At 73.7% G+C, this 87,112-nt stretch carries 74 protein-coding genes and 2 tRNA genes (1 of these 76 running past the window's edge); 35 read left to right on the plus strand and 41 right to left on the minus strand.

The features are described 5' to 3' along the window. Positions 1-325: the 3' portion of a serine hydrolase domain-containing protein gene (locus A949_RS0115425; protein ID WP_051019508.1), read on the plus strand. The gene continues 884 nt to the left of window position 1, outside the view; the window shows 325 of its 1,209 coding nt (coding positions 885-1,209); its start codon lies off the left edge, out of view; its stop codon occupies positions 323-325. Here A949_RS0115425 and A949_RS0115430 read toward each other — a convergent pair. The 9 genes from A949_RS0115430 to hutU all read right to left on the minus strand — a co-directional run bounded on the left by A949_RS0115430 (position 281) and on the right by hutU (position 11,833). Next, complete coding sequence (locus A949_RS0115430) at positions 281-1,258, minus strand: NAD-dependent epimerase/dehydratase family protein (RefSeq protein WP_019356919.1); 978 nt, start codon at positions 1,256-1,258, stop codon at positions 281-283. The genes A949_RS0115425 and A949_RS0115430 overlap by 45 nt on opposite strands. Continuing rightward, positions 1,255-2,559 (minus strand): hypothetical protein, encoded by a 1,305-nt coding sequence (locus A949_RS0115435; protein ID WP_019356920.1) that lies wholly within the window; start codon positions 2,557-2,559, stop codon positions 1,255-1,257. The genes A949_RS0115430 and A949_RS0115435 overlap by 4 nt, the downstream gene beginning before the upstream one ends. After that, positions 2,556-4,064 carry a class I adenylate-forming enzyme family protein gene (locus A949_RS0115440; RefSeq protein ID WP_019356921.1) on the minus strand — a complete coding sequence of 503 codons (1,509 nt, stop codon included), beginning with the start codon at positions 4,062-4,064 and terminating at the stop codon, positions 2,556-2,558. The genes A949_RS0115435 and A949_RS0115440 overlap by 4 nt, the downstream gene beginning before the upstream one ends. Beyond that, a complete protein-coding gene (locus A949_RS0115445; protein WP_019356922.1) occupies positions 4,064-4,870 on the minus strand; it encodes a glycosyltransferase family 2 protein in 807 nt (268 codons plus the stop codon). Before A949_RS0115445 ends, A949_RS0115440 begins: the two co-directional genes overlap by 1 nt. Then, positions 4,867-5,904, minus strand: coding sequence for a 3-oxoacyl-ACP synthase III family protein (locus A949_RS0115450; protein ID WP_019356923.1), 1,038 nt, complete (start codon positions 5,902-5,904; stop codon positions 4,867-4,869). Before A949_RS0115450 ends, A949_RS0115445 begins: the two co-directional genes overlap by 4 nt. Before the next feature lie 70 nt (positions 5,905-5,974). After that, positions 5,975-7,171 carry an imidazolonepropionase gene (gene hutI / locus A949_RS0115455; protein WP_019356924.1) on the minus strand — a complete coding sequence of 399 codons (1,197 nt, stop codon included), beginning with the start codon at positions 7,169-7,171 and terminating at the stop codon, positions 5,975-5,977. Positions 7,172-7,248: 77 nt separating this feature from the next. Then, on the minus strand, positions 7,249-8,844 hold the full coding sequence (locus A949_RS0115460; RefSeq protein ID WP_019356925.1) for a formimidoylglutamate deiminase: 1,596 nt from the start codon (positions 8,842-8,844) through the stop codon (positions 7,249-7,251). Next, positions 8,841-10,163, minus strand: a complete 1,323-nt coding sequence (locus tag A949_RS0115465; RefSeq protein WP_019356926.1) for an allantoate amidohydrolase — start codon at positions 10,161-10,163, stop codon at positions 8,841-8,843. The genes A949_RS0115460 and A949_RS0115465 overlap by 4 nt, the downstream gene beginning before the upstream one ends. Continuing rightward, positions 10,163-11,833, minus strand: a complete 1,671-nt coding sequence (gene hutU, locus A949_RS0115470; protein WP_019356927.1) for a urocanate hydratase — start codon at positions 11,831-11,833, stop codon at positions 10,163-10,165. The genes A949_RS0115465 and hutU overlap by 1 nt, the downstream gene beginning before the upstream one ends. A gap of 326 nt (positions 11,834-12,159) precedes the next feature. On the opposite strand from hutU, the gene A949_RS0115475 reads away from it, so the two are divergent. Continuing rightward, the gene (locus A949_RS0115475) at positions 12,160-12,873 is read left to right on the plus strand and encodes a type 1 glutamine amidotransferase domain-containing protein (RefSeq protein WP_019356928.1); all 714 of its coding nucleotides are present in this window, start codon (positions 12,160-12,162) and stop codon (positions 12,871-12,873) included. 109 nt (positions 12,874-12,982) lie between these two features. Here A949_RS0115475 and A949_RS0115480 read toward each other — a convergent pair whose 3' ends face one another. Then, positions 12,983-13,411: a pyridoxamine 5'-phosphate oxidase family protein gene (locus A949_RS0115480; protein WP_026004680.1), complete on the minus strand. Its 429-nt coding sequence runs from the start codon at positions 13,409-13,411 to the stop codon at positions 12,983-12,985. Between the two features lie 148 nt (positions 13,412-13,559). On the opposite strand from A949_RS0115480, the gene A949_RS33555 reads away from it, so the two are divergent. Further along, positions 13,560-14,573 carry an AraC family transcriptional regulator gene (locus tag A949_RS33555; RefSeq protein ID WP_019356930.1) on the plus strand — a complete coding sequence of 338 codons (1,014 nt, stop codon included), beginning with the start codon at positions 13,560-13,562 and terminating at the stop codon, positions 14,571-14,573. A gap of 66 nt (positions 14,574-14,639) precedes the next feature. Here A949_RS33555 and A949_RS0115490 read toward each other — a convergent pair whose 3' ends face one another. Next, positions 14,640-15,839 (minus strand): PP2C family protein-serine/threonine phosphatase, encoded by a 1,200-nt coding sequence (locus tag A949_RS0115490; RefSeq protein ID WP_019356931.1) that lies wholly within the window; start codon positions 15,837-15,839, stop codon positions 14,640-14,642. A gap of 294 nt (positions 15,840-16,133) precedes the next feature. Here A949_RS0115490 and A949_RS33560 point away from each other — a divergent pair, with 294 nt between their 5' ends. Continuing rightward, positions 16,134-16,784, plus strand: a complete 651-nt coding sequence (locus A949_RS33560) for a TIGR03086 family metal-binding protein (RefSeq protein WP_019356932.1) — start codon at positions 16,134-16,136, stop codon at positions 16,782-16,784. A gap of 228 nt (positions 16,785-17,012) precedes the next feature. Here the strand turns inward: A949_RS33560 and A949_RS0115500 are convergent, their stop codons facing one another. Beyond that, complete coding sequence (locus A949_RS0115500) at positions 17,013-17,864, minus strand: MurR/RpiR family transcriptional regulator (protein WP_019356933.1); 852 nt, start codon at positions 17,862-17,864, stop codon at positions 17,013-17,015. A gap of 199 nt (positions 17,865-18,063) precedes the next feature. On the opposite strand from A949_RS0115500, the gene A949_RS33565 reads away from it, so the two are divergent. Then, complete coding sequence (locus A949_RS33565) at positions 18,064-18,501, plus strand: hypothetical protein (protein WP_051019504.1); 438 nt, start codon at positions 18,064-18,066, stop codon at positions 18,499-18,501. A gap of 272 nt (positions 18,502-18,773) precedes the next feature. On the opposite strand, the gene A949_RS0115510 is transcribed toward A949_RS33565, so the two are convergent. Continuing rightward, entirely contained in the window at positions 18,774-20,162 is a 1,389-nt protein-coding gene (locus A949_RS0115510; protein WP_019356935.1) for a cystathionine beta-synthase, read from the minus strand. Between the two features lie 277 nt (positions 20,163-20,439). Here A949_RS0115510 and A949_RS33570 point away from each other — a divergent pair, with 277 nt between their 5' ends. The 3 genes from A949_RS33570 to A949_RS0115525 all read left to right on the plus strand — a co-directional run bounded on the left by A949_RS33570 (position 20,440) and on the right by A949_RS0115525 (position 24,562). Continuing rightward, complete coding sequence (locus A949_RS33570) at positions 20,440-21,504, plus strand: SGNH/GDSL hydrolase family protein (RefSeq protein ID WP_051019505.1); 1,065 nt, start codon at positions 20,440-20,442, stop codon at positions 21,502-21,504. 361 nt (positions 21,505-21,865) lie between these two features. Continuing rightward, on the plus strand, positions 21,866-23,086 hold the full coding sequence (locus A949_RS0115520) for an acetyl-CoA C-acetyltransferase (RefSeq protein WP_019356937.1): 1,221 nt from the start codon (positions 21,866-21,868) through the stop codon (positions 23,084-23,086). Between the two features lie 384 nt (positions 23,087-23,470). Then, entirely contained in the window at positions 23,471-24,562 is a 1,092-nt protein-coding gene (locus tag A949_RS0115525; protein ID WP_019356938.1) for a hypothetical protein, read from the plus strand. Here the strand turns inward: A949_RS0115525 and A949_RS0115530 are convergent. Beyond that, a complete protein-coding gene (locus A949_RS0115530; RefSeq protein WP_019356939.1) occupies positions 24,549-24,914 on the minus strand; it encodes a hypothetical protein in 366 nt (121 codons plus the stop codon). The genes A949_RS0115525 and A949_RS0115530 overlap by 14 nt on opposite strands. 114 nt (positions 24,915-25,028) lie before the next feature. Between A949_RS0115530 and A949_RS0115535 the strand changes: the two genes are divergently transcribed. Continuing rightward, a complete protein-coding gene (locus A949_RS0115535) occupies positions 25,029-25,256 on the plus strand; it encodes a DUF4287 domain-containing protein (protein ID WP_019356940.1) in 228 nt (75 codons plus the stop codon). Positions 25,257-25,422: 166 nt separating this feature from the next. On the opposite strand, the gene A949_RS0115540 is transcribed toward A949_RS0115535, so the two are convergent. After that, a complete protein-coding gene (locus A949_RS0115540; RefSeq protein WP_019356941.1) occupies positions 25,423-26,271 on the minus strand; it encodes a Bax inhibitor-1/YccA family protein in 849 nt (282 codons plus the stop codon). A 188-nt stretch (positions 26,272-26,459) separates the two neighbouring features. Then, positions 26,460-27,059, minus strand: a complete 600-nt coding sequence (locus A949_RS33575) for a DoxX family protein (protein WP_019356942.1) — start codon at positions 27,057-27,059, stop codon at positions 26,460-26,462. A gap of 120 nt (positions 27,060-27,179) precedes the next feature. Between A949_RS33575 and A949_RS0115550 the strand changes: the two genes are divergently transcribed. Then, positions 27,180-27,689, plus strand: coding sequence for a MarR family winged helix-turn-helix transcriptional regulator (locus A949_RS0115550; RefSeq protein ID WP_051019509.1), 510 nt, complete (start codon positions 27,180-27,182; stop codon positions 27,687-27,689). On the opposite strand, the gene A949_RS0115555 is transcribed toward A949_RS0115550, so the two are convergent. The 3 genes from A949_RS0115555 to A949_RS0115565 all read right to left on the minus strand — a co-directional run bounded on the left by A949_RS0115555 (position 27,638) and on the right by A949_RS0115565 (position 30,719). After that, positions 27,638-28,546 (minus strand): nitroreductase/quinone reductase family protein, encoded by a 909-nt coding sequence (locus tag A949_RS0115555; RefSeq protein WP_019356944.1) that lies wholly within the window; start codon positions 28,544-28,546, stop codon positions 27,638-27,640. The two genes, A949_RS0115550 and A949_RS0115555, sit on opposite strands and share 52 nt — an antisense overlap. Positions 28,547-28,962: 416 nt before the next feature. Continuing rightward, positions 28,963-30,183, minus strand: a complete 1,221-nt coding sequence (locus A949_RS0115560; protein ID WP_019356945.1) for an aminotransferase-like domain-containing protein — start codon at positions 30,181-30,183, stop codon at positions 28,963-28,965. 98 nt (positions 30,184-30,281) lie between these two features. After that, positions 30,282-30,719 (minus strand): VOC family protein, encoded by a 438-nt coding sequence (locus A949_RS0115565; RefSeq protein ID WP_019356946.1) that lies wholly within the window; start codon positions 30,717-30,719, stop codon positions 30,282-30,284. Positions 30,720-30,911: 192 nt separating this feature from the next. Here A949_RS0115565 and A949_RS0115570 point away from each other — a divergent pair, with 192 nt between their 5' ends. Continuing rightward, entirely contained in the window at positions 30,912-31,271 is a 360-nt protein-coding gene (locus A949_RS0115570; protein ID WP_019356947.1) for a hypothetical protein, read from the plus strand. Positions 31,272-31,414: 143 nt separating this feature from the next. On the opposite strand, the gene A949_RS0115575 is transcribed toward A949_RS0115570, so the two are convergent. Continuing rightward, positions 31,415-31,501 (minus strand) — tRNA-Leu (locus A949_RS0115575). A gap of 464 nt (positions 31,502-31,965) precedes the next feature. Between A949_RS0115575 and A949_RS0115580 the strand changes: the two genes are divergently transcribed. Continuing rightward, positions 31,966-32,781 (plus strand): ABC transporter ATP-binding protein, encoded by an 816-nt coding sequence (locus tag A949_RS0115580; protein WP_019356948.1) that lies wholly within the window; start codon positions 31,966-31,968, stop codon positions 32,779-32,781. A 113-nt stretch (positions 32,782-32,894) separates the two neighbouring features. Continuing rightward, complete coding sequence (locus A949_RS0115585; protein WP_019356949.1) at positions 32,895-35,429, plus strand: ABC transporter permease; 2,535 nt, start codon at positions 32,895-32,897, stop codon at positions 35,427-35,429. Positions 35,430-35,639: 210 nt separating this feature from the next. Here A949_RS0115585 and A949_RS0115590 read toward each other — a convergent pair whose 3' ends face one another. Next, positions 35,640-37,001 carry an SAM-dependent methyltransferase gene (locus A949_RS0115590; RefSeq protein WP_019356950.1) on the minus strand — a complete coding sequence of 454 codons (1,362 nt, stop codon included), beginning with the start codon at positions 36,999-37,001 and terminating at the stop codon, positions 35,640-35,642. Positions 37,002-37,232: 231 nt separating this feature from the next. Continuing rightward, positions 37,233-38,681: an NAD(P)/FAD-dependent oxidoreductase gene (locus A949_RS0115595; protein ID WP_026004681.1), complete on the minus strand. Its 1,449-nt coding sequence runs from the start codon at positions 38,679-38,681 to the stop codon at positions 37,233-37,235. Positions 38,682-39,166: 485 nt separating this feature from the next. Between A949_RS0115595 and A949_RS0115600 the strand changes: the two genes are divergently transcribed. From A949_RS0115600 to A949_RS0115650, 11 genes are all read left to right on the plus strand, one after another. Beyond that, complete coding sequence (locus tag A949_RS0115600) at positions 39,167-39,820, plus strand: lysoplasmalogenase family protein (protein ID WP_019356952.1); 654 nt, start codon at positions 39,167-39,169, stop codon at positions 39,818-39,820. A 79-nt stretch (positions 39,821-39,899) separates the two neighbouring features. Beyond that, positions 39,900-41,168, plus strand: coding sequence for a cytochrome P450 family protein (locus tag A949_RS0115605; protein WP_051019511.1), 1,269 nt, complete (start codon positions 39,900-39,902; stop codon positions 41,166-41,168). Between the two features lie 152 nt (positions 41,169-41,320). Continuing rightward, on the plus strand, positions 41,321-42,424 hold the full coding sequence (locus A949_RS0115610; RefSeq protein WP_026004682.1) for a transglycosylase family protein: 1,104 nt from the start codon (positions 41,321-41,323) through the stop codon (positions 42,422-42,424). 172 nt (positions 42,425-42,596) lie between these two features. Continuing rightward, the gene (eno, locus tag A949_RS0115615) at positions 42,597-43,877 is read left to right on the plus strand and encodes a phosphopyruvate hydratase (protein ID WP_019356955.1); all 1,281 of its coding nucleotides are present in this window, start codon (positions 42,597-42,599) and stop codon (positions 43,875-43,877) included. A 115-nt stretch (positions 43,878-43,992) separates the two neighbouring features. Beyond that, the gene (locus tag A949_RS0115620) at positions 43,993-44,469 is read left to right on the plus strand and encodes an FtsB family cell division protein (protein ID WP_019356956.1); all 477 of its coding nucleotides are present in this window, start codon (positions 43,993-43,995) and stop codon (positions 44,467-44,469) included. 127 nt (positions 44,470-44,596) lie between these two features. Next, the gene (locus tag A949_RS0115625; protein WP_019356957.1) at positions 44,597-45,145 is read left to right on the plus strand and encodes a DUF501 domain-containing protein; all 549 of its coding nucleotides are present in this window, start codon (positions 44,597-44,599) and stop codon (positions 45,143-45,145) included. Next, positions 45,142-46,116: a Ppx/GppA phosphatase family protein gene (locus tag A949_RS0115630; RefSeq protein ID WP_019356958.1), complete on the plus strand. Its 975-nt coding sequence runs from the start codon at positions 45,142-45,144 to the stop codon at positions 46,114-46,116. The genes A949_RS0115625 and A949_RS0115630 overlap by 4 nt, the downstream gene beginning before the upstream one ends. Positions 46,117-46,349: 233 nt before the next feature. After that, positions 46,350-47,561 carry a helix-turn-helix domain-containing protein gene (locus A949_RS0115635; RefSeq protein ID WP_019356959.1) on the plus strand — a complete coding sequence of 404 codons (1,212 nt, stop codon included), beginning with the start codon at positions 46,350-46,352 and terminating at the stop codon, positions 47,559-47,561. Between the two features lie 94 nt (positions 47,562-47,655). Further along, positions 47,656-48,141, plus strand: a complete 486-nt coding sequence (locus tag A949_RS0115640; protein WP_019356960.1) for a hypothetical protein — start codon at positions 47,656-47,658, stop codon at positions 48,139-48,141. A 437-nt stretch (positions 48,142-48,578) separates the two neighbouring features. Beyond that, complete coding sequence (locus A949_RS38105; RefSeq protein WP_019356961.1) at positions 48,579-48,719, plus strand: hypothetical protein; 141 nt, start codon at positions 48,579-48,581, stop codon at positions 48,717-48,719. After that, positions 48,716-49,900, plus strand: a complete 1,185-nt coding sequence (locus A949_RS0115650; RefSeq protein ID WP_019356962.1) for a methyltransferase domain-containing protein — start codon at positions 48,716-48,718, stop codon at positions 49,898-49,900. The genes A949_RS38105 and A949_RS0115650 overlap by 4 nt, the downstream gene beginning before the upstream one ends. Before the next feature lie 65 nt (positions 49,901-49,965). Here the strand turns inward: A949_RS0115650 and A949_RS0115655 are convergent, their stop codons facing one another. The 4 genes from A949_RS0115655 to A949_RS0115670 form a co-directional block, all read right to left on the minus strand. Further along, complete coding sequence (locus A949_RS0115655; protein ID WP_019356963.1) at positions 49,966-50,952, minus strand: nucleoside triphosphate pyrophosphohydrolase; 987 nt, start codon at positions 50,950-50,952, stop codon at positions 49,966-49,968. A gap of 116 nt (positions 50,953-51,068) precedes the next feature. After that, complete coding sequence (locus A949_RS0115660; protein WP_019356964.1) at positions 51,069-51,731, minus strand: SurA N-terminal domain-containing protein; 663 nt, start codon at positions 51,729-51,731, stop codon at positions 51,069-51,071. A 244-nt stretch (positions 51,732-51,975) separates the two neighbouring features. Then, complete coding sequence (locus A949_RS0115665) at positions 51,976-53,964, minus strand: HEAT repeat domain-containing protein (protein ID WP_019356965.1); 1,989 nt, start codon at positions 53,962-53,964, stop codon at positions 51,976-51,978. A gap of 45 nt (positions 53,965-54,009) precedes the next feature. After that, the gene (locus tag A949_RS0115670; protein ID WP_019356966.1) at positions 54,010-54,813 is read right to left on the minus strand and encodes an HNH endonuclease family protein; all 804 of its coding nucleotides are present in this window, start codon (positions 54,811-54,813) and stop codon (positions 54,010-54,012) included. Between the two features lie 145 nt (positions 54,814-54,958). Between A949_RS0115670 and A949_RS33580 the strand changes: the two genes are divergently transcribed. Next, positions 54,959-56,224, plus strand: a complete 1,266-nt coding sequence (locus tag A949_RS33580; RefSeq protein ID WP_019356967.1) for an FUSC family protein — start codon at positions 54,959-54,961, stop codon at positions 56,222-56,224. A gap of 100 nt (positions 56,225-56,324) precedes the next feature. Here the strand turns inward: A949_RS33580 and A949_RS0115680 are convergent, their stop codons facing one another. The 3 genes from A949_RS0115680 to A949_RS0115690 form a co-directional block, all read right to left on the minus strand. Next, positions 56,325-57,614 carry a serine/threonine-protein kinase gene (locus A949_RS0115680; protein ID WP_019356968.1) on the minus strand — a complete coding sequence of 430 codons (1,290 nt, stop codon included), beginning with the start codon at positions 57,612-57,614 and terminating at the stop codon, positions 56,325-56,327. Further along, on the minus strand, positions 57,611-58,354 hold the full coding sequence (locus A949_RS0115685) for a hypothetical protein (RefSeq protein WP_019356969.1): 744 nt from the start codon (positions 58,352-58,354) through the stop codon (positions 57,611-57,613). Before A949_RS0115685 ends, A949_RS0115680 begins: the two co-directional genes overlap by 4 nt. 232 nt (positions 58,355-58,586) lie before the next feature. Then, positions 58,587-60,452 carry an N-6 DNA methylase gene (locus tag A949_RS0115690; RefSeq protein ID WP_237735834.1) on the minus strand — a complete coding sequence of 622 codons (1,866 nt, stop codon included), beginning with the start codon at positions 60,450-60,452 and terminating at the stop codon, positions 58,587-58,589. Between the two features lie 246 nt (positions 60,453-60,698). Here A949_RS0115690 and A949_RS0115695 point away from each other — a divergent pair, with 246 nt between their 5' ends. After that, positions 60,699-61,307, plus strand: coding sequence for a hypothetical protein (locus A949_RS0115695; protein WP_019356971.1), 609 nt, complete (start codon positions 60,699-60,701; stop codon positions 61,305-61,307). A 71-nt stretch (positions 61,308-61,378) separates the two neighbouring features. Further along, positions 61,379-61,750, plus strand: a complete 372-nt coding sequence (locus A949_RS0115700) for a hypothetical protein (protein ID WP_019356972.1) — start codon at positions 61,379-61,381, stop codon at positions 61,748-61,750. A gap of 180 nt (positions 61,751-61,930) precedes the next feature. Here the strand turns inward: A949_RS0115700 and mfd are convergent, their stop codons facing one another. The 5 genes from mfd to A949_RS0115725 all read right to left on the minus strand — a co-directional run bounded on the left by mfd (position 61,931) and on the right by A949_RS0115725 (position 71,873). Continuing rightward, positions 61,931-65,503: a transcription-repair coupling factor gene (gene mfd / locus A949_RS0115705; protein ID WP_019356973.1), complete on the minus strand. Its 3,573-nt coding sequence runs from the start codon at positions 65,501-65,503 to the stop codon at positions 61,931-61,933. Between the two features lie 235 nt (positions 65,504-65,738). Further along, the gene (locus A949_RS0115710) at positions 65,739-66,584 is read right to left on the minus strand and encodes a cellulose-binding protein (RefSeq protein WP_337463340.1); all 846 of its coding nucleotides are present in this window, start codon (positions 66,582-66,584) and stop codon (positions 65,739-65,741) included. A gap of 165 nt (positions 66,585-66,749) precedes the next feature. Next, complete coding sequence (locus tag A949_RS0115715; RefSeq protein ID WP_019356975.1) at positions 66,750-67,772, minus strand: LCP family protein; 1,023 nt, start codon at positions 67,770-67,772, stop codon at positions 66,750-66,752. A 614-nt stretch (positions 67,773-68,386) separates the two neighbouring features. Beyond that, positions 68,387-70,852, minus strand: a complete 2,466-nt coding sequence (locus A949_RS0115720) for an SUKH-4 family immunity protein (RefSeq protein ID WP_019356976.1) — start codon at positions 70,850-70,852, stop codon at positions 68,387-68,389. A gap of 7 nt (positions 70,853-70,859) precedes the next feature. Next, the gene (locus A949_RS0115725) at positions 70,860-71,873 is read right to left on the minus strand and encodes an SMI1/KNR4 family protein (RefSeq protein WP_019356977.1); all 1,014 of its coding nucleotides are present in this window, start codon (positions 71,871-71,873) and stop codon (positions 70,860-70,862) included. 297 nt (positions 71,874-72,170) lie between these two features. Here A949_RS0115725 and A949_RS0115730 point away from each other — a divergent pair, with 297 nt between their 5' ends. Next, positions 72,171-72,800 carry a YwqJ-related putative deaminase gene (locus A949_RS0115730; protein WP_019356978.1) on the plus strand — a complete coding sequence of 210 codons (630 nt, stop codon included), beginning with the start codon at positions 72,171-72,173 and terminating at the stop codon, positions 72,798-72,800. Further along, positions 72,797-73,354: an SUKH-3 domain-containing protein gene (locus A949_RS33585; RefSeq protein WP_019356979.1), complete on the plus strand. Its 558-nt coding sequence runs from the start codon at positions 72,797-72,799 to the stop codon at positions 73,352-73,354. The genes A949_RS0115730 and A949_RS33585 overlap by 4 nt, the downstream gene beginning before the upstream one ends. Before the next feature lie 98 nt (positions 73,355-73,452). Here the strand turns inward: A949_RS33585 and A949_RS0115740 are convergent, their stop codons facing one another. Further along, positions 73,453-75,015 carry a histidine kinase gene (locus A949_RS0115740; RefSeq protein ID WP_037706501.1) on the minus strand — a complete coding sequence of 521 codons (1,563 nt, stop codon included), beginning with the start codon at positions 75,013-75,015 and terminating at the stop codon, positions 73,453-73,455. 259 nt (positions 75,016-75,274) lie between these two features. On the opposite strand from A949_RS0115740, the gene A949_RS0115745 reads away from it, so the two are divergent. The 5 genes from A949_RS0115745 (at position 75,275) to pth (ending at position 79,800) form a co-directional block, all read left to right on the plus strand. Continuing rightward, positions 75,275-75,346 (plus strand) — tRNA-Gln (locus tag A949_RS0115745). 249 nt (positions 75,347-75,595) lie between these two features. Next, positions 75,596-77,122, plus strand: a complete 1,527-nt coding sequence (glmU, locus tag A949_RS33590) for a bifunctional UDP-N-acetylglucosamine diphosphorylase/glucosamine-1-phosphate N-acetyltransferase GlmU (RefSeq protein ID WP_078565448.1) — start codon at positions 75,596-75,598, stop codon at positions 77,120-77,122. A 145-nt stretch (positions 77,123-77,267) separates the two neighbouring features. Then, positions 77,268-78,245, plus strand: coding sequence for a ribose-phosphate diphosphokinase (locus tag A949_RS0115755; RefSeq protein WP_019356982.1), 978 nt, complete (start codon positions 77,268-77,270; stop codon positions 78,243-78,245). Positions 78,246-78,451: 206 nt separating this feature from the next. Beyond that, on the plus strand, positions 78,452-79,054 hold the full coding sequence (locus tag A949_RS0115760) for a 50S ribosomal protein L25/general stress protein Ctc (protein ID WP_019356983.1): 603 nt from the start codon (positions 78,452-78,454) through the stop codon (positions 79,052-79,054). 155 nt (positions 79,055-79,209) lie between these two features. Beyond that, entirely contained in the window at positions 79,210-79,800 is a 591-nt protein-coding gene (pth, locus tag A949_RS0115765) for an aminoacyl-tRNA hydrolase (RefSeq protein WP_019356984.1), read from the plus strand. A gap of 116 nt (positions 79,801-79,916) precedes the next feature. On the opposite strand, the gene A949_RS38110 is transcribed toward pth, so the two are convergent. From A949_RS38110 to A949_RS0115785, 5 genes are all read right to left on the minus strand, one after another. After that, positions 79,917-80,564, minus strand: coding sequence for a hypothetical protein (locus tag A949_RS38110; protein ID WP_158687589.1), 648 nt, complete (start codon positions 80,562-80,564; stop codon positions 79,917-79,919). Positions 80,565-80,917: 353 nt separating this feature from the next. Continuing rightward, the gene (locus A949_RS0115775) at positions 80,918-81,577 is read right to left on the minus strand and encodes a hypothetical protein (RefSeq protein WP_019356986.1); all 660 of its coding nucleotides are present in this window, start codon (positions 81,575-81,577) and stop codon (positions 80,918-80,920) included. Then, positions 81,574-82,215: a hypothetical protein gene (locus tag A949_RS38115; protein ID WP_158687590.1), complete on the minus strand. Its 642-nt coding sequence runs from the start codon at positions 82,213-82,215 to the stop codon at positions 81,574-81,576. The genes A949_RS0115775 and A949_RS38115 overlap by 4 nt, the downstream gene beginning before the upstream one ends. 12 nt (positions 82,216-82,227) lie before the next feature. Further along, positions 82,228-84,528 (minus strand): hypothetical protein, encoded by a 2,301-nt coding sequence (locus tag A949_RS33595; protein ID WP_019356987.1) that lies wholly within the window; start codon positions 84,526-84,528, stop codon positions 82,228-82,230. Between the two features lie 31 nt (positions 84,529-84,559). After that, positions 84,560-85,054, minus strand: coding sequence for a hypothetical protein (locus A949_RS0115785; RefSeq protein ID WP_026004686.1), 495 nt, complete (start codon positions 85,052-85,054; stop codon positions 84,560-84,562). A 366-nt stretch (positions 85,055-85,420) separates the two neighbouring features. Here A949_RS0115785 and A949_RS0115790 point away from each other — a divergent pair, with 366 nt between their 5' ends. Next, positions 85,421-85,894: a hypothetical protein gene (locus A949_RS0115790; RefSeq protein ID WP_019356989.1), complete on the plus strand. Its 474-nt coding sequence runs from the start codon at positions 85,421-85,423 to the stop codon at positions 85,892-85,894. Between the two features lie 86 nt (positions 85,895-85,980). Here A949_RS0115790 and A949_RS0115795 read toward each other — a convergent pair. Next, positions 85,981-87,112, minus strand: a 1,132-nt coding sequence (locus A949_RS0115795) for a phosphoenolpyruvate carboxylase (protein WP_019356990.1), incomplete at its 5' end; no start/stop codon positions are given.

The raw sequence follows: 87,112 nt of genomic DNA on the forward strand, positions 1-87,112 counted from the left end.
CTTCCGCGGCGAGATCGTGCCCCAGCCGCTGCTGGAGCGGGAGATGTTCACCGTGCCGGACATCGACGGCGCCACCATGAGCGCCGGACTCCAGCGGTACGACGCGGGCGGCGGCCTGGTGCTGTGGGGCAAGAGCGGGGCCCGCCCCGGCTACAACACGCTGCTGGTCGGCACCCGCGATCTGTCCCGGACCCTCGTCTACAGCCTCGACTCGACCGACGCCAAGGGACCGACGATGAACCCGATAGGCGAGCGGCTGCTCGCCGCCGCGTTCGGCCCCTCAGCGGTTCCCCCGTCCGCGTCGGCGGCGCGGCGGACGCGCTGAGGGCGTGCCCTCCACCACCGAGGCCACCGCGCGGGCGTAGTCGGCCAGGGTGCGGGGAGCCGTCCAGCCCCGGCGGCGGGCCCGGGTGACGTCGAGCACGACGCCGTGCGCGAGCTGGTCGACGGCGTACCGGGTCAGCGGCGGCTCGGCCCGCGGGTGCAGCCGCCACAGGTGTTCGGCGGCGGCGCCCGCCGCCCGGGCGAGCGGCACCGGGAGGTGCTCGACGCGGGCGTGCACCCCGTGCGCCGCCAGCACGGTGCGCACCGCCTCGTCCCGGCGGTAGGGCACCGGATCGGCGATGTTGTAGGCGCCGGGCGGCCATGCGTCGTCTCCCGCCGCCAGGCAGGCGTCGGCGAGGTTCTCCACCGCGGTCAGGCTGAGCTGGACGTCGCGACCCGGGAGCAGCAGCAGCCCGCGCCGCACCCGGCCCAGCAGCCGCGGCACCAGGTGCGGGTCGCCGACGCCGTAGACCGCGCGGGGCCGCAGCACCACGGCTCCGGCGGCCAGCGCCAGGGCCTCGCCCGCGGCCTTGGTCCGGCCGTAGGCGTTCAGTTGCGCGCGGACCGGGTGCTCCTCGCGGATCCGGGCCCGCCCGGGGCCCGGCGCGTACACGCTGGCGCTGCTGACCCACACCACCGGCCGCCCCGCTGCCGCCTCCAGCAGCCGGGCCGTTCCGGTGACGTTGACCGCCCGCATCGCCGCCTCGGCAGCCGAGCCCGCGGCCGGATCCCCCACGGCCGCCGCGCAGTGCACCACCACGTCGGCCCCGCCCAGGTCCGGCACCTCGCCCGAGGCGGCGTCCCAGCGCAGATGGCGGCCGACCGGGCCGGGCCGCCGCCCCACGCACCGCACCTCGGCTCCCCGCACGGCGGCGGCGCGTGCGACGTAGGAGCCGCAGAAGCCGCTCGCGCCGGTGACGGCGATCGTGGTCATGGTGCCTCCCCGTTCCGGTCGTTCCCGCCGTGCACGCCGTTCCCGCCGTGCACGCCGTTCGGGTGGGTGCTTCCCTCCTCGTCCCGGTGCATGCGCCGCCGCGGCGTCGAGGGGGCGGGGCCCGGCCGGACGGTGAGCGTGCGCCAGCCGGGCAGGGCCGCGCGGCGGTCGGCGCGGGCGCGGACGACGACGGGCCGGTACGGGGCGAGCGCGGCCAGCAGGTCGGCGAGCTGCGTGCGCGCGAGCCGGGCTCCGGGGCAGGTGTGCGGGCCCGCGCCGAAGACGAGCCGGGCGACGGCGGCGGGTGCCGGTGCGGGGCAGCCCGGTGCGTCCCGGTGTGCGCCGACCGCGTGCCGCGCGACCAGCACCAGCCGGTCGCCGCTCCGCACCGGGCAGCCGTCCAGTGTTCCGGGCGCGGCGGCCCGGCGGGGCAGCACCGGCGAGGGCGCCGTCACCCGCAGCAGTTCGTCGACCAGGGTCTCGCGGGCCGCGGGATCGGCGGCCTGTTCCCACAGTCCGGCGTCCGCGCACCAGGCCACGGCCCGGGGCAGCGCCGCCGCGGTGGTGGCGACCGCGGCGACCGCCAGCACGGCCCGCAGCGCCGCCCCGGTGCCCTCCGGTGTTCCTGCTCCGTCCGGTGTTCCGGCGCCGTCCGCCGCCCCGGCACCCTCCGCGGCGCCCCCGGTCCGCTCCCGCAGCAGTTCCTCCAGCCGGGCCGTGGCCCGGGCGGCCGCGCGTGCCGTGCCGGGGCGGCGCGGTCCTGGCAGGTGGTCGCGGACGGCGGCCGCCGCCGCATCGGCCGCGGCCCGCGCGACGGCGGCCGGATCGCCGGCGGTGCCCAGCAGGGCGCAGACCGTGGCGCCCGCCAGTTCGCGGGCGAGCGCGGCCGTCTCCACCTCGCGGCCGTCCGCCAGCGGGGCGAGGCGGCGGGCGAGGATCTCCTGCCACACCGGGCGCAGCCGCTCCGTACCGGCCGTGCCGAGGTCCTCGGCCAGGGACCGGCGGGCGCCGCGGTGGCCGCGGCCCTCCTCGTCGAACAGGGCGCCGCCGCCGGAGAGTTCGCGGGCGGCGCCGCCCGTGGTCCCGGCCGCCGTACGGTCCAGCGGCAGCCGGGTGAGGGCCTGCCGGCAGGCGTCCGTGCCGTGCACCAGCACGGTGCGGCCCAGCCGGACCACCGGGCGGCGGCGGGTGGCCGCCAGCAGGGCGAAGAGCACCGGGTGGCTGCGGGTGTAGACGCGGCGGTCCCGGCGGCGGGCCGTCCGCGCGCCGGGCGTGCGGGCCCGCGCGCCCGGGCCCCTCATCGGTCCTCCGCGGCCCGGCCGCCCGCGGCCCGGCCCGCCGTCTCCCGGCGGCGCCCCGCGGCCAGCAGCGCGGTCGCGGCGCGGTCGGGCTTGCGGGAGCGGCCGGACAGCGGGATGTCGGCGAGCAGCACCGCGTCCGGTCGGGCCGCCCCCATGCGCCGCAGCGGCCCGTCCAGGGCGCCGCGCAGCCGCCGCCGGTCGGTGCCGGGGCTGGGCTGGACGACGGCGACGAGCTGCTCGTCGCCGTCCGGCGCCGGGACGCCCACCAGCAGCGCGAGGTCGACGCCCGGCACGTGCAGCGCGGGCTCGTACAGCCCCGGGTAGATGTTCTCCGCGCGGCGCAGCACCATGTCCTTCATCCGCCCTTCGAGCACGAGCCGGCCCCGGGCGTCCAGCTGGGCGCGGTCGCCGGTGGCGATCCACGGGTCGGGTTCCCCGCCGAGGCAGCGGTGCCGGGCGCCGGGGCCGGTGAGGAGGAGTTCGCCGCTGTCCGCGGTGCGCGCCTCGACGCCGGGCAGCGGCGCGCCCAGCAGGTCGCCCGGGCCTTCGTACGCCGCCTTGGCGGCCGCTTCGACGGCTGCGGCGGGGAAGAGTTCGGTCAGCGCGTACACGCCCCACGCCTCGGCGGCACCGGCCTGTCTGACCCGGCTGAGGAGGGCCGCGCTCGCGGGCGCGGAGCCGGTCCACACGCGTCCCGTGAAGCGGGCGCCGGCGGAGAGCGCGGCCCGCAGCCGAGGCGGCGTCAGATAGCTCGCCTGCGGCCGCAGCCGGTCGAGTTGCCGGGCCAGGACGCGGGGCGCCCGGGCGGGCAGCGCGACGGGGGCACCGGCGGCCAGTGCGGGGACGAGGACGAAGAAGGTGCCGCCGAGCACGGGCCGCCCGGCCGCGGGCCGTACCAGGTCGGCGACCGTGGCCAGGCCGGCGGTGAGCGAGGCGCGGGAGTGCACGACGGCCCGGGGGCGGGAGGTGGTGCCGGAGGTGAAGACGACGACGGCGTCCCCGTCGTGGTCCGCGCCCCGCGGAGCCGGGTGCGGGCCGGCCCGCAGGGCGGGGGCGCAGCCCGGCAGCCGGGGCCCCGGCGTCGCCACCGGGCCGCCGAGTGCGGCGAGGTCGGGGAGGGCGAGCCGGGCGCGGCGGGCCAGCGGACGCGCCCACCCGGCGGCGGCCTGCGCCGCGGCGTCGGCGAGCACCAGGTCGGGCCGGGCCAGGGCGAGCCGGGCGCGCAGCACGTCGGGCCCCGCGCCGGGGTCGAGCACGGCGGCGCGCAGCCCGAGCCGCCAGGCGGCCAGCAGCACGGCCAGGGCGCGGGGTCCGGGCCGTACGGCGACGCCGAGGGTGTCGCCGGGCCGCAGGCCGCGGTGGTGGAGGGCGGACGCGTAGTGGTCGGCCAGGTCGGCCAGGTCGCCGCGGGTGGCCCGGACCCGGGTGCGGCCGGTGGGTGCGGTGGTCAGGACGGCGGGCAGGTGCGGGTCGCGGCGCAGCGCGGCGTGCAGGGTGTCGAGCATCAGCGGGGGTCCTCTCCGTGCCGGCCCGGCCCTTTGTCGAGGTACCAGCGTGCGGTGGTCAGCAGTCCGTAGGCGCGCAGCCGCCGGGTGGAGTTGGCCACGACCATGCGGCGCTCCCGGACGACGGCCGCGGTGGTGCGGCGGACCCGGTTGAGGAAGAGCCGGTCGGTGGGCGAGGGGCGGCGCGGCATGCCGCCGGCGTCCTCGTAGAGCCGGGCGGTGAGGGCCATGTTGTTGCCCGCGTGCATCCGGTAGGGCACCAGGTAGCCGCGGCCGCGCCGGTGTGCGGGGCGCAGCCGTCCGAAGAGTGCCGCGAGGGCGACCAGCAGGCGGAAGGCGGCGCGGCCCGCCGGTCCGTGCTCGTCCCGGCGGGCTGTGATGCGGCCGCAGACCAGTGCGGCTCCGGCGTCGAGCGCGGCGCGCGCGGCGGCGGTCCAGCCGGGCCGGGGCAGGCAGTCGGCGTCGGTGCGGGCGAGCTGTGTGGCGCCGTGCGCGATGGCGTGCCGGAATCCGGTGTCCACGGCGCATCCGACGCCTTTCTGCGGTTCGGTGACGACATGCACGGGGAACGGCGCCCGCCGGGCGAAGTCGCGGGCGAGGCCGGCGGTGCCGTCGGTGGAGGCGTTGTCGACGACCAGGAGGGTGAAGTCCCGGTCGGTCTGGGCCGCGAGCGCGGCCAGGGTGCCGGGCAGCCGCGCGGCCTCCTGGTGGGCGGGGACGACGACCCACAGCGCTCCGGCGGGCCGGGCCGCTGCCGCCGCCCGGGCGGGCGGTGCGGGGGCCGGGGAGGATCGGTCCGGTGTCATGCCTGCTCCCAGACCATCGTCATGAGGCTGACGCCGCCGCCGAGGCCGACGAGGAGGACGCGGTCGCCGGGCTCCAGCCGGTCGTGGATCAGGTCCAGTTGGACGCCGAGGGTGGCGCTGGCGAGGTTGCCGAGTTCGGGCACGGTCACCACCAGCCGGTCCCGGGGCACCCCGGTCAGCTCCACGAAGCGCTCCAGGTACGGCAGCGTCACCTGGTGGACGAGGATGTGCCGGAAGTCCTGCCACTCCAGCCCGGTGCGGTGCCGCATCCGGTCCAGCACCGAGGTGCCGACCTTCTCGAACACGTCGCGCAGCTCGGCGCCGTCGCCGCGGAACCAGGTGTACTCGTCGCCGCGCGGATGGCGGGAGCCGCCGCCGGGTATCCCGCCGACGTCCCAGTGCTCGGAGCGGGTCTCGGTGCCGATGTCGAGGATGCCGCCGCCGGGCACGGGCTCCAGGACCACGGCCGCACCGGCGTCGCCGAAGGTGTATCCGGCGAACACCTCCCGGAACCGGTCCAGGTCCGCGGGGGCGTGCTGCACGGCGCGGCTGGGGGTCTCCCCCGTGACGACGAGGGCCCGGTGCGCCCGGCCGGCCAGCAGCATGCCGCGGGCGAGGTCGATCCCGCCGACGAAGCTGTTGCAGGCGTTGGTGACGTCGAGCGCGTGCGCCCGGGAGCCCAGTGCGTGCTGCACGATGTGCGCGGTGGCGGGTTCGGCCACGTCGCGGGTGGCGGAGGCGAACAGGAGCAGGTCGATGTCCGGCGGGGCGAGCCCGGCCCGCTCCAGTGCCGTCCGGGCGGCGCGGACGGCCAGGGTGGAGGCGTACTCGCCGTCGGCGGCGACGCGGCGGGTCCGGACGCCGGTGGCCCGCTCGATCATCCGCGGCGGAACCGGCAGGCCGCTGCGCGCGACGACGGTACGGCGGAGCTGCTCGGAGTCCACGATCCGCTCCGGCAGCGCCGCACCGACCCCCGTGATGCCCACGCCCGGTGCCGCGGCGGGCCGGTCGGCGCAGGTGCTGTGTATCCCCATGCCCGGGAGGTTAGGAAGCCGGGGCGGGCGCGGACATGAGTGCGGATACTCAGGTGCCGGCGCCGGGTACCTACCGGTTCCCGCGCACGCGCACGCCGCGCCGCCAGACGTCGGAGACGAGGGGGACCCCCGGCCGGTAGGAGAGGTGGACGTGCGAGGGGGCGTCGAGCAGGGCGAGGTCGGCGCGGGCCCCGGGGGACAGCCGTCCGACGTCGGTGCGGCGCAGGGCGCGGGCGCCGCCCGCCGTCGCCGACCAGAGGGCTTCGTCGGGCGTCATGTTCATCTCCCGCACCGCCACCGCGATGCAGAACGGCATCGAGGAGGTGTACGAGGAGCCGGGGTTGCAGTCGGTGGACAGCGCGACGGTGACGCCCGCGTCCAGCAGCCGGCGCGCGTCCGGGTAGACGGCGCGGGTGGAGAACTCGCACCCCGGCAGCAGTGTGGCGACCGTGCTGCCCTGGGCCAGCGCGTCGATGTCCGCGCCGTCCAGGTGGGTGCAGTGGTCGGCGGAGGCGGCCTCCAGCTCGACGGCGAGCCGCACCCCGGGGCCGTGCGTCAGCTGGTTGGCGTGCACCCGGGGCACCAGCCCCTTGGCCCGGCCCGCGGTGAGGATGGCGCGCGACTGGTCCTCGTCGAAGGCGCCCTGCTCGCAGAAGACGTCCACCCAGCGCGCGTGGGGGGCGCACGCGTCGAGCATCTCCCCGGCCACGAGCGCGGTGTAGGCGTCGGGGTCGGCCGCGTACTCCGGCGGGACGATGTGGGCGCCGAGGTAGGTGACCTCCTCGACCCCGGCCTCGGCCGCCACCCGCAGCGCACGGGCCTCGTGCTGGGCCGTCAGCCCGTATCCGGACTTCGTCTCGACGGTCGTCGTGCCCTGGGCGGCCATCTCCGCCAGATGCGCCCCCAGGGTGGCCGCCAGTTCGGCGTCGGATGCCTCGCGGGTCGCCTGCACGGTGGTGCGGATGCCGCCGGCGGTGTAGGGGCGGCCCGACATGCGGGCGTTGAACTCCTGGGTGCGGTCGCCCGCGTAGAGCAGGTGGGAGTGGCTGTCGACGAATCCGGGGACGGCGGCCCGGCCGCCGGCGTCCACGGTCTCGTCGGCGGCGGGGGCCTCGCCGGTGGGTCCCACCCAGGCGATGTGGCCGTCCTCGACGACCAGGGCCGCGTTCTCGATCAGCCCGAGCGGGCTTCCGTCGCCCTGTGCGGGGTCGTTGGTGACGAGGCCGGCGAGGTTGGTGAGGGTGAAGGTGGCAGGCGGTCGGCTCATGGGGGTCGGTCCTTCGTCGCGGGAGGCACGGGCACGGGTCGGGCCGCGGCGCGGCTGTCGCGGGCGGAGTGCGGCGGTCAGGGGCGGAGTGCGGCGACGGCCCGGGCGAGGGCCTGGGGTACGGAGTCCAGGAGGGTGTGCGCGCCGTCCCGCACCACCTCCCTGCCGCCGACGACCGTGTGGCGGACGTCGGCGGAGGTGGCGGCGAACACGGTCGTCTCGGCGGCCAGCCGTGCCACCGGCCCGGCGGTGCGCACCGAGTCGAGCGCGACGGTGGTGAAGTCGGCCGGCGCCCCGGTCTCCAGCCGGCCCGCCGCCGGCCGGCCGAGGGCGGTGTGCCCGCCCGCGGCGGCGGCCCGCAGCAGTTGGCCCGCCGTCCAGTGGCCGCGGGTGCGGCTGGCGAGCCGCTCGTCGAGCTCCAGCGCGCGGGCCTCCTCGAACAGGTCGATCACGGCGTGGCTGTCGCTGCCCAGCGACAGCGCGCACCCGGCGCGTTCGAGGGCGGGGGCCGGTCCGATGCCGTCGGCGAGGTCGCGTTCGGTGGTCGGGCACATGCACACACCGGTGCCCGAGCCGCCGAGCAGCCGGATGTCGTCCGGCGTCAGATGGGTGGCGTGCACGGCGGTGGTCCGCGCGCCCAGCACCCCGTGCTCGTCGAGCAGCGCGGCCGGGGTGCGGCCGTGGGCGCCGCGGCACGCCTCGTTCTCCGCGACCTGCTCGGACAGGTGGACGTGCAGCGGCGCGTCCCGCTGCCGGGCCCACTCGGCGACGGTGTGCAGCTCCCGGGCGGGCACGGCACGCACGGAGTGCACCGCGGCACCGACGCGCGCGTGGTCGCCCTGCGGGGTGAAGGCGGCGGCGCGTTCGGCCCACGCCTCCGCGCTGCCGTCGCTGAAGCGCTGCTGCTGCCGGGTGGGCGGTTCGCCGCGGCCGTCCTTGCCGATTCCGGCGGCGAGGTAGGCGGTGTCCAGCAGGGTGATGCGGATGCCCGCGTCGGCCGCGGCCGCGACCAGCGCGTGGCTCATGGCGTTGGGGTCGTCGTAGCGTGCGCCGCCCGGCGCGTGGTGCAGGTAGTGGAACTCTCCCACGCAGGTGATCCCGGCCAGCGCCATCTCGGCGTACACGGCCCGGGCCAGCGTGTAGTAGCTGTCCGGGGTGAGCAGCGCCGCCGTCCGGTACATGGTGTCGCGCCACGTCCAGAAGGTGCCCGAGCCGACCTGGACGGTGCCGCGCAGGGCGCGGTGGAACGCGTGCGAGTGGGCGTTCGCCAGTCCGGGCAGGGTCAGTCCGCGCAGCACGACGGCTCCGGGCGGCGGCGCCGGGACGCCGGTGCGGACGGCGCCGAACCGGCCCTGCGCGGTCACCTCCAGGACGACGTGCGGCTCGACGGTGCCGTTGAGCCAGGCGTTCTCGCACCAGTAGACCTTCGCGGCGGGGGCGCCGCCGGGGTCGGGGCCGGTCGCCCCGGGGTGCGGCCCGGCCGCCGCGGCCGGCGTCGCCGCGGTCCTGCGCGAGGCGGTCGCCCCGGCCTCGGTCTTCCCCGCGGCGGGGGCTCCCGGCCCGGCCGGTCCCCGCCCTGCGGTCCCGTTCCCGGCCGGCCCGTTCCCGGGGTCTTGCGCGCCGGTCGGCGCCGTTCGCCGCCCGGTCGGGGGCGTCCGCGTCTCGGTCGTCACAGCAGACCTTCCAGTACGTCGGCGAGCGCGGTCACGCCCGCCGCGCAGTCGTCCTCCTCCGCGAACTCGGCGGGCGAGTGCGAGACACCGGTCGGGTTGCGGACATACAGCATGGCCGTGGGCACCGAAGCGGACAAAATACCCGCGTCGTGTCCGGCCCCGGTGGGCAGCACCGGCACCTCGCCGCCGAGCAGGGCCCGGACCCGGTCGCGCAGCGCGTGGTCGAACTCGACCAGCGGCGTCGCGGACTCCCCGGTGACCTCGACGTGCACGCCGTCCCGCCCGCCCCGCTCCCCGGCGGCGCGTTCGATCTCGGCGACGACGCTCTCCAGCGTTCCCGCGTCCGGGGCCCGCGCGTCGAGCCAGCCGCTGACCCGGGACGGGATGGCGTTCACCCCGTTCGGCTCCACGGCCACCCGGCCGAAGGTGGCCAGCGCGCCCGCCAGCCGCGCCTTCTTGCGGGCCGCCAGCACGGTGTTGGCGTAGGTGAGCATCGGATCCCGGCGGTCCTCCAGCCGGGTGGTGCCCGCGTGGTTGGCCTCGCCCCGGAAGTCGAACCGCCAGCGGCCGTGCGGCCAGATCGCCGACGCGACGGCCACCGGGTGCGCGGTCTCGGCCAGCGCCCGGCCCTGCTCGATGTGCAGTTCGACGAACGCGCCGATCCGCGCCAGGCGCTCGGGGTCGGGGCCGAGCGTCCCGGGGTCCTGCCCGGCCGCCTCCATGGCCTGGGCGAGCGTCACCCCGTCGGCGTCCCGCAGCGCATGCGCACCCTGCCGGGACAGCGCGCCGCTCGCCAGGCGGGAGCCCACGCAGGCCAGTCCGAAGCGGGCCCCTTCCTCGTCGGCGAAGTTGACGATGGCCAGCGGCCGGGTGAAGGCCGTGCCCCGGGCCCGGAGCTCGTCGTGTGCGGCGAGGGCCGACAGCACACCAAGCGGGCCGTCGAAGGCGCCGCCGTCGGGGACGGAGTCCAGGTGCGACCCGGTCACCACCGCGTCACCCGCGGAGCCGCCCCCGGACCCGGCGCCGGCCGCCTCGGGATCGGGCCCGGCCCAGGCCCACTGGTTGCCGTTCCGGTCGACCTCGTAGGCCAGCCCCCGGACCGCGGCCTGCTCCCGGAACCACTCCCGGCACTCCAGGTCGGGCCCCGTCCACGCGAAGCGGCGGTACCCGCCCGCCGCCGACCGCCCCAGCGGCAGCAGTTCCCGCCACATCTGCCGGAACGAGGGCGGCGGACCGCCGTCCCCCGCCGGGTGCGGCACCGGACCCGGCGCGGCCCCGACGGCTCCCGCGGACCCGGCAGCCCCCTCGTCGGCTCCCATCAGGCGTCCCCCTCGCGCATCGGGACCCGCACGCCGCGCTCCGCGGCGACGGCCTCCGCCTCCGGGTACCCGGCGTCCACGTGCCGGATCACGCCCGTGCCGGGGTCGTTGGTCAGCACCCGGCGCAGCTTCTCGCCCGCGAGGGCCGTGCCGTCGGCGACGGTGACCTGGCCGGCGTGCAGCGAGCGGCCCATGCCGACCCCGCCCCCGTGGTGCAGGGAGACCCAGGTGGCGCCGGAGGCGACGTTGAGCATGGCGTTGAGCATGGGCCAGTCGGCGATGGCGTCGGAGCCGTCCCGCATGGCCTCGGTCTCGCGGTACGGCGAGGCCACCGAGCCGCAGTCCAGGTGGTCGCGGCCGAGTACGAGCGGCGCCGCCAGTTCCCCGGCGGCGACCATGTCGTTGAACCGCTCGCCGGCCGCGGCCCGCTCGCCGTAGCCGAGCCAGCAGATCCGCGCCGGGAGCCCCTGGTAGTGCACGCGCTCACCGGCCAGTTTCAGCCAGCGGGCGAGCGAGTCGTTCTCCGGGAAGAGGTCGAGCAGGGCGCGGTCGGTGGCGGCGATGTCGGCGGGGTCGCCGGAGAGGGCGGCCCAGCGGAAGGGGCCCTTGCCCTCGCAGAAGAGGGGCCGGATGTAGGCGGGGACGAAGCCGGGAAAGTCGAACGCGCGTGCGTACCCGGCGAGCCGGGCCTCGCCGCGCAGGGAGTTGCCGTAGTCGAAGACCTCGGCGCCCGCGTCCTGGAAGCCGACCATCGCCGCCACGTGCGCGGCCATCGACTCGCGTGCCCGGAGGGTGAAGTCGGCGGGCTTCTCGGCGGCGTAGGCGGCCATGTCGGCGAAGTCGACACCGGCGGGCAGATAGGCGAGCGGGTCGTGCGCGGAGGTCTGGTCGGTGACGATGTCGATCGGCGCGCCGTCGGCCAGCATCCGGGGCAGCACCTCGGCGGCGTTGCCGAGCAGGCCGATGGAGAGCGGGCGGCGCGCGTCCCGGGCCTCGACGGCGAGCCGCAGCGCGTCCGCGGCGTTCTCGGCCCGGACGTCGAGGTAGCCGTGTTCGATGCGGCGGGCGATCCGCGAGGGGTCGCACTCGACCACCACCGCGACACCGTCGTTCATGGTGACGGCGAGCGGCTGGGCGCCGCCCATCCCGCCGAGCCCGGCGGTCAGGGTGATCGTTCCGGCGAGGGTGCCGCCGAATTTCTTCGCCGCGACCGCCGCGAACGTCTCGTAGGTGCCCTGGAGGATGCCCTGGGTGCCGATGTAGATCCACGAACCGGCGGTCATCTGGCCGTACATGGTCAGACCGAGCTGCTCCAGCCGCCGGAACTCCTCCCAGTTGGCCCAGTCGCCGACCAGGTTGGAGTTGGCGATCAGCACCCGCGGCGCCCACTCGTGGGTGGTCAGCACCCCGACGGGGCGCCCGGACTGGACGAGCATCGTCTCGTCGCCGCGGAGGGTGCGCAGGGTGCGCAGCATCGCGTCGAAGGACGTCCAGTCGCGGGCGGCCTTGCCGGTGCCGCCGTAGACGACGAGTTCGTCGGGGTGCTCGGCGACCTCGGGGTCGAGGTTGTTCTGCAGCATCCGCAGCGCGGCCTCCTGCTGCCATCCGAGCGCGCTCAGCTCGCTGCCGCGTGGTGCCCTGACCGGGCGCGGTCCTGCGGTGCTGGTCATGTGGCCCTGCCTCCTCGACTCGCGGCGTACGCGCGCGCCGGGCGTGCCGCGCACTCCGGGGGCGTACGCGCACTCAGTGGTCGCGTATCGAATCTATTCACCAACGATACGCATTGAATAGTTCTAGTCAACGGGTCCGTGCGGCCACCCGGGAGTCCGCCACGCCCCCGGCCACCCGCGGACCGCGGCGACCGGACCGCGCCGGACCGGCGGACTGCGGCGGCCAGGGGACGGGACGGGCTCGCCCGGTGGCGTCAGCGGCCATGGCGGCCCGGCGCGGCCTACGGTCGTCCAGTAGCCCTCCCCCGCAGCCCCCGGAGAACGACATGACGCAGATCCTTTTCGTGCTGACCGGCGCCCGGCACTGGACGCTCGCCGACGGCACCCAGCACCCCACCGGCTTCTGGGCGGACGAGGCCGTCGCCCCCTACGAGGCGTTCACCGCGGTGGGCCACGAGGTCGTCGTCGCCACCCCCGGCGGAGTCGTGCCCGCCGTCGACGAGGCCAGCCTGTCCGCCGACGCGAACGGCGGACAGGACAACGCCGACCGGGTCGCGGCCGGACTGGAGTCCTTCACCGCGCTGGGCCACCCGCTGAGCATCGAGGACGTGCGGATCGACAGCGCCGGCGGCCCGGCCGGATTCGACGCCGTCTTCTACCCGGGCGGGCACGGCCCGATGGAGGACCTGGCGACCGACTCCGACTCCGGCACCCTGCTGGTGCGCACCCTGGCCTCCGGCAGGCCGCTCGGCGTGGTCTGCCACGGCCCCGCCGCACTGTTGGCCGCCCACACCCAGGAGGGCGCCAACGCCGTGCACGGCTACCGGCTCACCGGCTTCACCAACGCGGAGGAGCGCATGACGGGACTGGCCGACAAGGCCAAGTGGCTGCTCCAGGACCGGCTCGTCGAGGCCGGGGCGCACTTCGACGCGGGCGAGCCGTGGGCCCCGCACGTGGTGGTCGACCACAACCTGGTGACCGGCCAGAACCCCGCGTCGGCCGGTCCGGTGGCCGCCGAACTGATCAAGATGCTCGGCTGAGCCCGCACCCGCGGCATCCCCGGGCTCCGGGCTCCGGGCTCCGGATTCCGAGGGCCCGAGGTGCGGCGCCGCCGACCGGCGGCGCCGTCGCACGGCTCGCCGCCGCGGGTCAGTGCACGAAACGCCGCACCGTCTCCGGGTGGAGGACGACACGGGTCTGGTCCGCTGCCAGGATCGCGGCGAGCTGGTCGGCACGGACCGGGTCGTCGAGGTCCCAGTAGCGGGCGGCCAGACGGCCGCACAGGTCGTGCGCCCCGTCGGGTTCCACCGTGGTGCGGCCGGTGACCGACAGCCAGCGCTCCCGCTCCCCCACCGGCGCCGCGACGACGAGTGAGGCGCGGGGATCGCGGCGCAGACGGCGCACCTTGAGCGAGTCCGGTGCGGTGAACAGCTGGATCGTCCCCTCCCCGGTCGCCTCGAACCACACCGGCCGGGGCTGCGGCGGCAGCGGCCCCGCGGCCACGGACAGGAATCCGTGCAGGGGGCGCCGGAGGAAGTCGAGGTCCTGGGCGGTCAGCGAACTGGCGTCGATGCTCATCACGGCCCTTCCGATCGGTGCGGGGAACGGTTCCGGTGTCATGTGCCCACCGGCCCACGGCACCGAGTGAACACGACCGGCTCGGACGAACCCATGGGTGGAAAGCCGGATCGCCTGCGTATTCGTCCAGGCGGCTAGCCTTGGCGAAGTGGACGCGTTCAGTGACCTGATCCGAGGCGTGCGGGCACACGGCTCGCTGTTCGGCAGCTCGACCCTGTCCCCACCGTGGGCGCTGCACTTCGTGGACGGCGCGCCGCTGACCCTGTGCACCGTCCTGACGGGCGGCGGCTGGATCGTGCCGGAGCACTCTCCGCCCGAGCCGCTCCGCGCCCGCGAGACGATCGTCGTGCGCGGCCCCGCGACGTTCACCTTCGTCGACGAGGTCGGCACCCGTGCCGAACCGCTCGCGTGCGGGGAGCACTGCGCGACACCCGAGCAGGGCGGGACCCGGCACCGGCGCGGCTGGACCGACCACGGCGAGGACGCCCGGGAGGGCGGGGACGGCGGTCGCGGTGCGACGACCCTGATCGTCGGCGCCTATCCCGTGCGCGGCGAGATCAGCCGCCGCCTCCTGGACGCGCTGCCCGCCGCGCTGCGCGTGGGTGCCGGGGGCACGGCCGACGCCGTGCTGGACCACCTCGCCGCGGAGACCGCCGTCGACACGCCGGGCCAACAGGTCGTACTCGACCGGCTGCTGGACTGGATGCTGGTCTGCACGCTGCGCGAATGGTTCGACCGGCCCGGCGGCGAGCCCCCGGCCTGGTGGGCCGCCCAACGGGACCCGGTGGTCGGCGACGCGCTGCGCCTGCTGCACGCCGACCCGGCGGCACCGTGGACGGTCGCCGGGCTGGCCGAGCGCACCGGTGTGTCGCGCTCGACGCTGGCCAAGCGGTTCGCCGACCTGGTCGGCGAACCGCCGCTGACCTACCTCACCCACTGGCGGATGGCTCTCGCCGCCGACCTCCTGGTCGAGCAGGAGGCCGCGACCGTGGCGGACGTCGCCCGCAGTGTCGGCTACGCCGACCCGTTCGGCTTCAGCGCTGCGTTCAAACGCACCCGGGGCGTCAACCCGAGCGGCTTCCGGCGTGCCGCGACCGCGGCCTCCCCGTCCGGTCCGCGGACCGGACGAGAGCGCACCGCCCCGGTCGGCCCGGGCGCCTGAACACGGGGCGGGTCAAGGCCCGAGCACCCCGGCCCGGCCCGCCGCACGCGGCGGCGCGGGACGCCCTCAGCCCGCCTTCCCCGGGGTGCCGTGCCAGTCGACGCACATCACCAGTGCGTCGTCCTGGAGCGGTGCCTCGGCGCGGTATGTCGCCAGTTCCCGGAGGACCGCGGCGGGGACCAGACCGGCGGGCAGCAGCCGGTGCCCCGGCAGCGAGCGGGCGAGTGCGCGCTCGCCGTACTTCTCGCTCCGGTCCGGCGGCGCCTCCTCCGCCGGACCCGAGGGCGTGTCGTAGACGCCGTCGCTGCCGATCAGCAGGCGGTCGCCGGGCCGCACCGTGAAGGACTCCTCCGCATAGACCGTGTCCTCGAACATGCCCAGCGGCAACTGGTGGTCGAAGGGGACCGCCACCACGTCACGGCCCCGTATCCGCCACAGCCGCGGGGAGCCCGCGTCCACGACCGCCACCCGGCCGGTCGCCAGCTCGAACCGCAGCAGCAGCACGGACACGTAGGCCGCGCCCCGGTACTGCGCGTAGACGGCCTGGTCGGCCAGTGTCGCCTGCCCCGCCAGATCCAGTCCGGCCCGGCGCGCGTTGCGCAGCGCGTTGGTGGCGAGGTTGGTCAGCAGCGCCGCCTCTATGCCCTCGCCCATGCCGTTGGTGACGGCGAGGGTCAGATACCGCTCCGACGCCTCCCAGTCGAAGCTGTCGCCGCGGATCGCGTACGCGGGCTCCAGATGGGCGCCGACCTCGAACTCGTCGCGGACGCAGGTGCGGCCGGGCAGCAGCTGCCACTGCATCTCCGCCGCCAGGGTCAGCCGGGAGGCCCGGCGGGCGAGCAGGAAGACGTCCGTGTCCCGCTCGGCGACCAGGATCTCGTGGCCCAGCGCCTCGCACACCTGCCGCAGCGCGGGCAGCAGCCCGCCGGGATCGGCCGGGGGCGGCAGCTCGACCGAGAGCGTGCCCAGCCGGTCGCCGCGGAGGGTGACGGGCAGATGGACGACGGCTCCACCGTCGGGCTGCTGGACCGTGAAGGGCTCCTGGGAGCCGAACGCCCGGCCCTGCGGGCTGTCGTGCACGGACACCGGCCCGGTCTCGGCGGCGTGGCCGTCGACCGGCTGCAGCGACTTCATGCCGTAGTCGATCATGCGGAGCTCGACGCGTCCTGCGCCGTACCGGTCGCGCAGCTCCTCGGCGACGACCCGGGCGAGCGCGTGCGGCGGTGCGGAGCGCAGCGCCTGCTGCAGGGCGGCGAATCTGTCCACGAGCGGTCCTGGTTCTGTGCGGGGCTGACGATGACCCCGCTGGTACTGGGATCGCACGGGTTCAGCCGTTCCGGAAGAGTCCCGCGAAAGAACCTATCGCAGACACATGCGGACCGGTCCGGCCGCGTTCCCCGCCGCGGTGGGTGCCGCCCCGCGGGAGGTCCGCGTGTCCGGTCCGCGGGAGCCGGGCGGCAGGCGGCCGGGTGCGGCGATGAGTTCGCGCTCCGTGCCCGGTCCGTCCTCCCGGGAACGCCGGGGCGACGCGCCCGGCGTACGGCACCGGGAGGCGGATCCGTGGTGGAGACGAGCGGGAACGGGACGGGCGGCACAACGCCGCGGGCGGCGGAGCTGCTGCGGCGGGCCCTCGGCTATGCGCTGGGCACCGCGCAGCCGGTGACCCCCGCTCTGCTGGATCGGCCGACCCCCTGCGCGCACTGGGACCTGGGCAGACTGATGGCGCACGCGGACGACTCGCTGCGAGCACTGCACGAGGGCCTCACGGAAGGTGCCGTCGCGCTGTACCCGAAGCCCGGGAGCTGCACAGGCGACCCGGCGAGTCCGGCGGGTCCGGCGGGTGACGGCGCGGGCGAGGCGGATCCCGCGGCGGCCTTCCGGCTGCGGGCCGCGCGGCTGCTGGGCATCTGGACCCGGGACGGTCCGCGGCACCGGCCGGTCGCGGTGGCCGGCGCACCGCTGACGGCGACCGCCCTGGCGCTGACGGGCGCGGTGGAGATCGCGGTGCACGGCTGGGACATCGCCCGCGCCACCGGCCGGACCGCATGCCCCGTTCCCGCGCCGCTGGCGGCCCGGCTGCTGCCGGTGGCCCGGCATCTGGTGCCGCACGCGGAGGCCCGGCGACCGCTGTTCGGGCCGGAGGTGCGCCTGGCCCCCGGCGCCCCGCCAGGTGACCGGCTGCTGGCCTTCCTCGGGCGCGACCCCGGGTGATCCCGGGTGGCTCGGGCGATCCCGGACGGCCGGGGGCGTGCCCTGCGTCGACGGGTGTGTGCCCCGGCCGGGCGGTGGGGCACACCCCGGCGAAGGCGTCCTCGGACCGGCGAACGGGGGACGACGGACCGTGATGGTGGGCCGGTGGCCGCCGGACCGTGACGGTGGACCGTGGCCGGTGGACGGTGGACGACGGTCCCGAGGCGGCGGCCCGTGGCCGGCACCGGCTCACTCGGCGAACAGGCCGCGCTCTCCGGCTCGGGTGTCGAACTCCTCGAGGCGTGCCTGCGCGTCCGGCAGCCCGTCGCACATGGCCTCCAGCAGCACCCGGCCCAGCAGCATGGGTGCGCACGCCGTGTCGAAGGCCAGACCCGTACCGACGGGCGCGGGCAGCAGCAGATCCTCGGGGTGGGCGACCGGCGCGAAGGCGCTGTCGGCGACGGTGACGACCGACAGTCCCGCCTCCCGCGCGCTCTCCAGCGCCTCCACGGTCTCGCGCGGGTGGCGGGGCAGCGCGAAGCACAGCAGCGTCCGGGCTCCGGCGCGTACGCAGCCGTCGATGCGGTCCAGGAGCATGGAGCCGCCCTCGGTGAGCAGCCGGACATCGGGGTGGACCTTGGCCGCGAAGTACGCGAAGCCGGTCGCCTGTGCGGCCGCGGCCCGGAGTCCGAGCACGGGCAGCGGGCGGGAGGCGGCCAGCAGCTCACCGGCGCGCTCGACCGGCGCCGGGTCCTCCAGCAGCGCGGCCAGATGCCGCAGGTTCTCGATCTCGGCGTGTACGGCCTGCTGGTACTCGCTGGGCCCGGTGGAGCCCTCGCCCTCGGCGGCGGACTCGCCTTCCGCGGGCGGCTCGCTCTCGCGCAGGTGGCGGCGGAGCGCCGGGTAGCCGTCGAAGCCGAGCGCCACCGCGAACCGGGTGACGGAGGGCTGGCTGACTCCGGCCAGCTCGGCGAGTTCGACGCTGGAGAGGAACGGGGCGTCGCCCGCCCTGCGGACCATGCAGTGCGCGATACGGCGCTGGGTCGGGGTCAGCCGGTGCCCTTCGAAGAGCTTCAGCAACCGCGCGCTCGCGCTGCCCATCCCGCACCTCTCATTCAGCCCACTCCTCCCTTGCATAACCCTATGCAGCAACGGTCGTCCCGGGCAAGGCGCAGCCGCGGCGGGCGCCGGAGGGGTCCGGGGTACCGGGAGGGGAACGGCCCGCGAACCGGGGGCGCCCCCGCCGCGAAGGGGGCTAGCACCACTGCCAGGCGCCCGCGGCGCCCGTAGGCTGGCGGACATGAGCGGAGCCGACCATGAGCTGAGGAAAGAACTCGACGCGACGTTGCAGACGCGCCGGGAACTGGGCCCCGAGTACGAGAACGAACTGCTCGACTCGTTCCTCGAAAAGGTGGAGCAACGACTCGACACCGTGGTCGACAAGCGGGTGCGGCGCCGGATGGCGGAGGAGCAGATGGTCGCCGCCCGGGGCAACGGCGTCGGCGCCGCGCCGCAGCCGCGGCCCGCCTCCGGCCTGCCGGACGGGCTCGGCGCCCGGCTGGGCCTGGCGGTGGCCTCCCTGGTGCTGGCGATCCCGCTCTCGGCCATCGCGGTGGCCAACGCCGGCCTGACCGGCCTGGTCACCTGCTGGGCGGGCATCGTCGCGGTGAACGGCCTGCAGGCCAGCCGCTCCTGGTTCTCCCGCGGCGGCAGCGCCCACGCCTCCGACCTCGACTGAGCCCGTACCGGCCCGGGGCCGGACGCCGCCCGCGGGCGACGGCGGCTCCGCGGACTGCGGGACCCGCCCGCGGCAGGGTCCCGCCGACGGCGGCGGCTCCGCCCCGGCCGCCCGGGGCCGGACGGGCGGGGCGGCCGGACGGGGCGGCCGGACGGGCGGACCGCCGTCGGGCACCGGAGGCTCGGCGCCCACGCACACCCGTCCGGGTCCTCAGCAGCCCACGGCCACGCGCCGACGTCCGGCGTCCGACGTCCGGCGTCCGGCGTCCGTCCTCAGCGGCCCTCGTGCGCGAGGAAGGCGAGCAGGTCCTGCCGACTCACGACGCCGCTCGGCTTGCCCTCCGCGAGGACGACCGCCGCGTCGGCGCCCTCCAGTACGGCCATCAGGTCGGCCACGCTCTCCCCGGCGCCCACGTGCGGCAGGGGCGCACTCATGTGCTTCTCCAGCGGGTCCCCGAGGGAGGCGCGCTGTGCGAACAGCGCGTCGAGCAGCTCGCGTTCGACGACGGACCCGATCACCTCGGCCGCCATCACGTCCGGGTGCCCGGCGCCGCGCTTGACCACGGGCATCTGCGAGACGCCGTACTCGCGCAGCACCTCGATGGCCTCGCCCACCTTCTCCTCCGGGTGCATGTGCACCAGCGAGGGGATCGGGCCCTCCTTGAAGCGCAGCACCTCGCCGACCCGGGCGCCGGTGTTGCCGCCCTCCTCCAGGAAGCCGTAGTCGTTCATCCACTCATCGTTGAAGATCTTGCTCAGATAGCCGCGCCCGCCGTCCGGCAGCAGCACGACCACCACCGCGTCCGGACCGAGTCGCTTGGCCACCTCCAGCGCGCCGACCACGGCCATCCCGCAGGAACCGCCGACCAGCAGTCCCTCCTCCTTGGCCAGCCGCCGCGTCATCTGGAAGGAGTCCTTGTCCGAGACGGCCACGATCTCGTCGGTGACGCCGCGGTCGTAGGCGTCCGGCCAGAAGTCCTCGCCCACGCCCTCGACGAGGTAGGGACGGCCCGAACCGCCGGAGTAGACGGAGCCCTCGGGGTCGGCGCCCACGATCCGCACCCGGCCGTCGCTGACTTCCTTCAGATAGCGGCCGGTGCCGCTGATGGTGCCGCCGGTGCCGATGCCGGCCACGAAGTGGGTGATCCGGCCGTCGGTCTGCTCCCACAGCTCGGGACCCGTCGTCTCGTGGTGCGAGCGGGGGTTGTTGGGGTTGCTGTACTGGTCGGGCTTCCAGGCGCCCGGGGTTTCGCGCACGAGCCTGTCGGAAACGTTGTAGTAAGAGTCGGGATGTTCGGGATCGACGGCCGTGGGGCAGACCACGACCTCGGCCCCGTAGGCCCGCAGCACATTGATCTTGTCCATGGAGACCTTGTCGGGGCAGACGAAGAGGCACCGGTACCCCTTCTGCTGCGCCACGATGGCCAGTCCGACACCGGTGTTGCCCGAGGTGGGCTCCACGATCACCCCGCCGGGCCGGAGCTCGCCGGACTGCTCTGCCGCCTCGATCATGCGCAGCGCGATCCGGTCCTTCACGGAACCGCCTGGATTGAAGTACTCGACCTTGGCAAGGACGGTGGCCTGGATACCGTCCGTGACACTGTTGAGCTTGAGCAGCGGGGTGTTGCCGACAAGCTCGATCATCGACTCGTGATACTGCACCGTGGTCTCCGCGCGTAGTCGTGGTCGCAGGGCCGCGGGGTCGCGAGCCCGTGCGGACACCTTATGGGGCAACACGTGCACACCCCAGGTGCGTTGCAGGGCGGGCCGCACGGGGCAACACAGTCTTGGAGGTCGCGGACCCCCGGCGTTCGGACGACAGCGCGCACACCGGCGCACAACAGCCCCCGAACGCACAGGATCAGGCGCCCGCTCCCTCACGAACGGACGCACCACTACATGAGCCCATGATCGGGAACTCGGGAGGCGGAAGAGGACAATGCCGATGTCGAAGGCGTCGAGCGCGAGAGTGGCCCGGCGAATCGCGACCGCGGCCGCCTATGGAGGCGGCGGACTCGGCCTGGTCGGTGGAGCGGCGGTCGGGCTGCTCTTCACCGAACTCCAACTGGCGAAACACCATATCGGCGGCTCCGACGACGAGCCGCCCAAGGCCGACGGACCGTACGGCAGCGCCTTCGGCAGGCTCTACGACGGCCAGCCGCTGCGCCTCGCCTTCCTCGGCGACTCCACCGCGGCGGGCCAGGGCGTGCACCGGCCCCGCCAGACGCCCGGGGCGCTGCTCGCCTCGGCGCTCGCGGCGGTCGCCGAACGCCCCGTCGAACTGCGCAACGTGGCCCTCTCCGGTGCCATGTCCGACGATCTGGAGCGGCAGATCACGCTGCTGCTGAGCGAACGGGACCTGGCCGAGGCGCCGGACGTGTGCGTGATCATGGTCGGCGCCAACGACGTGACCCACCGGATGTCCCCGGCACGCTCGGTCCGCCATCTGTCGGACGCGGTGGCGCGACTGCGGACGGCGGGCTGCGAGGTGGTCGTGGGCACCTGCCCCGACCTGGGCAGTGTCGAGCCGGTCGGGCAGCCGCTGCGCTGGATCGCCCGGCGGCTCTCGCGCCAGCTCGCCGCGGCCCAGACCATCGCCGTGGTCGAGGAGGGCGGCCGTACGGTCTCGTTGGGCGACCTGCTCGGCCCGGAGTTCTCCGCGAACCCGCGCGAACTGTTCGGACCCGACAACTACCACCCCTCGGCCGAGGGGTACGCCACGGCGGCGATGGCCGTACTGCCGTCGCTGTGCGCGGCGCTGGGCCTGTGGCCGACGGAGGACGAGCGGCCGGACGCGCGGCGGCGCGAGGGCATCCTCCCGGTGGCGCGGGCCGCCGCGGAGGCGGCGGCCGAGGGCGGTACGGAGGTCGCCGGGATGCGCGGCCCGTGGGCGCTCCTCAAGCACCGCCGCCGGCGCCGGCTGCCGACCGCCGAGGAGGCCGGCCCCAGGTACACCGGGGACCGTGCCGAGGACGTCGCCGAGGACGTCGCCGAGAACCGCTGACCCGGTCGGCGGCCGGCACCGGGACCGCACGGGGCCCGGGCCGGGCCGACGGGGGCACCGGCGCCCGGGCCGAGCAGGAGCGGGGCGGGACCGGGGCCCGGGCGGACCGGGAGCGGGGCGGGGCGAGGCCGCGGGCCATCCGGACGCCGCGGCGGCACTGCGGCAGCCGCGAGGAGCACGGGACCGGGAGCGGGACGGGAGCGGGACCGGGAGCGGGACCGGCTGCGACGCCTTGACCGCGAGACCGAAAAAGCGAACGCTTAGAAGAGGCCCGCATCACATCCCCGGGACCGTGACCCTCACCCTACGGGCGGGTAGCTTCCGCTGCGTAGCCACTCGCCGACCCTCTCTGGAGCCCCTGATGCCCGAAGCAGTGATCGTCTCCGCCGCCCGCTCCCCCATCGGCCGCGCCTTCAAGGGCTCCCTCAAGGACATCCGCCCGGACGACCTGACCGCCGAGATCGTCAGGACGGCACTGGCCAAGGTCCCGGAACTGGACCCGACGGACATCGACGACCTGATGCTGGGCTGCGGACTGCCCGGAGGCGAGCAGGGCCACAACCTCGGGCGCGTCGTCGCCGTGCAGCTGGGCATGGACCACCTGCCGGGCTGCACCATCACGCGCTACTGCTCCTCGTCCCTGCAGACGACCCGGATGGCGCTGCACGCGATCAAGGCGGGCGAGGGCGACGTGTTCATCTCGGCGGGCGTCGAGGCGGTCTCCCGCTCGGTCAAGGGCTCCTCGGACGGGATGCCCGACACCCACAACCCGCTCTTCGCCGAGGCCGAGGCCCGCACCGCGGCCCGCGCGGAGCAGGGCGGCGAGGGCTGGACCGACCCGCGCGCGGAGGCCGGCGTCCCGGACGTCTACATGGCCATGGGCCAGACCGCGGAGAACCTGGCCCGCCACAAGGGCATCACCCGGCGTGAGATGGACGAGTTCGGCGTACGCTCGCAGAACCTCGCCGAGAAGGCTCTCGCGGACGGCTTCTGGGAGCGCGAGATCACTCCCGTGACCACCCCGGACGGCACGGTCGTCAGCAAGGACGACGGACCGCGCGCGGGCGTCACGCTGGAGGGCGTCGAGGGACTCAAGCCCGTCTTCCGCCCCGACGGCCTGATCACCGCGGGCAACTGCTGCCCGCTCAACGACGGCGCCGCCGCCCTCGTCGTGATGTCCGACACCAAGGCGCGCGAGCTGGGTCTGACGCCGCTGGCCCGGATCGTCTCCACGGGGGTGTCCGGTCTCTCGCCCGAGATCATGGGCTACGGACCCGTCGAGGCCAGCAAGCAGGCGCTGGCCCGCGCCGGGATGTCGGTCGGCGACATCGACCTGGTGGAGATCAACGAGGCGTTCGCGGCCCAGGTGATCCCCTCCTACCAGGACCTCGGCATCGACCTGGACAAGCTCAACGTCAACGGCGGTGCCATCGCCGTGGGCCACCCGTTCGGGATGACCGGAGCCCGCATCACCACCACGCTGCTCAACTCGCTCCAGTGGCACGACAAGCAGTTCGGCCTGGAGACCATGTGCGTGGGCGGCGGTCAGGGCATGGCCATGGTGCTGGAGCGGCTCGCCTGAGCCGGGTGCGGCGGACCGCCGCCGGGACCGCGGAGGCGCGTTCCGGCAGCGGTCCCGGCGCTCCGCCCGGCGACCGCCCCGGGCCCGGCGAGGCGGCGCGCGGAGGCCGCCGGGCACCGGGTATACGGCGGCGAGACCGAAGCGCCCCCAGGATGTGACATATGCCCTGGAGGCGCGGTGTTCCCGCAGGTCATGGAGGTACGCACCAAACCGGCTCCGGACGTCCCCTGTCCAGTTCGACGGGATTTGCACTACGGTCGAAGAACCTTGAACAACCTTCGAGCCGACGCTGTTGTAGGAATACAGCGCTGTAGTAGGAATTCAAGGGGCAACGACCGGGGGGAACCGCATCAGGGGACCGAACCGGAACCGGGAGTCAAGTCAGTGAGCGCCATATCCCTCATCCTGCTGTGTGCGGCGACCACGGCCACCGCGCTGGGCGGTGCGGCACTGCACACGGCGCGCGGCCTGCGCGGCCAGTTGGCCGCGCTGCGCACCCAACTGGAGGCAGCACCGGCCGCGGCGGACGCCGCGCTCCCGCGGGCCCGCGACGCGGCCCACCGGGGCGGCGAAGCCGCCTCCGAGACGTTCTCGCCGAGGACCGACGCGTTCTCGCAGGAGATCCGTACCGCCGTCGCCGCCGCGCTGGCCGACGAGCGCGAGCGGGAACTCGCCGAGGCCCGCGCCTTCTGGGCCGCCCAGGAGGCGCGCGGCGCGGGCGCCGGAGCGGGCTCGCTGCTGGCCGGGCACGGCACGGAGTACGCGTACGAGGTGGAGCCGGACGGCCTCGCCGAGGAACTCGACGCGCTGCTGGAGGGCGACACCGGCGGTCTGTTCATCCCCCGCCAGCCGGGCCCCGACGAGGCGGGCGACGCGGCCCGCACGGACTTCGCGGACGACGCGGACTTCGCGGACCACGCGGATCCGGACCTCGCAGACCTGGACCTCGAACTGGACGTGGCCCCCTACGCCCGCGCGGACGAGGAGCGCGGCGCCGAGGAGTACCGCGGTGCCGCCGAGGGGATCTGCTTCCGCGACGGCGACACCGCCGGCGAGGCCGAGCCCCCGGGCCTGGCCGCGGCCCGCCGCCGCCACCCGTCCCAGCCGGACTACACCCTCGACGGCGAGCCGGTCGTGCCCGGTCCCGCACCGGCGCCCGCGACCCCCACCGTCACCTACCACGAGCGCACCGTCGAGCGGCTGGCCGAACTCGCCGAGGCGCGCACCCCGCTGGCCGATGTGCGCCCCGGCCCACTGGGCACGCTGGACGTCTACGTCTTCGAGGACGGTACGACGGTGTGCCTGGCGCCGGGTCACCGCGCCACCAGCGAGGCGCTGGCCGACGGCGTACGCCGCGGTCAGGCCCCGGTGCTGATGGGCGGCTCCGGCATCGCCGGCTCCTACGCGCTCACCTTCGCCTTCCCCGACGGCAGCACCGCCTACCTGCTGGCGGACCGCGTCATCACGCCCCTCTAGCACCCCGCGCGGTGCCGCTGCGCGGGGACAGCGGTGAGCTCTCCAGCAGCTGGAGGGCTTCCCGCAGCGCGGGGTCCGCGAGGTGGGCGGGCGCCGTCTCCAGGGCCGCGACCACGTCGTGTCCCGCGACGGCGAGTTGATCGCCGACGGCGAAGACACCGGCGTCCGGCAGCACCCGCGACATCCCGCCCTCGGGGAATTCGAGGCGCTGGGCCAGCAGGGCCAACTCCCTCGCGAGCGCGAGCCCGTCGGCGGCGGCACCCCGCTCCAGGGCGCTCTGCGGCAGGCTGCGCAGCCGGTCGGCGAACCGTTCGACGGCGTCGGTCAGGGGGCGGGTGTCGGGCCGGGGCACGCCCCCAGCATATGCGCCACTGCGCCGCCCGGGGCCCTCCGCACTGTTGCCAACGCCCGCGCGCTCAGGCAACGTGTCGGCAAGGACTCACTGCAGAAGCGTCCGGAGGCGCCGATGTCCCAAGTCTTCTCCGAAGAGACCCACCGGAACATGCTGTCCCGCATTCCCCAGTGCACCGGTCGTGAAGTCTCCGAATGGCTTCACGCGGTCGACGAGGGCCCTGCCCTGCTCCGTTTCGAGGAGAAGGTGAGCTGGCTCCGCGGTGAGCACAACCTCGCCTACGGGCACGCCAAAGCGATCATCCACGAACACGACCTGCGGCGCGCCGCGCGCCACCGCTAGGCAGGGCCTCGTTCCCCGGCCTGGACAGACGAAGCGAAGACCCTAGGACACCGAGGACGCGAACGACCGCGGACGACCGCGGACACGCCGAGGGCCCGGAGGTGGTTCACCTCCGGGCCCTCTCCGGTTCTGCCGCGCCCGCGGCTCCGGCTGCCGCCGGTGCCGGTCAGTCGCCTTGCAGGATGGCGATCAGGCGCAGGAACTCCAGGTAGATCCACACCAGGGTCAGCGTCAGCCCGAAGGCGGCGAGCCACGCCTCCTCCTTGGGCGCGCCGTAGGCGATGCCGTCCTCGACCTGCTTGAAGTCCAGCGCGAGGAAGAGCGCGCCGAGCACGACGCCGACCACGCCGAAGAGGATGCCCAGGCCGCCGCTGCGGAAGCCGAGCCCGTCACCGCCGCCGAAGACGGCGAAGAGCATGTTGACGGCCATGAGCAGCACGAAGCCGATCGCGGCGGCCATCACGAACCGGTAGAACCGCTGGGTGACCCGGATGACGCGGGTCTTGTAGAGCACCAGGACGGCGGTGAAGACCGCCAGTGTGCCGAGCACCGCCTGCATGGCGGCGCCGTCCACGAACTGGTTGACGAAGTTGCTCAGCGCGCCGAGGAAGAGCCCCTCGAAGGCGGCGTACGCCAGGATCAGCGCGGGCGACGCCTTGCGCTTGAACACCTGCACGAACGACAGCACCATGGCGATGAGCCCGGCGCCGATGGCGAGCGGCAGCGACAGCCCGGTGATCCAGGCCACGGCTGCCATCGCGATGACGAGTCCGAGGGTCATCCCCGTCCGGGTGACGACGTCGTCGATCGTCATCCGTCCGGCGGACGGCGGTGCGGCCGGGGGCGCGTACGGCTGGCCGGGGGCCTGGGTCTGCTGGCCGTACGGGTTTCCGGCGTAGGGGTTCGTCGCGTACGGGTTCCCGGCCTGCGGCGGCTGCTGCTGAGCGTCGAAACCGGCATAGCCGTTGTTGCGGCTGAACCCCCGTCGCGAGAAGACCGGGTTACTACTCCTCATCTCACTCCTCCATGGCCACACTGCGCGGCCTTGCCGTCCAGCGTAATGCGTTAGCAAAAACAGCACGCTAGTGCAGAGTCAAGAACGAAGGAAAGCTGTCGAATGTTCCACTTCCCTTACAGATCCCCGACCTCACCCGGGCGGGTGCGCGCGGGGGTGCGGCACGCCGCTGGCGCACACCCGGCGGGTCAGGAGCGCGACAGGAGCACCGCAGCGGCCAGGACGGCGCCCAGCGCCAGTGCCGCCGCGCCGTGCACGAGCCGGTGCGGGTGGGGCAGCGGCAGCACCCGGTCGGCCGCCAGCCGGCCGGGGCCGGTCAGGGCGAGCGCCGCGGCACCCGCGGTGAGCAGCAGTTCGTACTCCACGCCCTGCGGCGCGAAGAAGCCGCCGCCCCACTTCACGGCGAGCGCGTTGAGCAGGGTGCCGAACACGGCGGCGCCCGCGAGGGGGGTCAGCAGCCCCAGCACGAGCCCGAGTCCGCCGAGCACCTCGGTGAGCCCGGCCACCAGCGCCATGGTCCGGGCGGCGGGGTAGCCGGAGGACGCGAAGAACTGCGCGGTGCCGTCGAGTCCGCCGCCCTCGAACCAGCCGAACAGCTTCTGGCTGCCGTGCGCCGCCATCGTGAGGCCGATCACGAGGCGCAGCACGAGCAGCCCGGCGTCGGGCCCGGACTGTTCGGCGGGAGCGGTCCCGGCGGTCCCGGCACCCGTGGTGACGCGGGGCGCCTCGGGGGTCCGCCGGTCGGGGGACGGGCTTTCGGTGGTCTCGGGAGCGTGGGGGGACGGCATGAGCGGAGCCTCCTGGGAACGGCCGGCCGGGACGGGACCGACGGGTTGTTCAGATTTGAATGACTGTCGCCGACCGTAACAAGGAGGTTCGAATTTGAACAACACAGTAGAATGGACACCATGGCCGGAACCAGGTGGCTCGATGAGCGGGAAATGGCGGCCTGGCAGGGCTTCCTGGAAGCCACCAGCCGGGTCTCCCGCCATCTGGAGCAGCAGCTCAAGGAGGACGCGGGCCTCTCCCACCCGCACTACGAGATCCTCGTCCGCCTCGCCGCGGCGCCCGACGGCGAGGTGCGGATGACCGACCTGGCAGAAGGACTGTTCACCTCCAAGAGCGGCCTCACCTACCAGGTGGGTCAACTGGAGAAGCGCGGCCTGGTCGAACGGCACTCCTGCCCCACCGACGTCCGCGGCGTCCTGGCCGCCCTCACCCCGGAGGGCCGCGACGTGCTGCGCGCCGCGGCCCCCGGTCATGTGGCCGCCGTGCGGGCCGCCCTGATCGACGTGCTGGAGCCGGACGAGCTCGACGTCGTCGCCCGCGCCCTCGGCCGGGTCGGAAGGCGGCTGCGGCCCCCGGATCAGGGCGCCGGCAACTCGGACAGCGGCGGGATCAGCACCTCCTCCTCGTAGTCGAGGTGTGCCTCCAGCTCCTCGGTCATCCGGGCCAGTTCGGTCCGGAAGCGGTCCGGGTCGGCCGAGGGCAGCGCCGCCAGCAGCGACTCCAGCTCGCCCCGGATCCGCTCGACCGTCCGGTGCTCGGCGCGCAGGCGGGCGAGGGCCGGGGCCAGCCGCGGGTACTTCTCCTCCAGGACCGGGAAGGCGCCCCGGTCCTCGGAGGTGTGATGGACGTGCAGGGACTCGCAGAAGGCCAGGCAGTGCTGCCGGAGCTGGAGCCCGAGCGGGAGCGCCCCGGCGCCGTCCGCGCCCGGCGCGCGTGCCGCGAAGTACGTCTCCGCCTCGGCCGCCACCCGGCGCAGTTGGGCGCGCAGCCAGGTGTGCACCTCCAGCAGCTTGTCGACGAGGCCGGTGAACGGCGCGTCCGGGTACGAGTGCTCCAGCCGCACCACCGGTAGCCGCCGGTCCGTCCGCGCCTGGTAGTCGGCGTATCCGGGCTGCTGACCGGACACGTAGGCGAACAGCCGTTGGTATTCGGTCCCCTCGGCGGGCACCGCCACCGCACCGAACGTGTCGCTCCCCACCTCCACACGGACCATGGGGTGCGCGAGGAGATTGCGGTACCAGGCGGGGTGCCGGTGCGCACCGCCCGCGGAGGCGACGACGAGCAGCGCGCCGTCCTCGTCGCGGACGAACCCGAGCGGCGAGGTCTGCTCCGTGCCGGTACGGGCGCCGGTGGTGGTCAGCAGCAGCAGATCGCCCCCGGCGAAGGGCCCGCCGACCTGCCCGGCGTTGGCGCGGAACTCCTCGACGACCGCGCGGTTGAAGTCCGCGACGCGGGGCGGCGTGGACGGGTTGGGTGAAGGGGTCAAGAAAACAGCTCCTCGGGAGAAGGGCCCACAGGGGAGCACGCGTACGGCGCGAATGCGCGCGTACGGGCGCGCCGCGCACGCCGGGGAACCGGCGGCGCGGACAGCCCGGCCGCCGGTGCACCCGGACAGGGAAGGGCCCGGTGGAAGAAGGACGGTGCGGAAGGGAACGGAGAGGCGCTCGCCCGGTCAGCCGGCGGCGCGGGACGGCAACCGCGCTGCGCGCGTGCCGTCAGCTCTCACGTGTCAGACGAGCCCGGCGGTGTGTGTACCCACGATGCACTCCTCACGTCAGGGTGCCTCCATGGCGCTGCCGTACACAGCGGCAACGACACGCGACACGGTCGCCCATTCAACCGTCCGCCCTGCACCGGGGCAAGCCGCTCGCCGAACCGGCCGACGTCCGATGTCCCGGCCTGCTACCGCGCCCCGGCCCCCAGCGCCCCGCCCAGCCGCCGCAACCCCTCGCGGATCTCCTCCGCGGAATGCGTGGTGAACGACAGGCGCAGCGACGCCGGGTCGGCGGGGCCCGCGAAGAACGGCGCCCCGGGGACGTACGCCACGTCCCGGGCGACCGCGTCGTGCAGCAGTTCCGTGGCGTCCCTGCCCTCCGGCAGCCGCGCCCAGACGAACATGCCGCCCTGCGGGCGGTTCCAGGTGCTGCCGGAGGGCAGCGCGGCGGCCAGTCCGTCCAGCAGCGCGTCGCGGCGCACCCGGTAGGCGTCCCGGACCCGGGCCAGGTGCGCGTCCAGGTCGTTGTCCGCCAGGTAGCGGGCGGCCGCCGCCTGGTCGACGGTCGAGCAGTGCAGATCGAGCGACTGCTTGACGACGACGCAGGCGCGGCGCAGCGCGGCGGGCGCGCGCAGCCAGCCGAGCCGCAGTCCGGGCGCCAGCACCTTGGAGAAGCTGCCGAGCAGGACCGTGCGGTCCGCCGCCTGCGGCAGCGCGGCGACCCACGGCTCGGACGCGCCCTCGAACCGCAGTTCGCCGTACGGGTCGTCCTCGACGATCCACATCCCGTACCGTGCGGCGATCTCGGCCACGGCGCGGCGGCGCTCCAGCGGGAGGGTGCGGCCGGTCGGGTTCTGGAAAGTGGGGATCAGATAGAGCAGCTTGGGCCGCTCGCGCTCCACGGCCTCCGCCAGCGCCACCGGATCGAGACCCTCGTCGTCGGAGCGGACGGGCACCACGCGCGCACCGGCGAACCCGAAGCACTGCAGCGCCGCCAGATAGGTCGGATCCTCCACCAGGACGGTGTCGCCCGGCTCCAGCAGCGCGGTCGCCAGCAGCGTGAGCGCCTGCTGGGAACCGGTCGTCACCACCAGTTCGTCCGGCACCGTCGGCAGGCCCCGCGCCGCCAGCCGCCCCGCCACCGCGGCACGCAGCGCCGGGTCCCCCTCGGTGGTCGAGTACTGCAGCACCCGGTGCGGTTCGTCGGCGAGCACCCGGTCGTAGGCGGCCCGTATCTCCCCCGCGGCGAACAGTTCGGGCGCCGGGAGCCCCCCGGCGAAGGAGATGACCTCGGGCCGCTCGGTCAGCGCCAGGATCTCCCGTACCGGCGAGGAGCCGACCGAGGCGGCGCGGGCGGCGAGCGGAGGGGCGGGGGCGGGAACCGGGCCCGCGGACGTGCTGGGAGTCATCCCCGCAGCCTAGAAGGGATGCGCGGCAGCTCCGCAGCGGATTCCGGTATCCGGGCAGCGGCCCCGCCTCCGCCCGCTTCCGGCGGGCTCCGCACGCCTCAGCCGGCCCGCTCACCTCCTTCGTCCTGCTCCGCCTGGATCAGCCAGAGGTGGCCGTCCGGGTCGGCGAAGGCGCCCGCGTACCCCCAGGGCCGGTGGGCCGGCTCGCTGACCGTCCGGGCCCCGGCGCGGACGGCGCGGGCCAGCGTCTCGTCCACCTCGTGCTCCGCGCCGACGGGGACCGCGAGGACGCACTCGCTCTGCCCGGGTCCGGCGACGGTGTGGTCGCCGGTGATCCAGTCGAAGCCGTCCGCGGGGATCAGCATCAGCCGCAGCCCGTCGTTGACGACGAACCGCAGCGGCTCGGGGACGCCGTCCTCGGCGAGCTTCCCCACCGCCGCCAGGCCCAGCCCGTCGCGGTAGAAGGTGTAGGCCGCCATCCGGTCGGCGACGGGCAGGCTGACGGTGACCGGTGCGAGCGTGCGGCCGACGGCCATGAGTACCTCCTGGACACATCCGGGTGCGTGTGCTGCGGACCTCCATTGCGCCCTGCCGCGGCGCCGCGGCGTGTGCGCCACACCGGGGCCGCGAATCGCCGGTCGGGGCACGGTCACACCGCACAGCGGCCCGCGGGCCGATATTGGGCCTGGAGCGAAAGTGCGCGAACACCAGAGAGGGAGGCCCGCACGATGACGGCGGAGATGTCCGAAGGGGAGATGGAGGTGTCCCTGGAGCTGAGCGGCTGCGCCTGCGAGGACGCCGAGGCGGTCTTCCGGGTGCTGAGCGGGCTGTACCCCTCGGACTGGGCGGAGCTGCAGCCCGAGGGCCGCAAGGCCAACGTGTGGCTGTCGCGCTTCGATGTCACGCGCGACAGCGGGCGGCCGGACGCGGTGACGCTCGGCGCGCAGGTGACGGCGGAACTCCAGGGCACCCCGCAGGCGGTGGAACGGCTGCACCGGGTGCTGCTGGAGGCGTTCGGCGTGGTGGAGGTGCTGGAGGTCGCCGGGGACCAGGAGAAACAGCTCCGCCTCCAGCTGGAGACCCGCTGACGGCACCTGCGGTTCCGGTACGGCCGGGGAGCGCGGGCGGTGAGTTCGGGCGGCCGGACGCCACCCCGTATGAACGCACCGTCTCACCCGCTCGGAGCGCACCGTCCCCGCTGGGTCACCGCAGGTCACGACAGTTGAGCAGGTGGTGCCCGGAGCCGGACTTGAACCGGCACGGCCGCCGAGGGCCAACGAGGTTTAAGCTCGTCGTGTCTGCATTCCACCATCCGGGCACCGGCTCCTGGACCGCGTCGTACGCCCCCGGGCGCAGACGCCCCTCCCCAGGGCGTGGGACGAGCCTATCCAGGGTCTTCCCCTGAACAGCGGATCGACAGAGCGATGTTGTCTTATTTTATTGGCAACTGACGGGCCATCAGTGTCACATGCGCCACCTCGCAGCGGTCTCCCCCCTGCGCCCGAGGCGTCAGAAATGACGGAAAGTCGCCGGTCGGTCACGGGTGTGTACGTCCCATGTCGACCAGCGGCATATGACAAGAGGGTTTGCAGCCAGGAGAGCCGGACCCGTCTCAGGGTCGTCCGTCATACCCAAGGATGACCGGCGGACCGGGTTCTACCTCCGAAGGCTGCCCCGGAACCAAGAGCCGCGGCGGATCCCGGCGCGCGGTTGGGACGGAACGATAGGGGCAGACGGAAAGTTCCGTCACTCACCTTCGACGTCCGACAGGAGCCCCGCGCCGTGACGACCAGTACCCGTCAGCAGCACACCGCGGGTGGCCCGCACCCCGGAGCCCCCGCCGACCATGCGCACTCCGGCGTCGCCGCGGCGCGCGCCACCGATCTGTCCAAGGTCTACGGCCAGGGCGAGACCCAGGTCGTCGCGCTCGACCGGATAACGGTCGACTTCCGGCAGGCCGAGTTCACCGCGATCATGGGCCCCTCGGGCTCCGGCAAGTCCACCCTCATGCACTGCATGGCCGGACTGGACTCGATCTCCAGCGGCAGCGCCCGGATCGGCGACACCGAGCTGACCAAGCTCAAGGACAAGAAGCTGACCCAGCTGCGGCGCGACCGCATCGGCTTCATCTTCCAGGCGTTCAACCTGCTGCCCACGCTCACCGGCCTGGAGAACATCACGCTGCCGATGGACATCGCGGGCCGCAAGCCGGACAAGGAGTGGCTGGACCGCGTCATCCGGACCGTCGGGCTCACCGACCGGCTCAAGCACCGGCCCAATCAGCTCTCCGGCGGCCAGCAGCAGCGGGTGGCCGTCGCCCGCGCCCTCGCCTCCCGCCCGGAGATCATCTTCGGTGACGAGCCGACCGGAAACCTCGACTCCCGCGCCGGCGCCGAGGTCCTCGGCTTCCTGCGCAACTCCGTGCGGGAACTGGGCCAGACCGTCGTGATGGTCACCCACGACCCGGTGGCCGCCGCCTACGCGGACCGGGTGGTCTTCCTCGCCGACGGCCGCATCGTCGACGACATGGCCGAGCCGACGGCCGACGGCGTGCTGGAGCGGATGAAGTCCTTCGACGCCAAGGCCCGGACGAGCTGAGCCGGGCGCGCGCCCGGACGTAACGGTCCGGGTCGAATCCGCCCCCGCGCTCCCGTCCCGCGCTCCCACCGCCCGTCCAGCCCACTCGCAGAAGGACCCCCCAGGACTTCCTCATGCTCCGTACCGCCTTGCGCAACGTCTTCGCGCACAAGGCCCGGCTGCTGATGACGATGCTCGCCGTGCTGCTCGGCGTGGCCTTCGTCTCCGGCACCCTGGTCTTCACCTCGACCATTTCCGACGCGTTCCACAAGAGCTCCGAGAAGGGCTACGCACACGTCGACGTCTCGATACGCCAGGACGGGGGCGACGCGCCCGAGGGCCGGGACTCGCTCTCCACGCTCGACCAGCGCGTCCTCGACAAGGCGGCCGACCTGCCCGGCGCCAAGTCCGCCACCGGCGTGGTCTCCGGCTTCGCCGCGCTCTCCGACAAGGACGGCAAACTCGTCGGCGACGGCTTCTCCACCCAGGGCGCCAACTACTACGGCGGCCGGGACGGCAAGGGCAGCGACGCGCGCTACCCGATGAAGGACGGCGCGGCACCGCGCGCGCCCGGCCAGATCGCGCTGGACGCCAAGACCGCCGAGCGCACCGGTTACCAGGTCGGCGACACCGTCCGGATGTCGGTGAACGGCCCGGTCCGCACCGAGAAGGTCACCGGCATCTTCACCACCGACGACGGCAACGTCGCCGCGGGCGGCACCCTGGTGCTGTTCGACAACACCACCGCGCAGAAGCTGTTCGCCAAGCCCGGTGAGTACACCGAGATCTCGATGCGGGCCGACCAGGGCGTCTCGCAGACGGAGCTCAAGAAGCAGGCCGCCGGCATCCTGCCGTCCGGCACCGAGGCCGTCACCGGCAAGAAGCTCGCCGACGAGGAGTCCAAGCAGATCGAGCAGGGCATGTCGGGCATGAAGACGAGCCTGCTGGCCTTCGCCGGGATCGCGCTGTTCGTCGGCATCTTCATCATCGCCAACACCTTCACCATGCTGGTCGCGCAGCGCACCAAGGAGCTGGCGCTGCTGCGCGCGGTGGGTGCCAGCCGCCGCCAGGTCACCCGCTCGGTGCTGATCGAGGCGCTGGTCGTGGGCACGGTCGCGGGGCTGGCCGGGATGGCGGCCGGCGTCGGCATCGGCGCCGGGCTGCGCTCCCTGGTGGGCAGGATGGGCACCATGCCCGACGGGCCGCTGGTGGTCGAGCCGTCCACGGTCGTCGTCTCGCTGGTCGTCGGTGTCGTCGTCACCGTCCTGGCGGCCTGGCTGCCGGCGCGGCGCGCGGCAAAGATCCCGCCGGTGGCGGCGATGGGCAGTGTCCACGCCCCGTCGACGACCCGCTCACTGATCGTCCGCAACACCATCGGCGCGCTGCTGTCGGCCGCCGGCGCGGCCCTGGTGCTGGCGGCGACCGAGATGGACGACGGCAAGGCCCCGATGGGCGGCGGTGCCGCACTGCTGCTGATCGGCGTCTTCGTGCTCACCCCGCTGCTGTCCCGCCCGCTGATCGCGGCGGCGGCCCCGGTGCTGCGGCTCTTCCAGGTCAGCGGGAAGCTGGCGCGGCAGAACGCGGTGCGCAACCCGCGGCGCACGGCCGCCACCGCCTCCGCGCTGATGGTCGGGCTGACGCTGATCACGGGTCTGACGGTGATCGCAGGCGGGGTGCAGCAGGCCATCGAGAAGATGGCGTCCGGCTCGCTGAAGGCCGACTACACGGTCTCGATGGCCAACTACACGCCGCTCTCCCCCGAGGTGGAGAAGAAGCTGGCCCGCTCGGACGAGGTCACCGCGACCTCGCCGCTGCGCAACGCGCGGTCGGAGATCGACGGCAGCACCGAGTACCTGACGGGCGTCAACGGCTCCACCATCGCGCAGCTCACGTCCATCGACTTCACCGCGGGCGGCTGGTCCGGCGTCAGCAGCGGCAAGCAGGCGGTCGTGGACGAGGACACCGCGAAGCAGCGGGGCTGGAAGCCCGGGTCCCGGTTCGAGGTGACCTACCAGGACGGCGAGAAGGGCCGGTTCTCCGTCGCGGGCGTCTACCACGGCAACCAGATGATCAAGGGCATCATGGTCGACAACAAGGCCGTGACCCCGCATCTGACCAAGGTCGCCGACATGCAGGTCCTCGCCAAGACGAAGGGCGGCGCGACCGACGAGGTCAAGGAGACGCTGGAGAAGCAGCTCGGCAACAACCCGGCGGTCCTCGTCCAGGACAAGAAGGACATCTCCGACGGCATCGCGCAGATGATCAACATCCTGCTGAACATGCTGTACGGGCTGCTCGCGATGGCCGTCATCGTCGCCGTCCTCGGCGTGATCAACACACTGGCCATGTCGGTCTTCGAACGCGGCCAGGAGATCGGGATGCTGCGCGCCATCGGCCTCGACCGGCGGGGGATCAAGCGGATGGTGCGGCTGGAGTCGCTCGTCATCTCGCTCTTCGGCGGCGTCCTCGGCATCGGACTGGGCGTGTTCTTCGGCTGGGCGGCCGGTGAGCTGATCTCCGGTTCGCTGGAGACCTACTCGCTCGTCCTGCCCTGGGGACGGATGGGCATCTTCCTCGCGCTGGCCGCGCTCGTGGGCGTCCTCGCCTCCCTGTGGCCCGCCCGGCGCGCGGCCCGGCTGAACATGCTGGAGGCCATCAAGACGGAGTGACCGGGTCGCTCCCGGCCCGTCCGGGAGACCGGACCCCGCACACGTGCGCCCCCTCCGCTCCGGAGGGGGCGCACGCATGTGCGGCACGGGCCGCCGGGCGGGCGCCCCGGACGCCGCCGGACCCGCCGGTTCCGTCGGGCCGGGTCGGACCCGCCGGGATCCGCCGGCCCCGCACCGGGACGTCCGTCAGGGCCGCACCGGGAACAGCCGTCAGGCCCGGGCCTCCGCGTCGGCCGTCCACCGCCGGGTGCGCAGCGGCAGGCCGGAGGCGCCGGACTCCGGGGTCCGTACGGCCAGCACCTGGTTGACGCCGATGCGGTTGCGTTCGAAGGCGAGGGCCGAGGCGGCCATGTAGAGCCGCCACACCCGGGCCCGTCCGGGGGTGGTGAGCCGGGTCGCGCGGGCGAAGTCCGCCTCCAGGTTCCGCACCCAGGCGCGCAGCGTCAGCGCGTAGTGCTCGCGCAGCGACTCGACGTCCCGCACCTCGAAGCCGGCCCGCTCCAGCAGTCCCACGGTGCGCCCGACGGGGGCGAGCTCCCCGTCGGGGAAGACGTAGGCGTCGATGAACGGGTCCACCGCGTAGACCTCTTCGTCGGCGAGCGGGCGCCGGGCGATCTGGTGGTTGAGCAGCCGTCCGCCCGGCCGCAGGAGGGCGTGCAGATCGTCGGCGTACTCGCGGTAGCGGGCGGAGCCGACGTGTTCGGCCATGCCGACGGACGAGACGGCGTCGTAGGGGCCGTCGTCGATCTCGCGGTAGTCCTGGACGCGGATCTCGACCCGGTCCGTCAGCCCTTCCTCGGCGATCCGCTTGCGGCCGTGGGCGGCCTGTTCACGGGAGAGGGTGACGGCGACGGCACGCACGCCGTACTCGCGCGCGGCGTGCAGGACGAGCGACCCCCAGCCGCCGCCGACGTCCAGCAGCCGCTCGCCCGGGCGCAGCGCGAGCTTGCGGCAGATCAGGTCGATCTTGTCGCGCTGGGCCTCCTCCAGGGTGCCGTCCGGCTGCCAGTAGGCGCAGGAGTAGACCATGCTCGGCCCCAGCACCAGTGCGTAGAAGTCGTTGCCGACGTCGTAGTGGTGGCTGATGGCCTCGCGGTCCCTGCCGAGGGTGTGGCGCAGGCCGGTGCGGCGCCGGGCCTCCTCGGCGGGCGGTGGGGGCGGCAGTCCGGGACCGGCCAGCCGCAGCAGTTCGGCGGCGGCGCGGCGGGCCGCCGGGTCGCGTGCCAGGGACAGCGCGCCGCCCGCCCAGCCGGTGCCGAAGGCGGGCGCCTCGTCGGTGCCGGAGGTGAGCTCGCCCTGTTCGTCCCGCTCCCAGATCAGGCCGGCCAGCAGGTCGAGCGCCTGGTAGAGGTCGCCCTCGACATCGAGATCGCCGGCCACCCAGGCCCGGGCCAGTCCCAGCTCGCCCGGCCGCCACAGCACCCGGCGCAGCGCGCGGCGGCTGCGGACGATCAGGACGGGGGCATCGGGCGGGCCGGCCTCGCTGCGGTCCCACGCCCGCACCCGTACCGGGAGCGGGACCCCGAGCAGTTGCTCCGCGAGCGCGACGATCCGTTCAGCGGCACCGGCCATAGAGCACACCTCCGTGTCAGGAAGGGGTGGATTCCCCGTACACGTAACGCGCGCGGGGGGTGGGTGTATGCCCACTGTGCCCAACGGACCGGCGCTTCGACCGCGGTGGAAACGGCGAGAGGGGCGTGAGCCCCACGGATGGCTCACGCCCCTCTCGGACGTGCACGAAGGTCGCGGACCGGGTCCGCGGCCGGTGCCGGCCGGCCCGTGCCGGGCCGGCCGGTTTCCGGATCAGGAGGAGGCTGCCGCCTTCTCGTTCCTGTCCTCGACCGGGCTGTCGGCGCGGCTGTCGGCGGACGCCTTGCCGGTGTCGGCGGACGCGGAGGCCTCCGCCTTGGCGAGGGCTGCCGCGGTCACGGGTGCCGCCGCCTCGTAGAACTCACCCCGCGGGTGCTCCATGGCACCCAGCGAGACGACCTCGCGCTTGAGGAACATGCCGAGCGTCCAGTCGGCGAAGACCCGGATCTTGCGGTTCCAGGTGGGCACCGCCATGCCGTGGTAGGCACGGTGGAAGTACCAGGCCAGCCGGCCGCGCAGCTTGATCCGCGTCTTGCCGAAGACGATCATCGCGACGCCCTTGTGCAGGCCGAGGCCCGCGACGGCGCCCTTGTTGGCGTGCTTGTACTTGCCCTGCGGGAAGCCGCGCAGGCCGGAGATGACGTTGTCCCCGAGCACCTTGGACTGGCGCAGCGCGTGCTGCGCGTTGGGCGGGCAGAACGCGCCCTCCTTGCCGGCGGCCAGGTCCGGGACCTGCGCGTTGTCACCCGCGGCCCAGGCGTAGTCCATGCCCTTGACCTGCATGCTCGCGTCCACGTCGACATGGCCCTTGGGTCCCAGGGGCAGGCCGAAGCGGGAGAGCACCGGGTTGGGCTTGACGCCCGCGGTCCACACGATGGTGCTGGAGTCGACCTCCAGGCCGTTCTTGAGCACCACGTGGCCGTCCACGCAGGACTCCATCGAAGTGTTCAGGTAGACCTCGACGCCGCGCTTCTTGAGGTGCTCCAGGCCCCACTCGCCCAGCTTCGGGCCGACCTCGGGGAGGATCCCGGGGGCCGCGTCGACGAGGACGAACCGCATGTCCTCGCGCTTGACGTTGGGGTAGTACTTGGCGGCGTCCCTGGCCATGTCCTCGACCTCGCCGATGGTCTCGGCTCCGGCGAACCCGCCGCCGATGAAGACGAAGGTGAGGGCCTTGCGGCGGGCGTCCTCGTCCTGGGTGGAGTCCGCCTTGTCGAACTGCTCCAGGACGTGGTTGCGCAGGCCGATGGCCTCCTCCACGCCCTTCATGCCGATGCCGTTCTCCGCCAGCCCCGGCACCGGGAAGGTGCGCGAGACGGCGCCCATCGCGATGACCAGGTAGTCGAACGGCAGCTCGTAGGCGTCGCCGACCAGCGGCGACACACTGGCGACCTTGCGGTCCTGGTCGATCGAGGTGACCCGGCCGGTGAGGACCTCCGCCTTGGGGAGCACGCGTCGCAGGGGGACCACGACATGGCGGGGTGAGATGCTGCCGGCGGCGGCTTCGGGGAGGAAGGGCTGGTACGTCATGTACGACCGCGGGTCGACGACCGTGACGGTCGCCTCGCCGTAGCGCATCTTCTTCAGGATGCGCCGCGCTGCGTACAGACCGACGTACCCGCCACCCACTACGAGGATTCGGGGACGCTCCGTGGTGCTCATGGAATCGAGTATCCACCCATCCCGGGGGGTCACTTCGTGAGGGCCTTCACAAGGATCGGTGGACCCTCTGCTACACTCCGCCGCCCGTGATCGAGCCCACAGGCTCGCCGTGGCACCCCTGCACCGCGTGAACCGTTGACACGCCTCTTGAGCTGCGGGGATCAGCACCCCTTGAAGGGAGCCGCCGCACAGCGGTGGAACCGCGCACATCCGGCGCGGCGGCGGCACATCCGGAACCGTGCCTTCCACGAGGAAAACCAGGGCCCACCGGGCCCTTTCTCATGTGAATCAATTCACGAAACTCGTCCGCCCGGGCGGGCGCGGGGCGCCGCGAAGGCCGCTTCACACCTATCAGCAGAGTGCCGGCCCGCTCAACTGAGAGCCATCGAGCCCCCTCGACCGGGCCCGCCGGGGCGCCCCGCCGGAGCGCGACGGCCCGCCGCCGAAGGGTTGACGGTGCCGTACTGGGCGGTAACACTGCCCGGATGGCGATCACCAAGGGCAAGGGCAAGGGCACAGCCGCGTTCGCCGTGCTGGCCGCCGCGGACCTGTACGCCACCGCGAGGTCCCCGCGCGGCCCGGCACGCGCCGCCAAGCCCCTCCTGATGCCCGCGCTCGCCGCCCACGCCCGCGACGCCGCGCAGCCCGCGCGCCCGCCGGCCGCCCTGCTGGCCGGGCTCGCCTGCGCCACCGCAGGCGACACCGCCCTGCTGTGGGACCGCCACCAGCGCGCCCTGCTGACCGGCATGGCCGCCTTCCTCGGCACCCAACTCAGCTACACCGCGGGCATGACGACCCGGCTCGGCGCCGTCCGCGGACTGCGCGCCCGGCCCCGGCGCGCGCTGGCGGCGTTCGCCGCCTGGGGCGCCGCCAACGCGGTGCTCGCACCCACCCTGGAGCGGCGCCTGCGGCTCCCGGTGGCCGGCTACAGCCTGGCGCTCACCGCGATGGGCGCCGCCGCGCTCGGCGTCGGGGGCAAGGTCGCCACCGGCGCGATGGCCTTCATCGCCTCCGACGCGCTGATCGGGCTGCAGGCCGCGGGGCACGAGTTCCCGTCCCAGGAGGTGCTGATCATGGCCGGGTACCTGCTGGGGCAGTACCTGATCACCGAGGGCTGGCTGGAGCGCGCCCCGTCCTGAGCCCACACCGCCGGGAGCGCATACCGTCGTAGCCGTGCACGACCCGACCAGCCCGGACCGCCCCGGCTCCCCGCCGCCCATGCCGCCGCTCTTCGACCGGCAGTTCGCCCTCGACCCCTACCCGGCGTACGCCTGGCTGCGCGAGCACGCGCCGGTCCGCCGGACCCGGCTGCCCAGCGGGGTGGAGGCGTGGCTGGTGACCCGGTACGCGGACGCCCGGGAGGCGCTCGCCGATCCGCGGCTGAGCAAGGACCCGCGCCGGCACGGCGAGCAGGACACCCACGGCAAGGGCAAGGTCGGCATTCCGGGCGAGCGCAGTGCGAACCTGATGACGCATCTGCTCAACATCGACCCGCCCGACCACACCCGGCTGCGCCGCCTGGTCTCCACCGCGTTCACCCCGCGCCGGGTCGCCGCCTTCGCGCCCCGGGTACGGGAACTCGCGGACGGGCTCATCGACTCCTTCGCGCCGCGCGGCGAAGCGGACCTGATCCACGAGTACGCGTTCCCGCTGCCGATCTACGCCATCTGCGACATGCTCGGCGTCCCGCAGGAGGACCAGGAGGACTTCCGCACCTGGGCGGGCATGATGATCCATCAGCCCGGCAGCCCGCGCGGCGGCGTGGGCCGGGCCGTCAAGCGGATGCGCGGCTACCTGGCCGAACTCATCCACCGCAAGCGCGCGGAGGCGGACACCGCCGAGGGGGGCGGCGACCTGATCTCCGGCCTCATCCGCGCCTCCGACCGCGGCGAGCACCTCACCGAGAACGAGGCCGCCGCGATGGCCTTCATCCTGCTGTTCGCCGGGTTCGAGACGACCGTCAACCTCATCGGGAACGGGACCTTCGCACTGCTGCGCCACCCCGAGCAGCGCGCCGTGCTGCAGCGCGCCGTCGCGGAGGGGGACGAGAAGCTGCTCGGCGGCGCCGTCGAGGAACTGCTGCGCTACGACGGCCCGGTCGAACTGGCGACCTGGCGGTTCGCCACCCGCGACCTGGTGCTGGGCGGACAGCGGGTGCGGGAGGGCGAGGCGGTGCTGGTCGTGCTGGCCGCGGCGGACCGGGACCCGGCGAAGTTCGCCGCACCCGACACCCTGGACCTGGTGCGGCAGGACAACCAGCACCTGGGCTACGGGCACGGCATCCACTACTGCCTGGGCGCCCCGCTGGCCCGCCTGGAGGGGCGGACCGCGCTGGCCGCCCTGCTGCACCGGCTCCCCGATCTGCGGCTGGCCGCCGACCCCGGCACCCTGCACCGGCGCGGCGGACTCATCATGCGCGGGCTGCGGACGCTCCCGGTGGAGTTCACCCCGGCCGAGGCGGATGACCTGCGCGGGGAGCCGGTGTGACGGGCCCTCACTTATGTGACCGCGGCGTGATGTGGGCGACATTGGCTTGTGACTGTCGGACTTCGCAGCTACGTTCGGTCACCGACTTGGGTCATGGACTGCTGCCATCGACTACGGTCGTCGTCCCGTTCGTCCCCCACGAGAGGTCAACCATGCGCTCCGGGAATGGTCGGCACCGCCGCCCCCGCCAAGCCCCCGCACTGTTCGTCGCCGCCGGGGTCACGGGTGCCGGAATCGCGCTTCCGCTGTTGGGCGCCACCGGCGCACACGCCGCCGACGCCCAGCCCTGGGACCGCGTCGCGGACTGCGAGAGCGGCGGCGCCTGGAGCGCCAACGACTCCAACGGGTACTACGGCGGGCTCCAGTTGGACCTGGACACCTGGAAGTACTACGGCGGCACGATGTACGCCGAGCGGCCGGACCTGGCCACCCGCAGCCAGCAGATCGCCGTCGGCGAGAAGATCCTCCAGTCCGAGGGTCCGCGCGCCTTCCCGCAGTGCGGCGGCGACCTGAAGCTCGAGGTCCCCGGTTCGGACGAGGACGCCGACCCGTCCGGCGAGCCGTCGCAGGACCCGGCCGACTCCGCGGGGAAGGCCGATCCCTCCGGCAGGCCCGACGACGCCGGGAAGTCCGGCGAGTCCGGCAAGCCCGACGCGCAGCACCCGGAGACGGACCCGTCGCCGGACGCGAGCGACTCGCCCACGGACAAGGACGGCGACGACGGCGCCGGTGATCCGGACCGGGGCGGGGACTCCGACCGGGACTCCGAGAAGCCGGAGAGCGGGGAGTCCGGCACGCCGCAGCAGCCGTCCGACGACAGCTCGTCCGAGGCACCCGGCTCCGGCGCGTCCGAGTCCGGGTCCCCGGACTCGGACGCGGACGACGACACCGCCACCGGCTCCGACTCGGCGGGCGACACCTCCGGCTGGTCCGACCTGGGCCCGTCGAGCCCGAACCGGCTCAAGTCCCCCTCCGACTCCGACCGGTCCGGCCAGGGCAAGCACCGTGGGCGGCCCGCCGAGGAGCGGCCCGGGCACGACGAGCGCGGCGAGCGGCCCTCCCGGGGCGGGGAACGCGACCGCGCGGACGAGAGCGGCGGCCGGCACCGGATCACCGTGCGGGACGGCGACTCGCTCGCCCGGATCGCCGCGGAGCAGGACGTCGAGGGCGGCTGGAGCGAGCTGTACGCGCAGAACCGGGAGACGGTCGGCGACGACCCGGACCTCATCCGCCCCGGCCAGCACCTGACGCTGTAGGTCGCGCAGGCCGCGTCAGCCGCGTGGCCCGCGCGGTCCGCCAGGGCCGTGCGGCGCCGGAGGAGTCCCCCGGAAGGGACACCCGGGCAGGAAACGGGACAGCCTCGCGGGTGCGCCGGGCGGGACGGTTAGGCTCGGGGCGGAAAGTCGTCCCAGACGAAGGAGAAACCTCGTGCCGTCCATCGACGTCGTCGTAGCCCGCGAGATCCTCGACTCGCGAGGCAACCCCACCGTCGAGGTCGAGGTCGGCCTCGACGACGGCAGCACCGGCCGTGCTGCCGTGCCGTCCGGTGCCTCGACCGGCGCCTTCGAGGCGCTCGAACTGCGTGACGGCGACGCCGCGCGCTACAGCGGGAAGGGCGTCGAGAAGGCCGTCCTCGCGGTCATCGAGCAGATCGGCCCGGAGCTGGTCGGCTACGACGCCACCGAGCAGCGGCTGATCGACCAGGCGATGTTCGACCTGGACGCCACCGCCGACAAGTCCTCGCTGGGCGCCAACGCCATCCTCGGCGTCTCGCTGGCCGTCGCGCACGCCGCCTCCGAGGCGTCCGACCTGCCGCTGTTCCGCTACCTGGGCGGGCCGAACGCGCACCAGCTCCCGGTGCCGATGATGAACATCCTCAACGGCGGTTCGCACGCGGACTCGAACGTCGACATCCAGGAGTTCATGATCGCGCCGATCGGCGCCGAGTCGTTCTCCGAGGCACTGCGCTGGGGCGCCGAGGTCTACCACGCGCTCAAGGGCGTGCTCAAGGAGCGCGGCCTGGCCACCGGGCTGGGCGACGAGGGCGGCTTCGCGCCGAACCTGGGCTCGAACCGCGAGGCCCTCGACCTGATCATCGAGGCCGTCCAGAAGGCCGGATACAACGCGGGCCAGGACATCGCGCTGGCGCTGGACGTGGCCGCCTCCGAGTTCTACGAGGACGGCGTCTACGCGTTCGAGGGGCAGAAGCGCTCCGCCGCCGAGATGACCGAGTACTACGAGCAGCTCGTCGCGGACTACCCGCTGGTCTCCATCGAGGACCCGCTGTTCGAGGACGACTGGGCGGGCTGGAAGACCATCACCGACAAGCTCGGCGACAAGGTGCAGCTCGTGGGCGACGACCTGTTCGTCACCAACCCCGAGCGGCTGGCCCGCGGTATCGAGGAGGGCGTCGCCAACGCGCTGCTCGTCAAGGTCAACCAGATCGGTTCGCTGACCGAGACGCTGGACGCGGTCGAGCTGGCCCAGCGCAACGGCTTCAAGTGCATGATGTCGCACCGCTCGGGCGAGACCGAGGACGTGACGATCGCCGACCTGGCCGTCGCCGTCAACTGCGGCCAGATCAAGTCCGGCGCCCCGGCGCGCTCGGAGCGCGTCGCGAAGTACAACCAGCTGCTGCGTATCGAGGAGATCCTGGACGACGCCGCAGTCTACGCCGGTCGTTCGGCGTTCCCGCGCTACAAGCGCTGACCGCCGTACGCCGCGCCGCCGGTGTCCTGCGCCCCGCCCCCTCCCGGGGCCGCGGGGGCAGGGCACCGGCGACACCGTTCGCACAGCTTCGGCAGGTGGACCGCAGGGGAGAGGTATGGGAGCGGACCGGGACCGTTTCTCCACCGCGACGCGCCTGCGCGCGCTCGGCGCCCAGGCCGCCGAGCGGGTGTACCGCGCCCAGGGCCGCAAGGTCCGCACCCCGCGCAGGGGCCGGCTCACCGGCCGGGCCGCGCTCCTCGCCCTGGTCGTGTGCTCCCTGGTCGTCGCGCTCGCGTACCCGACCCGGCAGTACATCACCCAGCGTTCGCAAATCGCCGACCAGCGCCGGCAGGCCGAGCAGGCCCGCGCGGAGGTGAAGCGGCTGCGCGAGCAGCGGGCCCGCTGGCAGGACCCCGCCTACGTGGAACGGCAGGCCCGTGAGCACCTGCACTTCGTCCGCCCCGGCGAGACCGGCTACACCATGCCGGACGGCACGGCCGAGGTGCGCCGCCCCCGCGAGCACGAGCCGGAGGACCGGCCCTGGTACCAGAACCTGTGGGACGGTGTGGACCGCGCGGACCAGGACGGGTGAACGCCCGCCCGCCGCGTCCCTTCCCCGGGCGGGCCGCCGCCCGTTCCTGCCCTGCCCTGCCTCATGACGATCGACCGCACGACCGAACCCTCCTGACGACCGAAGCGAAGCGACGAGCACCTCACCCATGGACACTCCACCGCCCCGCACCGAGCCGACCGCGCCCACGGACGCGGACATCGCCGCCTTCAAGGAGCAGCTCGGCCGCCCGCCGCGCGGGCTGCGCACCATCGCCCACCGCTGCCCCTGCGGGCTGCCCGACGTGGTGGAGACCGCACCCCGGCTGGAGGACGGCACGCCGTTCCCCACCACGTACTACCTGACGTGCCCGCGCGCCGCCTCCGCCATCGGGACGCTGGAGGCGAACGGCGTGATGAAGGAGATGACGGCGCGGCTGGCCGAGGACGCGGAGCTGGCCGACGCCTACCGCGCCGCGCACGAGGACTATCTGGCCCGCCGCGACGCCATCGAGGAGCTGGTCGGCTTCCCCAGCGCGGGCGGGATGCCCGACCGGGTCAAGTGCCTGCACGTGCTGGTGGCGCACTCGCTGGTCGCGGGCCCCGGCGTCAACCCGCTCGGCGACGAGGCGCTGGCGATGCTGCCCGAGTGGTGGCGCAAGGGGCCGTGTGTGACGGTCCCCGAGGAGACGGCGGAACCCGAGGAGGCCCGGCCGTGACGACGAACCGTGTGGCAGCCGTCGACTGCGGCACCAACTCCATCCGCCTGCTGGTGGCCGACGTGGCGGTGTCCGCCGACGGCACCCCGGGCGGCCTCACCGAACTGGACCGCCGGATGGAGATCGTCCGGCTGGGGCAGGGTGTGGACCGCACCGGACGGCTGGCACCCGAGGCACTGGAGCGGACCTTCGCCGCCTGCCGCCGCTACGCCGAGGTCCTCACCGAGTTCGGCGTACCGCCCGAGCGGACCCGCTTCGTGGCCACCTCCGCGTCCCGCGACGCGGAGAACCGGGACGAGTTCGTCCGCGGCGTGCTGGACATCCTCGGCGTCGAGCCGGAGGTGATCACCGGCGACCAGGAGGCCGACCTCTCCTTCACCGGCGCCACCGAGGGGCTGGCACCCGGCACCTTCCCGCCGCCGTACCTGGTGGTGGACATCGGCGGCGGCTCCACGGAGTTCGTGCTGGGCACCGAGCATGTCGAGGCGGCCCGCAGCGTCGACGTGGGCTGTGTCCGGCTGACCGAGCGCCATCTGGCACCCGGCGGCGCCCGCACCGAGATCCCGACCGCCGAACAGATCGCCGCGATCCGCGCCGATGTGCACGCGGCGCTGGACAAGGTGGCGCGGACGGTGCCGCTGGACCGGCCGCACACCCTGGTGGGGCTCGCGGGCACCGTCACCACGCTCGGCGGCATCGCGCTGGAGCTGGACGCCTACGACTCGGCCCGCATCCACCACTCCCGCCTCCCGCTGGCGCAGGTCCGCGAACTCACGGCCCGGCTGCTGTCCGCCACCCACGACGAACGCGCCGCCATCCCCGTCATGCACCCGGGCCGGGTCGACGTGATCAGCGCCGGGGCGCTCGTCCTGCTGACGCTGATGGAGCGGATCGGCGCCCAGGAGGTCGTGGTGAGCGAGCACGACATCCTGGACGGCATCGCGCACAGCTGCGCCGCGGGGCGCCCCTGACCGGAGACGACGGCCCGATCGGCGCTCCCGGCGGACTTCCGCCGGGAGCGCCGCCGTGTGCGGGCGGTGTCGGCCGGTCGGTGTCGGCCGGTCCGCAGCGGGCACGAGTCCCGGTGGAGCAGGGCAGGTTGCGGCGAGCCCGGTCGGCCTCGTCGTTCGCCGGAGACGGTCACCCGGCCGGCTCTACCATCGGAAGCGACAGCCACCAGGCCCGAAACCGCTGAGGTGCACACGTGAGCAACTGGGCTGATCTGACGACCGGCAAGCGCATCAAGGCCCTGCGGGGCTCCGACCTGACACAGCATGGCCTGGCCGAAGCGGCCGGCGTTTCGTATGCACTGATCCAGAAGGCCGAGCAGGACCGAGGAGAGTTGTCGGTGGGCTCGCTGCTCAAACTCGCCGCTGCGCTCCGCACGGACGTGGGAGTGCTCCTGGGCCAGCAGGCTCCACGCCGTGGCATGGACCGAGGGAGCCGTGCCGCTTTGCGGCAGCTCTCCGACGCAGTGCACGAGAGTGCCCTCGGTGAGTGGGACGGCGTCGAGGCGCCCAGCAGCGTCGAAGAACTCGGCAGGGCGCGCGACCTCGCGTGGTCGGCCTACTGGAACAGCGACACTCCGCGCGTGGCCACGCTCGCCTCGCAGGTGCTCATGGAAGGGCAAGTTCGATACGCCGCGGCGGCTGGCGAGGAGCGCACCCGTCTCGCGGCGATCCTCGCCAGCACGTACCGCGTCGCGGCCTCAACGGCGAACGGTTTCGGGCATCGCGACCTCGCCCTCTCCGCGCTCACCTCCGCGAAGCTGCTCGCCAAGCAGGCAGACGATCCGGTGATGGGAGCGCTGCTCGAATCCACGCTGTCGTGGATTCACTTGCGCGGCGCGAAGCTGCCGCGTGCAGAAGCCGTTGCTGAGCGTGCCGCGCTCGCGATCGAACCGTCGTTCAGCCGGTCGGCAAAACCCGAACTTCTCGCGTACGGACGTCTGATGATCTCGGCGGCCGTGGCGGCGTCGAGGCGTGAGGACGAGACCAAGGCCGACGACTACATTTCGCAGGCGCATGCCGCGGCGGCTCGGTTGGGCAAGGACGTGAAGCTGTTCGGCACCGCATTCGGGCCGACGGCGGCGAAGACGGAAGCCATCGGGATCCACGTGGCGTTGAAGAACTACGGGCGTGCGCTCAAGCTCGCCGATCAGCCGGACATGCGACGGCTTCCGTCGACCATGTCGAAGGTCGCCCGCAACCGCTACAAGCTCGACGTCGCGCTCGCGCAGTGCTCGGCCGGGCTGTACGACCAGGCGGGCGACACTCTCGTCGAGGTCGGTCTCGACGCGCCGGAGTGGGTGCGGCACCAGGCGCTGCCGGGGGTCATCGGCCGGCGGATCGCGAAGGTGTCGACGGCGCGGGTCCGCAGCATCGGCGAGGCGATCGGGGTCCCCCTCGTCGCGTGACGCCGACGCGGCGTAGGAGTCGGCCGGACACTCGTTGCGCTGGTCCTACGTCGGATCTCTTCACCCTGGGTGATCGAGGCGACACGATTGATGCATGGTCAGCAGCGAGCAGGGACTCAGGAAGAGGCCGACTCCGGCCCGGCGCACCGAGGGTGAGAGGCGGCGGCGGCACGCTCTCGCGGATCACGCGGCCGGTCACGTACCGGGCGAGGGCCCCGTGCCCGCCCGCGTGGCGAAGGTCGACCGCTTCCGGGTGGTGGTCTACCTGTGCGCGGCGGCGAACTCCGACATCGCGGGGCCGCGCGAGGAGTGCCTCGCGTACGCCGGGTCGTTCGGCTGGCAGATCGTGGACGTGGTCGAGGACCGCGTCGGGCTGCTCCCCCCGGAGGGGCGCGAGGGGCTGGCCCGCGCCGTGGAACTGGTCGAGGAGCAGAAGGCCGGTGCGGTGCTCACACCGTGGCGCTCGATGATCTCGACCATCGCGCAGGAGTACGACGAGGTGGCGCGGAGCGTCGAGAAGGCGGGCGGCTTCCTGCACGTCATGGGCGCCGACCGGGCCCGTCCGCACACTCCGTGCTGACGCCGCGCCGGGCGCGGGGTGCCGCATGGGCGTGAGGCCGCTGGAGCTGTGGGCCCGGTTCGACTTCCGCCGCGGGTCCTGCCACCGCTGCGAGCGTACGAACCTGCCGGTGGCGTGCCTGGGGACGATGGAGGCGCGCGGTGTCACCGTCCCCTTCCGTGCCTGTCACTGGTGCGTCTTCCGGGTCGAACAGCTCCACTGGGTCGAGGCCGAACGCGCTCGGCTGCGGGCGGGCGGTCCGCCGCCGGAGCAGCGGACCGCCCCGCACCGGCCCTCGCGGCGGGCGCTGTGCGTGCCCGGTGTCCCGCTGCGCATCGGGCGCCTCCGCACCGGCGGCGCCCGCACGGACTCCGCCCCGGCCGGGTCCGGTGGCTCCCCATCCGGCCGGGGCGGAATCCCGAAGCACCGCACGAGGAACACCGATCAGGAGGTACCCAGTGGACGCAGTTCCGTGGCTGACGCGGGCCGATGGTGGCAACCCGCAGGATGACAGCGACTCCGGCAACAAGCACGGAGGCGGCGGTTCGGACGAGGGCGGCAACACCTCGGACGGCCAGGGCCCGGCGGACGGCGAGTGACCGAGGCGGAATCCGGCACCCGGGAGGCCGGACCGGACGGGTTGGCCTCCGTGCTGGTGGACAAGGGGGCCCTGACGCCGGACTGGCTGCCCGCCTACCGGGCCGTGCCGCGGGCCGCGTTCGTCCCCGACCGGCTGTGGCCGGGCACGGCGGGCGGCAACCGGCAGGGCGAGGTGATCGACCGTCGGACGGACCCGGCGCTGTGGTGGGAGAAGGTGCACAGCGACATTCCGCTCACCACCCAATGGGACGACGGCACGCAGCCGGGCACGGCCAGGGGCCGGGCTCCGACCTCGTCCAGTTCCATGCCGACGATGGTGTTCTCGATGCTCGCCGCCCTCGGCGTGGCGGAGGGGAACCGGGTGCTGGAGATCGGCACGGGAACCGGCTGGAACGCGGCCCTGCTCGCCCACCGGCTCGGGCCGGGCAACGTGGTGACGGTCGAGGTCGATCCGGCCGTCGCCGAGGGAGCGCGGCGCCGCCTCGCGGCGGCGGGGCCCGTACCGGTGTCGGTCGTCGGCAACGGCGCGCGGGGCCATGCCGCCGGAGCGCCGTACGACCGGATCATCGCCACCTGCGGGGTCTCCCGGGTGCCGTACGCATGGATCGAGCAGGCCGCCGCGGGTGCCGTGCTCGTCGTCCCGTGGGGCCCGCCCTACGGCGGGCAGGCGGTCGCGCGGCTGACGGTCGGCGAGGGCGGGATCGCGACGGGGCCGTTCGTCGGTTCCTCGGCGTTCATGCGGCTGCGGGACCAGCGCGACCGGTTCCCGCCGACCCGGCTGTTCCCCGGCGCGGAGGACTGGCCGGGTGCGGCGCAGCGGCGCACGACAGCGCTCTCGCCGGACGACATGGGCGCCTGGCACCACATGTTCACGCTGGGCGTGCAGGTGCCCGACCTGTTCTGTCGCGTCGAGTGGGGCACAGGCGGCGCGTATCGGCTGTGGCTCCTCGACATGGGTCGCACGTCCTGGGCGACAGCCGATTTCGAGCCCGGTCGCGGCGAGTTCGAGGTCGCCGAGTACGGACCGCGCCGCCTGTGGGCCGAGGCCGAGGCCGTCCTGTCCTGGTGGCGCGAGCACGGCGAGCCCGGGTTCGCACGGTACGGGCTGACGGTCGCCCCGCGCGGTCAACGGGTGTGGCTCGACCACCCGGACAACCCGGTACCGGTGCGGGTGCCGTAGCGGCGTGGCCCCTCGCCCCGGCCCGGCGACCACCCGTGGTGGGGCCGGGCCGGACCGGGCCGGGGTCAGCCGGCGGGGTGCTGCTCAGCCTGCCGGATCAGGTCGCGGTATTCGCGAGCGGCGGCGCGCAGTGCGGCCTCGGGGTCGACGCCCTCCCGTTCGGCCTCCGCGGCCAGCGCCAGCAGGGCGTAGCCCACGTCGGCACCGGCGCCGTCCCCGGGGGCGGGCAGTCCGGCCGTGCGGGCGCGGCCCGCGAGCTTGGCGGCGAGCGAGAGGGCGGGCTGGCCGAAGGGGACGCCCTCGGTGACCGAGGTCCGCTCGGCCTTCTCCAGGGCCTTGCGGCGCTGCCAGTGCGCCTCGACCTCCGCCGCGGTCTCGGCGACGTCGTCGCCGAAGACGTGCGGGTGGCGGTGCACCAGCTTCTCCACCAGGGTGGCGGCCACGTCGTCGATGCCGAACGGTTCTTCGGGGTCGTCCTGGGCGATACGGGCGTGGAAGACGACCTGGAGCAGGACGTCGCCGAGTTCCTCGCGCAGCTCGGCGCGGTCGCCGCGTTCGATGGCGTCGATCAGCTCGTAGATCTCCTCGACGCCGTACTTGAGCAGGTCCTCGTGGGTGCGCAGCGCGCTCCACGGGCAGTCGCGCCGGATCCGGTCCATCACCTGGACGGCGTCCAGCAGCCGGGCGCCGGGCAGATCGTAGGAGCCGGGCAGCAGCTCCAGATCGGGCATGGCCTGCCGGCCGGAGCCGGCCAGCCGGGCGAGGCCGTCGGTGAGCGCGGGCTCCCCCTCGGCGGTGGCCAGTACGACGACCGACCGGCCGCCGCCCTGTGCGCAGTCGGCGACCAGCTCCCGTGCGTCCGGTTCGACGCCCGCCTCGGCCTTGACCCCGGCGTCCCGCACATAGGGGAGCTGCGGGTGCGCCGGGTCGGCGCACAGCACCCGGTCGGCGCCGCGCAGGGCCTCCCAGGCGGGCCAGGAGAGCAGTCCGGGCGCCACCCGGTGGGTGGTGGTGAGCAGGACGACACGACCGGTCTCGGGGATCTCGTTCACCCTACGAACGTAACCCGGACGGCGTCCGGCCCGGCCTCCGGTCCCGCGACGGCGTCGCCTCGTCGTCTCGTCGCCGCGCACCCGTCACAGCGGAACAGCGTCACAGCGGAACAGCGTCACATCTGCTGCGGGCGCTGCGCCGCCTCGCCGCTCAGGTCCCGCAGCCACGGGGTCTTCGCGCCGGTGAGGGTGGAGCGGTCGGTGTCCCACCTGCCGTAGCGCGGGTTCACGTCGATGTTCATGCTCTTGGACGTCGCCGACAGCTCCTTGGTGAGCCGCTGGTTCCCATCCGGCGAGGTCGGGTCGATGCCCTTGGCCTTGGCGATCTTCTCGACGAGGAGCTGCATGCGGATGCGGTCGTCGATCTCGTCCGGCGCGACGCTCTGCTGGCGCAGCAGCACGGCCTCGAGCTGCTTGCTGCCGCCCGCCTGCACCTCCAGCTGCCCGCGGACCCGCTGGACCTCGCGGCGGCTGACGCCCACCTTCGCGTCGCGGGCGGCCTGCGCGACGATCCGCTCCCGGATCATGCCGTCGAGGGTGGCCCGGGTCAGCTTGCCGCTCTGCTTGATCATCTGTTCGCCCTGCGGCGTGGCCCGCTGCGCGTCCCGCACGGCCCCCACCCGGGACTGGAGCTGCCCCATGCTGATCCGGTCGCCCTTCACCAGGGCCGCCGCGCCCGGGTGCGCGTCGTCGCCGCACGCGGTGAGCAGCGGGGCCGCGGCGACGAGCGCCGCTGCGGCGGAGAGGGTGAGCGCGGACCTGCGGTGACGGCTTTCCATGGGGCCTCCCGGCGGCGGCGAGGGTCGCGCGTCCTCGCACGACCTGGCGATGATCGATGGTAGGGAGTCGAACGGGTCCATGACCACCGGTTCGACGTCAAATCGACCAACGATTCGGGAGCAGTTGGGTAGCTGCCCGTACAGCAGTGCGACACCGATACCGGCAGCGGTACGAGCCGTGCGCCGGACCTGCGCCGTACGGACCCGGCCGGGACGCCGCCGTTCGCGGCCCGGCCGAGGAGGCTCACTCCACCGCGGTGAGCAGCTCGTCGAGGGCCGCGCGGATGGCCTCGTCCTCGGTGAAGGCGCGCCGGCCGCTGAAGTGGTGGAGGCGCCGGTCGCAGGCCGGCAGGTGGCGCAGGAGGTCGGCGGCGGGCCGGGCGGCGGGACCGATCCGGGCCAGATGACGCACCGCGGAGAGCATGACGGGCTGGTAGTCGCCCTCGGCCAGGCCCCGCACCGCCTCCAGGAGGACCGGGACGGTGTGCTCGGTGTCGCCGGTCGCCGCCCACAGGGCGTGCGCGGCCTCGACGTCGGTCCAGTCGCCGGGGGGACCGGCCACCATCCGGAGGCGGTCCGCGAAGGGAGCGGCGTGCGGGCCGAGATCGGCCAGCTTGCGCAGGGCGGGGTGGGGGAAGCGGCCCTCGGTGGCGGCGGGTCCCAGCACCTCGAGTGCGGGGCCGGGGTCCCCGCCGACCCGCCAGTACGCCCAGGCGGCGAGTTCCGCGTCCGTCCCGGTGGCCGCGGCCGACCGGGCCAGCAGCAGTTGCCGGCCCGCGTTGCCCGCCGGGCCGATTCCGGCCAGGGCTGTCGCCGCCGCGGTCCAACCGCAATCGTCGGCCAGCAGCTCGAGCAGGCGGGGTACGGCCGCTTTCGCGGCGGGCCCCCAGGCGGCGAGCACGTCGCACAGCTGCTTGAGCGCGCCGGGGTCCGTGGTGCCGGCGAGCCGGTCGCAGATGCCGGGCAGCAGCAGCTCCGCGTGGTCCGGGAGCGCGCTCAGCACCTCGGCGAGGTCCGGGAGGCCGGTGTCGTGTCCCGAGCGGACGCTGCTGTAGCAGGACAGTGCGAAGCCGGACCGGTGGCCGGCCACGTACGCGGCCAGCCCCGGAACACAGCGCGGATCGTTCATCCGGGCCAGCGCCCACAGGGCTGCCTGAGCCACCGTCTCCCCCGTCCGGGTCCGCCGGGCGGCGGTGTCGCCGAGCAGCGCGGCGACCGCGTCGGCATGGGTGGCGGCCGACGGGCCGAGGCAGGCCAGCAACCCGGCTGCCCGGTAGCGCACTTCGGTGTCCGGATCCTCCAGCCGGGCCGCGACGGCCGGCAGCAGGGCCTCCCCCGGCGACCGCCAACGCGCCAGCAGCCCGCCCGCCTGCGCCAGACCGCCGGCCCGCTGCTCCGCGTCGGGATGATCGGCCAGCAGACCCAGTGCGAAGGCGGGAGACGCGCCGGCGAACAGACCGGCGGTCCACTGCTGGACTCCCTGCACCCCGGTCTCCATCGTGCTGCTGCGCCGCCACAGCTCCACGCTCGGGGCGCGGACGGCGTCCAGCACGGTGTCCAGCCGGCTCGCCGCCAGGCCCGGCGCGGCGGGCGCGAGCGCGTGCACGGCCGCGAGGCGGAGCTGGGGCTCCGGGGCGTCGAGCAGCGCCCGGAGGAGGGTGTCGACCTCCTCGGCCCGGTCACCGACCGGCTCCCGGGCGACCGCCGGGCCGAGTGCGAGGACCAGGTCGAGCCGGTTCACGAGGTCGCTCTCCGCCTGCCAGCAGCGCAGCAGCGCGGGCAGCAGCAGGGCACCGGGACTGGCGCAGAAGCCGACGGCGGCCGTCGCGGCTCGCCGCACCTCCGGGTCGGGATCGGCCAGCAGCGCGAGGACGTCGGGCAGCAGGCGTTCCCAGGTCGGTGCCCAGCCGGGAGCCAGGAACCTCTCGGCGACCTGACTCTCCTCGCCGGCCAGCATCGCCACCAGGTCCAGCACGGTGAGCCGGCACCGCACCCGGGAGGCGGAGGCGAGGCGCAGCAGGAACGGCAACGCGGCCGGGGCGGCGGAGCAGATCCAGCCCCCCTGGTGGTAGAGGAGGTTGTGCAGTTCGAACGCGGCCTCCTCCGCGTCCTCGGGGTCCGGACCCGCGCAGCGGCGCAGCAGACCGGGCACGTCCTCGGCGGAGCCGTAGTTGTGCCGCAGGCCCGCCCAGTCGACGGCTTCCAGCCCCTCCCACAGGGGCGCCGGCTCCACCGCGGGACGAGCCGCGGGTGACGGGTTCTCAGCGCCCGGGCGCACTCAGCCCTCGCACTGCTGGAGCATCATCCGCTTGTCGGGAGCCGTGACGGGCAGGTCGTACTCCAGGGCCACCTGTGTGAACCGCACCGCGTACGAGCAGCGGATCCGCTTGTTCGGGGGCAGCCAGGAGGCGGGCCCGGAGTCGCCCTTCGAGGCGTTGGGGGAACCCGAGACGGGCAGCAGGTTCAGCACGTCGTTGGCCAGCCGCTTGCGCTTCTCCTCGTCCCACTGCGCGGCCCCCATCTGCCAGGCGTACGACAGCGGCACCACATGGTCTATCTGGACCTCGGTGGCCTTCGCCTTCTGCCAGGCGATGTCCTTGCCGGTGTAGGGGTCGGCGAGGGTCATCGAGACGACCACGCAGTCCGAGCCGGAGCGGAAGGTGACCTTGCGGCCGTCACGCTTGAGCACGTCGTTGCGGGTGTCGCAGCCGTTGCGGGCCAGCGGTATGCCCTCGGCGGTGTCCAGCCAGGCGCGGCCGAACTCCTCCCGCTCGTAGCCCGTGCGCGGGCCGCGGCCCTTGGTGCGCACCTGGTTGATCAGCCGCCTGGCCCGGACCTTGTCGGTGTCCGAGGTGAGCGCGGCCAGTCCCGGTTCGGTCCCCTCCGGGTTCTTCAGCGGGCTGGTCTGCTCGCCCGCACCGCCGGAGGCCGGGGTGCCGGTCGGGGTCGCGGAGGCGTCCGAGCCGCCGCCTCCGGTGCCGCCGTCCTCCTGCTGCGGCAGTCCGTCGCATCCGGCCAGCAGCGCGGTGGCGGCGGTGGTGGCGAGGACGGCGGCGGCGCCCCGCCGCACGGGACGCCGCACGGAACGCGACCCGGAGCGCGGCACGGAGGCGGAGGCGGGGCGGGGCGGAGTTGTCGCGGCAGTCATCGGGCGAGCATAGACCGGTGCGTCACCCCGACGGAGCTGTCCCTGTGGCAACCGGCGGGAAAGCGGGGAGGGACGCAGGGTGCGTCAAGCAGTCACCGATCCCCTGCTCAATCTGGTGCGGCGGCACCGTGAGCCCGTCGTCGCCCAGACGGCCCGCTCGACCGTCGCCGCCGTGATGAGTTACGCCGTCGCTCTGCAGCTCAGCAGCGAAGCCGCGCCCCTGACCGCGCCGCTCACCGCGCTGCTGGTCACCCAGGTGACGCTCTACACGACCCTGCGGACCGGCGTGCGCCGCGTCAACGCCGTGGTCGCCGGAGTGCTCATCTCCAGCGGTTTCAGCGCACTGGTCGGTCTGACCTGGTGGAGCCTGGGCGTGGTGATCCTCGCCGCGCTGATCGTCGGCCGGTTCGTGAAGGCGGGCGAGTTCGTCCCGGAGACGGCGATCAGCGCCATGCTGGTGCTGGGAGTGACTCAGAGTCAGGTCGCAGCCATGGCCTGGGACCGGATCCTGGAGACGCTGATCGGTGCGATCGTCGGACTGGCATTCAACGTGCTGTTCGTCCCACCGGTATGGGTGCAGCCCGCCGGGGACGCGGTCCTGGACCTCTCCGGCCGGATGAACCGGCTGCTGGTGGGCCTCGGCGAGGACGTGCGCGGCTTCACCCCGGTCAGCCAGGCCGCCGACCGGCTGCACCAGGCCCGCCGGCTCGACCACGACATCGTGGAGGTCGACGTCGAACTGCGGCGCGCCGAGGACAGCCTGCGCCTCAATCCGCGGGTGCGGGAGGGCCTGCTCTCCCGCGTCGTGCTGCGCACCGGCCTGGACGCCCTGGAGATCTGCGCGGTCGTGCTGCGGACCACCGCGCGGACGGTGACCGACCTGGCGAAGAAGCGCCTGGACGAGCCGCTGTTCAGCGAGGAGACCGCCGAGGGCATGCAGGAGCTCTACGTGCACATGGCGGGCGCGGTCGAGGCGTTCGCGCTGCTGATCACCACCCCGGTCAGCGCCAGCGCGGAGGAGGCCGAGGACCGGCTGGTACGGGAGCTGGAGGCCAGTCGCGCCAGCCGGGACGTCATCGCTTTCCAGCTCCTGGACAAGGTGCGCGAGCACCCCCGCCAGTGGCAGCTGCACGGCGCCCTGCTCGCCGAGGCCGACCGCCTGCTGGACGAGCTGGACGTGGAGAAGCGCTCCCAGCGCCTGTGGGAGGAGCTGGACCGGCAGTCCCGCGAACAGCGCGAGAAGAACCCCGTACTGCGCCGCATCCGCCAGTTCCGCAGCCGGGAGCGCGCCCGCGAACGCGAGCAGGAGGAGGAGCGGGAGCTGGAGTGGGAGGAGGAGCGCTGAGCCGCCGCCGGCGGAACGCCTCCGCGGCCGGCGGTCCCCGGCGGCGGTCCCGGAGGGCGCTCCCGGGACGGCCCGCGGCACCCCGGCGGCAGACGGATGATCAGTACGGGGTGCGGCCCGCCGGGGACGCCAGTCGGTGGCGGCAGTGCGCCTCGTCCTGCAGCAGCTGGGCCACCGCGGGGTCGTGCATGCCGCGTTCGCCGATCAGGTCGCGCAGCAGGGCGGAGAGCTCGGGCAGCGCCTGCGCGTACCGCCCGGTGTCCACCAGGACGGTGGCGTACTGCTTGCGCAGGGTGCGCACGATGGGCGAGCTCTCGCCGTAGGTGGTGACCGCCGCCGGAAGGGCGCGGCCCAGCAGCGCGGCGACCTCCGCGTAGCGGCCCGCGCCCAGCAGCCGCCGGATGTCCTCCAGCACCGCGTTCAGATCCCCCTCGGGGCCGGGCCCCCGGCCCGCCGGCCGGCGCGGCGGCCAGGGCGCCGCCGGAGCCAGGAACGGGCGGGTGGGATCGAGCGGCGGCCCGGGAGCACGCTCCCCGGGACGGGGCAGCAGCGGGGCGAGGGCCGCGTGCACCTCGTGCGCGTCGGCGGGCCGCCGGGCGGGGTCGCGGTCGAGCAGCCGGCTGACGAGGCCGGGCAGCGGCGCGGGGACGTCCGGGCACAGCAGCTCCAGCGCGTCCGGCTCCTCGTGCAGCTTCTTGTAGAGCAGACCGGCGGCCTCGGGCGCCTCGAACGGGGTGCGGCGGGCGAGGAGTTCGTACAGCACCACGCCCAGCGCGTACAGGTCGGCCGCCGGGCCGACGGCCGACCCGCCGGTGGCCTGCTCGGGCGCCATGTAGACGGGGGTGCCCACCAGCGCGCCGGTGCGGGTCAGCCGGGTGACGTCGGGGGCGCCGACCGAGGCGATGCCCAGGTCGAGGATGACGACCCGGCCGTCCGGTCGGACCATCACGTTGCCGGGCTTCAGGTCGCGGTGCACGATGCCCACGGCGTGCACGGCCGCGAGCGCGGAGCACAGCTGCGCGGCGACCGCGACGGCCCACTGCCACGGGTACGGCTCGTGCTCGGCCAGGTGGTCGGCCAGGTCGCTGCCGTCCAGCCGCTGCATCACCAGGTACAGCTCCTCGCCGTCTTGCCCCGCGTCGTAGACGGTCACCAGCCCCGGATGGTCGAGCTGCGCGGTCACCCGGCACTCGCGCGCGAAGCGGCGCCGCAGCTCCTCCGGGTCGGCGCTGCGCACGAGGGAGGCCATTCGCTCGGAGTGCGCCAGCTTGACCGCGACGGAGCGGCCGCCGAGCCCGGTGTCGCGCGCGCCCCACACCTGGCCCATGCCGCCCTTGCCGAGCGGTTCGGACAGCTCGTACCGGCCCGCGATCAGCCGCCCGGGCCTCACGCCCGGTCCCAGGGGCCGGACTGCTGCCGGGGATCCCGGCTCCCGGGCCGGTGCTCGGCTCCGGGGCTGCCGGCACCGGAGCCGCCGGCACCGGCTCCGGACTGGTTGCGGCGGAGCAGCTCGCCGAGTTCGTCGAGCTCGGAGGCGACCTGCCGCATCCGCGGAGAGGCGGGCGGCACGGACCCCGGGTACACGTTCTGGTGCGGCTCCTGCTGCGAGTTCGGGGCCTGGTGGGGGTTCGGGGGCGCGGACACGGTGGGGGCGTACGGTGCGGCGCCGCCGTACGGGGCGGCAGGTGCGGCCGGTTGCGCCGGGGCGGCGTACGGCCCCGCCGCCGGCGCGTACAGGGTCGGCGCGGGCGCGAACCGGGGCGTACGCGGCCCGCGGTCGGCGAGTAGGGCGTGCACGACGGCACCGCCGATCAGCAGCACGATGTACACCCCGGCGCCGAGCTGCGCGTTGCCCTCCTCGCCGGGCTTCGTCTCCGGCACCACGAAGAGCAGCAGGATGTAGACCGCCGTCAGCACGCAGGCCCCCGCGAACACCGCCCAGTCCAGCGGCCGCCGCCGCAGGATCGCGAACCGCAGCGACGGCACCCAGGCCAGCAGCCCCAGCGACCAGAGCGGGAACGACGCGAAGGCGATCCGCACCAGGAGGGCACGCGTGCCCCCGGGACGCGCCGCACCGGGCTGGGGCTGCCGCGGCGGCTGCGGTGGCTGGGACGCGGCCGGGCCGTACATCTTTCCTCCTGCGTGGGACAGCGGCGGACAAGGCAGGAGGTGAGCGTATACACCGGTACGGACTCCCGGATACGCGGCGGCCCAGGTAGGCGGAATCGTTGTCAACTCCCCCGGCCGGCAGCTCCCGTTCGCGCCGGGGCCGAGGCGGCTGCGCACCGCGGTCCGGCCCGCGGGCGGGCCTGCCGGCCGGCGTTCAGGCAAATTTTCCGGCAGGTGTTCAGGGCGCCGGTGTTCAGGCCGGTGGCACCGTGCCGTCGGCGAGGCCGTCGAACATGCCCTGGACGAACTCCTCGCCCAGCTCGCCCACTCGCCGCAGCGCGGCTTCGAACTCGGCGAGCTGCCGGAAGTGCTCCCCGTACGCCCGCTGCCGCTCCAGGGGCAGCCGGGGCAGCCGGAGCCGGCGCACGTCGATCCGGGAGGAGCTGGAGGCGTAGCTGCTGGCCTGCCGGGTGTTGGCCGTCGAGCGCAGGAACCCGGCGACGAACCAGGCGTCCAGCGCCGCCGGGTCGGGCCGCAGCAGGGACAGCGGCTTGCCCAGCCGGGCCCCGCCCTCCCCCTCGGCGACGACGTAGGCGGCGCCCCGCCCCTGTACGGGGATGACGATGTCGCCCGGCGCCGTGGTGACGGGGTCGGCCGTCGCCAGGTGGACCTCCAGCGCACCGGTGCGGGCGAGTTCGCCGACGGTGGCCTCGGGCAGCGCGGCGGAGCCGGGTGCCGCGGGCCGCCGGTCCGACGGGGCCGGATCGTCGGCGGCGGTGAGTTCGAGGGTCCGGCGCAGGGTGTTTTCCAGCTCCGCGCGGACGGAGGCGAGCGCCGCGGCGTCCGTACCGGTGCCGCTCGGCAGCAGATGGCGGGCCGGACTGAGGTCGACCTCCTCGTCCAGCAGGTCGATCACCGGCAGGGTGGCGCACACCCCGGGCTGTTCGGGGACGCTCTCCCCGGCGTCGTGCGCCCGCCACGCCGCCAGCACGTCGGCGGCCGTGCGCTCCCAGGACGGCGGCTCCGCACCCTCCGTGCGGCCCCCCGCGGCGTCCATCAGCAGCAGCCGGGAAGCGGCGTCCGCGGCACCGTCCGGCTTGCGCAGCACCCACAGGTGGAGGGGCAGGCTGTGCGGTGCGGCGGCGCCCGGCGGCAGGGCGAGGAGCGCGCGCAGCGCACCCTTGCGCAGCAGCGCGGCGCGCACCCGGCGGCCCGTGCGGCGGGCGGCGACCGCGGGCGGCAGCAGCAGCACCGCCGTCCCCCCGGGGCGCAGCCGGGCCAGTGCGTGCTGCACCCAGGCCAGTTCGGATTCGGTGCGGGCGGGCAGCCCGTAGGCCCAGCGGGGGTCGTAGGCGAGTTCGTCGTGGCCCCAGTTGCGCTCGTTGTACGGCGGGTGGCACAGCACGGCGGCCACCAGCGGCGCGTCGGCGGGGGGTTCGGTGCGCAGCGCGTCCTCGGTGCGGACATCGACGGCACAGCGGCCGGCGGCGGCCGTCCGCAGGGTGAGGCGGAGGGCGGCCAGCCGGGCGAGCAGCGGATCGGTCTCCTGGCCGTACAGCGCGACCGGGCCGGGGGACCCGCCGGGGCCGCCCGAGGCGTCCGCCGCACCCGAAGCGGCGGCGGCCAGCAGCTCGGCGGAGCCGCACGCCGGGTCGAGCACCGGCTCGCCCGGCCCGGCGAGACGGGCCATGAGCGCGGCCGTCGGCTCCGGGGTGAGGCTGTACTGGCGGGGGTTGGCTTCGAAGTAGTCGGCGAGGAGCTGTTCGAACGCGACGGCGGGGCCGGTTTCGCGCATCATCCGGTCGAGTGCGCCGCGCGCCTCGGCGACGGGGTCGGTGTTCAGCAGCTCGCGGAGTCCCGCCAAGTGCTCACCGGCGCGTACCAGGGCCGGGCCGTGTCCCTCCGGGGCGCTCTCCAGCCGGCGGCGCACCTGCTCCCGCAGCGGGGCTTCGGCGAGTTTGCCGTGGTCGCGGAGCCAGCTCTCGACGTCGGCGAGGGCGAAGGCCGGGCTGGCCTCGGTGCCGCCGACGGGGCGGGGGAAGTCGGTGTAGCGCCGCCGCCAGTTGCTGACCGCGGCTCTGCCGACGCCGGCGAGCCGGGCGATGGCCGCTGCTGTCACTTCCGCGCCGTCCGACACCGGATTCCTCCCGTTCACTGTTCGGCCGCCCCGTTCACATGCCGCCGCGGGCCGTGGCGGTCCGCACGAGCATACCCATCGAACCGGCAGCCCTCTCCGTTCACGGCGTGAATTTTCGCGAGTAGAGAACTCCATGTTGACTCGGTTCACAAGCGATGCTCTGATTAGTCCACCGGTTCACAGCACGGCGAACCGGTCCGCTCACACTTCTCGACCGGAGGTCGCGTCATGCCCGCACGCGCACTGCCCCGCAGGCACCCGCTGTTCACCGCCGCCGTCACCGCCACGACGGTGCTCGCGCTCGGCGCCCTCGGTGCCTGCTCCCTGGAGGAACCCACCACCGGCAAGTCCCGTGCCGCCAAGGCCACCGGGAAGAGCAAGCACGGGAAAGGGACGGACAAGCAGGCCGGCACCTCGGGCGGCTCCGGCGGCGAGTCCGGTTCGCGCGCCGCGGGCGAATCCGCCGTCTACCGCGACAAGGGCCTCGAAGTGACCGTCGCGGCACCCGCACGGTTCACACCCTCCGCGTACGCGGCGGGCCACAAGTCCGGAAAGCACGCGTACAAGGTGCGCGTGACGCTGGAGAACACCGGCGACGCCAAGATCGACACCGCGCTGGTCACGGTCGGCGCCCGCGAGGGCGAGGACGGCGAGACGACCGCGGGGATCTTCGACGGCGAGACCGTCGGCAACGGCTTCACCGGGCAACTGCTGCCCGGCAAGCGCGCCACCGCCACCTACGGCTTCGACGCGGCACCCGCCGCCAAGACGCTCGACATCGAGGTCAGCGTGAACGACTTCGAGACCGAGCCCGCGCAGTGGAGCCTCTCGCTCTGACCGCGCACCGGCACCCGCCGCGCCGCACCCCACCGACCCATCCGACACCACCGCTCCCAGGGGGGACACCCATGTCGCACGCACACCACGCCTCCGGCCACCCCGCCCCGCCCACCACCGCGCCCCGCAACGGCCTCGGGCTCGCCGCACTCATCCTCGGCCTGGTCGGAGCCCTCTCCGGACTGGTGCCCATCCTCTTCTGGCTCTCCGGCACCCTCGGCCTGATCGGCCTCGTGCTGGGCCTGGTCGGCCGCTCCCGCGCCAAGAAGGGCCTGGCGGACAACGGGAAGACGGCGCTGGCCGGAGTGCTGCTCTCGCTCGCGGCGTTCGCGCTCGGCATCTGGGGGCTGATCACCGTCGTCACCGCGTTCGGCGACGCCGCCGACGAGATCGACAAGGAACTCGACCAGGGCGCCCCGCCCGCGGTGGTGTCGGTCCGCTGACGCCGCCCCCGCGGGACCCCGGCCGCGCAGCCGCACGGGTCGGACGCCGCACCGGGCGAGCGGCGCCCGGCCCTACGGGGCCCCGGTCAGGACCGGGAGACCAGACCCCCGGGGCCTGGTCCCCGGGAGACCTGAATGACGGGCCGGGGCCCGGGGCCCGGGCCAGGCGTCCCCGGACCGTCAGGAGGCCGGCACGGTGGCGAGGAACTCGCCCGCCCAGGCCAGCAGATCCCGGCCCGCGAGGGGCTTGGCGCCGATGGTGCCGGGCTTGGGGCGCGGCACCAGCACCTGCCGGGTGGCCTGCTTGATGACCGAGCCCGGGTAGACCCGCTTGAGCCGCAGCTCCTGCGACTCCCGCAGTTCGACCGGGCCGAACCGCACCTTGTCGCCCTGGAGGGTGATGTCGGTGACGCCCGCCGACCGGGCCAGCATCCGCAGCCCGGCGACGAGCAGCAGGTTCTCCACCGGCTCGGGCAGCGGCCCGTAGCGGTCGGTCAGCTCCTCGCGGACGGCGGCGATGTCCTCCTCGGTGTTCGCCGACGCGATCGCGCGGTACGCCTGCAACCGCAGCCGCTCCCCCGGCGCGTAGTCGTGCGGGACGTGCGCGTCGACCGGCAGCTCGATCTTGACCTCCAGCGGCGCCTCCTCCACCGGGCCCGCCTCCCCGGACTCCAGCGCCGCGCGGTAGTCGGCGACCGCCTCGCCGACCATCCGCACGTACAGGTCGAAGCCGACCCCCGCGATGTGCCCGGACTGCTCACCGCCGAGCAGATTGCCCGCGCCGCGGATCTCCAGGTCCTTCATCGCCACGTACATGCCCGCACCCATCTCGGTGTGCTGGGCGATGGTGGCCAGCCGCTCGTGGGCGGTCTCCGTCAGCGGCTTCTCCGGCGGGTAGAGGAAGTAGGAGTAGCCGCGGTCCCGCCCGCGGCCCACCCGGCCGCGCAACTGGTGCAGCTGGCTGAGGCCGAAGGTGTCGCCGCGTTCGACGATGAGGGTGTTGGCGTTGGAGATGTCGATGCCGTTCTCCACGATGGTGGTGGAGACGAGCACGTCGAACTTCTTCTCCCAGAAGTCGACGACCACCTGTTCCAGCGCCTGTTCGGTCATCTGACCGTGCGCGGTGGCGATCCGGGCCTCCGGGACGATCTGCCGCAGCCGGGCCGCGGCCCGGTCGATGGACTCGACCCGGTTGTGGATGTAGAAGACCTGCCCCTCGCGCAGCAGCTCACGGCGGATCGCCGCACCGATCTGCTTCTCCTCGAACGGGCCGACGAAGGTGAGCACCGGATGCCGCTCCTCCGGCGGCGTGGTGATGGTGGACATCTCGCGGATGCCGGTGACCGCCATCTCCAGGGTGCGCGGGATCGGCGTCGCGGACATCGTCAGCACGTCCACGTTGGCCCGCAGCTTCTTCAGCTGCTCCTTGTGCTCCACACCGAACCGCTGCTCCTCGTCGACGATGACCAGGCCCAGCTCCTTGAACTTCGTCTCCGAGGAGAAGAGCCGGTGGGTGCCGATGACGACGTCGACGGTGCCGTCCCGCAGCCCGTCCAGCGTGGCCCGCGCCTCGGTGTCGGTCTGGAACCGGGAGAGCGCGCGCACGTTGACCGGGAACTGGCCGTAGCGTTCGGAGAACGTGGAGAAATGCTGCTGCACCAGCAGCGTCGTCGGCACCAGGACGGCCACCTGCTTGCCGTCCTGCACCGCCTTGAACGCGGCCCGCACGGCGATCTCCGTCTTGCCGTACCCGACGTCGCCGCAGATCAGCCGGTCCATCGGGACCGACTTCTCCATGTCCTCCTTGACCTCGCCGATGGTGGTGAGCTGATCCGGCGTCTCCGCGTACGGGAACGCGTCCTCCAGCTCCCGCTGCCAGGGCGAGTCCGCGCCGAACGCGTGCCCCGGCGCCGCCATCCGCGCGCTGTAGAGCTTGATCAGATCGGCGGCGATCTCCTTGACGGCCTTCTTGGCCCGCGCCTTGGTCTTCGTCCAGTCGGCGCCGCCCAGCCGGTGCAGGGTGGGCTGCTCGCCGCCGACGTACTTGGTGATCTGCTCCAGCTGGTCGGTCGGCACGAACAGCCGGTCGCCGGGCTGGCCGCGCTTGGCGGGCGCGTACTCCACCAGCAGATATTCGCGGGTGGCGCCCTGCACCGTGCGCTGCACCATCTCGATGTAGCGGCCCACCCCGTGCTGCTCGTGCACGATGAAGTCGCCCGGCTGCAGCGTCAGCGGGTCGATCTGCTTGCGGCGGCGGGCCGGCATCCGGGCGCCGTCCTTGCCCGCGGCCTTCTGCCCGGACAGATCCGTCTCGGTCAGCACCGCCAGCTTCAGCCCCGGGGCGACGAAGCCGTTGTCGAGCGACCCGCACGCCACGGTCACCACCGACGGGGCGGGCACCGGCTCCGCTCCCGCCTGCCGCGCCGGGACGCCCTCCGCGCCCAACACCTCCACGGTGCGGGCCGCCGGGCCGTGCGCCTCGGTGACGTACACGCACTGCCACCCCCGCGACAGCCAGTCCTTGGTGTCGGCGAGCGCCCGGGCGGTGTCCCCGCGGTAGGTCTCCGGCGCGTGCATGCCGAGCTGGAGCACGTCGCCGTCGTCCTCGTCCGCGCCGGTCAGCTCGGTGTCCGCGGCGAACTGGCTGACCGTCCACCACATCATGCCCAGCTCGCGGGCGTGCTCCCGCACCTCGGCGATCCCGCGCAGCGAGGCGGCCCCGACGTCGATGGGGGCCTGCGCACCGTCCCCGTCCCCGGCACCGGCGGTGGCCGCCCAGGACGCCTGCAGGAACTCCTGGCTGGTCGCCACCAGGTCGGCGGCCCGGGTGCGCACCCGCTCCGGATCGCACACCACCGTCATGCTGCCCGCGGGCAGCACGTCCAGCAGCAGCTCCATCTCGTCCACCAGCACCGGCGCCAGCGACTCCATGCCGTCCACCGCGATCCCCTCGGCGATCCTGCCGAGGAGCTCGTGCAGCTCCGGATGGTCCTCGGCCAGCTCGGCCGCCCGCCGCCGCACCTCGGGGGTCAGCAGCAGCTCACGGCACGGCGGAGCCCACAGCCCGTGCTCCGCGATCTCCAGCGAGCGCTGGTCGGCCACCTTGAAGTAGCGGACCTCCTCCACCTCGTCGCCCCAGAACTCCACCCGGAGCGGGTGCTCCTCGGTGGGCGGGAAGACGTCCAGGATGCCGCCGCGGACCGCGAAGTCGCCGCGCTTCTCCACCAGCTCCACGCGCGCGTACGCGGCGGCCGACAGCGCGTCCACGACCTCGTCCAGATCGGCGCTCTGCCCCTGCTTCAGCGCCACGGGCACCAGCTCGCCCAACCCCTTGACCTGGGGTTGCAGCACCGAGCGGATCGGCGCGACGACGACCGAGACCGGCCCGGTGGCCGGATCGTCCGGCTCCGGGTGCGCCAGCCGGCGCAGCACCGCGAGGCGCCGCCCCACCGTGTCCGACCGCGGGCTGAGCCGCTCGTGCGGCAGCGTCTCCCAGGAGGGGTACTCGACCACACCCTCCTCCGGGAGGAGGGAGCGCAACGCGGCCCCCAGATCCTCCGCCTCCCGGCCGGTCGCCGTGACCGCCAGCACCGGCCGCCCGGCGGACCGGGCCAGCGCCGCGACGGCGAAGGGGCGGGCCGCCGCCGGACCGACGAGGTCGACGTGGTGCCGGTTGCCGTCGGCGGCGGCAGCGACAGCCTCCTCCAGCGCGGGGTCCTTGGTGACGGCGTCGAGCAGACCGTGCAGGCTCATGAGGGGTTCGCTTTCGGCTTTCCGTCCGGGGGCGCGGGGTCCTCGTACGCGGCCCTTCCACGGGGCGCGCACGGCGAAGATCCCGGCTCGCAAGCGAACCGGGACACTCCCAGCGTACGCCGCACCGGTGACACCCCCGCGCCGTCGCACCGCTGCCGCACACCGCCGCCCCCGGGCACCCGCCCGTGCGGCAGGAAGCCGGAACGCCCGGCTCCCCGCCCCACCGGGGCGCGGCTCAGTCGGCGGACGGGGCCGACTGCTGCGCCGGAAGCGCGGGGTCGTCCGGGGCCCGGCCGGTCAGCGTCGCGAGCGAGGAACGGACGTGCGCCATGTGCTCCCGCAGCTCCTCGGACCGCTCGGCGTGCTCCCGCAGCACCCGCTCGGTCTCCCGCTCGATGCCCTCCGCCCGCACCCGCGCCTCGGCGACCAGCTCGGCACCCCGCGCCTCCGCGTCCTCCTGCCGGTGCCGCGCCGCCTCCTCGGCCTCGGCATGCTCCCGCCCGGCGTCGGCGAGCGCCCGCTCCCCGCGCTCCTCCAGATCGGCCGCCCACGCCTGGAACTCGGCCTCCTTCTCGGCCAGCTCCCGGTCGAAGGCATCCGCCCGGGCCGCGTGCTCCTTCTCCTGCTCCGTGAGGAGCGCCGCGCACCTGCGGGACATCTCCTGCAGCGCCTCGGACGCGTCCTGGCCGATCTTCTCCGCCTGTGTCCGGGCCTCGGAGCGCAGCTCGTCGGCCCGGTCCTGGGCGGCGTCCAGCGTTCTGGCCGCGGCGGCCTCGGCGTCCGCGCGGCGGCGCGCCGCCGCCTCGCGGGCGGTGTCCCGCACCGAGCGGGCCTCCTCCTCGGCGCGCTCGGTCAGCTGCTGCGCCGCGCTGTCGGCCGCCGCCCTGAGATCGGCCGCCTCCGACTCGGTGGTGGCGAGGATGCCCTGGGCGCGGGCGCCCAGGGCCTCGAAGGTCTGCGGGGGCAGTGCGGCGGCGACACCGCGGAGCCGCTCCGCCTCCTCGGCCAGCTCCTGGGCGAGCTGGGTGAGCTGCGCGGTGCGGTGCCAGGCGGCCTCGCGTTCCGCGTTCAGCTCGGTCACGCGGCCGTCGACCTGTTCGGACCGGTACCCGCGGCCCCGGACAACAGTGAAGCCGTGCGGCGACGACGCACTCATATCGAGCCCCTTATCTCGGCTGTCCCGTCACTCTCTGGCGATCCGACGATCCCGACAGTCACGTACGAGACCGGCCCGGCCCAGGATGCGCTACTTCACCGCGGTTGCCGTAATCGGCACATCCTGTCGCAACTGATGAAAAAGAGAACGTGACCCGGATGGCTCCCACACGACCACGCTTCCGGTGCCAGGCACGCTGAGCCCGGGGTTCGCCACCGGCACGGTCGTCGTCCCCCCGTCGCCCTCCGTCAGCCGCCTGATCTTCCAGCCCATTCGTGTGAGTGACAGGACGGAGCTGCCCTCGTCGACGGTGACCGCCTCCAGCGCCGAACCGAGGAACGGATAGAACCGGAACGGGTTCCCCACCGTGGCCGGCCCCGTACCCTCCCGGACGAGCGCGCTCAGCAGCCGGCGCTGCCGCTTGACCCGTCCCAGGTCCCCCTCCGGGTCGCTGTAGCGCGCCCGTACGTAGGCCAGGGCCTGCCTGCCGTCGAGGTTCCGGCAGCCGGCGGGCAGATCGGCGCCCGCCTTCTCGTCGCGCAGCGGCTTCCCCAGACACACCCGCACCCCGTCGAGCGCGTCGACGACGCGGGTGAACCCGAGGAAGTCGATCTCGGCGTAGTGATCCAGGCGCAGCCCCGTCGCCTGCTCCACGGTGCGGGTGAGCAGCCGCGGACCGCCCCGCGCGTACGCCGAATTGATCTTGTCGCGGCCGTGGCCCGGAACGGGCACGTAGGAATCCCGCGGAATGCTCACCAGATACGGGCCCGCCGCGCCGTAGTGCAGCACCATCACCGTGTCGGTGTTGCGCTGGCCGCCACCGCCCACATGCAGCTCCGCACGCTGCTCGCGGGTGAGGTCGGCCCGGGTGTCGGTGCCGATGATCAGCCAATTGGTGCCCCGGCCGGGCGGCGGACGGCCCGGATAGTCACCCAGCGCCGACGTCTGCCGCACCCGGCCGTCCGCCCACACCCAGGTCCCGGCGAGCCCCGCCGCACAGGCCAGCACCAGCACCAGCAGCACCAGCAGGACGACCCGCCACCAGCGGCGCCGCCCGCGGCCACCGCCGTGCGGGTCACCCGCGCGGTAGAGGGTGCTGCTCTCCCCGTACATGAGCCGAGCGTCCCGCACTCCGCGGGGCGGTGCCCGCCGCGCTGGGCCGACAGAGCGAGCGCCTCCCGCGGGGCGCGCCCGTCGTTCAGGCTGCGCGATTGCGGCTGCCGCCGGTGGGGTGGTGGGTTCCCGGGTGGTGGGGGCACGCCCCCTCTGCTTTCGGCTGCCGCCGACAGGCCGTGTTGGGGGGCTCCGCCCCCCAACGCCCCCCGCTAGGTGGCTTCGCCCCCTAGAACCCCCGGCCGCGAAATGGAGCCGTCCTCAACTCCCGTCAGCGGCGTGCGGCACCGGGCCCTTGGTACCCCCGGTGACAACCCTGCGGGCCGATCCCACAAGAGACGAGCTCGCTTTCCTTCTGACGCGACCCGCAGGGTTGTCACCGGCCGCAACCCGGGGCGGAGGCACCTCGCCGGGTGCCCGGAGCCGGACGGTGCAACAGGTGCGGATGGGGGTCCTAGGGGGCGGAGCCCACTAGCGGGGGGCCGTCGGGGGGCGGAGCCCCCCGACACGACCCCTCGGCGGCAGCCGGAAAACGAAGGGGGCGTGCCCCCACCACACGGCACCCCCCACCGGCGGCAGCCGAAACGCGAGGGCACCATCACGGCGGCGGCCGGTCAGAAGAGGCCGTCCCACATCTGCTCCAGCAGCACGGACCACCAGTTCTCCGGGGAGGCGAGTGCCGCGGCGTCCAGGGCGGCGAGCTGGGCCTGGAAGTCGACCGTCCAGCGCCCGGCCTGGTCCGGCGTCAACCCGAACCGCAGCCGCCACATCCGCCCCAGCATGGCCATGCACCGGACGAACTCCGGCAGGCCCGTGTTCACGAACTGCGGAGGCGCGGGCTGCCCGCCGGGCCCCGCCTCCAGCGGCACGGCCACGATGTTCGCCGAGCCGTACTGCACACACAGCTGCCGCCCGAAGTCGGTCCCCATCACCAGGTACGAGCCCGCGTCGGAGGCCGGCTGCACCCCGCGCTCCTGGGCCAGCTCGGCCAGCGTCGGCACCGGGCGGCCGGGCTGGGCCTGGCCCCAGAAGAACGGGCCCATGTCGATGGGCACGCCCGCCCACACCAGGGTCTGCGCCACGATGTCGGGCACGCCCTGCCGGGAGACGGCCCGCTGGTCGAAGCGGAAGACGCCCTGGGGTCCGAACGCCTGCATGAGTTCCTGCCCGATGGCGTCGGGCGGGATGGGCGGCGCGGGCGGGATCTGGCCGGGCGGCGGCAGCGGTACCCGCTGCGGAGCGGGCCGCGCGGGCCCGTCGGCGACCTGGTGCAGCTCGCCCTGGTGCTCGACGAGGTGCCGCATGCCCTGCTGCCGTGAGGCGTGGTCGGTGCCGTAGGACGCGGTGTGGCTGATCCGCACCTGCGGCCAGGTCTCGCGGACCATGCGCGCGCAGTAGCCGCCGGGCAGGTCGCAGGACTCCAGTTCGGTATGGAGCTCGACGACCTGCTGCGGGGGCACGTTCATGGCCCGCAGCTCGTGCAGCAGTTGCCACTCCGGGTGCGGGGTCCCCGGCGCGGAGCGGCGGATGAGCTGCTGCTCGGAGCCGTCGGGCGCGCGGTAGCGGAGCACGGCCATGTAGCCGGGTCCGACCGTGGGCGTGCCCGGCTGCGGCTGCGGAGCGCCGGGCGGCGGTCCGCCGGGGACGGGCCCCATGGCGGGAGCGCCGGGAGGCGCGCCGGGGGCCGGTGCACCGGGCGGGCCGGGCGGTACGGGGCCGCCGGGGGCGGGACCGGCGAGCATCGTCGCCGCCTGGTGCACGCCACCGCCCGGGCCGCCGCCGGGCGGCGGCGTCGCCGGATCACCCGGCGTGTCCACCCTCGGCTGCTGCCCGCTCTGGCCGATCTGCTCGGCCAGCGCGTCGGACGACACCATCTGGGTGGGCACATAGCCGCCGCCGGGGCCGCCCGGAGGACCGGGCGGGGAGGGCGGCGGCGGAGTCGCGGGGCCGCCGGAGCGGCCGCCGGGAGCGCCCGGAGCGCCGGGCGGCGGGGGCACCGACGGGCCCGTGCCGCGTGACTGCTTGCCGGGGACGGCGCCCTGCGGGGCGCGGCTCGTGGCGGCGTCCGCGATGTCGTCGGCTCCGGACGCGTCGGGAGCGCCGGGCATCGGGAGGCCGCCCTGGGAGGGGTCGGCCAGCATGGTCGCGGCGTGGTGCACACCGCCGGTGCCACCACCGCCGGTGCCGCTGTCGGCACCCGCGTCGTTCCCGGCGCCGTCGGGCGCACCGCCGTGCGGGGCCTGGTCCGGGTACGGGGCCGCCGGAGCCTGCGCCGGTTCCGGCGGCCGGTGCCCGCCCGGCGCCGGGTGCCGGTCGGCGGGCCCGTGTCCGGGCTGCGGGCCGTGTCCGGGCTGCGGGCCGTGCGGGTCCTCCAGCGCGGGGGACACCGTGGTCCGGGGCAGCGCGCTGCCCTCCGGCAGCAGCGCGGTACGCGCCTCCGAGCCGGACGGCGGCGGCGGGGTGTCCTCCTCGTCACCGCCCGTCAGCGGCGGCGCGAACACGGTCGCCGGCGGCGCCTGCGCCTCGCCGCTGCCCGCACCGCCGGTGTCGGCGCCGTCCCAGGGGCTGGGCCCGGAGGGGGCGCCGCCCGAGGTGTCGCCGGTGAAGGCGGGTGCGGCGGGCGGCGGGGTGTGCGGCACGCCGGGTCCCGGAGTCCCCTGCGCAGGAGTACCGCCCGTGTGCACGGGGGTGCCGTCGGAGCGCCGGTCGGGGATGCCCATCTTGTCGGCCGCCTGCTGGAGCCATTCGGGAGGCGTCAGCAGGAAGGAGGTCGCCTCGAGGTCGAGCCGCTGCTGCGGGGGCGCGGCCGGGGCGGCCGGCTCCTCGCCGTACTCCTCCTCGTAGCGGCGGATGACCTCGCCCACCGGCAGCGCGGGCCACAGCGTGGTCTCCCCGCTGTCGCGGGCGATGACCAGCCGGACGTCGCCGCTGTCCGAGGCCGGTGCTCCCGCGCGGTCCTCGGCCCAGGCGACGAAGCCCAGGTCGAACTCGCGGACCCGCACCTCGCGCTGCTCGTAGGCGGGTACCTCCCCGTTGACCCAGCGCTCGGCGCGCTCCTGGGCTTGCGCCAAGGTCACCATCGCGCTCTCACCTCTCCACAGGGACGGCGCGGGCGAAGCCGCCGTCCACCATCAGGTTGGCCACCGTCTCCAACTCCGGCGGGTTGCCCGCCAGCCGCAGCAGGAACTCGTCGAAGTCCGCGCCGCACGGCCGCAGCAGCCGCTCCACCCGCTCCTGGACCTGCAGACCGTCGGCGTCCCGGGCGTCGTCATAGGCGCAGAACCACACCGAACCGGGTGCCTCGCCCCTGGCCTTCACCGCGACCAGGCCGCCCTGCACGAACCCCACCCCCAGGTAGTCCTTGGTGAGATGGTCGCGCAGGCACTTGTTGACGTAGACGAGGTCGTTGACGGCGGCGTCGTCGCGCACCGTGAGGAACGGCTGGTCCACCAGCAGCCCCAGCTCCGCGTCGAGCGCGACGCCCTGCGGTGCGCAGCCGCCCGCCACCTTCAGGAACGTGCGATAGGCGCCGGGCAGCCGGTAGCCCAGCCGCTCCTCGACGTCCGCGACCTGCCGCTCGGTCACCGCCGGTTCGGCGCCGTGCGGGACGGCGAAGTGTGCGGGCCGGGTCTCCTGGAGGGGGCGGGTACCGGTCTTGGCGTGGTCGACGGCGGCCGTCGCCAGCCCGCCGTGGTGCCGCAGCAGCGCCTTGACCTCGACGGGGACGAGCTCCATCCGGCGGCTGTGCGGTACGTGGTGCCACGTCCAGCCGTGCGGGGTCGCGACGGAGGGCAGGTCCGCCCAGAGTTCGTGCTGCTCGCCGTGCAGCGCGGCATTGGCCGACACGTAGTCCGTCAGCCGCAGTTCGTCGCCGCCGAAGCCCTCCGGGGGCTCGGCGATCTCCGCCGCCGCACGCGCGTACGGGGAGAAATCCGGAAATCCGTCGTGGTCGACGCGCACCCCCTGGGGGTAGCGGGCCGCTCTGACCGGATCCGGGAAGTACACGACCTGCCCGGCGTACGCCCGGTTCGGCGGTGCGGCGGCGTTCCCCTGGCCCTCGGGGCCGGTAGGCGCCCCCGCCCCGAGCCGACCTGTCGTCATCGCGTTGGCTCTCCCTGCTGCTTCCGACTGGTACCGAACAGCCTATGCGGTACGCCGCCGGGCAGACACCGCCCCCTGCGGGCCCCGGCGGACGGCGGCGGACCGGCCTCACCGGACGCGCTCCCCCGTCGCACCCCGCACACCGCCCGGGTACGTCGGTCCCGGCCGACCCTCCTTCACACCGTCGCCACCACCGGCACAATTCCATGACATCGCCGCGGAATGATCGACTCATCCGCCACACTGCATACTTGGGCGAGCCCCGGCACAGAGGGGACACTCTGGGAGGAAGCTCCATTGCACACGGCACCACAGGCGCACACACCGCGGCAGCCGGAAGCGCCGCAGGCGCAGCACGGCCCGTACAGCGGCGGCGACCCGCGGATCGGCTGGATAGCCGCTGTCGACTCCCTCAGCGCCACCGCACCGGTCCTGCTCCAGCGCCGTGACGGCATCCTGCCCGCCGTCGCCGCCGCACTGTCGATCCGGGGCGAGACCCTCACCTGCACCGGCAGCAAGGGAGAACGCGCGCCCGCGCACCATCCGCTCGTGCAGGACTTCCTCGACACCCTCACCACCGAGCGGCGCTCCCGCCAGACCGGCCGCTGCCCCGAGGCGGTCCTGGTGTCGCGCTATCTGACCGCCGCCGAGGCGGCCCGCGCGGACAAGCGCCGCCGCCCCGCCAAGAGCAGCCGGACCGGCAGGGGCACCGGCGGCAAGGGCTCCCGCATGTCCAAGGCGCCCAAGCCGCTCACCCTGGGCGAAGCCAAACGCGCCCTCAAGCAGGCCAAGCTCACCGCCCGCCGCATCCGCGAGGACGGCGACCCGCTGCACGGCAGCTACGCGCCGCCCTGCCGGTCCTGCGGGGCACTGCTGGCCCACTTCGGGGTGCGGGCCGTCGACCCGGCGCGGGAGAACGCGCAGTGACCACGCGTTTCCCCGTCGCCGTCGACGATCCGCTGCGCACCGCCGGGTGGCAGCCGGGCCGGTGGGACATCCGGCAGGCCGAGCAGTGGGCGGACGCGCTGCGCGGCCACGTCTCGCCCGGCGGCCACCGGCACGCGGTCTTCCCGGCGGCCGTCGAGGTGTGGGCCGAGTTCGGCACCCTCCGCATCACCCCCACCGGTCCCGGCCGCCATCTCGCGCCGTCCCCGGTGCACATCGACCCGCTCCCCGGACTGCACGCGGCACGCACCTTCAACGACCTGGGCCGGGCGCTGGGCACCCAGGTCTGTCCGATCGGCACCGAGGGCGAGGACGAGGCGCTGCTGGCCATCGACGCCGAGCGCCGCGTCTACAGCATCGACGCGACCGGCGACTGGTATCTGGGCGCCGACTTCGACGCCGCGCTCTCGGCGCTGCTGATGGGGCTGGTGCCGGCCAGGCTGAGCGCGGGCCCGCCTCCGGTCGTCCCCCCGCCGGAGAGCACCGGGCCGGAGAGCACCGGGCCGGACGGGCTCACGGACTCCCGTACGGGATGACGGCGCGTGGGCCGGAGCACACGTGGCCGCTCACGGGCACCGGCACGGGACGACCGCGTACGGGACGACCGCGTACCGGCGGTGGTGCGGGCAGCCGCTCAGGAACCCGCGTACGGGATGATCGCCGAGACCCGGAAGCCGCCCGCGTCCGTCGGCCCGGAGACGAACCCGCCGCCGAGCGCGGTCACCCGCTCCCGCATCCCCACCAGGCCGTTGCCGCCGCTGGGCAGCCCCGCGTCGGCCGCACCGTCGGCGGCCGGGTCGTTCTCGACCTGCAGCGCGACCTCCGCCACGCGGTGCGCGACCCGCACCCTGGTCGCGGCTCCGGCCGCATGCTTGTGCACGTTGGTCAGCGCCTCCTGCACCACCCGGTACGCGGTCTGCTGGACCGGCGGCGGGCAGGCTCCGTCGGGGCTGCCCTCGACGCTGAGTTCCACGGCCATCCCGGCGGCGCGCGACTGGCCGACCAGCGAGTCGAGATGGGCCAGCGAGGGCGGACCGGAGTGCGGGACTCCGCTCTCCGGGCGCGGCGCACCGGCGACCTGCCCCGCGCCCCGCGTCGTCGCCGTCCCGGCGTCCGCGCCGCGCTCCGCGCTCCCGGCGGCCGGCTGTCCCGCCGCCTGTCCGGCGACCGCGGACACGAACTCGGCCAGCCGCGAAGGCGCCTCGGCCGCTGCGGCTCCGGACGCGCCGGCCGGGGGCGCGGGGCCGTGCCCGGGAGCGGCGGGGGCGTCCTGCGCGGCGGCCGGGCCGGGCGCGGCCCCGGAGACGGCGGCGGCGCCGGACGGAGCGGGACCGGCGGCCCCGGCGGGTTCGGACCGCCCGCTGCGCTCCGGTCTCTCCGACTCACCGGAGCGCAGCACGCCCAGCATGGTGCGCAGTTCGTCGAGGGCCTGCCGGCCCATGTCGCCCACCAGTGCGGCGTTCTTCGCCGCCTTGTCCGGGTCCTTGAGCGCCACCGCCTGCAACGCCGCCGCGTGCACCACCATCAGGCTCACCCGGTGGGCGACCACGTCGTGCATCTCCCGGGCGATCCGGGTGCGCTCCTCGTTCCGTGCCCATTCGGCGCGCTCCTCCGCCCGGTCCGCCAGCAGCGAGAGCTCGCGCTCCAGGCCGTCGGCGCGCTCGCGCAGCGACTCCACGAGCCGCCGCCGCGCTCCGACGTACAGTCCGAGCAGCACGGGCGGCGCCGTCACCCCGACCGACATGAGGATCGAGACGAGCGGGACGAACCAGCCCTGGGGGTTGAAGTCGGGGTCCTGCCCGATGTTCTGGTCGAGCCGGTAGGCGGTCATCACCAGCATCCCGGCGGCGGCCATCCCGGCCAGCAGCCCGGTGATCCGGCGCGGCACGTCGGTGGCGGCGAGCGTGTAGAGACCGACGACCCCGAGGAAGGTGCCCATCTCCGCCGGTATGACGGCGATGGCGACCAACACGACCGCTATCGGCCAGCGGCGGCGCAGCACCAGCGTGGCCCCCGCGACGGCCCCCAGGAGCACCGCGAGAGCCCCCGGGATACCCGTCTCCCGGGCGAAGCCCTGCCCCTGCAGCGCGCACTCCGCGGCGGAGGCCGCGGCCAGGGCGATGTCGAGCACCGCACTCCGTGGTTTCTCCCACCACCACGGCCCGCCCCGCGTACGGTTTTCCCCCGTCTCGGTCATACCGACCACCCTACGACCGCCCCCCGCCGCCTTGCCCCGCCGATCCCCGGAACACCCCATTCCGGTCATCTGTCCGTGCCCGGACGGTTTCGTGAACGACTCAGCAGCGGCCCGGCGGCCCCGCGGGCCGCACCGGCGGCCCGGCGGAGGGTCCGCGGATCGCGACCGCCGCACCCCCCGCGGACCGCGAATCCGGCGGACGGACGGGCGTGAACCCACCGGACGAACGAGGTCGCGTCAGGTACGCTCTGAGCCACCTTCCCCCGTGGTGTAACGGGCAGCACCCTGGATTTTGGATCCAGTAGTCAAGGTTCAAATCCTTGCGGGGGAGCCCACGACGCACACGGCCCGGTGGCCCGTCGTCACCGCGCGGACGATCCGGTCACCAACACCACGGGACGCACGACCCGGTCGGCACCGACGCACGATCGGTCGGCACGGACGCACGACCCGGTCGGCACGGCGTACACGGTCCGGGCCGGCCCTCTTCCGCCGCCCGAGGGCCCGGCCCTCCCGGCACACGGCGAACCCCCCGGTATCCTGCGGGATGCACCCACCCCCGAAGCCGAAGGGCACACCCGTGAGCGTCACTCGCCCGGCAGCCGTCGTCGTTCTCGCAGCGGGTGAGGGCACCCGCATGAAGTCGGCGACCCCCAAGGTCCTGCACGAGATCTGCGGCCGCTCCCTGGTCGGCCATGTGGTGAGCGCCGCGCGGGCGCTGGATCCGGAACAGTTGGTCGTGGTCGTCGGGCACGCGCGCGAGCAGGTCACCGCGCACCTGTCGCGGCTGGACGCCGAGGCCCGCACCGCCGTGCAGCACGAGCAGAACGGCACCGGGCACGCCGTCCGGATGGCGCTGGCCGAGCTGGACGACGGGGGGCCCGCCGGGACGGTCCTGGTGACCTGCGGCGACACCCCACTGCTGACCGGCGGGACACTGCAGCAGCTGGCGGACACCCACGTCGCCGACGGCAACGCCGTCACCGTGCTGACCGCGGAGGTCCCGGACGCGACCGGCTACGGCCGCATCGTGCGCGAGAGCGGCGGCGGGGCGGTCACCGGGATCGTGGAACACAAGGACGCGACCGAGGAGCAGCGCACCGTCCGGGAGATCAACTCGGGGGTGTTCGCGTTCGACGGCCGGCTGCTGGCGCAGGCGCTGGCGCAGGTCAGCACGGACAACAGCCAGGGCGAGGAGTACCTGACGGACGTGCTCGGCATCCTGCGGGAGGCCGGCCACCGGGTGGGCGCCGCGGTGGCGGGCGACCACCGGGAGATCGCGGGCATCAACAACCGCGTGCAGCTCTCCGAGGCCCGCCGGATGCTCAACGGCCGGCTGCTGGAGGACGCCATGCTGGCCGGAGTCACGGTCGTCGACCCGGCCACCACGTGGATGGACGTCGACGTGACCTACGAGCCGGACGCCACGGTCCACCCCGGCACCCAGCTGCTCGGCGGCACGCACCTGGGCCCGGCCAGCGAGGTGGGGCCGAACACGCGCCTGACCGACACCCGGGTGGGCGCGGGGGCCACGGTCAGCAACACCGTCGCGCAGGGCGCGGAGATCGGGGAGCGGTGCGCGGTCGGCCCCTACACCTATCTGCGGCCCGGCACCCGGCTGGGCCCGAAGGTGAAGGCGGGCAGCTACGTCGAGATGAAGAACGCCGAAGTCGGGGAGGGCAGCAAGGTGCCGCACCTCTCCTACGTGGGCGACGCGGTGATCGGGGAGCACAGCAACATCGGCGCGGCGAGCGTCTTCGTGAACTACGACGGTGAGAGCAAACACACCACGACGGTCGGCTCGCACTGCCGGATGGGGGCGGACAACATGTATGTGGCTCCTGTCACGATCGGGGACGGCGCCTACAGCGCCGCGGGCTCCGTGATCACCAAGGATGTGCCGCCCGGCTCGCTGGCCGTGGCGCGCGGCCAGCAGCGCAACATCGAGGGCTGGGTGGCCCGCAAACGGCCGGGCAGCGCTTCGGCGCAGGCGGCGCAGGAGGTGGCGCAGGAGCCCGCCGGTCCGCCCTCGCGAGCCCCCGAGACGGCCGGGAACGCCCGTTCCGCGAACGGTGCGAGCGGGCAGGTTCGCGCAGAAGAGGGTTAAGACCGGGTATCCGGTCGTATGACGGGGGGCGTACGGTTATGGAGGCCTGATGGGCCACGCGGCTGAAAACCGACGCCGCCCTCCGCCAACCGACGCCGCCCCCCACCGAGCCGCCGTGCGGCGCACACACAGGGAGACAACAGCAGTGACCGGGATCAAGACGACCGGCGAGAAGAAGCTCATGCTCTTCTCCGGCCGCGCCCACCCCGAACTCGCCGAGGAAGTCGCCAAGCAGCTCGGTATCGGCGTGGTCCCGACCAAGGCTTTCGACTTCGCGAACGGCGAGATCTACGTTCGCTTCCAGGAGTCGGCGCGCGGCGCCGACTGCTTCCTGGTCCAGAGCCACACCACGCCGATCAACAAGTGGATCATGGAACAGCTCATCATGATCGACGCGTTGAAGCGGGCGTCGGCGCGGAGCATCACGGTGATCGTCCCGTTCTACGGGTACGCCCGGCAGGACAAGAAGCACCGCGGACGCGAGCCGATCTCGGCCCGGCTGATGGCGGACATGTTCCGCACCGCGGGCGCGGACCGCATCCTCACCGTCGACCTGCACACCGACCAGATCCAGGGCTTCTTCGACGGACCGGTCGACCACCTGTTCGCGCTGCCGCTGCTGGCGGACTACGTGGCGGCCAGGACCGACCGCGACAAGCTCACCGTCGTCTCGCCCGACGCGGGCCGCGTCCGGGTCGCCGACCGCTGGGCCGACCGGCTCGGCGCCCCGCTGGCCATCGTCCACAAGCGCCGCGACCCGGACGTGGCGAACCAGGTGACCGTGCACGAGGTCGTCGGCGACGTGAAGGACCGGGTCTGCGTCCTCGTCGACGACATGATCGACACCGGCGGCACCATCTGCGCGGCCGCCGACGCGCTGTTCGCCAACGGCGCCGAGGACGTCATCGTCACGGCCACCCACGGCGTGCTCTCCGGACCGGCCGCCGACCGGCTCAAGAACTCCAAGGTCAGCGAGTTCATCTTCACCAACACGCTGCCCACCCCGAGCGAGCTCGAACTCGACAAGATCACGGTGCTGTCGATGGCACCGACGATCGCCCGCGCCGTGCGCGAGGTGTTCGAGGACGGCTCGGTGACCAGCCTCTTCGACGAGCAGGCATAGCCGCCCGGCCCTCCCGGGCCCGCTCCGCTGATCGATTTCCGGCCGGCCTCCCGCACCGCGTAGACTCCACGAGTCGCTCGGCGAGGGAGGCCGGTCCGCTTCATGGGGATCGGATACTCCGTTATCGACGCGCGCTCTTCGTAGCAGGTCCGTCGGGACCGAGTGGCACCGCAGACATCCGTACCACCGCTTACGAGGAGCGCAGCATGGCTGACGTCAACATCGACGCGACCGTCCGCAACGAGTTCGGCAAGGGCTCCGCCCGCCGGCTCCGCCGCGAGGAGCGGGTCCCGGCCGTGATCTACGGCCACGGCGCCGAGCCCGTCCACGTGGCCCTGCCCAGCTACGACATGATGATGGCGCTCAAGACCCCGAACGTCCTGATCAACCTGGACATCGAGGGCAAGAAGCAGCTCGTCATCCCGAAGGCCGTCCAGCGCGAGGCCATCCGCCAGTTCCTCGTCCACGTCGACCTGCTGGTCGTCAAGAAGGGCGAAAAGGTCCAGGTCGAGGTCCCGATCCACATCGAGGGCGAACTGGCCCCGGGCCAGAACCTGATCGAGCACGTGTACAACACGCTGCCGGTCGAGGCCGAGGCCACCCACATCCCGGAGTCGGTCACCGTCTCCGTCGAGGGCATGGACGTCGGCGACCAGGTCCTGGCGAAGGACATCAAGCTGCCGGGCAACACCACGCTGGCCATCGAGGGCGACGAGACCGTCATCTCGATCCTCGCCGCCCAGGCCGAGGAGCCCGCCGCCGAGGGCGAGGAAGGCGCGGGCGAGGAAGGCGCGGCGAGCGCCGAGTAAGCTCCCGCTTCCCACCGCCCCGCGACCCCGCGGGGCCCCGCATCCAGCGGGTCGGTGCGGGTGGGACGCGGCTGCCGGGCCGCGTCCCACCCGCACCACCGGGCTCCCGGGCCCCACCGGTGCCCGGCGGAAACCCCACGACCGGAGGACCACGTATGCCGGCCACCACCCCGTGGCTCATCGCCGGACTCGGCAACCCGGGCCCCGACTACTCGGGCAACCGCCACAACGTGGGCTTCATGGTCGCCGACCTCCTCGCCGGCCGGACCGGCGGCAGATTCAAGTCGCACAAGGCGGGCCGCGCCCAGGTACTCGAAGGCCGCATCGGCATCCCCGGCACCACCAGCACCCGTGTGGTGCTCGCCAAACCGATGTCGTACATGAATGTCTCCGGCGGACCCGTCAAGGCGCTGCTGGACTTCTACGGCATCGGGACCGACCGGCTGCTCGTCGTCCACGACGAACTCGACATCGACTACGGCACCCTCCGCCTCAAGTTCGGCGGCGGCGACAACGGCCACAACGGCCTCAAGTCCCTCACCAAACTGCTGGGCCGCGACTACTACCGCGTCCGCTTCGGCGTCGGCCGGCCCCCGGGCCGGATGCAGGTCGCCGACTACGTCCTGAAGGACTTCTCCAGCACGGAACGCAAAGAGCTGGACTACTTCGTCGACCGCGCCGCGGACGCCTGCGAGAGCCTGATCACCGACGGCCTGGAACGCGCCCAGAGCACCTACAACACCTGACCCCACAGGCCCGCGCTCTCCGCCCCGCGGGCCATCTTCCGGCGGCCCGGCTCCTCGGCGGGCCCGGCCTCTTCCGCGGGCCTGGCATTGTCGCGCCACCCGCCCCCGGACGGGGCTCAGCCGCGGTTGACGGCCTGGATCTCCTTGACGGTGACAGCGACCTCCCCGACGGACTCCCCGTCGGGCATGGCGTGCCGCGGCGTCCCATCCGGGCCAGGGCCCTCGGACCAGAAGACGCGCCACGTCAGAGCCGCCCTCAGGGTGTGCCGCGTTCCCTCGGCGGTGACCCGCCGATAGACGATGTTGCACTCGGCATCCTCGGTGTTCACCGAGTACCCTCCACCGGCGTCCTTGACCAGGTCGTACGTACAGGACGCCGGATCCGCGTCCGTCGTGCCCGCGGCCAGCCGCAGCCGCACGGGCTCAGCGACCGTCGTCGCCGCCAGTTCCCGTCCCGCCTGGTCGATGGCGGCGGTCACCCAGACTCGGCCCAACGTCCTGGCGAAACGGACATGGGTGGCGAGATTCACCACCTGCCGACCGGCCTTTGGGGACAGCGTCAGCGGCGGAGCGGGCAGTCTGGCTTTCTGATAAGCGAGCCCGGCGAGGATTTCGGCATTGAGGACGGGGGCGTCGGCGGGCGCCGGGTGACCGGGCCCGATGAAGACGAACCCGTCCTGGTCAAGGCACTCCTCAGGAGTGCCGCTGGTGGTGTCCGTGTTGTACCGCATGACATACCACTCGCCCTTGTCCCCGATATGCATGTCCGGGTACCTCGCCCGCACGCCACCCTGCCCGTTCGCTCCCTCCCCGTGCCGGACGTCCACCTTGGTGGCATACGCGGAGAACTCCTCCGGCGAGTACCGCGGTTCGTACCAGCAGGCCGGCGGCTCCCAATCCGCCCCCTGAACAGCAGTCATCGCAGCCCCACCGGAGGACGGCGCGCGATGGACGGAGAACTGCACGCGGGAGGCGATACCGTCGGGCTTGCCTTCGCTCGAGGGCTGCTCCGGCTCAGTCACGCCGCCCCATCCGCCGCCGTCCCCCGCCGACGCCGTGGACGCAGAGCACAAGAGCAGCGTCGCGACGAACACTGCCGACATCGCGGTTCTGCTGTCTACCGCGCGCACTCCTCGTCGCCCCCTTTCCCCGCCATGGAAATCACCACCCATGTACCGCCACGCTTCTCCATGATCGCCTTCCCGCTGGTGAAATCACTCTTGCTCGGCTTGGTGTGGACAACCTTCCCCGTGTCCACCATCTTGGCGAACGCATCTCGTTGACTCTCGCAGAAAGTGACGGCAGCAGCCTCCTTTCCGACGGTGACTCTACGGTCGTAGTAGCGATACGTACCCGTACCTAATTTTCCTTCCGCGCGATACTCCTTGACGCGCGACTGCACTTGTTTCCCCGCATCGTCCTGGAAGTAGGTATGGACCACCGGAACGTCAGGCTTTCCTGTTGAATAGGCAAGCGCCATGGCATTGACCGCGTCGGCGTGATCTCGTAAAATCTCGTCCTTTTCTGGATCACCAGTCATGTCGTCACCGTCCAGAACGACGTGGACGCCCTCGGGAAGGTCGAGCTTCGGCGCGCCCGGATCCCCCGACGCACTGGCGCTCGCACTCGGCGAAGCCGAGGCCGGCTGCCCGCCGCCGTCCTTCGCCCCCTCGATATCCCTCTTCCCGGACCCGTCATCACCGCCTCCGCAAGCACTCAACAACACGAGACCGGACACCGCGACCGTCGCTATCACCCCACGCATGAATAAGCTCACCGCGCCCCTTCCCCTTTCTTGATATGGACCGGCCCCTCCGGCAATTTCTCGGCGCCCTTACACTTGTAGACATTCTGAGCGAGGGTGCGAGCGGCGTAGCCGGTGAGGTCGGCGAGCTTCGAAACATCTTCACTCGATCCCCCGCGCGCCGCCGTTGCTCCTACATGCAAGTACATTCTTCCGTTCGGCTCCTCAGGGGTTGGGCAGGGAACACGAAGGCTGATTGACCCTTTCTCCGCGCCGTACTCTCCGTACCCTTCACCAAACTCGGCCACATATTTACTCCCCTTTTCCACGTCACCTCTCGACTTCCCCCACTGCGTATACTGGACGCGAAAATTGGCACTCATATTTCCGACACTCGTCTCGCAGACGACTCCAAGTCCACGCGCCTCCTCCAGAATCCCCGGAAAACCGCGGGCGGTATCCTCTTCGAATTCACCGTGCGCTCGACCGTATGAAGGTTTCACTTGAGCACCGGAGAAAGTGTCGTTACACATGCGCGCGGGAATCTCCGAATCCCCTTGCGTTTTCAAATGAAGCCACCAAAAGGCAGAAGATCCGACGGCCATGACGAGCAGCCCACCCAGTAAGAGAACCTGATTTTTGAATCGTGGATTCCACTGCCTCGATCCCACTCCGGCCCCTTTCTAGCGGTTAGAGAATCCGTCCTCTACATCCTTGTGGACCCTACTAGCCGTCCAAGCAAGTGAGTCCCCTGTCACTCCCGCATGCCTTCCGGCAGCCTTTGTGATCTCTTTCATGACATCCGCTTCATTCTTCTTCTCACCGGCGAGGAAATCCCTACGACTCTCTATCACTTCTTCTGCGATCTCTTCGGGATCTTTTCGGTAGTGATCGAACACCTGCTCCTGGACAACGCCGGCCACCTGCCCTGCCACCTCACCTCCGTAGGTGAGGTGACCGAGCCCCATATCCACGATCGAACCGACCAATTCCTGTTTCTTGTCAAGAGATTCGTTGTAGCGCTCAGCAGCGCCCACTCTGTCCGCAGCCTTTTCGATCCCGTCAGCGCGCCCTTCAGCCGCCTGAGCCGCTACTGCGGCTCCTGGTTCTGCGCCCATGGAAGCGGCATCCCCCAAGTCATGCCCCTTCGGGGGATCGTGCAGTGCATTTCGCAGCGCTTCTGCCGAGACAGCATGAGAGGCATGGTTGATGGACGCATACCCGTCGGGATCCTGTGAGGCTGTACGGAGGAAACGGCCAAGCTCATCGCCATCGAAATCCAGGTCTGCCGCCGCACCTTGCGGCGGGATGATCCCCTTTGGCGTATCCGTGACGCCTCGCTGCACGTCACGCATATAGTCGGCAGCCATCGCACCCATATGCGGTTGAAGTGCCTCGAGTTCTCCGCCGTGCTCGACCAGGGAAGCGTTCTTCTTATTGCCCAGTCGCTCCACCGCCCGGCTGAAAAGTTCGGCTTGCGGTCCACTGTGTTTTTCCGGCGGGCCGTCGTCCCCCGCGGGGCGGCCTGTCGTTGCCGCTTCGAGGGCGCCGCCGAGGGCGTCCTTGCCGAAGGCGGCATCGTCGTCGTCGCCGTCGTGGGGCCAGTGGCGGGGCTCCTGGGGGTCCTTGGCGGCCTTGTCGCCGAAGAAGTAGTCGAAGTTGTCCAGTTTCTTCGGGTGGCCGTCCTCGTCGCCGGTGTAGGCGTTGAAGAATTCGGTGGCCGCTCCCGGGGTGTGGCTCAGGCCGGTCATCAGGCCCGCCATGGGGTCGAATCCGGCGCCGCCCTCGGGGTCGAGGTTCAGGACGGCGTCGCGGCGGGCGTTGTGGGGGTTGGGCCAGCCTCTCGGGCCGAACTCGTTCCTGCGCTCGGTCTCGACCATGTCGCTGCCGACCGAGGTGAGGAACTCCTGGCCGTATTTGCCGTGCCGGAGCATGTTGCCCAGGACCTGGTAGCCGAGGACCTTCTGCTGGGGCATGGAGTTCCTGCCCCATTCGTTGCTCTGCGGATCGTGGAGGAGGATCGGCTCCTTGCCTGCCTTCTTCAGTTCCGTCACCCATGCGCTGTCCAGGTGGGGACCGTCGCCGTCTTTGCGGGTGGCCAGGGCGAGGCCGGTGTCCATCGAGTTCTGGATGGTGCGGGAGAGCGCGCGGCGGGTGTCGCCGCCGTCCGTGGAGGCGTCGATGCCCAGCTGGCCGTGCAGTTGGAGGGCCTTCTTGGGGCCCATTTCGCGGTAGAAGGCGGTGGCGAATTCCGCGTCCTTGGCGTTGTACTTGGTCAGGTCCCGCAGCCGCTGCAGGTCGGGGGTGCTCAGCTCCTTGCCGTGCGCGGCCAGCTCCAGTTCCTTCTCGCCGAGCCGGGCCGCTTCCTTCGCCTGGGCATCGTCCAGGGAGGTGTACGTGGCGTGGCCGGCGTCGTGCTTGTCCTTGCCGTGGCTCTTGCCGATGTACCGCGCGGCCGAGGTGTCGATCTCGCGCGCCTTGCCGATGAGGTAGTTGAGCCGCGACTCGATGGCGTCGCGGGCTGCGCGTTCCTTCGTGGTGCGCTTCTCGTCGGTGCCGCCCACGTAGTAGCCGCTGGCGGTGACGGCGTCGTCGGTTCCGTAGCGGAAGCGGCAGCTGACCGTGCCGTCGCCGTTGTCCGCGATGTGCACATCCAGTTTGTGCGCCTTTTCTCTTTCGCCTTCGACGTCCTTCTGGATGTCCGCCAGTTCGCGGTGTGCGTCGTCCATGAGGTTCCAGATGCTCTCGGCTTCGCGCCGCAGGTCCTGGACCTCTTCCGCGATCTTCCGCACGAAGGGGCGTACCGCGTCCGCGTTCAGCCCCGCCCAGCGGGCGTTCCGCGCCTTGGCGTTCATGTCGTCCTCGGCCTCGGTGGCGCGTGTCCTCAGTTCGCGCTGGATCCGCTTCCAGTCCGCGACCGCCGTGCCGAGGCTGGAGAAGTTCACCGCGACCAGGTCGCTGTAGGTGAGCTGAGACTCCTTCATCCCCCCGCCCTCTCGTCTCGGCCCGGCCGGCTCAGTGCAGGAGCCGGGAGATCCGGGAGGGCGGAAGCTCCCTCCCGTCCTTGCCCAGAATCTGCGCGCCGATCTTGCGGTCCTCCTCGCCCTGGTATTCCTTGGAGAAGTCCAGGTGGTTGGAGATGTGGGCGCACCCTTGCAGCACTGTGTCGACCTGGGATGTCCAGAATTTCGCCGTGCGGGCGAGTTCCGTCCCCAGCAGGAACGAGTGGGCGGTGAGCTGGGATGCGGCGCGTTCGGTCGCGCCGGCGCCCTTGCCGCCCGCACTGCCGGAGAGGTCGGCCGACGTACGGAGCTTCCGCCAGAGTGTGTAGGCGGCGTGCCCCACGCGTCCGAGATCGTCCCGTTCGAGGAGCAGCCATCCGGATCCGTCCATCCGACTACCGCCTCCTGGGCCGGTGTCCGGTGAAGTGGCCTGGTCGAGCTGCATCGCGGTCGAGTCCGTGGCGTCCGGACCACTCTTGAGGGCGCTCCACTCCTGCTCGAAGGACATTCCGTCCGTGACTCCGTTCGACTCCGGGGCAACAGGCACTACTGCGAGTGGTCTTCCCGTCACGCAGCAGGGTGTGCGGTGAGGGTAGTGGAACCGTCACGCCAGGGGGAGAGGAGTCGGGCACTCCGGGTGACGTCCCGCGGCGTCCGTCCGGATGTGGGACGCACCCGGTGCGGAACATGATGTTCCGAAAGAGCCACAAGGGTGGACAAGCCGACCGGCGCCGGTTGACCGGCCACCGACACGTGGCCAAGGATCTCGGCCATGTCTTCCAGACCCGCCCGGGCATCTGCCCGGACCTCTGTCCGGACGTCTGCCCGGAGTTCCGCACGGACTCCCGCACGGACCAGGAGCAAACGCGGCCGGATGCGGCGGCTCGGCGAGAGCGCCTTCGGGATGCTGCTGCTGGTGCGCGCCGGGTTGCTGGCGCTGGTCGCCCTGATCCTGGTGGTCGCCGGGGTGTGGACGTCGTGGGACACCGCGTCCACCGCCTTGGCGGGGGACGAACGCGGCACCGTCACCGTGCGGTCGTGCGAGGACGACGAGTGCTCCGGGACGTTCAGGAACGAGAAGAAGTCACGGCCCGAGCAGGTGACCGTCTCCGAGTTCGTCTCGGGAGGCGAGGGCCGGACGTTGGAGGTGGCCGTGCAGCCCGGCACGGACCATGTCATCCGGACCGGTCCCGCCGGGGTGCTGTACGCCTGGGTCCCGCTGGGCGGCGCGCTGCTGCTGGCCTCGCTGGTGATCGCCGGCGGCCTGCGGATGCGCAGGACCGCGGTGACGGCCGGAGCCTGCGGGGCGCTGATCATGGGCGGGGCCTGGGCGCTGCTCACCTTTTGAGGGAGCGGCACCCAGGCCCCGGCCAGTCGGGCGGGCCGGTGGGGCCCGCCCGCCCGGGCTGCGGGCCCGGGGTCGTGCGCGGGCGGTCAGCCCGTGTTGCGCAGGCCCGCGGCGACGCCGTTGACGGTGAGCAGCAGTGCGCGGCTCAGGTTCTCGTCCGGCTCCTTGCCCTCGGCCGTGGCCTGCCGCTGGCGGTGCAGCAGGGCGACCTGGAGGTAGGAGATCGGGTCGAGATAGGCGTCGCGGATCTTCAGCGTCTGCCGGAGGACCGGGTTGGCCTCCAGCAGCTCGCTCTCGCCTGTTATGCGCAGCACTTCCTCCACCGTGCGGGCGTGTTCGGCCTCGATGGTGGCGAACACGTGCCGCAGCTCCTGCGGGACCAGTGTCTCGATGTAGTGGCGGGCGATCCGCAGATCGGTCTTGGCCAGCGTCATCTCGACGTTGGCCAGGAAGTTGCGGAAGAAGTGCCAGTGCGTGTGCGCTTCCTCCAGCACGCTGTCGAGTCCGGCCTCGCGGGCCGCCTTCAGTCCCGTGCCGACGCCGAACCAGCCGGGCACGATCTGCCGCGACTGGGTCCAGCCGAACACCCACGGGATGGCGCGCAGTCCGTCCAGCCCGGCGCCGGTGTCGGGGCGGCGGGAGGGGCGGGAGCCGAGGTGGAGTTCGGCGAGCTGGTCGACGGGGGTGGAGGCGAAGAAGTACGCGGGCAGGTCCGGGTCCTCCACCAGGTCGCGGTAGGCCCGGTGCGCCGCGTCGGAGACGGTGTCCATCGCCGCGTCCCAGCGGGCGAGGGCCTCGTCGGACTGGCGGGGCGCGGTGTGCAGGGCCGAGGCCTGGAGGGTGGCGGAGACGGTCAGCTCCAGGTTCTCCCGTGCCAGGGAGGGCACCAGGTACTTGTCGGAGATGACCTCGCCCTGCTCGGTGACCTTGATCTCACCCTCCAGGGTGCCCCAGGGCTGGGCGAGGATCGCGTCGTGGGTGGGGCCGCCGCCGCGGCCGACGGTGCCGCCGCGGCCGTGGAAGAGCCGCAGCCGTACGCCGTGCCGGTGCGCCACGTCGCGCAGCCGGCGCTGGGCGCGGTGGATCTCCCACTGGCTGGTGGTGATGCCGCCGAACTTGGAGGAGTCGCTGTAGCCCAGCATGACCTCCTGGAGGTCGCCGCGCAGCGAGACCAGCTTGCGGTAGGAGGGGTCCGAGAGCATCGCGTCGAGCAGTTCG

It is taken from the genome of Streptomyces sp. AA1529 (assembly GCF_000280905.1).
In the GTDB taxonomy this organism is placed as follows: Bacteria; Actinomycetota; Actinomycetes; order Streptomycetales; family Streptomycetaceae; genus Streptomyces.

Coding starts and splice junctions, on each gene's coding strand:
- A949_RS0115430 (WP_019356919.1), bottom strand. CDS start 1,258: ATGACCACGATCGCCGTCACCGGCGCGAGCGGCTTCTGCGGCTCCTAC.
- A949_RS0115435 (WP_019356920.1), bottom strand. CDS start 2,559: ATGAGGGGCCCGGGCGCGCGGGCCCGCACGCCCGGCGCGCGGACGGCC.
- A949_RS0115440 (WP_019356921.1), bottom strand. CDS start 4,064: ATGCTCGACACCCTGCACGCCGCGCTGCGCCGCGACCCGCACCTGCCC.
- A949_RS0115445 (WP_019356922.1), bottom strand. CDS start 4,870: ATGACACCGGACCGATCCTCCCCGGCCCCCGCACCGCCCGCCCGGGCG.
- A949_RS0115450 (WP_019356923.1), bottom strand. CDS start 5,904: ATGGGGATACACAGCACCTGCGCCGACCGGCCCGCCGCGGCACCGGGC.
- hutI (WP_019356924.1), bottom strand. CDS start 7,171: ATGAGCCGACCGCCTGCCACCTTCACCCTCACCAACCTCGCCGGCCTC.
- A949_RS0115465 (WP_019356926.1), bottom strand. CDS start 10,163: ATGGGAGCCGACGAGGGGGCTGCCGGGTCCGCGGGAGCCGTCGGGGCC.
- hutU (WP_019356927.1), bottom strand. CDS start 11,833: ATGACCAGCACCGCAGGACCGCGCCCGGTCAGGGCACCACGCGGCAGC.
- A949_RS0115475 (WP_019356928.1), top strand. CDS start 12,160: ATGACGCAGATCCTTTTCGTGCTGACCGGCGCCCGGCACTGGACGCTC.
- A949_RS0115480 (WP_026004680.1), bottom strand. CDS start 13,411: ATGAGCATCGACGCCAGTTCGCTGACCGCCCAGGACCTCGACTTCCTC.
- A949_RS0115500 (WP_019356933.1), bottom strand. CDS start 17,864: ATGGGCAGCGCGAGCGCGCGGTTGCTGAAGCTCTTCGAAGGGCACCGG.
- A949_RS33565 (WP_051019504.1), top strand. CDS start 18,064: ATGAGCGGAGCCGACCATGAGCTGAGGAAAGAACTCGACGCGACGTTG.
- A949_RS33570 (WP_051019505.1), top strand. CDS start 20,440: ATGCCGATGTCGAAGGCGTCGAGCGCGAGAGTGGCCCGGCGAATCGCG.
- A949_RS0115520 (WP_019356937.1), top strand. CDS start 21,866: ATGCCCGAAGCAGTGATCGTCTCCGCCGCCCGCTCCCCCATCGGCCGC.
- A949_RS0115535 (WP_019356940.1), top strand. CDS start 25,029: ATGTCCCAAGTCTTCTCCGAAGAGACCCACCGGAACATGCTGTCCCGC.
- A949_RS0115540 (WP_019356941.1), bottom strand. CDS start 26,271: ATGAGGAGTAGTAACCCGGTCTTCTCGCGACGGGGGTTCAGCCGCAAC.
- A949_RS33575 (WP_019356942.1), bottom strand. CDS start 27,059: ATGCCGTCCCCCCACGCTCCCGAGACCACCGAAAGCCCGTCCCCCGAC.
- A949_RS0115550 (WP_051019509.1), top strand. CDS start 27,180: ATGGCCGGAACCAGGTGGCTCGATGAGCGGGAAATGGCGGCCTGGCAG.
- A949_RS0115560 (WP_019356945.1), bottom strand. CDS start 30,183: ATGACTCCCAGCACGTCCGCGGGCCCGGTTCCCGCCCCCGCCCCTCCG.
- A949_RS0115565 (WP_019356946.1), bottom strand. CDS start 30,719: ATGGCCGTCGGCCGCACGCTCGCACCGGTCACCGTCAGCCTGCCCGTC.
- A949_RS0115570 (WP_019356947.1), top strand. CDS start 30,912: ATGACGGCGGAGATGTCCGAAGGGGAGATGGAGGTGTCCCTGGAGCTG.
- A949_RS0115585 (WP_019356949.1), top strand. CDS start 32,895: ATGCTCCGTACCGCCTTGCGCAACGTCTTCGCGCACAAGGCCCGGCTG.
- A949_RS0115590 (WP_019356950.1), bottom strand. CDS start 37,001: ATGGCCGGTGCCGCTGAACGGATCGTCGCGCTCGCGGAGCAACTGCTC.
- A949_RS0115595 (WP_026004681.1), bottom strand. CDS start 38,681: ATGAGCACCACGGAGCGTCCCCGAATCCTCGTAGTGGGTGGCGGGTAC.
- A949_RS0115600 (WP_019356952.1), top strand. CDS start 39,167: ATGGCGATCACCAAGGGCAAGGGCAAGGGCACAGCCGCGTTCGCCGTG.
- A949_RS0115605 (WP_051019511.1), top strand. CDS start 39,900: ATGCCGCCGCTCTTCGACCGGCAGTTCGCCCTCGACCCCTACCCGGCG.
- A949_RS0115610 (WP_026004682.1), top strand. CDS start 41,321: ATGCGCTCCGGGAATGGTCGGCACCGCCGCCCCCGCCAAGCCCCCGCA.
- A949_RS0115620 (WP_019356956.1), top strand. CDS start 43,993: ATGGGAGCGGACCGGGACCGTTTCTCCACCGCGACGCGCCTGCGCGCG.
- A949_RS0115625 (WP_019356957.1), top strand. CDS start 44,597: ATGGACACTCCACCGCCCCGCACCGAGCCGACCGCGCCCACGGACGCG.
- A949_RS0115640 (WP_019356960.1), top strand. CDS start 47,656: ATGGTCAGCAGCGAGCAGGGACTCAGGAAGAGGCCGACTCCGGCCCGG.
- A949_RS0115660 (WP_019356964.1), bottom strand. CDS start 51,731: ATGGAAAGCCGTCACCGCAGGTCCGCGCTCACCCTCTCCGCCGCAGCG.
- A949_RS0115685 (WP_019356969.1), bottom strand. CDS start 58,354: ATGTACGGCCCGGCCGCGTCCCAGCCACCGCAGCCGCCGCGGCAGCCC.
- A949_RS0115695 (WP_019356971.1), top strand. CDS start 60,699: ATGCCCGCACGCGCACTGCCCCGCAGGCACCCGCTGTTCACCGCCGCC.
- A949_RS0115700 (WP_019356972.1), top strand. CDS start 61,379: ATGTCGCACGCACACCACGCCTCCGGCCACCCCGCCCCGCCCACCACC.
- mfd (WP_019356973.1), bottom strand. CDS start 65,503: ATGAGCCTGCACGGTCTGCTCGACGCCGTCACCAAGGACCCCGCGCTG.
- A949_RS0115715 (WP_019356975.1), bottom strand. CDS start 67,772: ATGTACGGGGAGAGCAGCACCCTCTACCGCGCGGGTGACCCGCACGGC.
- A949_RS0115720 (WP_019356976.1), bottom strand. CDS start 70,852: ATGGTGACCTTGGCGCAAGCCCAGGAGCGCGCCGAGCGCTGGGTCAAC.
- A949_RS0115725 (WP_019356977.1), bottom strand. CDS start 71,873: ATGACGACAGGTCGGCTCGGGGCGGGGGCGCCTACCGGCCCCGAGGGC.
- A949_RS0115740 (WP_037706501.1), bottom strand. CDS start 75,015: ATGACCGAGACGGGGGAAAACCGTACGCGGGGCGGGCCGTGGTGGTGG.
- A949_RS0115760 (WP_019356983.1), top strand. CDS start 78,452: ATGGCTGACGTCAACATCGACGCGACCGTCCGCAACGAGTTCGGCAAG.
- pth (WP_019356984.1), top strand. CDS start 79,210: ATGCCGGCCACCACCCCGTGGCTCATCGCCGGACTCGGCAACCCGGGC.
- A949_RS38110 (WP_158687589.1), bottom strand. CDS start 80,564: ATGCATATCGGGGACAAGGGCGAGTGGTATGTCATGCGGTACAACACG.
- A949_RS33595 (WP_019356987.1), bottom strand. CDS start 84,528: ATGAAGGAGTCTCAGCTCACCTACAGCGACCTGGTCGCGGTGAACTTC.
- A949_RS0115785 (WP_026004686.1), bottom strand. CDS start 85,054: ATGTCCTTCGAGCAGGAGTGGAGCGCCCTCAAGAGTGGTCCGGACGCC.
- A949_RS0115790 (WP_019356989.1), top strand. CDS start 85,421: ATGCGGCGGCTCGGCGAGAGCGCCTTCGGGATGCTGCTGCTGGTGCGC.